This window comes from Ensifer sp. Root558 (genome assembly GCF_001427045.1).
Classification (GTDB): Bacteria; Pseudomonadota; Alphaproteobacteria; order Rhizobiales; family Rhizobiaceae; genus Ensifer; species Ensifer adhaerens.
Map to the genome: position 1 here is coordinate 57,672 of NZ_LMGC01000004.1, position 114,857 is coordinate 172,528.

Here is a 114,857-nt window from a genome sequence, read left to right on the forward strand (position 1 = left end):
ATGCACCAGCCGCATCCGGTTGTTGTCGTGATCCTCGGGGTTCATGACAGGCTCGTCCTTCGTCACCCAGCCGGTAAAGCGCTTGGTCGAGAACTGATACCAGGTCGGACCGTTGAAGACGGGAACGACGGGCAGGTTGTCGGCGACGATCACCTGCACCTGATCGAACAGCTTCTTGCGGTCGTCGTCCGTCGCCGCCCGGCGGTAATCATCGAAGACCTTGTCGAGTTCGGGGTTGGAATAGCGTGACGGCGCGCTGGTGATACGCCCACCGAAGCCGGTCGACAGCGACTGGAAGTAGCCGCGGAAAGGCGTCGGGCCGTCGGCACGCGAATTCATCACCGCCTCGAAGCTGCCGTCGAGGATCTGTTTCTGCCACTGCTCGTATTCGGGCGTTGCGACAGAGGCGTTGATGCCAATCTTGCGCAAGCCTTCGGCCGCGATCTGCACCGCGTCGATCCAGTCGGTCCAGCCGTTCGGCACGATGATCGGAAAGGCGATCGGTTTGCCGCTCGGCGTGGTGCGGAAGCCCTCGCCGTCCTTCTTGTAGCCGGCATCGTCAAGCAGCTTGTTGGCCTTGTCGATGTCATAGGCGAGCCACTCGTCCTGAGCACCCTCGGCGGCCTTGTTGCGCCAGCTGTCGAAGCGCGGCGGCAGACCGCTCGCATGGGTGTTGACGACGGGATAGCCGAAACCGGCGATATCGACCATCGCGGTGCGATCCATGGAAAGGCTGAAGGCGCGCCGGAACGTCATATCGTTGAAGGCCTCGGCGTTGCCCGGATTCGACGACTTGAAGTTCATCTGGAACGAAACGGTTTCGGCCGGAGGCTGCCAGTAGCCATTATGGTCAGGGTCGAGGCCGACATAGGTCTTGTCGATCTGCGGCAGGAACGAGCCGAACCAGTCGATCGAGCCCTCCGGCAGGAGCGCCAGCATCTGGTCGTTGCCGGAAATCTGCGGCAGCTTCAGGCAATCGACCTTCAGCGTCGCCGCGTCCCAATAGTTGGGGTTGCGGCACTGCTCGTAGACCTGGGGCGTGAAGCGGCGGATCTCGGTCATCGGGCCGGAGCCGACGGGCGTCTCGTTCTTGAAGGCCAGCGGATCCTTCACGTCCTTCCAGATGTGCTCGGGCACCACCGGGAAATCGGCAAGCGACTCCGGAAAATGCGTGTCGACATCCTTGAGGTTGATCTTCACCTCGGTCGGCGACGGTGCCTCCACCGAAGCGACGGTTTCGCCAACGCCGACGGTATCGACCGCCGGGTTCTTCAGCATCAGCTCGAGCGTGAATTTCATATCTGCCGAGGTCAGCGGCTTGCCGTCCGACCATTTCACGCCGTCGCGCAATGTATAGGTGATCGACTTCAGATCGTCGGCAAATTTGTAGGCAGTCGCAAGCCGAAAGACCGGCTTGCCGCCGTCGTAATCATTGAAGATCACCAGCGGCTCGTAGACGAAATCCATGGTGCTCTGCCGCCGACCGCCGAGGTCGAACGGGTTGAAATTCTGCACCCAGCTCGTCTGCTCCTCGATGTGCATGGTGAGCACGGATTCAGCGCGGGCCTCAGCGGCGCCGATCATCATCAGCACGGACGCGACGCCAACAAAACGCCGTGTCGTTCCGCTCCTTCCGCCCCCCGGCGCGTTGCGCAAAGGCCGCATTTCCTCGACTGCCGTCATGACGAATTCCCCCTCAGGTTTCGTTGATCGAACTATTAAGTCAAGTAATTTGACTTAACGATAAGTCCGTCAAAGTCGCGCTGTCAATCGGGGTATTTTCGCCGAGACTAAAGTTATGGTCCGAACCGCCAAGTGGTATTTCGAACGAGAATACCACTTCCGAAATCTTGCGATTTGGCGGCTCTTTCAGGCGGCGGAATTTGGTCGGAAAACGACTTGGCCAAGCATCGCGAGCAGAATCACCGCGCAGCCCAGGATCTGGGAAAGGCTCAAGGGTGACCCCAGAAACGCCAGCGCGAAGACGAGAACCCATACCGGTTCGCAGCACATGATCACCGATGCCCGCGCCGCAGAGATCATCTGCTGGCCGCGAAACTGCAGGACGAAGCGCAGGCAGGTCGAGATCAGGATGCTTGCCAGAAACCAGCCCCAGATCGCGATCGAAGGGACTGCCGCGGGCATCTGTTCGACAGGCAGCGAGACCGCGAGGATGACCACCCCTGCGGCCACCAGCTGGATCGCGGCTGTGGCCACCGCGCCTACTTCGGTGGAATTGCGTTTGACCAACGCAATGCTCGCCGCCCAAAGCAGGGCCGAGACCACAAAATAGAGGTGAGCCACCTCCACCCGAGCGCCGGGGCCAAGAAACAGCAAGCCCATCCCGGCAAGCGCGACGGCGATCGAGATCCCGAGCGCTCGCCCGACCGGCCAGCCGAAGAACAGCAGACCGAAAACCGGCACCAGCAGGTTGCCGGTCGAGGTGATGAAGGCCGCAACGCCCGGGTTCGTCGTCTGTTTCAGGCCGAAAATCCAGGCCATCATGGCGACCGCAAGGGCGAGCGCGGCGGGAAGCAGCAGGCGCACCGCCCTGCCGAGTTCGGCAAAGGATGCGAACCTCGACAAGAGACCGATCAGCAGACCGGCGATGACAAAACGGCTGCTGAGGAAGAGCAGTGGCGGAAACTCGGCAAGAGCGTGGATCGAAAACAGCCATCCGGCGCCCGCCACAAAGGCCGCGATCGCGATCTGCAGATCGGCAATCGGCTGGGAAGGGGGCTGGGCGGAACGATCAGGGGTCATCTGTTGGACACCAGAGAAGCCGAAAGGCCGTAGCGAGCGGCCTGCCGGCTTCTCTGTCGGTTACAACCGAGATCTACCAGTGATTGTTCGGATTGTGACAAGAACGGCCGTCTACTGGTTCGCCTTGGCGTAGTCCTTCATGTTCTCAGGTGTCACCAGTTCGAACGGAACCCAGATATGCCGTTCGGTCTTTTCCTCCCGCGCCAGGGCGACGGCGGCATCCATCGCGGTCGCGCCCTGCGCGATTGCGTTCTGGAAGACGGTGACGTCGAGATCGCCTGCGGCCATGGCGGCAAGCCCGTCCGGCGTCGCATCGATGCCACCGACCACCACCTTCGACATGTCGGTGCCCGCCGCTTTCATCGCCTGGATCGCGCCGATCGCCATCTCGTCGTTGTTGGCGATGACGGCATCGAATTCCCGTCCTGTCGAGAGCCAGTTGGTCATGATGTTGCTCGCCTCGAGGCGATCCCAGTTGGCGCTCTGTTCCTCGATCACGCTCATGCCCTTGCAGTCATCGGTGGCGATGACGTCGTGAATATCCTTCGTCCGGGTCAGCGACGAATGATTGTTGAGCGGTCCCATCAGCACATAAACGGAACCCTTGCCGCCAAGCAGCCGGCACACTTCCTTCGTTTCCAGCGTGCCGGAATCGATCTCGTTCGAACCGACGAAGGCGGCAGTCGCCGGGAGCCCATCGGCATCGGCCGGCGGGTGGTTGGCGTAGACGATCGGAATACCGGCGGCACTCGCCATTTTCGTCAGCGCCGGCGTGCCGTCGCCATCGACGGCAACCACGACGATCGCGTCGACGCCGGAGGATATGAAGTTCTGTACCTGGTCCAGCTGCTTGCTCGGATCGTTCTGGGCGTCCTCGACCTGAACCGAAACGCCATCGAGCTTGGCGGCGCGGTCTTCCATGCCCTGACGCAGGATCGTCAGGAACGCGCTATCGGAACGGGCAATGGTGATGCCGATGTTTTCGGCGTGAGCGGTACCAGCCAGCAGAACCGACATGGCGGCAAACAGCAACTTCCTCATTCGAAACCTCCCAAAGGAACAGATGACCTGTGAGTCATCAACGGAATACATCATCCATTGAAAGTCAATAATGAAACATACATTTCAATTTTGTGCGGCGATGGAATGATCGAAACCCCGCGAAACTCGGGATTTTCGGTATGCAAAATCCTGATAAGATCTACCTATGAGTGTATCATCTTGATACGAGCACCGCATATCCGGGGAGATTTCGACTGCGCCTTCGGGAAACGAGGGAGCCGCTTTCGGCTGTCCTCACCGGAAATGCCGGCGGCGCGACGCCTATGACATCACGCCTTTGACCCACGCAACCCTCGCTGTCGGCAGGAGATCCCGATGACCGTACAGGAAGCAATCTTCAACTTCGGCTATGATCCCACGATCAAGGAAGATGGCCCGACGCTCCGGCCGCCGATACCCGCATCACTGCCGAGCGCGGCAACCGTGAACGCGCTCTACTTGCCGCCGCCCAAGGCGCAGGGCACACCGAGCCATGTCGGCAGCCCCGGCAGTTGCGCCGCCTGGGCCACGACCTACGGGCTTGCCACCTATTGGGCGGCCGTTTCGACCGGCGAAGCGCCGTTGCAACCCGTGCGGCAGGCAAGTCCGGCCCATATCTACATCGAAGTGATGAAGAGCTACGGGAAAACGGGTTGCGCGGGATCACAGCTGGCCTCCTATCTCAATCTGCTCAAGCAGGGCGGCACCCCGAACTGGGAGACGGCTCCCTATTTTCCGAACTGTCCCGAGCTGTGGTCGCGCTACGATCCCGGCGCCCTTCCCGACGCCAGCTTCCAGATACCCGGCTGGGCGACGGTCGAGACCAGCGATCTCGACGCGATCAAGGCCGTCATCGTCGCGGGCGGAGCGCTCTGCTACGGCACGGCACTGAACAAGGGCTTCATGCAATATGAAGGGCCGGGCGCATTGAGAGGGCCTCTGGAAAAGTTGCCGAGCACCGGCCATTGCATGTTGATCATCGGCTATGACGACGAACAGCAGGCCATTCTCATCCAGAACAGCTTCGGTGAGAATTGGGGCTGCGAATAGAACGGGCGTCGCGGCTACATCTGGATGGGTTACGAGCTGTTCCAATGCCTCGCCCAGGGCCAGGCGATGTACATCACCGGCTGACGTCGGGCGGCTTGCCCGCCGCCCGATCTACCATCCCTGAACGGAGCCGTGGCCCTACTCCGCCGCCACGGCTGCGGGATAGGCTACGGTCTTCGTGTCCTCGGCCTCGAGGCTTGCCGGCGTCTCAGGCTCGACGGAACCCTTCTTCGGTTCGCGACCGAAGAAGAGCGCATAGCCCGCCGGCAGAACCAGGATGGTCAGCACGGTCGCGACCAGGATGCCACCCATCATGGCGTAGGCGAGCGGCCCCCAGAAGACACCGCGCGAGATCGGGATCAGCGCCAGCACGGCCGTCAAGGCGGTAAGCGTGATCGGCCGGAAACGCCTGACGGCGGAGCCGATGATCGCCTCGGCGCGGTCCATGCCCGCGGCGATATCCTGGTCGATCTGGTCGACGAGGATGATCGAGTTGCGCATGATGATGCCGAGCAGCGCAATGACGCCCAGGATCGCAACGAAGCCGAAAGGCGCACCGCTGATCAAAAGGGCAGCAGCCGCACCGATGATGCCGAGCGGACCGGTCGCGAGAACCAGCATCGCCTTGCCGAAATGCTGCAGCTGGATCATCAGCAGGATGACGATGACGCCGAGCATGATCGGCGCCTTGGCGGCGATCGAGGCCTGGCTTTCGGCAGAGTCCTCCGCGCCCCCTTGGATGGCGATCGAGTAGCCGGCGGGCAGGCTGTCGCGCAGCGGCTGCATTTCGCCAAACATCTTCATCGCCACGTCATTCGGCTGCACACCATCCGGCAGGGTGCCGCGCACGGTGATCGTCGGCAGGCGGTCGCGGCGCCATTCGATGCCCTGCTCGAGCACCGGCACGACCTTGGCGACCTGCGAAAGCGGTACGAAGCCACCGAAGTCGGTCGGGATGTATATGGAGTCGACCGAACTCAACAGCTTGCGGCTTTCCGCGGGCTCGCGGGCAACGATCGCCACCGTCTCCTCGCCATCGCGGAAATTGTCGAGCGGCGCACCCGTGACGCTTGCCTGCAGTATCTGGCGGATGCGCTGCGAGGTGACGCCGAGCGCGCGGGCGCGGTCCTGGTCGATCACCAGCTTCATGCCCGGCACCGGTTCCAGCCAGTCGTCGTGCACGGCGCCGAGCAGCGGGTTCTCGTGGAACTTCGCCTTGACGCGATCGGCAATACGCCTGACTTCGTCGCGATCCGGCCCCATGATGCGCATCTGCACCGGCCAGCCGGTTGGCGGGCCCAGGAACAGGCGATCGACCTTGGCGCGGATCGAGGGGAAGTCCGCAGCTAGAATTCCGCGCATCTTGGCGATCAACCGTTCGCGCGCCGGCTCGTCCTTGGCCATCACGAGAAGCTGGGCAAAGTTCGGATTGCGAAGCTGCTGGTCGAGCGGCAGGAAGAAGCGCGGCGCGCCCTCGCCGATATAGGTGGCGATGAAGCGCTTGTCCTCGTCGTCCATCATGCGGGCTTCGAGTGCCTTGGCCTGCTTCTCGACTTCCTTGATGCTGGTGCCCTCGGGCAGCCAGAGATCGACGAGGATCTCCGGCCGCGACGACTGCGGGAAGAAGTTCTTAGGAATGAACTGGAAGGCCCAGAGGCTGACGAAGAAGAGGGCGAGCGTCGTCGACAGCACGATGATGCGATGGCGCACGGCCCAGGTGACCGTCGTGCGCAGGCGACGATAGAAGCGCGTGTCGAAGACGTCGTGATGATTGCCGGCGTGGCTGCGCTGCTTCAGGAGCATATTGCCGAGCCAGGGGGTGAAATAGACGGCAACGAACCACGAGACGACGAGCGCGATGCCGACCACGTAGAACAGCGAGCGCACATACTCCCCGGCGGTCGAAGCGGCAAAACCGACGGGAATGAAGCCGGCCGTGGTGATCAGCGTTCCGGTCAGCATCGGGAAGGCAGTGGAGGTATAGGCGAAGCTCGCAGCCTCGACCTTCACCAAGCCCTCTTCCAGCTTTCGTTCCATCATCTCGACCACGATCATGGCGTCGTCGACCAGAAGGCCGAGCGCAATGATCAGTGCGCCGAGCGAGATGCGCTGCAGGTCGATGCCGAGCTCGTACATGATGGCGAAGGTTGCAGCCAGCACCAGCGGAATGGTGATCGCGATCACCAGGCCCGAGCGCCAGCCGATCGACAGGAACGACACGACGAGCACAATCGCCAGCGCCTCGCCGAGCGCCTTCATGAATTCGCCGACGGCTTCCTTGACCACTTCAGGCTGGTTGGAGACCTGGTCGACCTTGACGCCATAGGGCAGCGACGCTTCGAAGTGCTGATAGGTCGCCTCCACCGCGTTGCCGACATCGGTCACCTTGAAGCCCTTGGCCATGACAACGCCGATCTGGACGCTGTCTTCACCGTTGAAACGGAATTTGCGCGAATAGGGATCTTCGAGACCGGAGCTGACCGTGGCGATATCGCCAAGTCGGGTGATCTGGCCGCCGGCGCGAAGCCTCAGGTTCTTCAGGTCCTCCACCTTGTCAAGACTGCCTTCGACCGAGATGCGCACCGAGCGCGTGCCGGTATCGACCGCGCCGGCCGGGTCGATGTTGTTCTGGCCGGCAATCGTGCTGCGCAGGTCGTTGAGCGTCAGCCCGCGCTCGGCCAGCGCATTGGATGAGACGTCGATATAGATCTTCTCCGGCTGGTCGCCGATGATGACGGCCTTCTCGACGCCAGGCGTCGTCAAAAGCATGTCACGCGCCTGGATCGCGAACTTCTTCAGCTCCGGATAGCTGTAGCCTTCGCCGCTCAGCGAATGCAGCGTGATGAAGGTGTCGCCGAACTCGTCGTTGAAATAGGGACCGAGCAAACCTTCGGGCAGTTCGTTGGAGATGTCACCGACCTTCTTGCGGACCTGGTAGAAGGCATCCGCCACCTGTTCGGCATTGGTGTCGCCTTCGACCTGCAACGTGATGATCGCGCTGCCGGCACGCGTATAGGAGCGCACGAAATCGAGATGCGGCGTTTCCTGCAGCTTGCGCTCGATCTTGTTGACGACCTGGTCCTGCATCTCCTCGATCGAGGCCCCCGGCCAGAAGGCCTGCACGACCATCACGCGGAAGGTGAAGTCCGGGTCTTCCTTCTGCCCCATGCGCATCAGGCCGAAGACGCCGGCAAGGATGATGAGGCCGAACAGGAAGCGCGCCATGCTCGGGTGCGCGATCGCCCAGCGCGAAAGGTTGAAGGGCCGTTTTTCGTCGGAAGAGGAGGTGGTCATCGGCTCGGTTCCGCGGTTTTCGAGTGTCAGCGCAGGAGCGGGACTTCGGCCTGGGCCGAAGCGGAGTGCTGCGTCGTCGCGTTCGAGATCGTCACCTTGAGATCGTCGGCCATGAACTGCGTCCCGGCAGCAACGACAAGGTCGCCGACCTCAAGCCCATCGGTGACGCGCACGCCGTCAGCGGTGAAGTCGGAAAGCGTGACGGGACGGCTGCTGACGGTTTCGGTGCCGCGATCGACAACCCAGACGATGGTGTAGCCGTCCTTCTGTGCAAGCGCGCTCAAAGGGACCGAGACGTAAGGCTTGCCGTTGCCGGCCGACGCCTCGACGGTCGCGGTCATGCCGAGCAGAACCCGCGGATCGTTCGGCAGGCTTACCCGCACGGAAAAGGTCCGCGACTGCGGGTCGGCGCTGCCCGCCACCTCGCGTACCGTGCCGTCAAGCGACAACCCGGTGTCGGACCAGAGCCCGACCTTGACCGGCAGGCCGGTCTTGAAATTGGCGATCTCCGTCTCGGGCACGGCGACCTGCACTTCCTTTTCGCCTTCGACGGCGACAGTCGCGACAGGCGTGCCCGAACCGACGACCTGGCCGACATCGGCATTGATCGTGGTGACGATGCCCGGCCGGTCGGAGACGAGGTTCGTATAGGTCACCTGGTTCTCCACCTGCGACAGCGCCGACTTCGCAGCGTCGCGCGTCGCCACGGCCTGATTGTAGCTCAGCACCGACTGATCGAATTGGGCCTGCGAGGCAAATTTTCGGGCGAGCAGTTGTTCGGCGCGATCGCGCACCAGCTTGACTGTCTCGACCTGACGCTCGGCCGCTTCCAGATTGGCCGAAGCGCTGCGCACGGCGAGCTCATAATCGGTGGCGTCGACGCGGGCGAGCAGATCGCCGACCTTTACGCGGTCGCCGACATTGACGACCCGCTCGACGATCTTGCCGCTAACGCGGAAGCCGAGGTTCATTTCGGTCCGTGCCCGCACGGAGCCGGAATAGCTGAGCTGGCGGGCCGTGTCGGCCTCAGCAATCTCGACGACCTTGACCGGGCGCACCACCGCAGTGGCTTCGGTCTTTTCCTGCGAGCAGCCGGCCAGTGTCGCCGCGAGCATCGAGAGGAGTGCAGCAGTGGCAAAAAATGAAGTACGGCGGCGAAATTCTATGAGCTTAAACATGTTCGCACTCCCAAAACAGGCTGGCGCAGGCCGAAGCCGCGCCGGAAATATTTCTGCTAAATTTTCAATGCGTTGATCGCGAACTCGACCAGCTCTTCCGGGCTTGCGCGGTTCGTCTTGCTCAGACACTGGGCGACCATTTGCGGGTGGCAAAGCGTGACGGTCGCCGCCCCAAAGCAACGGGACGCGGCATCGGCGTCCTGGTCGCGAAACTCGCCCGCGGCAATCCCCTCGCGGATGACGTCGGCGAGGAGCGCGTCGATCCTGTCGATGTGCTTGTCGATGACGTGCCACTCGCGTTCGATGGCAACGATCACCATCTCGTGCACCTTCGTGTCGTCGAGCATCAGTTCGACCGTCATTTTGTGCTGTGCGTGGACGTAGCGGTGCAGGCGCTCGCTCGCGCTCAGCGGCAACTGGCAGATCTCCTGCGCCATCTGGTAGCTGGCCGCGAGCATGCGCGCGCAAAGCGCCTGGTGGATCTCGGTCTTCGAGGCAAAGAAACGGTAGATGTTTGCCGGCGACATGCCGAGCTCGCGGGCGATGTCGGCAACATTGGTCTTGCTGTAGCCGAAGTGCCGGAACAGCCCCTCCGCTGCATCGAGGATGCGCGTGATGTTGTCCTGCCGTGTCTGGTCGACGACGATATCGTTGCTCACCGGCATCGCTGGCCTTTCGATTTACGACTGACGAATTTCGTATTTCGTCAGTCGTAAATCGAAACGAGGTGTGCGTCAATGGCACAGTCGGGCGTGGTTGATCACGTTTTGAAGAACGAGCGAGACGCCCTCCTCTGGCACACGAGGGCCTCCGCGACGCAGACTGGGTGACGGGGTGCAACCGCGGCGCCGTTGACTCGACACGCTATGGTGGTTACTGGCGACTTAACTGCCGTGTTTTTCGGATTTCTCTCAAAGGGTTCAGCCATCGATGGCCACAGGTCTCATCGCCCTCCTCGACGACATCACTGCGATCGCCAAGATGGCTGCGGCCTCGCTTGACGACGTTGCCGCCCAGACGGTGAAGGCCAGCACCAAGGCCGCTGGCGTCGTGATCGACGATGCGGCCGTGACGCCACGCTATGTCGTTGGCCTGACGCCGGAACGGGAACTGCCGATCATCGCGCGGATCGCCTTCGGCTCGCTCAAGAACAAGCTGCTCTTCCTTCTGCCGGGAGCCCTTCTGCTCGGCTACTTCGCACCCTGGGCGATCACGCCGCTGCTCATGCTCGGCGGCATCTATCTCTGCTACGAGGGCGCCGAGAAGCTCTATGGTGCCCTCTTCCCCCATGCCGCCCACGCACATGAGGAAGCCGTGCTCGGCGCGACGAGCGATCCGGCAGCGCTCGAAAACGAGAAGGTTGCGGGCGCCATCCGAACCGACTTCATTCTATCCGCCGAGATCATGGCGCTGACGCTCTCGACCGTTGCCGACGCCAGCATCTACACGCAGGCAGCAGTTCTGGCCGGGGTCGGCATCCTCATCACGCTTGCCGTCTACGGAGCGGTTGGCTTGATCGTGAAGGCCGACGATGCCGGCGTCGCGCTTGCCAAAAACCCCGTCGCGCTCCTGCGGCCGCTCGGCCGCGGACTGGTGCTCGGCATGCCCGTGTTCCTCAAGGCTCTCGCCGCCATCGGCACCGCCGCCATGCTGTGGGTCGGGGGCAGCATTCTCGTGCACGGCATGGCGCAACTTGGCGAGGCCAGGCCGGAACATTTCATCCACGACATCTCCGAGCATGTCGCGCAGGCGCTTCAGTTCGCGCCCGGGCTCGTCGGCTGGTTTGCGACCTCGGCACAGCAGGCACTGCTCGCCCTCGTCGTCGGCGCCATCACGATCGTCGTCTTGGGTAATGTCGTCGCGCCGATCTGGGGGCGTCTGCGCCCGGCAAAGCGCTAAAGGCGTTCGAAAGGTTTTCGGAAAGGAGGCCGCCTCCGGCCTCCTGCCAATCCGCAATCAAGCTTGCCGGAGCCGTTACCGCTTGTACTTCACCCCCGGCAGCACGCAGAGCATTTCATAAAGCAGGTTCGCCGCGGTGATCGCGGTCGTTCCAGTCGTGTCGAAGGGCGGGCTCACCTCGACGAGATCGGCGCCGACCAGGTTGAGACCGCGGCAGCCGCGGATGATCTCGAGTGCCTGGATGACGGTAAGGCCCCCGATCTCGGGCGTGCCGGTGCCTGGCGCATAGGCGGGATCGAGGCTGTCGATGTCGAAGGTCAGGTAGGTCTTGTGGTTGCCGATCTTCGCGCGGATGCCTTCGATCAGCGGCACCAGCGACTTGTGCCAGCATTCCTCGGCCGGGACGACGGTGAAGCCCCTGTCGCGCGACCAGTCGAAATCGTCGGAAGCATAGCCGGTGCCGCGCAGGCCGATCTGGAAGACGAGATTGGGATTGAGGCAGCCGTCCTCATAGGCGCGACGGAACGGCGTGCCGTGCGCGATCTTCTCGCCGAACATCGTGTCGTTGATATCCGCATGCGCATCGACATGGATGAGGGCGACCGGCCCGTGTTTTTCGGCAATCGCCTTCAGGATCGGGTAGCTGATCGTGTGATCGCCGCCGAGGGTCAGCGGGATACAGTCATGCTTAAGGATCTCGCGGATGCCGCGGGTGATGATCTCCATATTGGCCGGCAGGTTGAAGGTGTTGATGGCGATGTCGCCGATATCGGCGACCTGCAGGCTTTCGAACGGGGCGGCGCCGGTCGCCATGTTGTAGGGACGGATCATCACGGATTCCGCGCGGATCTGGCGCGGTCCGTAGCGCGTACCAGACCGGTTGGACGCGCCGATATCCATGGGGATGCCAACGAAGCAGGCGTCGAGGCCTTCAGCCGAGGTCGCGGTGGGAAGACGCATCATCGTGCCGGGGCCGCCGAAGCGGGGCATATCGTTGCCGCCCAGCGGCTGGTTGAATTTTTCGTCCATGGAAGTTCTCCCTTTCTGTCGCCGGAACCCTAGCAGCCATTGCCACCCGAGAAATGCCCTTCGATCGAACGTTACTTCGATCGCGGTCAAACAAACATGCCCGATGCGGCAAAGGCCGGCGTCGATTGCCGTTTACGACGCCGCCGCGTCTCCCACACCTAGCCAAAGGGAGTGTTGCCCTCAAAGGACCCGCCAATCACTTTGGCGAAAACAAAAATACGCTGTTCTTGGGAGGAACCATGCAAAAGTTAACCCGCACCGCCCTGCGCTCCATGTTCGCCGCGTCGCTCGCCGCCATTGCGGCCTCAACGACCGCCCAGGCGCAGGACAAGCTGTTCATCTACAATTTCTCCGACTACTTCGCCGAAGACACCGTTTCGAATTTCCAGGCGAAGACCAGCGTTGAAACTCGGGTGGACTTCTACGATTCCCTTGAAGTGCTTGAAACCCGGCTGCTTGCCGGCGGCAGCGGTTTCGACGTCGCCTTCCCGAGCGCCACGGTCGGCGAGCGCCTGATCCAGTCCGGCGCACTGAAGCCGATCGATGTCACAGCGCTCAAGAACTACGGCAATCTCGACAAGGACCTGTTGAAGCTTGTCGCCGAGCACGACCCGGAGAACAAGTATCTCGTTCCCTACATGTGGCTGACGACGGGCGTTGCCTACAACGCCAAGCTGGTCAACGAGCGCCTGCCCGAGGCACCGGTCAATAGCCTCGACATGTTCTTCAAGCCCGAGATCGCCCAGAAATTCCAGGACTGCGGCATCGGCATCGTCGATGCGCCGAACGAGGTGATCCCGATCGCGCTCAACTATCTCGGCCTCGATCCCTATTCCACACAGGCGGAGGATCTCGACAAAGCCAAGGAACTGCTGCTGAAGCTGCGCCCCTTTATCCGGCACATGCAAAGCGGCCAGCTCGTGGCCGACATGGCCTCCGGCCAGCTCTGCCTGGCGCTGATGTGGAGCGGCGACGCCGGCATTGCAGCGGCCCGCGCCGAAGAGGCGGAGACCGGTGTTGCGGTCGCCTACTCGATCCCGAAGGAAGGCACGATCATTTCCTTCGACACGATGGCGATCCCGGCCGACGCACCGGATCCGGAACAGGCGCTGGCTTTCATCGACTATATCCTCGAGCCGAAGACAGTCGCCGCGATCAGCAATCGCGTCTTTTACGCCAACGCCAATGCCGCGGCGACGGCAGAGGTCGACGCCGGCATCCGAGACAACCCGAACATCTATCCGCCTGCCGAGGTCCGTTCCAAGCTCTTCGTCGACAAGTCGCTGCCACCGCGCCAGACGCGCGAGCGCACCCGCGTCTGGTCAGCATTCCGGGCCGGCCAATAGGCCAACCGTCAACAGCAGGACCAGATCCCGTGCCATCCTATATTTCGATCGAAAACCTGGCGAAGTCCTATGGCGTCGTCACGGCCGTCAACAACATCAACCTCGGCATCGAGAGGGGCGAATTCTTCTCGCTCCTTGGGCCCTCCGGCTGCGGAAAGTCGACGCTGCTGCGGATGATCGCCGGCTTCGAGACGCCGACCTCGGGCGCGATCAGGCTGGAAGGCGCCGACGTCACCGACGTTCCGGCGCATCGGCGTCCGACCAACATGATGTTCCAATCCTACGCGCTCTTTCCGCATCTGACGGTCGGCAAGAACATCGCCTTCGGATTGCACCAGGACGGTCTCGACAAGAGCGAGATCAGGAAGCGGATCGACGAGGTCTCGGAAAAGCTGCAGCTGACCGCACTGCTCGATCGCAAGCCGGCGCAGCTTTCCGGCGGCCAGCGCCAGCGCGTGGCGCTCGCCCGCGCACTGGTCAAGCGGCCGAAGGTGTTGCTGCTTGACGAGCCCTTGGGCGCGCTCGACAAGAACCTGCGCACCGAAACCCAACTCGAACTCGTCCGCCTGCAACGCGAACTCGGCCTCACCTTCATCATCGTCACCCATGATCAGCACGAGGCGATGACCGTTTCCACCCGCATCGCCATCATGAAGCAGGGACAGGTGCTGCAGGTCGGCTCGCCGTCAGACGTCTACGAGGCGCCGCGGTCGCGCTACGTCGCGAAATTCCTTGGCGAAACCAATGTCTTTGCCGGCGGACGATCGGAACGCGATGGCGAAGAACTGCGGATCGAAAGCGATGAGGCCGGCGGCGGTGTCCGCGCCGCCTTCACCGACCGGGTGGCGCTCGACCGGCCGTTCTGGGTTTCGGTCCGCCCTGAACGGGTAGAGCTTACAACTTCGGGCAGCGGCCTCGAAGGCACCGTGGAACAGCTCACCTATACCGGTGTCGAGAGACACTACCGCGTGCGGCTGAAGTCGGGCGCGACGCTCGACGCGCGCCGGGTCAATCTCGGCGCCGAGAGCGATCTTCGCGTCGGCGACCGCGTGTTCGCAAACTGGCCGCCGCAGGCAAGCCGGCTGCTGGCCGAATAGGAGGTCGACCCTTGTCTTCCATCGCCCATTCTTCCGCAGCCGCCCCCTCCGCAAAGGCGAACTGGGCCAAGCGCCTGCTGATCGCCATCCCCTATTCCTGGCTGCTCGTGTTGTTCCTCGCGCCCTTCGCGCTGGTTGCCGGTATCAGCCTTTCGACCGTCCGCCTCGGCATGCCGCCATTCGAGCCGCTGACCGCCTGGGACGGCTCGATCCTGAACCTTAGGCTCAATTTCGAGAATTTCCTCTATGTGCTGACCGACGACACCTATCTTCTGGCGTATCTGACGAGCCTCAAGATCGCGGCGATCTCCACGGCTGCCATGCTCTTCATCGCCTATCCCCTCGCCTATGGCATCGCGTCCTGCTCGCCCTCCTCCAGGTCCCTGCTGGTCTTTCTGGTGATCGTGCCGTTCTGGAGCTCGATGCTGATCCGCGTCTATTCCTGGATGAGCATTCTCAGGAACGACGGTCTTTTGAACGCGCTGCTTTTAAAGATCGGGCTGATCAGCGAGCCGCTGCGAATCCTCAACACCGAGACGGCGATCTATATCGGCATCGTCTACACCTACCTGCCCTTCATGGTGCTGCCGATCTATTCGACCTTGAGCAGCGCCGATCGGACTTTGATCGAGGCGGCGCGCGATCTCGGCTGCTCGCGCATCTCCGCCTTCTGGCGGGTCACCTTCCCGTTGAGCCTGCCCGGCGTGCTCGCGGGCTGCGCGCTGGTCTTCATCCCGGTCGTCGGTGAATTCGTGATCCCGGATCTCTTGGGTGGCGCCGACACGCAGATGATCGGCCGCGCCATCTGGCTCGAATTCTTCAACAACCGCGACTGGCCGATGGCCGCTGCCGTGACCATCGTCTTGCTCGCTCTGCTGGTCGTACCGATCGTCTATTTCCAGTCGCGCCAATCGCGTGAACAAGGCTGAGGAGCAAGCCATGACAAAACCAAGCTGGTTCAATCGGCTGTCGATCCTGTTCGGTCTTGCCTTCCTCTATCTGCCTATCGTCGTGCTCGTCGTCTACAGCTTCAACGGCTCGAAGCTCGTGACGGTCTGGGGCGGCTTCTCCACCCAATGGTATGCGACTGTTCTCAACAATCCCTCGATCATCGAGGGCGCGAAAGTCAGCTTCCTGGTCGCGGCGGTCTCGGCCACCGCCGCCACCCTTCTCGGCACGCTTGCCGCCGTCGTCATGGTGCGGCTGCGTCGCTTCCGTGGCCGGGCACTGCTGAACGGCATGCTGCTCGCCCCGATGGTGATGCCCGAGGTGGTGATGGCCGTGTCGATGCTTCTGATGTTCGTGACGCTCGGGATCGACCGCGGGCCGCTCACCATCACGCTGGCGCACACCACCTTCACGCTCTGTTTTGCGACTGTCGTGCTGCAATCGCGGCTGGTCGAACTCGACCCGTCATTGGAGGAGGCGGCGCGCGATCTCGGCTGCCCTCCGGCAAAGGCGTTCGTCAGCGTCGCCTTACCGAACATGATCCCGGCGCTCGTCTCCGCCTGGCTGCTGTCCTTCACCCTGTCGCTGGACGACCTGGTCATCTCGAGCTTCACGACCGGGCCGGGTGCATCGACCCTGCCGATGAAGATCTATTCACAGATCAAGTTCGGCGTGACGCCGGAGATCAACGCGATCTCGACGATTATCCTCGGCATCGTCGTGTTTGGATTGGTGGCCGCTCAACTGGTCTCGCGGCGCTCCGAACAACGGGTGAGCGCCGCGGCTTGAGGTAACTCTGAGGAAGATAGACTTCCCCGGAATTCCCGACAAATGCGCCGGGTCAGTGCGGCCTCAGCGCGCCAGCCGGCGAAAGATACGTGGCCAGCGGATCCTCGAAGGCATTGCTTGCCGAAGACACGGCATCGATAAACAGCGAGAACAATGCCGTCTGCGAAGTGATGTCGAGCTTGGCGTAGAGGTTGCGGCGATGCAGCTTGACGGTCGCCGGCGAGATGCCGAGCTTTTCGGCAGCACCCTTGACCGAGTAACCGCGCAGGATCATCTGCGCCACCTGGCACTCGCGATCGGTCAGCAGGCTGCGGCCAAAATTGCGCACCGCCTGCGCCAGGGCGCTTTGAAGCGGCGAGCCGTCGTCGCCCAGGCCTTCGGGTCTGAGGTCGCGATAATGCCGAAGCACGGCCATGCTGATGAGCGGCGCCGCATTCTGCAGGAAATCCTGATCTTCGCCGCTGAAGGCCGCGTGCGCATGGCGGCGCGCCAGAGAGATTGCGATCTTCGTGTCGGCATCGATGCCGATGAAGACGTTGAATTCGTCGTGCAGGCCCGAATGCCGGTAGTAGTCGCGGTAGTACTGCGACCGGTCGAAGGACGGATCGATTTGCCGCAGGCGATAAAGCCCGTCGTCGCCATTGTCGAGCGCCAGCCGGTAGAACGGATCCATCCGGTACGGCCCCTGCAGATAGGCGCGAATATCCGACAGCCCCCTGTCCGTGCGCCAGTCGTTAAACAGGATCTTCGGCGCGGCGTCGCGTCGATAGAGGAGCATCAGACCGGCATCGATCGCAATGTGCCGCTTGAGCGAATGTGTCAGCCGGTCCTGGAAATCCGAACGGCCCACCCCCTCCATCAGCGACAGCGCCAGATCGCCTACACCGGACACCTGCTGCGCCGGCGCGCAGACTTTGATGATCGTATCGTCGTTCATATTGTTCTCCTCCACGCGCAGACTAGGCGAAGGTTGGGTTGGTCGCAAGTAACGGAATTTCACTACGGGATTTCCAAAACTATCTTTTGGCGAACCAAAACAACGGCATAGGTGGCCGACATCCGGCGGGGCAAGGCCTTGCGGCGCGGCACGGATGGCCCGCCTCGGAGCGAACCTAGCCCTTTGGCGTATTCCGAGCAGCGATACCGACGCCTAGAAAAATGATGCAAGCCGCACAGTAGATCCGCGGCAGGCAAGGCGGCACGTGACTGTCGAGACGGCATATTGATCTCGGACATCCCATCGTTCCGTAGAAGAATGAAACAACGAAACCCTGGCGCGCGGCCGATCGACTTGGCGCTCGTCTTTCTGAACTGGAGTGAACATGTCGAAGGTCATCAAACTCGGGCGCGATGGTGTCGGCCTCAACGCGCTTGAAAAATGCAGCGTCGTGCCGCCGGAGGCGATCCTTTCGGGCTTTGCGGACGAGCTCGGCGACGTTCATTTCGAAAGCCCCGATAAGGCCGTCGTCATCGGCACGTGGCAGTCGACGCCCTATGCGGAAATGCTCTCCTATCCCGATGGCAATGAATACAGCGTCATCCTCTCTGGCAAGGTCGCGATCACCAACCCGGATGGCTCGGTCGAGACCTTTTCGGCGGGCGAAAGCTACGTGCTTCCAGCCGGCGTCGAAGTGCGTTTCGAAGTGCTGGAGACGATGCGCAAGGTCTACGTCCTCTACACCGCCCCTGCCGCGAAGTGATGTGAGCCGTCCTCATGACCCAGGTAAGAAACAAAGCCCTTGCAGACGTGACGATGACGCCCTTCTGGCTCGACCGGCCGGATGCGCCCGAGCCGCGAGAGCGACTGACGCGTCATCTGAAGGCCGACCTTCTCGTTGTGGGTGGCGGCTTTACCGGGTTGTGGGGCGCCATCCAGGCAAAGCAGCGCCAGCCCGAGATCGACGTCATTCTGATCGAGAAAGGCTCGGTCGCCAACGGCGCCTCGGGTCGGCCGGGCGGTGTCGTCTCAACCTCGGTCATGCACGGGCTGTCGAACGCCGTGCGCATTTTCCCGAAAGACATCGCAGCGCTCGAGAAGCTCGGCCAGGAGAACATGCACGGCTTTCTCAAGACGCTTGAGGAGCATGCGATCGACTGTCATGCCGAGTGGGGCGGGGAGCTAACGGTCGCGGTCGACGACGCCCATATCGAAGCGCTGCACGAGGAGCACGAGCTTCACCTGAAGTACGGCCACCAGGCGGTCTTCCTCGATCAGAGCGCCGTCCGCGCCGAAATCAATTCGCCGCGCTACAAGGCCGGCGTCTGGTCGAAGCATATCTGCGGCACGGTGCATCCGGCGCTGCTGGCGTTCGGACTGAAACGGGTCGCGCTCACGCTCGGCGTACGGATCTTCGAAAACACCGAACTGACAGGCCTTGAAGACCTCGGCGACCGGATGAAGGCACACGCGGCTTCCGGCAGCGTGACCGCGCCGAAGGTGCTGCTCGCCACCAACGCCTTTGCCGCCGGCCACAGGAAGATCAAAAACAGGGTCGTCGCCGTGCGCGATCGGGTGCTGGCGACAGAGCCCCTGTCAGCGGAGCAGATGGCAGCGATCGGCTGGAGCCATCGTCAGGGCGTTTACGACACTCGCACCCAGATGAACTACATGCGGCTCACCAAGGACAACCGGATCATCTTCGGCGGCCGCCTCGCCTATGCCTTCGCCGGCGATCCGTTTCCGTCGATCGACCGGGAACTCGATACCTATGAGCCCCTTGCCGCCGCTTTCTTCGACACCTTTCCACAGCTCGAAGGCCTGCGCTTCAGCCATGCCTGGAGCGGGCCGATCGACCTCAGCACCCGCATGGCCGTACACTTCCAGCGTTACCATGACGAAAAGGTCGTTTATGCCGGCGGCTATTCTGGCTTCGGCGTCTCGGCCTCACGTTTCGGCGCGCGCATAGCGCTCGATATCCTCGACGGCTCGAAGACCCCGGAGAGCCGGCTGGATTTCGCCACCAGCCTTCCGAATACGATCCCACCCGAGCCGTTCCGCTGGCTCGGCGCCCAGATCACCATGTATGCGCTCGACACCGCCGACAAGTCCGGTGGCTGGCGCAGGCCGTGGCTCAAGATGGTCTCGGCCATGGGCTTCCCGCTCAGTTGATCATGCGTTTCCCGGCGGCTTCAAAGGGCAAGCGGAGCCGAGACTTTCGGCTCTGCCACCGGGCGATGGCGGTGGCCCATCCGGCCCGGGAGCAACGGTGGTAGTAAATCGTTAACCATGATTAGATAGCCAAAGCTACCCATTCCGCTGGCTGATTCGCGAGCGTTCGTAGCACCGGCGGCACCCATGCGACAAACACCGCTCGCGGTCCTTTCCAAACGCCTCGGCCTTTTCACGGCACTAGCCTCTCTTGCCGTCTCGACACCGGCGCTTGCCCAGTCCGTTTGGACCGGGGGAGCCGACAACGAATTCGGCAACGGCGCGAACTGGGCGCCCGCCCTGCCCGGCGCGAGCGACGCAGCGGAGGTCAACACCGGCTCTCCGCAGGTCAACGACGGCCGTACGATCCGCCAGCTTGGCGTCGACGGCGGCAATGTCACCATCTCCAACACCGGCGCGCTGACCGTCACCAACGGTAGCACGATCAATTCCGGGAGCGTCAGCATCAACGCGGGCGGCGCACTCACCTCCAATGTCGAGCTGAACGGCGGCAGCCTGTCGATCGATGGGGACCTCAACGGAAGGCTGACGCTGAACAACGGCAACGTGTCGGTGAACGGAACGCTGGACAGCGCCAGCGTCGGCAGCGCCACGTCGCTTTCCAACAACGGCGAGGTTGGTGACGTCAAAGTCTCGGCTGGGGGCACTTTCGTGAACAACACCGGCGCCGTCGCCGGCGCGACGGTGAATGCCGGCACCGCCTCCAACGCCGGAACCATGGGCTCGCTGACGAACACCCAGGGGAACTTCACCAACAATACCGGCGGCACGATCACCGGGAAAACGACGGTGGCGGGCGGAACCGTCACCAACAACTTCGTCGTCACCGACGCGGATGTCGCGGCAGCGGCCGCCTTCGTCAACAACAATGGCGCAACTGCGGGCGCGATTACCAACGCCGGCACGGTCTCGAACGCTGGCACCATCGCATCGGTGCGCAACGACGCCGGAAGCTTCACGAACAATTTCGGCGGCGAAGTGACCGGCGAAACCACGGTCTCTGGCGGCGCCGTCACCAACAACGCGACCCTCGGTACGGTCACCGTCGGCGCGGGCGGCACCTTCACGAACACGTCGGGGGCAAGCGCCGGCGCGGTCACCAACAGCGGCGCCGCGTCGAATGCCGGCACGATCGCCGGACTTACCAACACAGCCGGAAACTTCGCCAACAATGCCGGTGGCACAGTCACCGGCAAGACGACGGTTACAGGCGGCACCGTGACGAACAATTTCGTCGTTAGCGACGCCGACGTCGCGGCCGCGGCAGCCTTCGTCAACAACAGCGGCGCCGTGGCCGCCAACGTCACCAACGCCGGCACCCTGTCCAATGCCGGAACCATCGCTTCCGTGCGCAACGATGGCGGATCCTTCACCAACAACGGCAACGGCACGGTGACCGGAAAGACAACCGTCGCCGGCGGCAGCGTCGTCAACAATGCGGCGCTCGCCGACGTCGAGATCGGTGCCAACGGCACTTTCACCAATAACAGCGGCGCGACTGCCGGGGCAGTTTCCAACGCCGGCACCGGGTCGAACGACGGAACCATCGCTTCGCTCGCAAACAGCGGCGGCCTCTTCCAAAACACCGGCACGATCAGCGGCGCGGCGAACATCACGGGCGGCGCTCTCGTCAACCAGGGTACGGTCGCCGGGACGGTCGAAATCTTCGACGGCGGTCTCTTGTCCGGCAGCGGCATCGTCGGCAGCCTGACGGTCAATGCCGGCGGCGTGGTCTCTCCCGGCCCGGGCATCGCGGTTGCCACCGTCAACGGCGACCTGACGTTCCGTTCGGGCTCGATCTATCAGGTGGATGTGGATGCGGCGGGGCAATCCGACCGCCTGGCCGTTTCGGGCGCGCTTTCGCTTGAGGGCGGCAGGCTAGCGGTCCTCGCCGGCAGCGGCGTCTATGACCCGTCGACGAGCTACACGATCGCTTCCGCCGGCACTGTCAGCGGCCGGTTCGATGCGGTGACAAGCAATCTTGCGTTCCTGTCGCCGACGCTGACCTATGGCGCCACCGGCATCGATCTGAGGCTCGACCGGAACGACGTTGCGTTCGCGGACCTCGCAGAAACCGCCAATGGGCGCGCAGCAGCAAGCGCTGTCGAAGCGCTGGGCGTCACGAGCCCGCTCACGCTGGCCGTGCTCTCGCTGGATGATGCAACGGCCGCAAGCGCCTTTTCCCAGCTGAGCGGCGAGGTACACGCCTCAGTCAAGAGCGCGCTGATGTGGGACAGCCGTTTTCCGCGGGACGCCATTCTGGAGCGCGCGGGCTCGGCCGTCTCGACCCTTCAGGAAACCGAGGACGCCGTCTTCTTCTGGACGTCGGGTTTTGCAGGCGCGGGCCATTTGTCCGGTGACGGCAACGCAGCCGCTATCGATAACCGCACGGCGGGTATCCTCGTCGGCGCTGATGCGGCGGTTTCCGACGATTGGCGCCTCGGCGGGATCCTCGGCTACAGCCATCTCACCGTTCAGCCGCAGGCGCGTGTCGATGCTTACCATGCGGGCCTCTACGGATATGGGAACATCGGGGCGCTGAACCTTGCAGGCGGCGCGATCTATAGCCACAACGAGGTTTCGTCGGAGCGTGACCTCGCCTTCGGCTCGTTCACAGACCGCCTAACCGCCGACTACGATAGCACTGTTGCCCAGGTGTTCGCCGACCTTTCCTTCACGCTCAGCGCAGACGATATCAGGCTTCAGCCGTTCGCAAACCTGGCCTATGTCTATCTCGATACCGATGCGTTCAAGGAAAACGGTGGTTCGGCGGCGCTCTCGGCAGAAGGTGCCACTGACGACGCCATGCTTACGACCATCGGCGTGCGCTGGTGGGCGAATCTGCCGGTAGACCAAATGCCGATCTCAGCCTCCGGCATGCTCGGCTGGCGCCATGCGGAAGGCGACCTTTCGCCGTCCGCGCGCCTTGCCTTTGCCGGTGCCAGCCCCTTCACCATCGCAGGCGTTCCCATCGCGCGCGATGCGCTGGTGGTGGAAGCGGGCATTTCCGCCCGGCTCTCCAAATCCGCGCGGCTGGCAATCACCTATCTCGGCGAATTCGGCGACGGCGCGCGGTCGAGTGCCGGCCGCGCAAACCTGATCGTCGATTTCTGACGCGCATGTCTCCAACCAGGACGTGCAGCAGCCGGTCGCGCTAGCCTCACGGCTGGACCTTGGCGACCGATCCGGCTCCGGCGAAGAGGTCCGGATAGGAGCGTTCCAGCGTTCCGGCGATCGCGGCGGCGAAGCGCTCGTTGGCGATCCGGTTCGGGTGCGCATCCGATGGCGATACCCACAGCGTTTCGGGAACGAGATCCTCGACCGAGGGGCGAAGATCGAGGAAGGGAACCCCCTCGCTTTCGGCGATCTTCTCGACCGCGCCGGTGACTTCCGGGAACGGATACTGCTTGACTTCATGCAGTTCGGGATAGTTGACGAGCACGAGCTTGATGCCACGTTCGCGGCAGAAGCTGATCAGCCGCCGCATGGCATCCTGCCCTTCCGTCCAGCCGGGCTGGTCGTCTTCATAGAGGCCCCGGTAATAGGCCTTCCAGTCCGCCCGGCCGAGGAAGATGCGCGAGATTTTATCGACCGCCGAGGCAAGCACGACATAGGCCTGCGAATACTCGCCCCAGCCGACCTCGTGACGGCGCGGCGTCGGCTCGGCATCGTTGATGAAATAGTTGAGGACGACCACGTCCGGCTTGAGCTCGACGCCCTTGGTCATGAAATAGGCGACTTCCATCTGGGTGTTGTAGTTGCCGACACCGGTGTTGATCACCTCGTATTTCGGCGCCCCCTGGCTGCCGCCGTTGAGGACCGTTTCCAGCAGCCTGGAGGGCGTATCTTCCTCTTTGACGCCCCAGCCGAAGGTCAGCGAATCCCCGAGCATCATCACCCGCGTCGTCCCGGCGGCAACCGGGCCGATTTCGCGGTTGCGCAGGCCGATCGAGTTGATGCTGACCGGCACACCCATGAAGACGCCGCTCGAATTGGGAATATGCTCGTGGCCGATCGCCGGCTCGGCGCTGACCCGTTTCAGGTCGCGGGCGTATTTCCACATCTCGAGGTCGAAATCCATGCCGTTGTCGAAGACGGTGCGCGCCATGCCTTCAATCATGAGGCCGCAGAGGGCGAGGCTGAAAGCCGTCGCGAGAACCGCAAGCAGGGCTCGCTTGAGAATGGAGGATTTCCGGACGCTGTTTTGTTCCATTTGAACGACACGTGTTGCATTGGAATTCATCGGATCTTCCTTTCAGGTCCGCCGATTACTGTCCGACCTGAGAAAACGTCAGGCAATCTGGCTCCACCGGAGCGGTTTTTACGAACTGATGCTCGCCGACCGTCAGGCCCTTGCCGCCGCTCCAATCATTGACCAGCCACTGGTCGATCGCCTCGGCCACAAGAAAATGTCCGAGCGGAGAAAGGTGCTTGTCGCCGATGCCATAGGTTTTCATCGGATCGTTGGCGGAGAGCTTTTCGGTCGGATCGACCACGTACACTCCGGGCGTCGCAGCGGCGAGCGCCTTGATCATTTCGCGCTGCTTTTCCGGCTGCAGGCCGTCGTCGCGACCAACCAGTTCCGCCCAGCCCGGGAGGATGACGACGAGCAGCTCGGCGCCGTTGGCGCGGGCATCGTCGGCAAGCCGGACGAACAGGCGCCGCGTCAGCTCGATCGCATGGCCGATGTCACGCCGGGACGCCCGGTCGCCGACATAGGGTCTGAGCAGGGTCGAGTAGAACCAGTTGTAGAGCTTGCTGTTCTGCCACAGGTACAGATGTGCCTGCAAAGCGAGGCTGGGCTTCTTGGTTCCGCTACCGGCCGGCTCGACCGTGATATCGACGGACGAGGGCGTCAGAACCGCACGCTCGGCATTGTCCTCAAGGTCGGTGCTCAGCGAGAGCCCGACGACGACGAGGTTATGAGGGATGCTGTGGCCCTTGTCCTCATAGACCCGGATCTCGTTCGGCTGGCCGTAGCCGCCGGTGCCGTAGTTCTTGAGCAGCAGTTGCGGGTGCCATGCGTTCAGGAGCGAGCTGAAGGTTTCGCTTTCCTTGACGAGCGAGCCGCGCACCATGGAATCGCCGAGGACGAACACCGGCGAACCCGTGCCCGTCGCATTGTCGCGGAAACCGTCGCGGTTGATCTGGACGCGGTTCCAAGGATCGAGCGGGCTGAAGCGCTCGAAGTAGCTGTTGCCCGGTATTTCCGTATAGCCGTAGAGCGCGTGCGACTGATGCCGCCCCCGCGGCACGCCGCAATAGACATATTCGCCCTCGCCGACCGGAAGCTGCAGGCTCGGCACCAGACGCAGCAGCAGTTCGCACAGCAGAATGGCGACAAGTCCCGAAACGAGAATGATCAGCCCATCCATGACACCGCCGAAATTGCGCGAACGGCGCATGCGCTGCAGGATTCCGCTCGATTGAGGCTTGTTCTGATCGATGAAATCCGCAGGCGTCGCCGTCGGATTGTTGTTGTTGAGCGCATCCTGACGTTCGGCTTTTCGGGGCATGTCAGCTGACACCTTGATTGTGCGATCTGTGTTGAAGCATTTCGGATGATTGCCGCATCGCCCGGTTCAGGCGCTTCCGGCCTCGCGCCAATAGGACCGTGCCAGGCTGGCGAGATAGGTGGTCGTGCGCCTCGATGTCTTTGCGACGGAGGGACGCTTCGGTTCGTCGGAGCCTGCGTGTTCGCCAGTATCTGCGAGCCGGATGCGCTTGGAGGAATCCGGCCGCAGGAGCTCGATCGGTCGAAGCAGCCCGGGCAAGGTCCCGTAGCCGGTCAACTGATCGCGAAACAGGCTGGTCGCGGCATAGACGACATCCGCCGTCTCGACCGCTTCCCGCACGCGGGCATCATCCGAAATCTTGACGTAAAGCACGCCAGGAATGAAAAGAGGCAACGTCGGCACCACGGGATCCAGGATCCGGTTGACCGCGGCCGGCGTCACCTCGTTTAAAACGAAGACGGTAAGCCGCTTCTGGCTCAAACGATAACCCTTAATGATTATCTCGACCGGAAGCCGACCGTCTGTTTCAGCTATTTCAATAACACTTTGAACATGCATAGTGGCTCTCCGGAACAGAGAAGAACACCGTCAATATCTTCAGAATACGAAAACATGAACTTATTCGTTATATAGCGACATGAGCTTCGGAGGTTTCACTTCTCTGCCGGAGACGCCTTACAATTCCGAACTCTATCCTAGGATTTTCGTTCTGAATATATCCAGATGGATATACTCCGGCCCTGTTTCTTACAGTTCGCTTGCGGCAGAAAGCGCCGGTCGCGGCGTCTCGTCGCGGGCTGGATGTTTTCGAAAGGGGAGGCTCAGGCCAGAAGCAGGGGGCCTGCAAGCGCGGGCGACGCCGTCATAGTGGGCTCTTCGGGAGCCGGTTCGCCAGATTGGCCAGCTCGACGCGCGTCGAGATTCCGAGCTTGCTGTAGATGCTGTGGAGATGCAGCTTGACCGTGCCCGGCGATATGCCGAGCCGGGCACCGATCTCCTTGCTGCGGATCCCCGAGGCCGCCAGCCGCGAGACCTCGATCTCGCGCTGTGTCAGGAGGTCGACGCCCCGGGTCTCAACGGCCTCCTGCGCGCGTATCCGCTCGATCGCGGACTTCAGCGCCTGATCCTGGAAATAGGTCTTGCCGCTGGCCACGACATTCATGCAGTCGAGCAGGGTGTCCGGGGCCTGTTCCTTGAGGACGATGCCGTTCACTCCGAGCCGGATCGCTTCGGCAACCTGGTCGTCACCGATATCAGCCGTCAGGATGACGATCGCGATCTGCTGTCGGTGGGCGCTGCGCACCTGGCGTATGAATTCGAGCCCGTCCATATGCGGCATGCGAAGATCTGCGACGACGATATCGGCGCCCCGCTCGGACAGAACCTGCAGCGCATCGGTCGCACGCTCGCAGGTCGCCACCACCTCCCAGCCGGGCACGGTCTCGATCAGCCGGCGCAGCCCGTCGAGCACGATCAGATGATCGTCGACGACGACCGCGCGCAACGCTATTGCGGCATTGGCAGCATGACGACCACTCGAGTCCATTCCGCTATCCTTTCGATCGCAAGCTTTCCGCCACGCGCTGCCGCCCGTTCGCGCAGGCTCCGCGGTCCGATTTTTTCTCGTTCAAGCTCGGCATGGTCAAGGCGCTCACCATAACCGAAGCCGACCCCGTCGTCGTCGATCGTCAGCACGATCGATCCGTTGTCGATGCTGAGCGTGATCCTGACCTTCTGCGCGCCGCCGTGCCTGACCGCGTTGGCGGTCGCTTCGGACGTCATGCGCGCAAGCTCGTAGGTCAGCGCCAGCGGCAGGTCGATGCCGGACGGCGGGTCGAAGGCGATCGAGACGTCGATTTGCCATTGCTGCCGCAGCCGTGCGGCCACCGCTTCCAGTTGACGCTCGAGCTGCATCTCGCCGGTAGCCTGGAGATTGCCACCCGGCTCGAGCGCGCGGATGAAGCCGCGAAGCTCCCGCTGTTCTTCGAGCAGCATCGCCTGGATGGCCTCGAGGCGTTCGGCAAGCACATCCGGCCCCGCATCCTTGAGCTTGCGCAGCGACTGAAGCTGCAGTGCTGTGCCCGCAAGCGCCTGAAGCACCCCGTCGTGCAGGTCGCGGCCGATGCGGATGCGCTCGTCGACGGCCGCCTCGTCGCTCAGGCGCCTGACCAGGATCGCCTGTTCGAACAGCGCCTTGATCCTGTCGGCGATGATCTCCGCGATCGCCACGTCATCGAGCGTGAGCGCAGGCGGCTCCAGAACGAAGAGGCGCGCCTGCAGATCGTCGACCTGGAAGAAGGTCGAGACCGCGGCGTTGATGTTGAAAGCTTCCACAAGCGCTGGCGAGATCGGGGGATCGGGATCCGACCATTGATGAAACCGCCCCTCGCCGACATGCACGAGAACGCGACCACGCGCGGCCTCGGTGACAAGCAGGCTGCTGCGCAGCAATTTTTCGTCCGTCCAGGTACCGAAGGCATCGGGCGGCATCTGCATGACCTCGAGTTCGCCTTCGTTCCACAGGGCCGCATAGGTCCAGGGCTCCTCCGCATCGGTCCACAACAAGAGGGCCCGCGGAACCAGCATGACATGGGCGGCATAATCGAGGGCCGCGCGCGCCGGCCACTCGCGTCCCCGCGGCTGGCTCGGTGTTCGCTGCACCAGCCGAAGAAGCTCGGCCCGGACCGCCTCCTGGTGTGCGCCCAGCCAGACGAGCAGCGCAGCCGCAACGAAGATGAAGAGGATCCGCGAGGCGTTCGTCGTCGTATCGGCATCCGGATCGAGCATATCGCCGGCATCGAAGTAACCGAGGTAGAGCAGGGCCGCCAGGCAGACGAGACCGGTGTAGAGCGCCCCGCGCCAGCGCCAGTGCAGCGTCGCGGACAGCAAAGTGAACGGCATCAGCATGAAGAACGGGCTTGCCGGGCCGTCGGTCATCGACATGAAGATCGCAAACGCCGCGACATCGATGATGTGACGCACCAGCGTGCCGCGCACGCGCGAAATCTCCGTGCGCCAGACGAGGAAGGCGGCCGCGATGGCATAGAAGAGATAGCCGATCAGCAGGAAGTAGATGGGCTCTGGCGGCAGCGGCACGTGAACGGAATCGAGCCAGGCGATCCAGACGCTGCCGAGCGCCAGCAGAATGCGCCCGACGGCGATCACCTTGTCGGAACGAGCTCGGAAGGTGTTCGTCCAGACCTTGCGGCCGGACGCCTGGTCCAGATCCATCGGCGCGCCGGCACCGTGTGGCGGAGCGGCCGCCGCCGGGCTCACGCGGCGGGTGCTGAAACGGTTTGACGGCTCTAGCTTCATGCCAAGTCTCCGCTCTGCGCCGCCCCTTTGAAAACAACCCTGCGCGTGACGAGCGAGAATAAATCAAATCGCGGCCACCGACCGTCGCCGACCGCATCTTCGACGACGAGGACGGCACGGCCCTGCCGCTGCAATCAGCATATTCAAGTGTCGCCAGCATACGCTCGTCTCTTCCAGCGCTCAAATGCATTCGCCACCAGTATAGCCAAGGTTACGCACGCGCGCCCGGACCACACGAACCTTGCACTGCTGCAGGCAAGCCCTGGAACAGGGCCGACCGGCGGGCATCAACCCGAGTATCAGAAGATCGCGCCAAGAATCGTAAGCCGGATATGATCCTCTATATCCATTGGCATATTGACCTACCCCAGTATTTGCCGCTCATATTCTCCCAATATAAATGACTAAAGAGTTTTTCATTCGTCGGCACAATGAAAATTGTGCGTTTTTTAGCTAACCGCTTTGAGGTGGATAGCAATGAGCATTTCTCACGGACCACTGAACGAGAAGCCCCCGGAAGGACCGTCGAACAGAAGTTTCGGCTACACCGTCGGTGGCATCCTTACCCTGATCGCGCTCGTGAAATGGTGGCGGGCTTCCGAGATTACGACCGTAACGGCTGTGCTCGCCCTGATCGGCGTGGTTCTGGTCGTGCTGGCCCTGATCGCGCCTTCGACCCTGACACGCGCCAACCATCTCTGGATGCGGCTCGGCCTTGTGCTGTTCAAGATCGTCAACCCGGTCGTGATGTTCCTGATCTACGTCACGACCTTCGTGCCGATCGGCATTTATCTCAGGCTTCGTGGCAATGACGCGCTGACCGAACAGTTCGACAAGAACGCCAAGACCTACTGGATCGACAAGCCACAGGGCGAAGCAGCCCAGGCAACGATGAAAAACCAGTTCTGAATTTTGAAGAACCTATCCCTTATTGTATCGGACAGAGGACACGAAAATGGACCTTGCTAGGGAACTCCTGTCTTACATGGGCAACCGGAAGAAATACTGGTTGCTGCCGATCCTGGTCATGACGACCATCTTCGGAACCCTGGTGGTACTGACGCAGGGAACGGCCGTCGCCCCCTTCATCTATACGCTGTTCTAGGCGGCACCATCGTGCGTATCCTCGGTATCTCGGCCTTTTACCACGATAGCGCGGCCGCGCTCGTCGAAGACGGGCGCATCGTAGCCGCTGCACAGGAAGAGCGCTTTACGCGCCGGAAACACGACCCCGATTTTCCGGCGCGGGCAATAGAGTACTGCTTGTCGGAAGCAGGCTGCACCATGAACGACATCGACCATGTCGTCTTCTACGAAAAGCCGTTCCTGAAGTTCGAGCGGCTTGTCGAGACCTATCTTGCGACAGTGCCGCACGGCTTCAGTTCGTTTCGCGTGGCGATGCCGGTCTGGATCAAGGAAAAGCTCTTCCAGAAGAAGATGCTGCGCAAGGATCTCGGCAAGCTTGTCGGCAAGAAGGAATGGGATGGCTCGCTGCTTTTCACCGAGCACCACCAGTCCCATGCAGCGAGCGCCTTCTTTCCCTCGCCCTTCGCCTCAGCCGCAGTCCTCACCATGGACGGCGTCGGCGAGTGGTGCACCACATCGCTTGCCCATGGCCATGACAATCGCCTCGACTTCCTGAAGGAGCTGCATTTCCCGCACTCCCTTGGCCTGCTTTATTCGGCCTTTACCTATTACACGGGCTTCAAGGTCAATTCGGGCGAGTACAAGGTGATGGGGCTTGCGCCCTACGGGCGGCCGCGTTTTGCGCAGACGATCCTCGACAACCTGATCGATCTCAAGGACGACGGCTCCTTCCGTCTGGACCAGCACTATTTCGGTTATTGCACGGGCCTGAAGATGACCTCGCCGGCCTTTCACGACCTCTTCGGAGGCGAACCCCGCAAGCCGGAATCGCCGCTGACCCAACGCGAGATGGACCTTGCGGCCTCCGTGCAGGTCGTGACCGAAGAGGCGGTCATGCGGCTCGCCCGCTATGCCCGGCGCCAGACAGGCGAAAAGAACCTCTGCCTTGCCGGTGGCGTCGCGCTCAACTGCGTGGCGAACGGCAAGTTGCTGAAAGCCGGGATCTTCGACGATATCTGGATCCAGCCCGCCGCCGGCGATGCGGGCGGCGCCCTCGGGGCGGCCCTCTCGGTCTGGCACGAATATCTTGGAAGCGCGCGTGTCGTGAAGGACAGCGATTCCATGTCGGGCGGCTATCTGGGACCGGCCTTCGCGCAAGGCGAAGTCGAGCAGCGGCTTGCCAACGCCGGGGCGAACTTCGAGGTCCTCTCGGACGAAGAGATCACCTCCTCCACCGTCTCGGCGCTGACCGAGGAAAAAGCGGTCGGCTGGATGCAGGGGCGGATGGAATTCGGACCGCGGGCTCTCGGCGGACGGTCGATCCTCGGCGACGCCCGTTCGCCGACGATGCAGAAGATGCTCAATCTCAAGGTCAAGTATCGCGAGAGCTTCCGTCCCTTCGCTCCGTCGATCCGGCGTGAAGACCTGTCGGACTGGTTCGATATCGACACCGACAGCCCTTACATGCTGCTTGTCGGCGACGTCCTGGAAAGCCGCCGCCTGCACGCCAATCACCCGCAGGAAAATCTGTTCGGCATCGATCTGCTCAACGTGCCGCGCTCGGAAATACCGGCGGTGACCCATGTCGATTACTCCGCCCGTATCCAGACGGTGCACCGCGAGACCAACCCGCGTTACTGGGAGCTGTTGACCCGGTTCAAGGCGCGCACCGGCTGCCCGGTGCTCGTCAACACCAGCTTCAACGTGCGTGGCGAGCCGATCGTCTGCAATCCCGAAGACGCCTATCGCTGCTTCATGGGAACGGAGATCGAGCGCCTCGTCGTCGGCAATTGCATGCTGAAGAAGGAAAACCAGCCGGAGCACCTGAAGCAGGACTACAAAGAGAACTTCGAGCTCGACTAGAACCGGTCACGTAATCTGTTCCTTCAGAACGCCGGGCCGCAGCAGCGACCCGGCGTTCTAACGTCCGGCACGCAGACGCGAGGCGCTTCGGCCGGAGGGCGCGACGCCGAACTCGCTCGTCAGCAGCTTGACGAAAAACGGCACCAGCCCCGATTTCGCCCGCGACTTGTCGAAGGCTGCCTGGAAAGGCGCCCTGTAGCTGAAGAGGTCCGGGCGGATCGGCCGCAGCAACCCTTCGCTGACATAACGGCTGGCGAAGTGATCGGGCAGATAGCCGAGATAGCGCCCGGAAAGGATCAGCCGCGCCTCCGCTTCCATGTCGCTGACCGTCGCGCGCGGATTGGCGATCGAGAAGATCTTGAGGTCGCGCGCATTCCAGTAGGAGCGACCGATCAGATTGTAGGACCGGATGTCGTCGATTTCGATCGTGCTGTCATCGCGGGAAAACAGCGGGTGCTCGGCCCCGCAATAGAAGCGCTGCGTCTCCTCGTAAAGATCGACATATTCGAGCCCCAGCGTCGTGCGCGGGAAGCTCGCGATCGCGATGTGGAGCTCGCCCGTTATCACGTCGCGCAACAGTTCATGCGGCGGTCGGGTGACGATCGAAAGCGCCACCTCGGGCGCTTCATCCGTCATCCGCGCAAAGACGCGGGTCAGACGGGAGGCCGGGTCGGACAGGGTGTTGTCGATCAGACCAACGGAAAGCGTGCCGTTCAGCCGGTGTTGCAGCCCCTTCATGCGGATATCGAACTGGTCGATCGTGCCGAACAGGCGCTTGGCCTCCTCGTAGACTGCACGCCCCTCCTCGGTAAGACGGAAACCGGACCGGCCCCGCTGGCAAAGGATCAGACCCAGGCGACTTTCCAGCGCCGAGATATGGTTGGAGATCGTCGAGAGCGACAGGTTGAGCTCGCCCTGTGCAGCCGCAAAACCACCCGCCTCCACGATCGTCACGAAGATCCGCAGCAGCCGCACATCCAACGAGTCCAACGCCATTCCATCGCGTCCTTAGCTTGATAAGCTCCAAAGTGAAGCGCAATTATTATGAATTTTCAGGCACTAAGCTAGTGCACCATGGCCCTGAACGGCAAATCGGCCGGCACTGGTAGCGCCGGCCGAGCGTGATCTGGATCGGTGGGAAGGCTGCCGATCGACGTGTCCTCGCACGGCGACCGGTAGGAGACGGACGCTGCCGCCCCCGATCAGGGCCGGCGATAGACCTCGTTTCCGGCGAGATAGGTCGCCTCCACCTTGCGCTCGCGGATCGAACGGTCGAGTGGATCGGACAGAGTGCCGTCGATCACGACGAAATCCGCCCACTTTCCGACGCTAATCGAGCCGATCTCACCGCCCCAAGGCGTCATGTCGGCACCCGCCTGGGTGAGACCATGCAGGGCCTGGTCGAAGGTGACCGCTTGCTCGGGGTGCCAGGGACCATCACCCAAGCCAAAGGGGCTCTCGCGGAAGACGGCATCGTTGATCTGAGTCAGCGGGCTCAGCGGCGATGTCGGCCAGTCCGAACCGAACACCAGCGGTACGCCGGCGTCGAGCATCGAATGCCAGACATAGGCCCGCGGCTCGCGATCGGTACCGATGCGTTCGGTGATGTACTTACCGATCGTGCCGGTCGCATGGTTCGGCTGCATCGAGGCGACGACACCGAGATCCTTGAAGCGCTGGATGTCCTTGGTCTCGACCACCTCGATATGCTCGATACGGTTCGGCTGCGGCCGCGGCACGGAGGCTTCGGCGAAAGCGTCGAGAACGAGGCTGACGCCGCCATCGCCGATCGCATGCATCGCCGTCGGGAAGCCGTTTTCGTTGGAGGCCTTGATTGCCGCCGCCAGCTGCTCCTTGGTCTCGAAGGGTTTGCCTTTCCAGCCGTGCTGGTCGGAATAGTCCTCATGCATATAGGCGGTGCGGGTCGAGAGCACCCCGTCGATCACCGACTTGGTGTAGCCGAGCTTGAGCATCGGCCCCTTTACCTTCTGCTCGCCGGAACCGGCGGCCGCTTTGTCGACCTCGTCGCGATCCTTGACCGCTGCGGCAATCTTCTTCGGATCTCCTTCGAAGAAGCCGTACCAGACGCGAAGCGGCATCTTCTTTTCCGAGAGGATCGCGGCATAGTCGTGCACGGCGGCGAGATCCGACATGTCGTTGACGCCCGTGATCCCCAGGCTGTTGGCAAACTTCATCGTCTCAAGCAGCGCTGCCCGCCGCTCGCTGTCGGTCGCCACCGGACGATGCTTCTCGACGAGGTCGCCGGCCTTTTCGAGCAGGATGCCGCTCGGCTCGCCCTTGTCGTTCAAGAGCACCTGCCCGCCCTCTTCGACTTCCGACTTCGCGGTAACGCCGCCCACTTCGAGCGCCTTGGAATTGACCCAGACGGAATGGAAATCGATATCTCGCAGGACCACCACGCGATCCGGCACCACGGCGTCGAGGTCTTCCTTTGTCGGCAGCTTGCCCTCACCGAGCGTGTAGTCCCAGCCGCCGCCCATCAGCCAGACGCCCGTCGGCAGGCGCTGATCGGCTTCCTTGATCTTTTCGAGCCAGGTCTTCTTGTCCGGGATGTAGGAGAGGTCGACACCGGTCACCATGTCCATACCAGATGTGAGGTGCGTATGCCCGTCGATGAAGCCAGGGGTCACGGTCTTGCCGCCGGCGTCGATCACCTTGGTCTCGGCATCGGCCAGTGCCTTGATCTCGTCGTTGCTGCCGACTGCGGTGAACTTGCCGTTCTCGATTGCGAAGGCCTGTGCCTTCGGCTTGCCCTGGTCCACCGTGCGCACGTCGCCGTTGAGCACGATCAGATCGGGTGCGGCCCAAACCGGCTGCGCCGTGCCGACCAGGATCGCCAGCGCGGACGTTGCACCCAGAGCCCGGGTTACTGCTGCCAATGTCATGAAATCCTCCTCCCGCGGCTGCATCCCTCCACCCCCGGCGAGCCGCGCGGCACCGGCGTTGAGGGGATGATGCTGCAAGTGGGGAGGATCGCGATATACTCCCTCGGGCTAGGTTTGCGCCTTGCCGCGCGACGACCACACTGTGTCCGTTGCGACGCGGTGCGCATCGGTTCGGGCTGAACAAAACCAGGTTTGCCACCCAGCCGGGCGCAATATCCTTACCCGGCGCGAAAGCGAGGCCGCGCCGCTCACAAGAAACAGGAGGTTAGGGAAGCTTCCGGCTGGCGCCCTGGCTTCCCCCGAGGCTGGCCGATGGGCTCAGCCCTCAGCTAAAGAGCGCCTTCAGACGCGGCCAGAGACCAATGGCCGCGCGAACCCGACGGGCGGCATAGGCAGCCCGCACCGAACTACCGAAATTGCAGTCGCAGACGATGTCGTGCAGCTGATGATCCGATATTTCGAAAAAGCGTTTTGCTTCGCCGTAGCTGTCGTCTGCGAGCCCCGCGAGGCGCAATTGCGTATCCTCGAAGGCGACGGTCATGGGCGAACCGTTGACCTGCATGGCCTGACGCACTGCAGCAGTCGCACGTTCAGTACCGGAAAGCGTGCCAAGCCGGCGATCGGGATTGCTTTCCAAGAGTTCGGCCCAACGCTGAAGCCGTTCCGTTCTCGTCATGACGGGATCGGGACGAATTTCGGCGAGCGCCTGCAACTGTTCTATTGTTTGATGCTTCATCGTCGTCTCTCCTAGTGCGAAGATGCGACCGCGATACGCGCCCCTGCACACCGGGGTCGCCGATCCTCAAACTCGCCAGAGGGAACCCCAGTTCCCTGGCCAGAGAAAAAAAGAGGGCTTGCCAATACCGCTGCGCGAACAGCGCCCCAAGACCCAACTTCCGCTGGCGAAAACACGCGAAATGCCGCTTCGTAGAGACACCCTCGCGACTGGAAGCACGCCCCTGCCCCTATTTTGGTTGCCGCTAACGCGGCGTATGTTTTCTCGGGAACGTTTTTGCCCGATCCGCATCAAACGGTGGTTTGGAGGTGGATGATGAAGGATGCCGTGCAGACAAAACCCGCCACGGCGGAAGCGGACCATTTGACGGACGAGACTCTCGTCGAGCGTGCGCTTGCGAGGGATCCGGAAGCCTTCCGGATCATCATGACAAGGCACAACCAGCGGCTTTTTCGCATCGCGCGCGCCGTCGTGCGCAACGACAGCATCGCCGAGGATGTGGTGCAGGAAGCCTATCTGCGCGCCTTCGAACACCTCGAAACCTTTCGTGGCGATGCCAGCCTCGCCACCTGGCTGCATCGGGTCGTGTTGAACGAGGCGCTCGGACGCCTGCGCCGGTCGGCGACGCGACGGGAGGTTCCGCTTCCGACGGACAACGCCGGCGCCGAGATCGTACCCTTTCCCAATGCTGCGAACGCCGACGATCCGGAACGCAGCCTCGCGCAGCGTCAGATCCTGCGACTGGTGGAAGAGGCCGCCGACGCTTTGCCGGAAGCCTTCCGCCTGGTATTTACCGCCCGCGTCATCGAAGCGATGAGCGTCGAAGAAACCGCCGCCCTCCTCGGCATCAACCCGAAGACGGTCAGGAGCCGCCTCTACCGGGCTCGTCAGCTCGTGCGCCAGCAGATCGACCGCCAGGTCGGGCCGGTGCTCATGAATGCCTTTCCCTTCGCCGGACGTCGCTGCGCGCGATTGACGGAGGCGGTCATGCACCGGCTCGGGCTATCAGGCTGACATTTTCGGGAACCTTTGACTGCGGCGCGCATCCAAGGGGTGTCATCCATCAAGACCGGTGCCACTTGCGGCCGGAAAAGGAGTTCCCGATGTATGCCCGTTTCACTTCAGCCCTCGTCGTCGCCTGTCTCATCAGTGGCGCTACCCATGCAGTCGACACGAAGGTCACAGATCCGCAAATCGCCCATATCGCCTATACCGCCGGCGTCATCGATATCGAGGCCGCCAAGCAGGCCCTGAAAATCTCCAAGGACAAGGAGGTCATCGGCTTTGCCAACGACATGCTGCGCGACCACGAGGCCGTGAACAAGCAGGCCCTCGATCTCGTCAAGAAGCTCAAGGTGACGCCCGAAGACAACGACACCAGCCGCGCGCTGACGAAAGCGGCTACGCAAGAGCGCGAAAAGCTGGCGAAGCTGAGCGGCGCCGACTTCGACAAGGCCTATGTCGCCAACGAGGTGGTCTACCACAAGCAGGTCAATGGCGCGCTTGAAACCCTGCTTATTCCCTCCGCGAAGAATGCCGAGCTCAAGGACCTGCTGGAGACCGGGCTCAAGCTGTTCCAGGGGCACCAGCAACATGCCGAGCATGTCGCCGGGATGATGAAGTAGGCCGCGCGATGATCCCGAAGCGAAGCCTTGGCGCCCTTTCGGGCCTGGCTCTGATGCTGGCTGCGCCATCGGCGTGGGCGGAGACCATCCGGGTGACGATCGAAAAGCTCGTGTTTTCGCCCGCTGAAATCAGCGCCGCCGTCGGCGACGTGATCGAGTGGGACAACAAGGACGTCATGGCGCACACGGCAACGGCCAAGGGTGATTTCGACGTGGTGATACCACCGAAAAAGATGGCGACACTCACCGTCACCAAAGCCGGAACCTTCGACTATACCTGCCGCTTTCACCCGAATATGAAAGCGCGCCTGCAGGTGCGATGAAAGACTTGAGGACGGCGGTGCGAGCGCATCCCCACGCGCCGCCGTTCACGGCGAAGTCACCGGACACCGGCTGTATCCGGAAACCGAATTATGCCATGGAAGCGGCTGGTTCCATCGAGGAGGCGGCACGGCCATGAAGAAGATCGGTTTTCTTTCCTTCGGACACTGGACGCCCTCGCCGCAGTCGCAGACGCGATCGGCGGGCGACGCCCTGCTGCAATCGATCGATCTCGCCGTTGCGGCCGAAGAACTCGGCGCAGACGGCGCCTATTTCCGCGTTCATCACTTCGCCCGCCAGCTCGCCTCGCCGTTTCCGCTTCTGGCGGCGGTCGGTGCAAAGACGAGCCGGATCGAGATCGGCACCGCCGTCATCGACATGCGCTACGAGAACCCGCTCTACATGGCCGAGGATGCGGGTGCGGCCGACCTCATCGCCGGTGGTCGGCTGCAGCTCGGCATCAGCCGCGGCTCGCCGGAACAGGTGATCGATGGCTGGCGCCACTTCGGCTACCAGCCGTCCGAGGGCGAGACTGAGAGCGACATGGCAAGAAGGCACGCGGAAGTGCTGCTCGACGTCCTGCGCGGCGAAGGCTTCGCCGAACCCAATCCGCGGCCGATGTTCCCCAATCCTCCCGGCCTGCTGCGCCTCGAGCCGCATTCCGCGGGCCTCAGAGAACGCATCTGGTGGGGCGCAAGCTCGAACGCCACGGCCGTCTGGGCCGCCAAGCTCGGCATGAACTTGCAGAGCTCGACGTTGAAGGATGACGAGACCGGGCTGCCGTTCCATGTCCAGCAGGCCGACCAGATCCTCGCCTACCGGGAAGCCTGGAAGGCGGCGGGGCACATGCGCGAGCCGCGCGTCTCGGTCAGCCGCAGCATCTTTGCGTTGGTGGACGATCGCGACCGCATGTATTTCGGCGGCGGAAACAAACAGGAAGACCAGATCGGTTTCATCGACGACAAGACGCGGGCGATTTTCGGGCGCAGCTACGCCGCACCACCCGACGTGCTGGTCGAGCAACTGGCAAAGGACGAGGCGATTGCCGAGGCCGACACGCTGCTCCTGACGGTCCCGAACCAGCTTGGCGTCGAGTACAACGCCCATGTGATCGAGGCGATCCTCAAGCATGTCGCGCCGGCACTTGGTTGGCGCTAGCGACAGGCGACGCCTCAAACTCCAGGCATCTGAAATAGGCATCTGAATTCAGGCACCCGGCCGAATCAGGGAGCGCGGCGGTACGGCCGCGCCCCTTCGCTTAGCTGGTTCTTCAGGGAACCTGCGGCGGATGCGCGACGCCCAGATAGTAGTCGCCCTGTCCGCCGCTCTGATACTCGCCCGTGTAGCGCTGGCGGGCATCACCCAGCGTGCGGGCCGGCGGGCGGTAGACATAACCCGGCGCCGGATCGACATACGGATCGACATAGATGCTGCCAGTCGGCATCGGATCGACATAGACTTGCGGCTCTACAGGCTCGACATAGACCAGGCCGGGCGCGGGTTCGACATAGTAGGGTTGCCCGTAGAGCACCCGGTTCTGGGTGCCCGGCGGATTGTGCGGATCGATGCCGGTGTAGAAGCCGTTGGCGAGCGCCGGTGCTGCCGTGCCAAGGGCAAAAACGATTGCGGCGAATGACATTCCGTTCGAAAGCTTCATGGCGTTGCTCCTGTCTCGGCTGAGCATCCGACCATCTGGCAGCATCGCCCCCGGTGGATGCGAACGTCGAGAGAGAATAACGCGTAATCGCTGCAACCGTTCCGCACGCGACCTTAGTGCAGTCCGAAGATGCCGAGCAGTTCCTCGCGCTGGCGCACGAAGGCGCTGGCGCTGCGGTCGCGCGGCCGCGGCAGGTCGATCTCGATCAGCCGAGGTTCGCCGCCCTTTTCGCGCGGCAGGATGAGGATACGATCGGCGAGATAGATCGCCTCCTCGAGATCATGGGTGACGAGCACGGTCGTCACGTCCTCGTCGCGCCAGATCCGCGCCAACTCCTGCTGCATGCTGATCTTGGTCATGGCGTCCAGCGCGCCCAGCGGCTCGTCGAGCAGCAGGATTTCCGGCTGGACCGCAAGCGCCCGAGCAATGCCGACGCGTTGCGCCATACCGCCCGACAATTGCCGCGGATAGGCGTCTTCGAACTGTTGCAGCCCGACCAGTTGCACGTAGCGCCGCGCCCGGTCTCGTGCCTGCCCACGGGAAAGACCACGCGTCTCCAGCCCGAAGCCGACATTGTCGAGCACCGTCAGCCAGGGCAGGAGCCGCGGCTCCTGGAAGATCACCGCACGGTCGGTGCCGACACCTCTCGTCAGCTTTCCGTCGATCAGCACCTCTCCGGCATCCGGATCCTCAAGACCCGCCAGCACCCGAAGCAGGGTCGTCTTGCCCGAACCGCTGGCGCCGACGATAGCGAGCGTCTCGCCGGAGCGGATATTAAGGTTGATATCCCGAAGCACAGGCAAGGGCGTGCCGTTCAGGCGGTAGGACTTGGAGAGGTGACGGATCGTCACCTCTCCCCGGCGAGGGTTCTGGGTAACGCTCATGGAACGTCCTCAGTTGCTGGCCGTTGCGCCGTCGACGGCCAAAAGCACGTCCTTTGGCGCCAGCTGGCCCTGCTTGAGCTTGCCTTCGCGCACCAGCACGTCGATCCAGAATTGGAGGTCACGCTCGACCGGCAGGCCACCGGCCCGCACCCCATAGCCGCGGAAGTACTGGGCGATCTCAGGATTTTCCCCGCGGGCCTTCAGGGCCTTGGCAAGGATCTCTTTCGTTTCCTGCGGATGTTCGCGGGCATAGTCGAGCGCGCGGGCCGACTGCAGCACGAAGGTCTTTGCCGCTTCCGGATGCTCCTTCACGAAGTCGCGTCTGAGCACGACGAAGCCGCCGGCGATCTCGCCGAGCACGTCGGTGTCGTCGAAGATCGCGCGCAGACCACCGTTCTTACGAGCCGCGCCCTCGAAGGTCGTCTGCCAATAGCCGAAGGCCGAGATATCCACCTGGCCGGAGCGCAGGACCTGTTCCAGTTGCGGACCGGGCACGACGACCTGGTTGGCGGCATCTGTCGGCAGGCCGACAGAGTGCAAGGCCTCGCGGATCGTATAGTCGAGGTGCGCACCGAGCGTGTTCACCGCTATGCTCTTGCCGGCGATGTCCTTGATGCTTTTGATCGGGCTGTCTTCCAGCACGTAGAAGATCGACTGCACTTCGTCATTGATGCCGTTGGAGGGATAGGCGGCCACGAAATCGTTGCCGCTGATAATCGAGTTCAGCACGGCCGATGTCGCCGCGCTGCCGATCTCGACGTCGCCGGAGGCCAGCGCGATCAGTGATGCCGGGCCGCCGGTGGCGTAGCCGACGCTCTCGATCGTGATCCCGGTGCCATCAAAATAGCCGAGTTCCTGCGCGAGTTCATGTGCCGACAGGCCGCCTTGGCTGGCGAGATAGCGAAGCGTGACCGCGTCGGCAGCGGCCGCCGGTGAAACAAGGCCAAGTGTGACGGCTGCCGAGAGAAGAAGATTGCGGGGGTGGAAGGTCATCTCGATATCCTTTCGAAGGGGAACTGGTAAGGCGGTCAGGCGTTCGGCGCAGACCAGCGGCAGAGATTGCGTTGGATGAGAACGAGCAGCGCATTGGCGGCGAGACCGAGCAGGGCAAGCAGCAGGATCGATGCAAACATCAGCGGGATCTGGAAGTTGTATTGGGCGTTCATCACCTGGAAGCCGATGCCCTTGTTCGCTCCGATCATTTCGGCAGCGATCAGAAGCAGCAACGCGGTCGTGGCCGAGAGCCTGAGGCCGACGAAGATCGCAGGCACGGAGGCCGGCAGAACCACGCGGCGGAAGACGGCGAGCGAGCCGGCGCCGTAGGTGCGAGCCATCTCGATCAGCTTCCTGTCGACCTCCTTGACCCCACCGATCGTCGACAGGAGGATCGGAAAGAGCGTCGCCCAGAAGATCACGAAGACCTTCGACGTTTCGCCGAGACCGAGCAGCAGAATGAAGACCGGGTAGAGCGCCAGGGCCGAGGTCTGGCGGAAAAGCTGCAGGACGGGGTCGAGTGCCTGTTCGACAAGCCGGACCTGGCCCATGAACAGCCCGAGCGGGATTCCCACCGCGACGGCGGCTGCAAAGGCAATGCCCGACCGCTGCAGGCTGATGGCGATGTCGTCGAGCAGCGCGCCGCCGGCGATACCGTCCCAAAGGGCCGACAGGATCACGTCGAGCGGCGGAAACACCGCCGCGTTAACCCAGCCCACGGTGCTTGCAACCTGCCAGAAGGCCAGAAACGCAAGCACGAGGCCGTAGCGGGCGACGATTGCGCCGAGCAGGCGGCGCCAGCGCGGCACGGAGTTCGGCCGGGAATGCGCGGCGGGCGAAGTGGAACTCTTGGCCAGAGCCTCACGGCGCGCCGTTGCAAAGCCTGCCGCAAGCGAGGGGTTGATGGTTTCATAGGACATGGCAACACCTCACTCCGCTGCTTGAACGGCCGACCGGGCGGCAGTCCAGCGGTTGACGGGAACGGGCAGGCCGAGGTTTTCGCGCAGCGTCTTGCCCTCGTAGGCGGTGCGGAACAGGCCGCGACGCTGCAATTCCGGGATCACCAGCTCGACGAAGTCGTCGAGCGCCGTCGGGAACCATGGCGGCAGGATGTTGAAGCCATCGGCGGCTTCGTTCTCGAACCATTCATGCAGGGTATCGGCGATCTGCCCCGCCGTACCGACAATCGTGTAGTGGCCGCGCGCCGACGCGATCCATTGGTAGAGCTGGCGAATGGTAAAGTTGTTCTCGTCGGCGATCTGGCGGATCAGCGCCTGGCGGCTCTTCATGCCCTCGGTCGGCGGCGCCGGCGGCAGCGGCCCGTCGAGGTCGTAGCCACGGAGATCGAGCGTTCCGCCGGTCAGGCCGTTGAGCAGGCCGATGCCGTCCTCCTCGACGATGAGCGAGGTCAGCCGTTCGTACTTCTCCCGCGCCTCGGCTTCCGTACGGCCGACGAAGGGCGAGACACCGGGCATGACCAGGATGTGGTCCGGGTTGCGCCCCAGGCCTCGGGCGCGGGCCTTGATATCGCGATAGAATTCCTGCGCCGTTTCGATGTGCTGGTGCGCCGTGAAGATTACCTCCGCAGTGGCGGCGGCAAGGCCCCTGCCATCATCGGACTGGCCGGCCTGCACGATGACGGGATGTCCCTGCGGCGAGCGCGAAATGTTGAGCGGGCCGCGGACCTTGAAATGCTCGCCGCGGTGATCCGTGTCGTGCAACTTCGCCGGATCGAAAAAGACGCCCGTTTGCTTGTCGCGGATGAAGGTATCGTCCTCGAAACTGTCCCAGAGCTTCTTGACCACATCGACATGCTCGGCGGCGCGCCGGTAACGCTCTGCATGCGGAAGCTGCGTGTCGCGGTTGAAATTCTGGGCGGTCGGATCACCCGTGGTCGTCACCACGTTCCATCCGGCGCGACCGCCGGAAATGAGGTCGAGCGACGCGAACTTGCGCGCTGTCGTATAGGGTTCCTCATAGGTCGTCGACGAGGTGGCTATGAAACCGAGATGGGTGGTGAGTGGCGCCAGCGCCGAAAACAGGGTCACCGGTTCGAAGCCGGCAACACGGGCATTGCCGCCCTCTCGAGCCCCACCGAAGCCGATCGCCAGCCCGTCGGCAAGAAAGTAGGCATCGAACAGACCACGTTCGGCGGTCAGCGCCAGCTGCTTGTGAAACTCGAAACTGGTCGCCCCGTCGGCTGGCTGGTCGGGGTGGCGCCAGGCGGCAATATGCTGCCCGCCGCCGGGAAGAAAGGCTCCAAGCCGGATCTTGCGTGTCATCTCAATCCTCTCCTGTTCTCGCTTTAAACTCGAGGAGATCACCCTGCCGAGGGCGAAGCGCACAAGGCGCTCCGCAACACGCGGCGAACTCCGGCCACGACAGACAGGTTACATTATATACTAATTTTATAGAGAAAGAGGATTTCACCGAGACGTGCCGGGATTGAAATGTTTTTCGTCAGTTCGCCCGGTTTAGAGATCGATGACCGCTTCGCCGCCCTCAGGCGCAATCCGGCCGGAGCGAGAGTGCGCGGTTGATCCGGGAAAATATTCCACTTGGAATAGTTTTCGAGCCAAAGGGTTTCTTATCTCGACCAGAATACTCGACTATTTTTCGGGCACTTGCGGCGGCCATTGCCTAAAAATGTGGCCGCCGCCACACAATGAGAGTGAAAGACGTGTCCCAAGCAACCACCCAATCCTCACCAAAGCCGATCTATGCTTCCTTCGGGTTCCAAGTCCTGGCGGCCATGGTCATCGGCCTGCTGCTCGGCCTCATCGCCCGCAATATGGGCGTCGATGCCAGCGGCAATGCCAACTGGCTGACGGTCACCCTGCAGACGATCGGCTCGATCTTCGTCCAGCTTCTGCGTGCGCTCGTGCCGCCGCTCGTCTTTACCGCCATCGTCGCCTCGATCGCCAACCTGGCGACGCTGCAGAATGCCGCCAAGCTCGTGTGGCAGACACTGCTCTGGTTCGCGATCACCTCTCTCATCGCCGTCGTCATCGCCATCGCACTCGGCCTGATCATTCAGCCGGGCATCGGTTCGGCCGTTTCGCAGGAAGCTGCCAAGGCCCCCTCCTATTCCGGCTCGTGGCTCGATTTCCTGAAGGGCCTCGTGCCCGCCAACATGCTCGGCCTTGAAGCCAGCACCAAGGTCACCGACACGGCTGCCACCACCTCGCTCAATTTCAACGTGCTGCAGATCCTCGTCGTTTCGATCGCCGTCGGCGCCGCGGCGCTGAAGGTGGGCGATGCTGCCAAGCCGTTCCTCGCCTTCAACCAGTCGCTTCTCGCGATCGTGCGCAAGGTCCTCTGGTGGGTTATCCGGCTGACGCCGATCGGCACGATCGGCCTGCTCGGTCGCGCCGTTGCCCAGTACGGCTGGGAAACGCTGGCGCAGCTCGGCTGGTACACCGCTGCCGTCTATATCGGCCTTGCGATCGTGCTCTTCGTCGTCTACCCGGCGCTGCTCGTCGGCCACGGCCTGAGGCCCTCGCGCTTCTTTGCCGGCGCCTGGCCGGCGATCCAGCTCGCCTTCGTTTCACGCTCCTCCGTCGGCACCCTGCCCGTTACCGAAACAGTGACCGAAAAGAGCCTCGGCGTGCCGCGCGAATATGCCGCCTTCGCCGTGCCGCTCGGCGCCACCACCAAGATGGACGGCTGCGCCGCGATCTACCCGGCCATCTCGGCGATCTTCATCGCGCAGTTCTTCGGCCTGCCGCTCGGCATCCAGGAATATGTGCTGATCGTCTTCGTCTCGGTGCTCGGCTCTGCCGCAACCGCCGGCCTCACCGGCGCGACTGTCATGCTGACGCTGACGCTTTCGACGCTCGGCCTGCCGCTCGAAGGCGTCGGCCTGCTGCTCGCCATCGACCCGATCCTCGACATGGGCCGCACGGCGGTTAACGTCGCCGGTCAGGCGCTCGTGCCGACGATCGTCGCCAAGCGCGAAGGCATTCTCGACGAGACCGTCTACAACGGCGACAAGGTGCTCGACGACCTGGAACCGCTTGGCGCCGCTGCACGCGCTGCCTGACGGCGTGAAACGACGCATGCGGGCCGCAAGGTCCGCATGCCGTGTTATACTTCAGGCGTTCCGCCTGTTGAGGGATCGGCGATGTCGTCGACCAACTTTCATCTCGTCACCGAATGGACGATCGCCTCCCAGCTTGAAGACGTGTGGCGTGAACTCAGCACGCCGGAACGCTGGCCCGAGTGGTGGCCATCGGTGAAGCAGGTTACGCTGCTGAACGAGGGGGACGAACATGGTGTCGGCGCCGTCAGGCGCATGCGCTGGTCGACGGCACTCCCCTACGAACTGGTCTTCGACATGGAGACCACCAAAGTCGAGCCGCCTCTCTTCATCGAAGGCCGGGCCTTGGGCGAACTCGACGGCATCGGCCGCTGGACCCTGCAAGGCGAAGGCAGCGCTTGCCGCGTTCGCTATGACTGGATCGTGACAGTGACGAAGCCCTGGATGGTCCGTCTTTCCTTTATCCTCAGACCCGTCTTTCGCTGGAACCACGGGGTGGTGATGGAGCGCGGCCGCCGCGGACTCTCGAAGAGGCTGGCCTAAAGCAACGGCGGGCAGACGGATGACTATTGCGCCAGGCGCGTGCCTCGTGCCTGATGATTTCGCCCAGGCGCTGGGCGCCCGGTCCCGTCGCATCTGGATCCGGATAGACCAGATACATGGCGCGACAACGCCCGCCTTCGGACACCGCAGCAACCATCGAAAATCACTCCCTTGAAATATCCTATCCAGGGGGATAGGATATCGACATGAGCGAGCACAGACACGACACCCATCCCGAGATCGTCAAGCGGCTGAAACGCGCGGAGGGGCACCTGAAGAGCGTCATCACCATGATCGAAGGCGGCCGCTCCTGCCTCGACATCGCCCAGCAGCTCCACGCAGTGGAGAAGGCGATCAGCCAGGCGAAGCGAACCCTGATCCAGGATCACTTGGACCATTGCCTTGAAGACACGATCGGGGCGCTTCCGCACGAGCAGCGCCACTCCATCGACGAGTTCAAGGCGATCACGAAATACCTCTGAGCAGCAAATCCGCTGCCACAAACCGCCACCGAGCGAGGCCCAATCATCATGCTGCAGATCCTCGCAAACCGCACCTATCGCCACCTGTTCCTGGCGCAGGTGATCGCGCTGATCGGAACCGGCCTCGCAACCGTCGCGCTTGGCCTTCTCGCCTATGATCTGGCCGGCGCCGAAGCGGGCGCGGTGCTCGGGACGGCGCTCGCGATCAAGATGATCGCCTATGTCGGCGTAGCGCCGATCGCCGCCGCCTTCGCCGAACGGCTTCCACGCCGTGCCATGCTCGTCAGCCTCGATCTGGTGCGCGCCGCCGTGGCGCTGTTCCTGCCGTTCGTGACCGAGATCTGGCAGGTCTATGTCCTGATCTTCGTGCTGCAGTCGGCCTCGGCCGCCTTTACCCCCACCTTCCAGGCGACCATTCCCGACGTGCTGCCGGATGAAAAGGAATACACGCGCGCCCTGTCGCTCTCGCGGCTTGCCTATGATCTCGAAAGCGTCGCAAGCCCGATGCTCGCCGCGGCACTGCTTACCGTCGTCAGTTTCCACGACCTGTTTGCCGGCACGGTGATCGGCTTCCTCGCCTCGGCCGCCTTCGTCGTGTCCGTCGCGCTGCCAAGCCCGAAGGCTGCGGAACGGCGCGGTATCTACGACCGCACGACACGGGGTCTGCGCATTTATCTCTCGACGCCACGGCTGCGCGGCCTGCTCGCGCTCAATCTCGCGGTCTCGGCGGCGGGTTCGATGGTCATCGTCAACACGGTGGTGCTGGTTCAGGCCGGCTTCGACCTTACCCAGACCGACACGGCGATCGCGCTTGCCGCCTTTGGCTGCGGCTCGATGATTGCCGCGCTGATGCTGCCGCGCCTGCTCGACAGGACGCCCGACCGTTTCGCAATGTTTTCCGGGGCGACGATCCTCGTCGCCGGCCTGTTCATCGGGCCCCTCGTTCCAAATTTCGCTTCTCTGCTGCCGCTGTGGCTCGCCATCGGGCTCGGCTACTCGCTGACCCAGACGCCGTCCGGCCGGTTGCTGCGCCGCTCCGCCCAGCCCGAAGACCGGCCGGCGCTCTTTGCAGCGCAGTTCGCCCTTTCGCATGCCTGCTGGCTGATCACCTATCCGCTGGCCGGCTGGCTCGGCGCTACCGCCGGGCTCGGCACGACCTTCATCGCGCTTGGCCTCATCGCCATCGGCGCCGTCGCCGCGGCCGCCCGGCTCTGGCCCGCGCCCGACCCGGACGAAATCGAACACACCCATCATGCGCTGGCGGGCGATCACCCCCATCTTGCCGGTGCGACGCGCGTCGGCAGCGGCCACCGCCACACCCATGTGTTCGTGATCGACAGCCATCACCCGGACTGGCCAGCCCAGCGGTAGGCAACGGCCGCTACTTGGAAGCGGTGCTGTTGCCGGTAAAAGACAGGATCGCCGCATCGGCGATCTCGGCGAAACGAGCACTTGGCCCTTCGGCGCCGCTGCTCTGCTGCGCGGCGCGCGCGCCATCGATCAGCAGCAGCAGCGTGTCGCCGAGCAGCTCTGCGTCGGCGATGCCGGCCCGGCGGCACAGCTCGACGACCCGGTCGCGCTGCGCATCCTTGAAGAGGCGGATCACCTCGCGGCCGGGGTGATCCTCATCGGTCAGCTGCACGGCGGCGCTCATCATTTCGCATTGGCACTTGTCCTCGCCGAGGTGCTCGGCGATCCGCCGGACCCAGGCCCTGAGCTGACCGAGACCGTCGCCCGGGTGCTGGTCTTCCAGTTCGCGCCAGAAGCCATCCATCTCCATTCCCGCATGGCGCAGGCATTCGACGATCAGCTCGTCCTTCGAACTGAAGTGGCGGTAGAGCGTCATCTTGTTGCTCTCGGCAGCATCGGCAATCGCATCGACGCCGGTTCCGCGAATGCCGCGGCGGCGAAAGAGATCACGCGCCGCCTCGACGATGCGATCGCGCGGCGAACGACGGGATGGTTTGCAGAAATCCGTTGTCATCGCAGTGGTCCGGCGTGAACGGCGCGGAAAATCTTGCCCCTTGACGCCCTGTCATTGGTCGATAACATGCGACGATGTTACCGACCAGTAACATTTTCGCCACCGTGGCAAATCAAGGAGCATCCGCTTGCGGCAAAGAGCTCTTCCGGAAACGGCGGCGGTAACAGCAGAAAAATTTCATGCGCAGTGTCGGTGAGCGCGGTCGCCAGGCGTCTTTTAGCCAGAGCGCACACCGCAGAGACTTTTTAGATTCGATAACGCTCGTGATTTGGTCGTCGTGATTAGGACCGGATCGGCCCTTCATGATCTCGTGCTGGAGCCTTATGATGCGCATGCTGGATGGGCTGAAGGCTGGGGAGACCGTCGCTGACCGCAAGGTCCGCGCGGCGGGCGTGCCGGTGCCGAGTTTCCGCCACGCCGCCTGCTGCGATGGTGGCGCTCCCAAAGGATCGGCCCCATGATTGACTTCTTCATCCACCGGCCGATCTTCGCATCGGCGATCGCCATCATCATGACGCTCGCCGGCGGCATCTGCTATTTCCTGCTGCCGATTTCGCAGTTTCCCGACGTCACGCCGCCGCAGATCGTCGTTGCCGCCAACTATCCGGGCGCCAGCGCCCAGGTGGTCGCCGACACGGTGACGACGCCGCTCGAACAGCAGATCAACGGCGTGCCCGGCATGCTCTACATGACCTCGACCAGCTCGAACGACGGCTCGTCGCGCATCATCATTTCCTTCGAGGTCGGCTATCCGATCGACGTCGCCGCGCTCGACGTGCAGAACCGCGTCTCGCAGGCCGCCTCCTCGCTTCCGGCCCTCGTCAACCAGACCGGCGTGACCATCGCCAAGCAGATCCCGAACTTCACCGTGCTCGTCAGCCTGGATTCGCCTGACAATTCGGTCGATTTCGCCGCGGTCAGCAACTACGCCTACCTGCAGATCCTCGATCCACTCAAACGCCTGCCGGGCGTTGGCGACGTCCAGCTTTTCGGCGAGCGCCGCTATTCGATGCGCGTCTGGCTCGATCCGGATCGCATGGCCAATCTCGGCATTACCGCCGTCGACGTCCAGAACGTCATTGCCGAGCAGAACATCCAGGTCGCCGGCGGCAAGATCGGGCAATCGCCGGCACCGGCCGGCACGCCCTTCGAGATGCAGATCAACGCGCTCGGACGCTTGAGCGACCCGTCCCAGTTCGGCGACATCGTGCTGCGCGCCGACCAGACGACGGGGGCAACGACGCGGCTGCGCGATGTGGCGCGCATCGAGCTCGGCGCGCTGCTCTATTCCTCGTCGGTCACCTTCAACGGCAAGGAAAGCGTCGTGCTTGCCGTCTTCCAGGCACCGGGCTCCAACGCGCTCGACCTGCAGGCCCGCGTGCAGGCGAAGATGGACGAGCTGTCGCAGCGCTTCCCCGCGGGCATCGCCTACCACATGTTCTACGACACCACGCGTTTCGTCTCGGCGGCGATGAAGGATGTCGTGTTCACGCTGCTCGAGGCGCTCGCCCTCGTCGTCTTCGTCGTCTTCATCTTCCTGCAAAACCTGCGCACGACGATCATCCCTACGATCGCCATTCCGGTTTCGTTGATCGCGACGCTGGTCGTCATGTATCTCTTCGGCTTCTCGCTCAACATGCTGAGCCTGCTCGGCATGGTGCTTGCCATCGGGCTTGTGGTCGACGACGCGATCGTCGTCGTCGAGAACGTCGAACGCCAGCTGGAGGCCGGGCTGCCGCCGCTCGAGGCCACCAAAAAGGCGATGCAGGAGGTGACCGGCCCGATCATCGCGACGACCGCGGTGCTGCTGGCCGTCTTCATCCCCGTCGCCTTCATTCCGGGCGTCGCCGGCAGCCTCTACAACCAGTTTGCGCTGACGGTCGCAATCTCCGTCGCTTTTTCCGCCTTCAACTCGCTGACCCTCAGTCCGGCGCTGAGCGCCGCGTTCCTGCGCTATCGCGGCGAGCCGCGTTTTGCCCTCTTCCGCTGGTTCAACAGCGGTTTTCACGCCCTGTCGCACGGTTATGCGCGCAGCGTCGCCGGGCTCGTGCGCTGGCGCTGGGCGCTGTTTGCCGTCTTCCTCGCCGCGATCGCCTCGACCTATGCGCTATGGCAGCGCATCCCCTCGACCTTCCTGCCGGTCGAGGACCAGGGCTATTTCTTCGTCGTCATCCAGTTGCCCGATGGTGCCTCGCTCGAACGCACCGAGGCGGTCGCGCGGCGATCCGAAGAGATCCTGCGCGGCACCGCCGGCGTCGATTTCGTCGGTTCGGTCGTCGGCTTCAACTTCCTGTCCTTCGCCGCCCAGTCAAACTCGGCGGTGCAATTCGCCGTATTGAAGCCATGGGACGAGCGGCCGCCCGAACAAGGCGCCTCGGCGCTGCGTGAGGCCGTCGTGCCGCAACTGCTGCAGATCCCGGACGCGCTGGTGCTCGCCTTCGACCCGCCGTCGATCCAGGGGCTGGGTGCTACCGGTGGCTTCGAGTTCCAGGTGGAGGACCTTGCCGGCCGGAGCGCCGAGGCGCTGAACGACGCGACGCAGGCGCTGATCGCCGAGGCGCGCAAGCAGCCGGAAATCAATCCCTACCAGCTGTTCACCACCTTCAGCACCTCGAGCCCACAGTTCGACTATGATCTCGACCGCGACAAGGCGAAGCTGCTGGGCCTGAGCCTGCCGGATATCTTTAGCACGCTGCAGATCTATTTCGGCTCGCTCTATGTCAACGACTTCAACATCTTCGGCCGCACCTTCCGCGTGACGCTGCAGGCCGATCAGGGCGCACGCGCCTCGGCCACCGATCTCTCTCGTCTCTACGTGCGCAACACTGAGGGGGAAATGGTGCCGCTCAATACGCTAGGAACCTTCAAGCCGACAGTCGGCCCGGAGACCATCACCCACTACAACAATTACCCCTCGGCGCTGATCAACGGTGCGGCAGCACCCGGCTTCAGCTCGAGCCAGGCGGTGGCGGCGATGGAGCGGGTGGCAAAAACGACGCTGCCCAGGGACTACACATTCGAGTGGACCGGCATTACCTATCAGGAGATCCGCGCAGGCTCGATCGCCGCGCTCGTCTTTGCGCTCGCCCTCGTCTTCTGCTTCCTGATCCTGGCCGCCCAGTATGAAAGCTGGTCGATGCCTTTCATGGTGCTGCTTTCAGTGCCGCTCGCGCTTTTGGGCGCGCTCTCGGCGCTGTGGCTGCGCGGTATGCAGATCGACGTCTATTCGCAGATCGGTTTCGTGATGCTGGTCGGACTTGCCGCCAAGAACGCCATCCTGATCGTCGAGTTCGCAAGACGCCGACGCGAGGAAGGGCTCGACGTCGTCGCAGCCGCCGCGGAAGCGGCGCGGCTCCGGCTGCGGCCAATCCTGATGACGGCCTTTGCCTTCATCCTCGGCGTGCTGCCGCTGATGTATGCCAGGGGCGCAGGTGCTGCCAGCCGCCAGTCAATCGGCACCACCGTCTTCGGCGGCATGCTGGCGGCGACGATCCTCACACTCATTTTCGTCCCGGTCTTCTACGCGGTCATCGAAAAATGGCGCGAGGGCACGTCCTCGCAGCCGATCGGCCAGCGTCACGAGCCGGAGGCGGCGGAATAGGAATTGGAGCCTGACATGCGTGGTTCGAGACTGGTCCTTGCCGCAGCGGTCGTGGTCGCCGCCCTTGCTGCGGCCTATCACTACAAGAACGGCGGCTTCGAGCTGAAGGGCGGCGACGCCGGCGCGGCGGTGGGGCCGCCGCAACAGGCCATGCCCGTGCCGGTCGCCTCGGTCGTCAAGAAAACCATTCCGATCTATCTCGACTATTCGGCCCGCACCGAAGCGATCCGCAACGTGACGCTCCGCGCCAAGATCACGGGCTATATCGAGTCGCAGGCGGTGCCCGACGGTTCGGATGTGAAGGAAGGTGATCTGCTCTATCGGATCGACCCGCGCGATTATCGGGCAGCGCTCGATCAGGCAAAGGCCCAGGTCGAGCGCGATCAGGCGTCGCTCGCCTATCTCCGCTCCAATCTCAACCGCGGCAATGAACTGGCCACGACGGGTTACCTCGACAAGGACAGCTTCGATCAGCGCCAGAGTGCTGTGCACCAGGCCGAAGCGGCACTGGAGATGTCGCGGGCGGCGGTGCGCACCGCCGAGATCAATTTCGACTACACCGAAATCCACGCGCCCTTTGCCGGCCGGCTCGGCCGCGACCAGGCGCCGGAGGGAACGCTTGTCAGCAACACCGCCGGGACACCGCTCAACAACCTCGTGCAGCTTTCGCCGATCTATGTTTCCTTCAACCCGAGCGAAACAGAACTCGCCGACATCCAGAAGGCCCGGGCGAAGGGGAAAGTGCAGGCGGAAGTGCTTTTGCCTGGCGACAAGGAACCGCGCTATCGCGGCGACCTCACCTTCATCAACAACACGGTCGAGGGAAATACCGGAACGGTGGTGGCGCGCGTGACGATCGACAATACTGATCTTTCCCTGCTGCCCGGCCAATATGTCCGCGTCCGGCTGAAGATCCGCGACGAGCCGAACGTGCTGATGGTGCCGGAAACGGCGCTCGGCTCGAGCCAGCTCGGCAAATACATCTATGTCGTCGGCAAGGGTGAAACGGTCGAACAAAGGCTGGTCACTCTTGGCCCGACGAGCGGTGATCTCATCGGCCTGACCTCAGGCGTTGCGGAAGGCGACCAGGTGATCGCGGGAAACCTGCAGAAAATTTTCCCGGGCGCACCGGTCAAACCGATGCCGGCCGAGCAGGCGCAGAAATAGGCCGGTCGCCGGCCCGGCCTACGCCCTTTTCAGGATCGGGAAGACCATGCCGAACGTGATGACGGCAATGGCAACGACCTGAAGCAGCGTCGGAACTTCACCGAGAACGACGACCCCCGCCGCGGTCGTCGTCACCGGGACGCACGGCATGAACAGCGACGCAGGCTGCGGACCCAATTGACGGATGACATAGGTGTAGAGAACGCTCGCGAGCGCTCCGGCGAGAAAGCCTTGGATGACGAATTGCGTGGCAATTTCGGTGAAAGAGGCGGCAGCGAGCCCGCTGGGCGCCAGAATGTGCAGCGAGGGCAACGGCAGACAGGAGAAGAACACTACTGCGATCGTCGCCGTCACGGCGTCGACGGACCATAGCCGCACCAGCACCGCAAAGGTGGCAAACATCAACCCCGAAACGGCGAACAACAGATCACCCCGCAATGTCCCGGCGTCGGCGACGCCCGATTGGAGCACGAACAGAAAAAGGCCGGCAATGACCGTGGCAACGCCAGCAAGGCGCGTGCCGGAGGCCTTGTCCTTGAAGACGAGACGGGAAAACAGGAACGAGAAGAAGACGATTACGGCGGGAGAGAGTGCTGCCGCATGGGCGACCGGTGCCAGCGAAAGTCCCTGGTTGATGATGAGCGCGGATAGGGCAGCCCCGTCAGCAGCGCCAGCACGGTTGCCTTGCGCCAGCCAAGCTGCATCAACTTCGGCAAGCCGACGCTGAGGAACACCGGCAGGAAGGCCAGGGCGGCGCCAGAGAACCGCAAGGTGACGATGTCGGCGGCGGTCAGATGCTCGCGCAGACTGAACCGGGCGGCCACAAACTGTAAGGTGGTGATTGCGACGACCGCCACCCCTGCCCATATCGCCAGCCGCCGGCTGCGGTCGCCCTCCCCCATCGTAACACTTTGCACGCCCGTCTCTCCACATTGCGGAAGCCTTACCCGGCGGCTTCGACAGAAGCACCGTATTGCGCGAACGGCCGCGTCAAAATACACTGATTTCAATGAATCTAAGCGATTATCACTCTTTCATGGACAAAATAGCGTGAAGAACGAAATTGCAGGCCTCGACACCATCGATCGCACCTTGTTGAGATTGCTGCAGGAAGATGGCCGGCGGACCACACTGGAGCTGGCAGAGCGTGTCGGCCTGTCGCCAACGGGCACGAGCCAGCGCGTGAAGCGCCTCTTCCGCGAGGGTTACGTGAAGGCCGTGCGAGCGATCCTCGATCCGAAGAAGATCGGCCGGGGCACCGTCGTCTTCATCCAGGTGCGCCTCGACCATACCGCCCCGCATATCTTCGAGCGCTTCTCTGACGCGGTTGCAAAGGCGCCGGAAGTTCTGGAATGCCACATGGTGATCGGCGGGTTCGACTATCTGGTGAAGGCGCGCATTGCCGACATGTCGCTGTTCCAGGATTTTCTCGAACGGGTGATTTTGCCCCTGCCCGGCGTCAGGGAGACGCACACCTACGCCTCGGTCGGCGACGTCAAGCCGGACGCGCTGCTACCGATCTGATGCTCAGGCGGGCTCCGGCCACTGCCAGGTTCGCCCCAGCAAAGCGGCGCAACCTCAAATCGGACGTGAAGTAGCAGGCCGCGGCGAGTCATTGGGGTGCCGGGCGTTATTATTCCTCGAGCGACTGGCGACCTAACGCGCGCGGGCTGCAATCTTCGCCCGGCAACGCTGCCCGGAAACCCAGGAGCACGCCGAGCGTCGAGCGTTTTTCGACGAGATCCGCGAGCGTGTACTTGTCGAAGACCGCGACGAAGGCGGCCGTGGCTTCCGAAAGGACGGACGGCAGGCTGCAGGCCGGAGCGATGCGGCAACCTCGGCAATCGATCAGATCGGACAACTCCTCCGTGTGCCGGAGGAGAGCGCCGAGATTGATTTCGTTCGCAGCCCTAGCGAGCCTGATACCGCCGTTCCGGCCGCGTACAGCCTCCAGAAACCCCGCATTCGCGAGGTCTTGAACCACTTTCATCATATGGTTCTGCGAGACCGAGAAGGTATCGGATATCTCCCGGATGGAGCTGAGCCCAGTGGGCTGGGAGCCCAGATAGATCATCAGGCGCATCGCATAGTCGGTGTATTTCGTGAGCCTCATCGCGGGATCTGCGTCAAAAAGTCCGTTCAAAAAACATGCATTTGATTAGCATCTTTGATCGCAAGCGAATAGATGCATTTTAGATACATCTTTAAGGGTCATTTGCGATGAACGCGCGAACGGTAGCCGGAGCTGAGATCAGGATGATCGTCGAATGCTTCCAGGGCGAAGTCCGCATTAACAGGATTTTGAGCGCGGGATTCGCGGCCGCGAGAGATTGGGACACAGTTCCCGATCACCGGGCCCGGTGAATTGCCGGCTGCATTTCCAGGATCACCAACCTGCCCCCACTGATACGTCCCACCGAAAGGAAAAATCATGCCGAAACCACTCTCCCCCGAGACTGTCCAGATCGTGAAAGCCAGCGCTCCGGCGCTCGCGGCCCACGGAACGGAAATCACGAAGAGCATGTATGCCCGCCTCTTCCGTGACGATCATATCTTCGCGCTGTTCAACCACGCCAATCAGGGCGAAGGCGGTTCACAGGTTAACGCGCTTGCCGCCGCCATTCTGGCCTATGCGCAGAACATCGATAATCTCGGCGTGCTTGGCCCGGTGGTCGAACGGATCGCCCACAAGCACATCGGCTACCATATCCTTCCAGAGCACTATCCCTTTGTAGCCAAGGCTCTTCTCGCCGCCGTCGAGGATGTGCTCGGGAGTGCGGCGACCCCTGAGCTCCTCAACGCATGGGGCGAGGCCTATTGGTTCCTGGCCGATATTCTCAAGGAGCGCGAGACCGCCATACGCGGCGAACTGATGGAGCGCTCGGGCGGTTGGAACGGCTGGAGAGATTTCGTCATCGCCTCAAAAGTTCGCGAGAGCGACGTCGTCACCTCGTTTATCCTGAAACCCAAGGACGGCGGTCGCGTTGCGCGCCACAGACCCGGCCAATATCTGACGTTTCGCTTCCAACTGGACAATGGCCTGGAGATGAAGCGCAACTACTCGATCTCCAGCGGGCCGAACGACAGCTTCTACCGCATCTCGGTAAAGCGCGAGGCGCACGGGCAAGGCGGATCCCGATATCTCCACGATCAGGCGACCGTCGGCACGGTCTTGAGCGCGACCCCGCCGGCCGGCGACTTCTTCCTCCCTGAAGCGCCGGAAGCACCTGTCGTATTGCTGTCGGGTGGCGTCGGCCTGACCCCCATGGTCAGTATTCTCGAGACGATCGCCGAGGAACATCCGAACCTCGAGGCGCACTTCGTCCACGGCGCGCTGAACAGCGGCACGCATGCCATGGATCGGCATGTTCGCGAACTCGCCGATGCACATGGCAAGATCACGATCAGCAGCTTCTATAGCGCGCCGGCGAACGGGGATGCGGTGGGGCTGTCGCACGACTTCGATGGCTTCATCACCGCGGAATGGCTTCGCAAGCACACGCCGATCGCTAATGCCGAATTCTATCTCTGTGGCCCCAAACCGTTCCTTCGTGCGCTCGTCCCGGCTCTTGCCAGGGAAGGCGTTTCCAGCGAGCGGGTCCACTATGAGTTCTTCGGCCCATCCGACGAACTCATTGCAGCCTAAAATGCCTTCGGTCGGCACTTTCACGGACCGTGGAAGAGCTTGATCTCCTCATTGCCGCAGCGCGGCGCTCGCGCCGCGGCATGTCGATCTACGCCGAGTATCTGGCAGTCCCGCCTGTGCGTGAACGCCATCCGAAAGATCACCCTTGCTTTCGGACCCGCCATGCTGCATTGCAAAAAGAGCCGACACGGCAGGTCAAGCTTGGTCAGAATGCGGTCGTGGCATGCAGTACAGCAGACTAAACGTCCTGGTCATCGACGAGAATCGCATCCGCGCCGCCATCATCGAGGACGGACTGCGCGACGCGGGCTATGACCATGTGACCGTCATCGACAATATGCACGGCCTGGCGCGACGCATCGCGGACCTCAATCCCGACGTCATCGTGATTGATCTCGAAAACCCGAACCGCGACATGCTGGAAAGCATCTTCCAGCTTTCGCGCGCGGTGAAGCGCCCGATCGCGATGTTCGTCGACAAGTCCGACGAGGCCTCCATCGAGGCGGCTGTCGAGGCCGGGGTCTCGGCCTATATCGTCGACGGTCTGAAGCAGGAACGGGTGCGCCCCATCCTGAAGATGGCGATCAGCCGCTTCAATGCATTCTCCCGCCTCAACCGCGAGCTGGAAGAAACCCGCGGCGAGTTGGAAAACCGCAAGGTGATCGACCGCGCCAAGGGCCTCCTGATGCGCTCGCGCGGGCTCTCCGAGGAAGAGGCCTATGCGCTGCTGCGCCGCACGGCGATGAACCAGAACCGCAAGATCGTCGACATCGCCCAAAGCCTCGTCACGGCGGCAAGCCTGCTCGATCCGGGAGGAAAGGAATGACGACGCGCCACGCCATCACCGCCGGTTTCGTGCCGCTCCTCGACAGCGCCCTGCTCGTTGTCGCCCGCGAGATGGGCTTTGCCGAAGAACAGGGGATCGACCTGACCCTGCTGCGCGAACGCTCCTGGGCAAGCATCCGCGACCGGCTTGCGGTTCGCCATGTCGATGTGGCGCATATTCTCGGTCCCATGCCGATCGCCGGCAATCTCGGCCTCAATGTGCCTGCCCCTGAAATGATCGTGCCGATGTCGCTGGGTCTCGGCGGCAATGCGGTGACGGTGTCTCCGGCGCTCTGGCAAAGGATGGCGGAAAACGGCGCGACCACGGATCTCGATGCGCGCGCGAACGGTGCAGCCCTGCGCAAGGCGATCGATGCGCAGGCGGGCGCGCCGCTGCGTTTTGCCGTCGTGCATCCCTATTCCGGGCACAATTACGAACTGCGCTACTGGCTGGCGGCGAGCGGCATCGATCCGGACCGTGATATCGAGATCGTCGTGCTGCCGCCACCCGACATGGGCGATGCGCTCGCCGAAGGCGTGATCGACGGCTATTGCGCCGGCGAGCCCTGGAACACCTTCGGCGTGCTTCGCCGCGGCGCACATCTCGCCACCGTCAAGGCGGCGATCTGGCGGTCGAGCCCCGAGAAGGTGCTTGGCGTCAACGCAAAGTGGGGGGAGGCCAACCCGGAGGCGATGGCCGCCCTGCTCGTGGCGCTTCATCAGGCGTCAATTTGGTGCGCCCGCCCGGATAACCACGAGGCACTCGCGACCCTTCTGGCAAAGCCTGCCTATGTGGGGCGCGACGCCGAACTGCTTCTTCCCGCCCTCAAAGGCACGCTGCCGGTCGGCGGCGGTGAGGTCCGGGTGGTCAGAGATTTCTTCGTTCCGAATGCCAAGGCGGCGACCTTCCCCTGGAAGAGCCATGCCCTCTGGTTCTACACCCAGATGGTGCGCTGGCGGCAGATCGAGCATGCGGCAGAGCGCCAGCGCATCGCCGCGGAAACCTACCGGCCGGACATCTACCGCGCCGCATTGAAGCACCTTGGTATCGCCATGCCGTCGGCAAGCGCCAAGGTGGAAGGCGCCTTGACCGTCGAAACCCCAGTCGGCTCATCGGGCGCGCTGACGCTCGGGCCGGATGGTTTCTTCGATGGCGGACGCTTCGATCCCGACGACCTCGATGCCTACATCGCTGCCCAGTCTGCAGGCTGAATGCGCGACGCCTAATTTATGCGCATTGCACAAAAAATGGCTTCGCACTGCACCAAGGAATGTCACCCACCGGGATGACGCCAGGCCGACGATTTCACTTTTTCTTTTAGATCAATAGCTTGCCAAAACTGGCACGCTGATTGCTTTTATATTCTCAGGCCCTCGGGCCAAGAGATCGGTGTCCAACGACGGGCGCCCTACCAGCAAAGCCGCTGATCAGGACTGCGCACACGGAGCGAACCGTGTCGGGCATACCTGGCCAGCGGCTTTTTGTTTTTCACCCCCAAGATGGAGCGGCACGACCTTGTCGGGCCTCGGAGAAGCCATGTCTGAGAACAAGCAGCCATTATCCGCCAGCGAACCCGCCACGGCTTTGTGGATGTCCACTTTTGCCTTCACCATCTGTTTCGCCGTCTGGACGATCTTCGCCATCATCGGCATCCGCATCAAGCAGGACCTCGCGCTCACCGAAGCGCAGTTCGGCCTGCTGGTTGGCACGCCCATCCTCACCGGTTCACTGGTGCGCATCCTGCTCGGCGTCTGGACCGGGCGCTACGGCGGGCGCCTCGTCTATACGCTGACGATGCTGGCCGCAGCCCTTGCGACTTTTCTGCTCACCTACGCCACCACCTATCCGCAGATGCTGCTCGCCGGCCTCGGCATCGGTCTTGCCGGCGGCTCTTTCGCGGTCGGCGTCGCCTATGTCTCGCCCTTCTTTCCGCCGGAAAAGCAGGGCACGGCGCTTGGCATCTTCGGCGCCGGCAATGTCGGCGCGGCGGTGACGAAATTCCTGGCGCCCTTCGTCCTCATTGCCTGGGGCTGGCAGACGGTTGCCGAGATCTGGGCGGCCGCACTCGTCGTCACGGCACTCGTCTTCTGGTTCACGACAAGCGACGATCCGGCCTTCCGCAGCCGCCGCGAGCGCCAGCTGCCAAAGCGCAGCCTGCTCCAGGAGTTCGCACCGCTGAAGAACGCCCAGGTCTGGCGTTTCTCGCTCTACTATTTCTTCGCCTTCGGCGGTTTCGTCGCCCTCTCGCTGTGGCTGCCGCGTTATCTCGTCGGCGTCTACGGCTTCGATATCGCCGTGGCCGGCATGGTCGCAGCCGCCTACTCCATCCCCGGCAGCGTCTTCCGTGCCTTCGGCGGCGTGCTTTCCGACCGCAAGGGCGCGCGCAGCGTCATGTACTGGATGCTCGGCATCTCGGCGGTGGCAACACTGATCCTGTCGCTGCCGGCTGCCGGCGAGGGCCACGGCTTCGGCATTACGCCTGCCGTCTTCATCGTCACGGTCTTCGTGCTCGGCTTCGTCATGAGCCTTGGCAAGGCCGCCGTCTACAAGCACATCCCGGCCTATTACCCGGAAAACGTCGGGGCGGTCGGCGGCATCGTCGGCATGGTCGGCGGGCTCGGGGGCTTCGTGCTGCCGATCGCCTTCGGCCTGCTCAAGGACGCGACCGGCCTGTGGTCGAGCTGCTTCCTGCTTCTCTTTGCCGTCGTCGTCGCATCGCTCCTGTGGATGCATCTTTCGATCCGCCAGATGGAACGCCGCGCGCTCACCCTGTCGACGGCTGCTGCCGCGTAAACAGACAAGGACAGACCATGACCGAGAAACTCGTCATCATCGGCAATGGCATGGCGCCGGGGCGCATGCTGGAGCACCTGCTGGAAAAGGCGCCCGGGCGCTACGACGTGACCATTTTCAACGCCGAACCACGCGTCAACTACGACCGCATCATGCTGTCGCCGGTGCTGTCGGGCGAAAAGGATTACGAAGAGATCATCATCCACGGCGACGGCTGGTACATCAAACACGGCATCACGCTTTACAAGGGTCATCGCATCGTCGCGATCGACCGCGATGCCCAAACCGTGACCTCCGACCATGGCGTGACCGAAAGCTATGACAAGCTGGTGATCGCGACCGGTTCGGTGCCCTTCATCCTGCCGGTGCCCGGCAAGGACCTGCCCGGCGTCATCACCTATCGCGATCTCGATGACGTGCAGGCCATGCTGCTCGCTGCCCAGTCGCGCGAAAAGGCCGTCGTCATCGGCGGCGGCCTGCTCGGCCTTGAAGCGGCCGCCGGCCTTGCCGGTCGCGGCATGGACGTAACCGTTCTTCACGTGATGCCGACGCTGATGGACCGTCAGCTCGATCCGGCCGCCGGCTATCTCCTTGAGAAGGAGCTGGAAGGCCGCGGCATCAAGATCATCTGCAAGGCCAACACCAAGGCGATCGTCGGCAACGGCAGGGTCGAGGGCATCGAGCTCGACGACGGCCGCATCATTCCGGCGACGCTCGTCGTCATGGCCGTCGGCATTCGGCCGAGTGTCGGCCTTGCGAAGGAGGCCGGCCTTGCGATCAACCGTGGCATCGTCGTCGACCAGGGCATGCAGACCTCGGATGGCCGCATCTGGGCGCTCGGCGAATGTGCGGAAGTGGGCGGCATGGTCTATGGCCTCGTCGCGCCGCTTTACGAGATGGCCCGTGTCGCCGCCTCGCATCTGGCTGGCGACCGCTCCGCCGCATTTGTCCATTCCGACACGCCGACCAAGCTCAAGGTCACCGGCATCGAACTTTTCTCGCTCGGCGACTTTGCCGATGGCGACGACCGCGAGGAGATCGTCCTGCGCGACGCCACGGCCGGCGTCTACAAGCGGCTGGTGCTGAAGGGCAACCGCATCATCGGCACCGTGCTCTATGGCGAGACATCCGACGGCGCCTGGTTCAACGATCTGAAGAAGAAGGAGACCGACGTCTCCGAGATGCGCCAGACCCTGATCTTCGGCCAGGCCTTCCAGGGAGGTGTTCCGCTGGACCCTATGGCGGCCGTTGCAGCCTTGCCGGATGATGCGGAAATCTGCGGCTGCAACGGCGTTTGCAAGGGTAAGATCGTTTCCACGATTGCCGACAAGGGCCTGACGTCGCTCGACGAGGTGCGCGCCCACACCAAGGCATCGGCCTCCTGCGGCTCCTGTACCGGCCTTGTCGAACAGCTGATGACGCTGACGCTCGGCGAGAGCTACAGTCCGGCCGCCGTCCAGCCGATGTGCGGCTGCACCGATCTCGGCCACGACGACGTACGTCGGCTGATCAAGGCCAAGGGCCTGAAGACCATTCCCGCGGTCATGCAGGAGCTGGAATGGAAGACCTCCTGCGGCTGCGCCAAGTGCCGCCCGGCGCTCAACTACTACCTCGTCTGCGATTTCCCGGACGAATATGCCGACGACTACCAGTCGCGCTTCATCAACGAGCGCGTTCACGCCAACATCCAGAAGGACGGCACCTATTCCGTCGTGCCGCGCATGTGGGGTGGGGTCACCAATTCCGGCGAGCTGCGGGCCATCGCCGACGTGGTCGACAAGTTCGAAATTCCGCTGGTGAAGGTGACCGGCGGCCAGCGCATCGACCTGCTCGGGATCGAAAAGGAAGACCTACCTGCCGTCTGGGCCGATCTCGGCAAGGCCGGTTTCATCTCGGGCCAAGCCTATGCCAAGGGTCTGCGCACGGTGAAGACCTGCGTCGGCTCGGACTGGTGCCGCTTCGGCACGCAGGATTCCACCGGGCTTGGCATCCGGATCGAAAAGTTCATGTGGGGTTCCTGGACGCCCGCCAAGCTGAAGATGGCGGTTTCCGGCTGTCCGCGCAATTGCGCGGAGGCCACCTGCAAGGACATCGGCGTCATCTGCGTCGACTCGGGCTTCGAGATCCATTTCGCCGGTGCTGCCGGGCTCGACATCAAGGGCACCGAGGTCCTGGGCCTGGTGAAAAGCGAGGACGAGGCGCTGGAGCATATCGTGGCGCTGACGCAGATGTACCGCGAGCAGGCGCGTTATCTCGAGCGCATCTACAAATGGGCGAAACGCGTCGGCCTCGACGAGATCCGCCGCCAGATCATGGACGATGCGGACAAGCGCAAGGCCTATTTCGACCGCTTCGTCTTCAGCCAGAAATTCGCCCAGGTCGACCCCTGGTCGGAGCGCGTCTCCGGCAAGGACAAACACGAGTTCCGACCGATGGCGACGGTCGGCTTCCCCCAAGCTGCGGAGTGAGATGATGAACATGACCTGGCACCCGATCGGCGACATCTCGGACATTCCGCTGAGAGGCGCGCGCTGCGTGAAGACGCCTCAGGGCAAGATCGCCGTCTTCCGCACAGCCGAAAACGAGGTCTTCGCCATCGAGGACCATTGCCCGCACAAGGGCGGGCCGCTGTCGCAAGGCATCGTCCACGCGAAGGCGGTCACCTGCCCCTTGCACAATTGGGCGATCTCGCTCGAAACCGGCAAGGCGCTCGGGGCCGACGAAGGCGCGGTGCGCACCATTCCGGTGCGTATGGACGGCGGCGCGCTGTTCATTGCGCTCGAAAGCCTGCTGATTGCGGCGGAATGACCATGGAAAAGGAGGTCAAGACCACCTGTCCCTATTGCGGCGTCGGCTGCGGGGTCATCGCGACGGTCGATGACAACGGCGCCGTCGCCGTGCGCGGCGATGCCGACCATCCCGCCAATTTCGGCAGGCTGTGCTCCAAGGGGTCCGCACTCGCCGAGACCCTCGACCTCGACGGTCGGCTGCTGCATCCGGAGATCGGCGGATGCCAGGCTGGCTGGGACGAAGCCCTCGACCTTGTCGCTACGCGCTTTGCGGAAACGATTGCCGAGCACGGCCCAGATTCGGTCGCCTTCTACGTCTCCGGCCAGTTGCTCACCGAAGACTACTACGTCGCCAACAAGCTGATGAAGGGTTTTGTCGGCTCCGCCAACATCGATACCAATTCACGTCTCTGCATGTCCTCGTCGGTTGCCGGTCATCGCCGTGCCTTCGGTTCGGATACGGTACCCGGGACCTATGAGGATCTGGAGTTGGCCGATCTGGTCGTACTCACCGGATCGAACCTCGCCTGGTGCCACCCCGTCCTCTACCAGCGCCTTGCCGCCGCCAAGGCGAAACGGCCGGGCCTCAAAATCGTTCTCATCGATCCGCGCCGCACCATGACGGCCGATATCGCAGACCTGCATCTCGCGATCCGGCCCGACGCCGATGTGGCGCTCTTCGTCGGGCTGTTCTCACATCTGGTTTCCAGCAATGCCGTCGACCAGAACTATGTCGCGGCGCATACGGCCGGCTTCGGTGATACCTTGCTCGCAGCGGGCGGTGTTTCGTTCGACGACGTGCTCGAGCGGACCGGTCTTCCGGCGATGCAGTTGCGCGAATTCTACCGGCTGTTTTCGACAACCGAGAAGGTCGTGACCTGCTACAGCCAAGGCGTCAACCAGTCGTCTTCGGGCACCGACAAGGTCAACGCGATCCTCAACTGTCACCTTGCGACCGGTCGCATCGGCCGGCCGGGCATGGGGCCGTTCTCGCTGACGGGGCAGCCGAATGCGATGGGCGGCCGCGAGGTCGGCGGGCTTGCGAACATGCTCGCAGCACACATGGCGATCGAAGATGCCGGTGATCGCGATCGCGTCCAGCGCTTCTGGCGTTCGCCAAAGATTGCCGAAAAGCCGGGGCTCAAGGCCGTCGATCTCTTCCGGGCGGTGGCAGACGGTCGCGTCAAGGCGCTCTGGATCATGGCAACGAACCCCGTCGTCTCGATGCCGGATGCCGACGCCGTCGAGGCCGCGATCAGGGCCTGTCCCTTCGTCGTGGTTTCCGACATCCTGAAAGAAACTGATACCGCCCGCCACGCGCATGTGCTGCTGCCGTCGCTCGGTTGGGGGGAAAAGAGCGGCACGGTCACCAATTCCGAACGCCGCATCTCGCGCCAGCGGGCGTTCCTCGCCGCACCGGGAGAAGCCCGGGCGGACTGGTGGCAACTGGCCGAGGTCGGTCGCCGCCTGGGCCATACCGATGCTTTCGCCTACGAAGCGCCCGCCGCGATCTTCCGCGAACATGCCGCGCTCTCGGCCTTCGAAAATGCCGGCAGCCGCGATTTCGACATTGGCGCCTATGCCGATCTTGCGCTTGAGGACTACGACGGGCTGACGCCCTTCCAGTGGCCCCAACGGGAAGGCCAGAAGCGCGCCGAAAGCCGTTTCTTTGCGGCGGGCAACTTCTATCACGCTGACGGCAGAGGCCGGTTCGTGGCCGTTCGCCCGGCAGAGACCGATCGCACCAATGCCGATTACCCGTACACGCTCAACACCGGCCGCATTCGCGACCAGTGGCACACGATGACCCGCACAGGCAAAAGCGCGCGCCTCTCGGCCCATATCGCCGAACCGTTTGCGGAACTGCACCCGCGTGATGCGATGGAGATCGGCGTCGGCAACGCCGACCTTATCGAGATTGAAAGCCCTGAGGGCAAGGCGTTCGTACGTGCGCTCATCACCGAGCGCCAGGCGCGCGGCAGCATCTTCGCGCCGATGCACTGGAACGACCAGTTTGCGGCGAAGGCACGCATCGATGTCCTCGTGCCGCCCATCACCGATCGTCTTTCCGGCCAGCCGGCATCGAAGAACATTGCGGTCGCCGCGCGAAAGTTCAAGGCGACGCACTACGCCTTCGCTGTCTCGCTAGCAAAGCCGGTCGATCCGGATGCTGCCTATTGGGCGCTGGCGAAGGCGGCTGGCGGCTGGCGATTGGAACTGGCTTTTGCCGAGCCGGTGGACGACTGGGCCGGCTGGTGCCGCCGCGTTCTTGCGATCCCGCAAGGCGTAGAGCCGCTCGGCTATGCGGATGCACAGACCGGCGACATCAGGCTCGCCTTCTTCGATGGTCCGCAGCTTCTCGCGGCCTTCTTCCTAGCGCGCGAACCGGTCGCCGTCGCGCGCAACTGGGCGATCGCACAACTCGGCGCTGACCACGCCAATCTGCGCAAGCGCTTCGCGCTCGTCGCGGGCCGTCCGGGGGCGGACAAGCCGGATCCCGGCGCCACCGTCTGCTCCTGCTTCGGTGTTGGCGTCAACCAGATCGTCGCGGCCGTACGCGGCGGTTGCCACAGCGTCGAGGCCGTCGGCGTGGCGCTCAATGCCGGAACCAATTGCGGCTCGTGCCGCGCCGAAATCAGGGGGATCATCGATGGATGTCTTGCAGCAGCCGCAGAGTGACGGACCCGCCCGCATGGAGGCGCTCGCCAAGCTGCCCGTCTTCTGGGCGCTGGAGGGCCGGCGCGTCGTGGTGGCCGGTGCAACGGACGGAGCGATGTGGAAGGCCGAGCTTCTGGCCGCCTGCGGCGCCCGCGTCGACCTTTACGCTGAAGGGAACGACGAGACGCTCGCGACATTTGCCGGCCGTACCCCGCAACACCCCACCGCCAGCGTCACGCTAAACCGCCGGCACTGGGCGTCCGCCGATCTTGACGGTGCCGCGCTCGCCGTCGGCGATTGCGAGGACCAGGCGGAGGCGCGGGCATTCTTCGCCGCCGCCCGCGCGGCGGGCGTTCCGGTCAACGTCATCGACCAGCCGGACTTCTGCGAGTTCCAGTTCGGCTCGATCGTCAACCGCTCGCCCGTCATCGTTGCGATCTCGACCGATGGCGCCGCCCCGATCCTCGCCCAGACGATCCGCCGCAAGATCGAGACGCTGCTGCCGAAAAGCCTGAAGGCCTGGGCAGCGCTGGCCCAGTCTCTTCGTGGAGCGGTGAACCGCCGGATCGAACCCGGTCCCCGGCGCCGCCTCTTCTGGGAACGTTTTGCCGATCGCGTCTTTTCGACCATGGATACGCCGGAGGAGGGCGTAGGCGGGGTGCTTCTTGCTGATGCCGAAAGGCTCGCGGGAGCCCCCGCCATCGGTCACGTGACTTTGGTCGGCGCGGGACCGGGCGATGCCGAACTCCTGACGCTGAAGGCCGTGCGCGCGCTGCAAGCGGCCGATGTCATCCTTTTCGACGACCTCGTTTCTTCAGACGTGCTCGAACTCGCCCGGCGGGAGGCAAAGCGCATGCTCGTCGGAAAGCGCGGCGGCCGCGAAAGCTGCCGGCAGCAAGACATCAACGCCATGATGGTCAAGCTCGCCAAGGCTGGGAAACGCGTGGTGCGGCTGAAATCCGGCGACCCCATGGTTTTCGGCCGGGCCGGCGAGGAAATCGCCCATCTCGACCGCGAGAACATTCCCGTCGACGTTATCCCCGGCATCACTGCCGCAAGCGCCATGGCCTCCCGTCTCGGTCTGTCGCTGACCCATCGCGACTATGCCCAGTCGCTTCGGCTGGTGACCGGTCATTCCCGCCACGGCGGCCTGCCCGATGATGTCGACTGGGCAGGCATTGCCGATCCGCGCAGCACGGCGGTCTTTTACATGGGTGGCCGAACGGCGGGGCTGATTGCCGAAAAGCTTATCGGCGAAGGCCGTTCACCTGAAACACCGGCCGTGATCATGAGCGATGTCAGCCGTCCGACGGAACGCAGCTGGCGCGGCATGCTCGCCACAATCCCGGAGGGCATAGGGGAGATCGGCTACGACAACCCGGTCCTCATCGCTGTCGGCGACGTGTTTTCGGCCCGAGACAAGCAGGCCGGATCGATCGAGCGCACTCTCGCCGGAGCATGCTGATGGGCATGTCCCTGGTGTTCATCGTTCTCGCCATCGGCCTCAGCTGGCCGCGTTTCAGGCTCATCTTCCTGGCTCAATCGAACGCTGCGCTGGCCGCAGCGCCCCTCACCATGGTTGCGAGTGCCGTGAACCTCTGCGCCATCGGCCTCGCTGTTGCAGAACACGGTCTGCTTTTCGGCGGATTGCTCATCGCCGGCGGTATGTTCTTCGCGAAAATAATGCAAGCCGTGCCTTCAACGCCGGGCATCTTAGCTTCAGCCCTGTGCCTTGCCGCCTACATAGAAATGACGATGACGGTCGTGGCGTGACGAGCTCAATGCTGCCCCTGAACAGACACCAGCGTCTGCTGACGCGCCAAGGGATATTCGAAGGCGTCGCCTCGTATCGACGTCCCGAATATCCCAAGGTCGCCACCGTGGGCTGGTTCTAAGCGCGCAGGCAGATCACGGCCATCCCCCAATTGAGGAATGAATGCCTGTACCGAACAAGTAAAGCCGCTGGCCCCGCGGCCGACATCAGTCGACTGCCGTTTCCGATCCATCGCCGCTTTCGTCGAGTACGACCGTCTCGCCGAGCGGGGTCGCTGCAATTGACCTGATCTCTTGGGCGAGCGACGCCAGCTTGCGCGCAATCTCCTGCAATTCGGCGGTCGAGCCGGTGGCCTCGCAGGTATTTTCAACGCTCCGTTCGTCCATGTGCTCTTCCTCTTTCGAGTGGACGCAGGAGCGGAGCATATTTCTAATCTACTATATAAGGCCACAAGCCGTCGCGCGTTCTTCGTGCGGCGCACAGCCATAGGTATAGGCCGATCGACAAGCCGGCGATCACCCGCGACAGATCTCGATCCAGGGCCGATTGGCCTTACCTGCAGCAATCAAGCCCATCGGCGATCTCGCAGGTCATCAAAACCTTGGAAGAGTGACATTCCGACGTTGCAGGAGCGAAAACTCGGCGACGTCAGGGTTTTCATCTGGATGCTAAATTGCTAGTTCTTTCTTTGTTCCTGCACGTCTCTTGGATGCAAATCGATGCGGGCAGTGACTGAGTGCGACGAAAACGAACGGGAACGCATGAGCGCCGCCTATCTCGAAAAACTCAATGACCGCCAGCGTGAGGCGGTCGAGCACGGTATCGGCTTGCCGGAAGGACAGGTCGGCGGTCCGCTTCTCATCATCGCCGGTGCCGGCTCCGGCAAGACGAATACCCTCGCCCACCGTGTCGCGCATCTCATCGTCAACGGTGCCGATCCGCGCCGCATTCTGCTGATGACCTTTTCTCGACGCGCAGCAGCCGAGATGACCCGCCGGGTCGCGCGCATCTGCCGCCAGGTCCTTGGCGACAACGCTGCAGTCATGACGGACGCGCTCTCCTGGGCCGGCACCTTCCATGGCATCGGCGCCCGGATCCTGCGCATCTACGCCGAACAAATCGGTCTCGGCCCGGATTTTACGATCCACGACCGGGAGGACAGCGCCGATTTGATGAACCTCGTGCGCCACGAGCTCGGCTTCTCGAAGACGGAAAGCCGGTTTCCGACAAAGGGAACGTGCCTTTCGATCTATTCGCGCGTCGTGAACTCCGAAAGCTCGATTGGCGACGTATTGAAGTCGGCCTATCCCTGGGTCACCGGCTGGGACGAACAGCTCAAGGCGCTGTTTGCGGCTTACGTCGATGCCAAACAGGCGCAGAACGTGCTCGATTATGACGATCTCCTGCTCTACTGGGCGCAGATGGTTTCCGATCCGGAGCTTGCCGAAGATATCGGCGGACGCTTCGATCATGTTCTTGTCGACGAGTATCAGGACACCAACAGGCTGCAGGCGTCGATCCTGATGTCGCTCAGACCCGGCGGCCACGGATTGACGGTCGTTGGCGACGACGCCCAGTCGATCTATTCTTTCAGGGCTGCGACGGTTCGCAATATTCTCGATTTCCCGAACGCCTTTTCGCCCGAGCCTGCCGACGTCATCACCCTCGACCGGAACTACCGCTCGACGCAGCCGATCCTCGCCGCTGCGAACGGCGTGATCGGCCTGGCGCGGGAGCGATTTACCAAGAACCTCTGGACGGACAGGCAATCGGAGCAGCGCCCGTTGCTCGTCGCCGTCAAGGACGAAGCGGATCAGGCCGCCTACATCGTGGAGCAGGTTCTCGCTGGCCGCGAGATCGGTATCGCCTTGAAGCAGCAGGCGGTGCTTTTTCGCTCGTCCAATCACAGCGGAACGCTCGAAGTCGAACTCACCCGCCGCAACATTCCGTTCGTGAAATTCGGTGGCCTGAAGTTTCTCGACAGCGCCCATGTGAAGGACCTGCTCGCAGTCCTGCGCTTCGCGCAGAACCCGCGTGATCGCGTCGCAGGTTTCCGGTTGCTGCAGATGCTGCCCGGTATTGGCCCACAGACCGCTGGAAAGATCCTCGATGCGATCGCCGCCGATCCGGAACCGCTCGCGGCTCTTGCTGAGATCCCGCCTCCCGCCAAGACCGGCGAGAACTGGACCGGCTTCGTCGACCTGGTGTCCGGTCTGCGACGGGCCGAGCCTGGATGGCCGCAGGAGATTGGCGCTGCGCGCGCCTGGTATGAGCCCCATCTTGACCGGATCCATGAAGACGCCGACACGCGCAAGGCCGACCTGCTGCAGCTCGAGCAGATTGCCGGCGGCTACCAGAACCGCGAACGTTTCCTGACCGAGCTGACCCTTGACCCGCCCGATGCCACGAGCGACCAGGCGGGCATGCCGCTGCTCGACGAGGACTATCTGATCCTGTCGACCATCCATTCGGCGAAGGGCCAGGAATGGCGCTCGGTCTTCATGCTCAACGTCGTCGACGGCTGCATTCCGTCCGATCTCGGCGTGGGTACAACTGCCGAACTCGAAGAGGAGCGGCGGCTGCTCTATGTCGGCATGACACGGGCACGCGATCATCTCTCCCTGGTGACGCCGCAGCGCTTCTTCACCCACGGCCAGAACGCCCAGGGCGACCGGCATGTCTACGCCTCGCGAACCCGCTTCATCCCGGCGACATTGCTTCAGTTTTTCGAGACGACGAGCTGGCCGAAGATCTCGGCAAGCGCCAGCGAGCGAAGCGCCAAGCAGATCCGCATCGACGTCGGCGCCCGCATGCGCTCCATGTGGAAGTGAGCGAAGGCGGTGGCGAGCTCGCGAATTGTGCGCTCGTGTCTGCAGACAGACCAAGCGAGGAGCGCGTGCCGCTCGCCAACCGCCGGTCTGTAGCGTTGTTAGCCTGGCAAGCTCGGCGGCGCGATAAACTGATAGTACGACCACACCGCAACCAAGGCGGCTATCAGTGCCAGCCAAATCAACGCCTTCCGCGGCACAGGGCTGGCCGGCTTCGCCTCCTTTTTCGGCTTTGGTCGTTCAAATTTGATGATGTTGTTGTCCATTCGCTCCCATCCCGAGTAAACTCATACATGTCCCGGCGCGTTCAGCCAGCGCACCGCAATGACATGTGCCGCCTAACGTCCTGATTTGGCATCAATAAGATGTGAAAGCAGGTTCGCGCCAATCCCAAGCAACATGGCATTCCAACGCCGTCGTCAAGCCTTCAGGCCCAGTCGTGGCAAGCAAGGGACGTCTGCATCAAGCCGCGCCGTCGCGGCCGAGCCAGGGATCGGGGCCTGGATCGCGGCCCGACGCAACCTGGCCCAGCCGCTCCAGATAATGTGCCCAGCCTTCCGCATGGCCGGCGCATTGTTCGGCGCTGGGCAGACCCGTTTGCGTAAGGCGCAGCAATGTTCCGGGCGGCTGCTCGATCAGGTCGATCTCGATCAGGCTCGAGCCGGGCGGGACAATGTCGCTGCCTTCCCAGCCGAAGCTATAGGCGAGCCGATGCACCGGCACGACCTCGCGGAAAGACCCGCGGGCAAAGCGGGCCCCGGTCACGTTAACGAGATAGAGACCGCCGGGCTCCGCCTTGGTGTCGGCCTCCGTTCCCATCCAGCGCAGGATCTTTTCCGGGTCGGTCAAAAGAGCGAACACTGCGGCGGGTGGCGCCGGAATATGCGCTTCGCGGCGGACGACGAGGGCTTCTGGCATCGGTCTTCCCTTTGCTGATTGGCCTGCCTGCGGCCTGAGAGTCCTTCTGCAGGCAGCCGCAATCATAGACCGCCGTGGCGGACGGCGCCACCGTCCGCCCCTGACTTGCGCGCAGCGCGGCGGCGGGAAAGGGCTTGTCCATAGGGCGCTCGACCCTATCCTCTTCGGCATGGATTTGTCCGCCCCCCTTGCCTGGCTCGTGGACGAGGCAAGCGCCTCGCAGGAGCCGGACCGATTCCTGTCCGACCTTGGCCGCCAGCTCGTCGCCGACGGTCTGCCGCTCTCGGGCGGCGCGCTTACGCTCGCCGTGCCGCATCCGATCATCGCCCGCCGCACCTGGCTTTGGCGAGCCGAGACCGGCGTGGTGATCGAGAGCCTGGGCTTTGCCGGCGCCGTCTCCGACCGGGCGGGAGAGGAGTGGCTGGCCGGGCTCGGGCCACTGCTGCAACAATCGACCGGTTCGGGGAATGAACGCGCGTCGCTCGGCTGGGCCGGGACGCGCCCGTTCGGCCCGGAAGAGACGGCGCGGCTTGGTGATGTCGCGCGCTTTGCCGTCGCGCCCCTGGCGGTTCTTGCCGAGCGGGCCGCGCTCACCGCTCTGCTCGACGCCTATCTTGGCCGCCGCAGCGCCGCCCGTGTCCGCGCCGGAGCGCTCACCCGCGGCACCGGTGAAACCATTCGCGCGGCCCTGCTCTATGCCGATTTGCGCAACTTCACGGCGCTGTCCGAAACATCGGAACCCGCCGTGGTGATCGCGGCCCTCGACGCCTGGTTCGATCGCCTCGCCGGCGCGATCCATGCCTTTGGCGGCGAGGTGCTGAAATTCATCGGCGACGGCGTTCTGGCGATCTTTCCGGTGAGCGGCTCGCCGAGCGAAGCCTGCGACGCAGCCTTGCGCGCGGTCACCGCCGCGCGCGCCGGCATGGCGCATCTCGACCAGGCCCGGCAGGCCGAGGGGCTACCGCCGCTCTCCTTCGGCGTCGCCCTGCACCTCGGCGACATTCTCTGGGGCAATATAGGTGCCGCCGATAGGCTCGACTTCACAGCCATCGGCCCGGCGGTCAATCTCGTCAGCCGCCTGGAGGGCCTGTGCCGGCCGCTCGGCTGCTCCGTGCTGATCTCCGGTGCCGTGGCTGAGGCCGCGTCGACGCCGCTGCTGCCGCTCGGCGAGCATCCCTTGCGCGGCATCGCAGCACCCTGCGCCGTCTTCACCTTGCCGGACGCGTGACGCAGCCCTTCCACGGCCATGCCGTGAACGGCGAAGCGTCCGTCTTCGACGGTTAGACGCGCGTGCGCTCCGCCGCCCAGTCGGCGACAAGCGGGCGGTAGAGCCAGGGGATGTTGTTGCAGACGTGGTTGCCATCCTCGAAGATGTGCAGTTCGGTTCCACGCGCACAGATATCTGCGCATTTTACCGCTTCGGAGGGTGGAAAGATCTTGTCGCGTCCGCCGTGGAGGATGAGCGCCGGGGCGGTCGGCGGCGGGCAGCGCGCCAGCGTGAAACGGTCGGCACGTTCGCGAACGTCCGCGCCCCCGAGCGAGAAGCGCATGTTGTCGCGATAGACCTGCGGCAGCGCGTCCCAGAATCCACCGAGATCGAAGAAGCCGTTGATGGAGACGACGCCGGCGAGCGTTGGCACGGACGCGGCGGCGCGCAGGGCAAGAAAGCCGCCGAAGGCCATGCCAACGAGCGCGACCTTGTCCGAAAGGCGCGGGTGCGCCTCAACCGACCGGATGGCCGCCTCAACCGCCGGACCGATGTCCGGGCGCAGCGTACCCATCGAACGGCCCTCACCCTGGCCGGGACCGTCGAGCGAAAGGGTCGCAACGCCGCGGGCATGAAAATGCCGCTCGAAGGCCGGGAATTCCTCCTTGGTCGAATCCGAGCCCGGGATGATCAGCGCCAGCGGGTGTGTGCCGTCTCCGTTCGGCACGCGAAGAACCGCCCGAAGCTCGCCGTCCTCAAAGGGCACAGCGACCATCTCGCCAGGCGGATCAAGCAAGGGTGCCGCGAGACGGTAGAGTTCCACCTTTCGCGTGGCGGCCCTCGCCTTTGCCTCCAGATCCTCGAAGGCCATGAATTGTCCGAAATGATAAAAAAGGCTGGCGCGGGCATAGGCTTCGCCGGCGGTCACGTTGCGGCCGGCGACCAGAGCCGCAGCGCCGAGCTCTGCGTGACGCTCGCCCTCCTCGCTCCAGGTAGCAAGCCACTTCTGCCAGACGCCGGCGCGCTCGATGACGGCACGTGCGGTTGCCGACGGGATCCCGGCGACCTCCATGCGCGGGAGCCAATGCTCGACGACACTGACCAATCGGTTCTCATTCTGCGTCATGCATGTTCTCCCGCATGATGTAATTGCTTGGGTCCGCCCCCGACGATACGTGTTCGACGGAGACCGGCTGGAGATCCCCGGGATAGCTCCGGGCTTTCGCGCGATAGCGTTGCGCCCCGATCGACAAAGCTTCGGCCGTCTTTCCGTCAAGAACGCGCACGACCTGGGCGGGCACCCCGAGGACCAGAGAGCCGTCCGGGATGACCATGTTTTCCCGCACCAATGCGCCGGCGCCGATCAGGCATCGCTCACCGATCTGCGCGCCGTTGAGGATCGCCGCCCCCATGCCGACGAGGCTTCCCTTGCCGATCCGGCATCCGTGAATTGTGGCGTTGTGTCCGACGGTAACATCCTCGCTTATCTCCACGGGGTATCCGGGATCGGTGTGAACGACGCATCCGTCCTGGACGTTGCAGCCGCGCCGAAGGATGATCGGCTCGTTGTCGCCGCGCAAGACGGCGTTGAACCAGATACTGACATCCTCTTCGAGCCACACGTCGCCGATCACCACGGCGCCGGGCGCGACATAAAATCGTCCATTGGCGGGAACGCGCGGCGCGCGCGCGCCCAGCCGGTAAAGACCCGATGAAACCATCAAATATTCTCCGTTCTGCGGCGGCGCTCAGGTCGGCATGGCGAGCAGGATGGACGCCGGCGCATTGGTGCGGTTGGCGAGCGCACGCGCCTCGCCGGGCGCAAGCCGGCAACTGTCGAGAAAGCGGAGCGTGACGCTCTCGCTGCCGGTTTCGACCGTCACCTCTCCGGCAACGACGATGTAGATCTTCTCGACCGTAGCGTCCTTCAGCGACGTATGACCACCGGGCAGGAGGTGCGACAGGCCGATCCAGATCGTATCGGTTGCCGTCGCCTCCTTTCCCTGGAGCCGCAGGCAGTGCATGCCGTAGTGCTCCGGCGCCTCATAGGATCTGGCATCGCCGTAGCGCGTCACCTGCATCGTCCGCTCCTCCTCAGGGCACCAGCAGCACGCGCTCGGGCGTGCCGCGCAGCACCGAGGCGTAGGCCTTGGCGGCGTCGGCAAAGCCATAGACGGTCGCCGGATTGATCGGGAACGGCTTCAACTTGCCTTCCTCGAACTTCGGCTTGAGCTTGTCGAAGATTCGGGCACCCTCGACCGACGACAGCGCCAGCGTGTCGATGCCGATATATTTGTGACGCCCGCGGAAGAAGTTGAAGATATCGAACGGCACGGCGCGGTCGAAGGTGGAAATGAAGACCTGGCGCGCCTGCTTCGCCATCGCGTTGTTGGCGATCTCGAAATAGGGACTGCCGACCGTGTTGAAGACGATGTCGGCCCCGTGGCCGCCGGTCTTTTCGCGCACGATCGCCGCAACGTCATCCTTGGCGCTGTTGAGCATTTCGACCGGCGCGTTGGTGTGCGCCAGAAGCGGCTGCTCATTGTACTCGACCGCGAAGACCTTGGCGCCGGCCATGGTCGCGAGCTGGATCACCGCCTGTCCGACCTTGCCGTTGCCGCCGCAGACGAGCACGACATCCGTCGGCTGCACGCCGCCGGCTTCGCGCAGGCCCTCAAAGGCGGTGATGAACGGCACGCCGATCGAGCCCGCTTCCTGCATGGTGAAATTTGCGGGCTTGGCGCGCACGGCTTTCTGGTCGAGCACCATCCATTTGGCGTGGCTGCCGTCCTGGGTGATGCCGAGTTCGCCGCCCCCGCCCCAGATTTCCATGCCGATCATCGACGACGGTCCTTCGCGCACGATGCCGCCGAAGTCGCGGCCCGGCGTGCGCGGCCAGATGGCGTGCGGCATGTGCCCGAGGGATGCCTTCACGTCGCTGGGATTGACCCCTGCCGCCACGATCTCGACCAGCACCTGCCCGGGACCCGGCCGCGGCACCGCGACATCGACGACGTCGATCTTGAGATTGTCGAGATCGGGGGATTTTTCCGTCACCCTCAGCGCTCGGGCGATCTTCGCGTCCACCTGAATGTTCATTCTATGCCTCCTTGCAGAAATCGATGCCTATGCACGCAGTCCGAGAATTTCGCGGGCCTGGGAGGGCTCGGCGATCCGGCCGCCGAGCTTCTCGATCAGGTCTCTTGCCCGCTCGACCAGTTCGCCATTGCCTTTGGCGAGCACGCCCTTGGCGATGTAGGAGTTGTCCTCCAGGCCAACCCGAACGTGACCGCCGAGCAGATAGGCCTGAACGGCCATCGGGAACGACATCCGCCCGACGCCGAAGCCGGTCCAGACGGCGTCAGCGGGCAGCATCCGCGCCGCGGTCGCCATCACGTCGGTGGTCGAGGGAAAGCCGTATTTGACGCCGGTGACGATCGTGAACATCGCCGGCGACTTCAACACGCCCGCCTTCAACAGATCCTGCGCCAGCTGGATGTGGCCGGTGTCGAAGACCTCAAGCTCCGGCTTGGAGCCCGCCTCGTTGATAATGTCGGCCATGATCTTGACGTTGGCCGGCGTGTTGATGACGACCTCGGAGCCGAAGGTCATGGTGTTGAGGTCGAGCGTGGCGATATCAGGCTTCAGCGCGACGATGTGCTCGACCCGCTTTTCCGGCCGCATCAGCGTCGTGCGTGGTCCGGCGACCGCCGGGTTCTCGTCGCTCGGGTGGTAGCGGCCACCGGGCCCGGTCGTGACGTTGAGGATCAGCGCCGTGTTCTTGGCCCGGATGAGCTCGACGACCTCGCGGTAGTACTTTAGCTCCATGGAGGGCTTTGCCGTAACCGGATCGCGCACGTGGATGTGGGCGATCGCCGCGCCGGCATCGGCCGCCTCCAGGCAGGCATTGGCGATCTCTTCGGGCGTGACGGGAAGTCCGGGATGGTTTTCCCGCGTCGTAAGATTGCCCGTGACCGCGCAGGTGATGATGACGTTCTGCTGCATCACAAGCCTCCCGCGCCAGGGCGCGACCTGTTTGATCTCTCAGCCATGGTGCGCCACCTTCTTTCCGGAGATCGGAGGCAGCGGCAGGACCGATTGACCCTCCACCAGCTTGAAGTGATAGTTGCAGCTGTAGAAGGGCGCCTCGGCGCCCGGAAACTCCGGGTCCGGGCTATCGTGGCGGAAGAATTTCCCGACGATCTGCTGCTTCGCGCCGAAGACCACGTCGTTGACCAGGGCCTCGTGACTGTCGGAGAAGATCTGGGTGACGAGCGTCTTGTAGCCCGGCGCCGAGACGATGAAGTGGATGTGGGCCGGACGCATCGGTGTCCGCTTCTGCGCTCGCAGCAGGTCGCCAACCGGCCCGTCGGTCGGAACCGGATAGCCTGCCGGCTTCACCGACACGAAGTGAAAATGACCGTCGCCATCCGTGGTGAAACGGCCGCGCAGGTTGAAGTCGTCCTGGGTCTCGTCCTGGTTCTCGTAAAGCCCGACCGGGGACGCCTGCCAGACATCGAGGGTCGCCCCTTCGACGGGTCGGCCGGCTGGATCGGTCACTCGCCCGGTGAAGCAGAGCTGCGATCCCGGCGTATCCGAACGGGCGATGCAGTCGCCGTTTAAGCATTTCGGCGCACCCCCGCGATAGAACGGCCCCAAGAGCGCTGACAGCGTCTCGCCCTGCATGCCGTCATTGTTGATCAGGTCGATCAGCGTCGAAGCGCCGAGCACGTCGGCGGCAAGCACGGTCTCGTTGTGCGCCTCGTTGGTCGCCTGGCCGACCGCCGTGATCCAGCGCAGGGCGTACTCGAATTCCGCCTCGGTCGGGCGCGCTTCCAGCAGGAAGGCGTGCAAATGCCTGACCATCGTGTCCATGATCTGCTTGAGCCGCGGATCGTCGCCGCGCGACATGGCGGCAAGCACCGTCGGCGTGACGTCGGCCTCCTTGGAAATCAGTTTTGCCTCGGGGCTGATATGGCTGTTCATCCCTGTTCTCCTTTCCGCGTCACAGGCCGGACCCGGCGAGCCGAAGTTCGGGCTTGGCCGTCTTCAGGTGCGGATATTTTTCGGTCAGCAGCGACCCGTAGTAATAGGTTTCAGCGAAGGCGCCGGTTGCGCGGATGGCATCGAGCCATCTCTGGATCGCCGGCATCTCCGCCCACATCGAGGACAGTCCGATATCGTCCATCCGGACGATCACCGGCATGATCGCGATATCCGCCAACGTCAGCTGATCGCCCATGACCCACGGCCCGCCATTGTCGGAAAGCCACGCCGCCATGCGCTGAACGCCGCGCTCAAGGCGGCCGAGCGCTTCTTCCATTTCCGGCTCGGGAAAGCCGCTTCGCCCCATCTTCATCAGGAACTCGCGGCGAAGCGGCTTTGCATCGCAGACCGCCTGGAACTCCTCCGCCGTCATCGCCTGATAGTGCGGCAGGAAGGCGAGGTTGTAGGAAGGCACGCGGATCGCCGGTGTCGGCACTTCGTCGATGAAGCGCATCATTGCCCGCATCGTCGCCGCGCCGAAGGCGTCCCTTGGCCGAAGCCCACCAGGGAGAATGTCTTCCAGATACTCCATGATGACGGCGGAATCGGTGACCGCGCGGCCCTGGTGGACGAGCGAGGGCACGACGCCGTTCGGGTTGATCGCCAGATATTCGGGCTTGAGCTGGTCACCGGTGAAGAGATCGAGCTTGTGCTCCTTAAAGGCGAGGCCCTTGGCGTTGAGAACGTATCGCACCCGTTGGCTGCACGTCGATTGAGGGGCGTTGTAGAGGATGAAGTCCTGCATCGTCGCCTCTCAATCCCAGTTGAGGACGCGGGGCAGCTTGCCCTTGCGGGCGAGCGTTCCGATCACGCCGTTCGGGAAGAACATCAGCCCGAGAACCATGACGAAACCGGTCGCGAGAATGTTGATCTCGGAGGCGCCGAGGGTCGCCACGAAGATTTCGTTGAAGGCGACGATCAGGATCGCGCCCACGACCGGCCCCGCAATCGTGCCCTTGCCGCCGAGAATGCACATCAGCACCAGGTTTGCCGAAACGAGGATGATCAGGAAGATGTTCGGCCGGAGATAGGTGAGATACTCACCCCAGACTGCACCGGCCATGCCGACAAAGAAGGCGGACAATGCGAAGGCCAGCACCTTGTAGAAGCGGGTGTTGATCCCGGCGCTTTCCGCTTTGACCTCGTCCTTGGAGAGCGCGCGCAGGCCAAGCCCGAACTTGGAATGCTTGATGCGATAGGTCGCCCACACGGTGAAGGCAGCCATCAGCACGAAGGCGTAGTAGTAGGGCAGCTTCGCCGTCTGAACGGGCAGATCGGTTACCGGCAGCGACAGGCCGTTGGCGCCGCCGATGAACTCCCAGTGGTCGAACAGAATACGGGCGATCATCAGGAGCGCGATCGACGAGATGATGAAGCTCGGGCCACGAACCTTCAGCGTGATGAGGCCGACTAGATAGCCGCAGGCCGCGGCCGCCAACCCGGCGAGCGGTGCCGTCAAGAGCGACGAGATGCCGTATCGCGCCAGGAGCACGCCTGAAAAATAGCCGCCGATCGCGAAGAACACCGCGTGGCCGAGCGAGATATAGCCGGCGAACCCGCCGATGATGTTCCAGCCGCTGGCCATGACCGCATAAGAAGCCGTGAACAGGACAAGGTGCAGCAGGTAGTTGTAGTTGCCGGTTAGTTGCAGGAGCGGCAGGGCGAGCAGCACACCGAGAACGGTGAGAGGGAACCATGTGGCGCGGGTCTGGTCATGCTGGCGCGCAAGCTTCTGGTTGTGAATGCGACGGGCCTCGAGCACCGAGCTCGCGTCGGCTTGTTGTAGGTTTACGGCCATTATGCCAACTCCGGTTTTTCGCCGAACAGGCCCTGGGGACGGATCAGCAGGATGACGAAGAGTGCGAGGAAGAAGGTCATGGTCGACCAGGTGGCGCCCACCCAGGTGCCGACGAATGCGGCGATGACCGACAGGAGAAGAGCGGCGACGACGGTGCCGAGCACGCTGCCCATGCCGCCAAGGACGACGACCGACATCAGCATTGCAATCCATTCCCACTGCTTGGCGGGGAAGAAGCTGAAGACGAAGCTCACCAGCGAACCGGCAGCACCTGCAAGCCCGATGCCTATTGCAAAGGCGATCATGCTGATGAGGTTGACGTTGACGCCGAGCAGTTCGGCGGCCTCGCGGTTCTGCGTGGTGGCGCGGATGGCGTAGCCGAGCCGCGAGTAGTTGAGGAACAGCGTCAGCGCGCCGATGATCGCGAGTGACACACAGCCGGCATAGAGTTGCCCTTTCGGGATGAACAGGCTGCCGATGAAGAAGGCGTCCGTCGCATATTCCGGCGAGGTCACGCGCTGGGTGTTGGTGAAGGCGGCGCCGAGGAAGCCTTCAACGATCATCGCCAGCGCGAAGGTAAGAAGTACCGTCATTTCCGAGTAGCGGGCGCTTTTGGCCTGGCTCTCGAACATCAGGCGATAGAGCAGCACGCCGATCGCCGCCATGATCAGTGCCGCGATCGGCAGCGTGGCGATCGGGTCGAGGCCCCAGAGCTTGAAGGCCCAATAGCTGACATAGGCGCCGCAGATGATCAGCGACGGATGGGCCAGGTTGACGATGCGCATGACGCCGAAGACCAGCGAAAGTCCGGACCCCATCAGCGCGATTACGCCGCCGAGCGCGAGGCCGAGTATCAGTATCTGAAGAATGTCTGTCATCACGTCCTCCGCTACGCGACCTTGCGGCCGCCGAGGTAAAGTTCCTGGATGCGCGGGTCCGCCAGAACCGCCTCGGCCGGCCCCTCGAAGAGGGTGCGGCCGAGATCGAGCACAACGCCCCAGTCGGAATTCTTGAGGCCCATCATCGCGTTCTGCTCGACGAGCAGGACGGTGACGCCCTCCTGAGACATCATCTTCATGATGTCGAACATCTCCTGCACGATCTTCGGCGCCAGCCCGAGGGAGGGCTCGTCGAGCATGACGATGTCGGGCTTGACGATCAGCGTGCGCGCCATCGCAAGCGTCTGCTGCTGGCCGCCCGACATGGTGCCGGCATGCTGGTCGGCGCGCTCGCGCAGCACCGGAAAGCGCTCGAGGATTTCGTCGATGCGGCGGTCACGAAGCTTTGCGTCGTTGAGCACATATCCGCCCATGCGCAGGTTTTCGCGCACCGTCATCTTCGGAAACAGCGCCCGTTCCTGCGGTACGAAACAGATGCCCTTGCGCAGGATCTGGTCGGGGCGCAGGCCGTTCAGCCGCTCGCCCTTGAAGATGACGTCGCCCTTGCGGATCGTCAGCATGCCGCAGATCGCTTTCAGCAGCGTCGATTTGCCGGCGCCGTTCGGGCCGATGATGCAGTGGACCTTGCCTGGCTCGACCGTCAGCCGCGCGCCATCGAGAATGGCCGGGCCGTCGCCATAGCCGGCGGTGATATTGGTGACTTGCAGGAGATCGCTCATCAGGCCGCTTCCTCTTCCAGTACGCCGCCCAGATAGGCTTCGAGCACACGCGGATCGCGACGCACCACATCGGGCGTGCCGTCGCAGATTACCCGCCCGTGCGCCATGACCACGACGCGGTGCGAGAGCCGCATGATCAGGTCCATGTTGTGTTCGACGATCAGCACCGTCAGGCCCTTGGCGTTGAGCGCCCGGATGTGGCCGACGATCTCTTCGAGCAGCGTCGGGTTGACGCCGCCGGCGGGCTCGTCGAGCAGGATGATTTTCGGATCGGCCATCAGCAGCGCTGCCAGATCCATCAGCTTCTTCTGGCCGTAGGACAGGTTGTGCCCATCCTCGTAGGCAATGCGGGTGATCCCGAGGAAATCGAGGATCGACATTGCCTTGTCGCGCTCTTCCGCCGAGACCGCCGGCCGGAACAGGTCGGCAAAGCCGCGGCAGCGCGCCTGTACGATCACGTTTTCCAGCACCGTCATGTCAGCGAGGTTGCGCGAGATCTGGAAGGTCCGGCTCAGGCCCTTTGCCGTGATCTTGTGCGGACGCAGATTGTCGATCCGCTCGCCATCCAGCCAGACCTCGCCCGAGGTCGGGACGACGGTGCGGCTGATGCAATTGAAGGCCGTGGTCTTGCCGGCGCCGTTCGGCCCGATGAGTGCCGTGATCGAGCCTTTCTCGACCTTGAAGCTTGCGCCGTCCACGGCGCGAATTCCGCCGTAGTGCTTGCACAGGTTCTTAACCTCGAGCATCCGCGCGATCTCCTTGTACTAGAAATTGGGTAGTAGATGCCTGCCAATCGGGAGGGCGCCTCGCGAGCGAAACACCCTCCTCTGCCTCGCAAAGGGTCAGAAACCGGACTTGGGATAGCGGAAGGGCACGATGCCCTCGAACTGGCCGGTCGGGTAGACGAAGGTCAGCTTGCCATCCTGCCACTGGGTCATGATGTGCGACTTTTCGACGGGCAGGCCGAGATCGTCCCAGCTGAAATCGCCGAGCACTGTCTGGACAGGCTGTTCCTTGGTGCGGGCGTGCAGCCATTCGCCCATCTTGGCGTTATCCGTGCTGCCGGCGCCAACCATGGCCTGCTCGATACCCTGGCAGACGGCGAAAGGGATGGCGCTGTCTTCATCCGGCTCGACACCATATTCGGCTTCGAACGCCTTCACAAAATCGGCGTTGTCGAAGGGCTTTCCGGCAAGCGTGCTCTTGAACGGAACATCCTTGTGCCAGGTGGTGTGGATGACGACGCCATCGGCCGCGTCGTTCCCCACACCCTCGATGAACTCCGTCTGGGCACCCTGGCTGAGATAGACGAGCTTTGCCGATGCGCCGACGGTCTTGAGCGCCCGCATGAGCTGGACCGCCTCTTCCGCAGAAGCCGTCAGGCCGACGATCATTTCAGCGCCGGAGCGCTTGATCGAATTGGCAAGGTTCAGCCAGTCGTTGAAGCCTTCCTCGGGCCACTTCTCCTCCATCACCACCTCGATGCCAGCTTCCTTGAAGTAACCGGGCGCGAGGTCGGCGATTTCCTTGTCGTTGGCGGGATCGATCACCTTCTGGCCGAGAAGGCCGGTGGCGATCGCATTGGCGAAGAAGTCGTCGGCATGGACGACGGCGACTGTCTTCGGCGCATCCGCCGGATCCTTGATCTCCTTCAGGAGGCCGATCACGTCCTTGCCTGTGTATTCGGCAGCATTGACCTGGAAATAGAAGAGGTTTTTGTAGCCCTGGGCATAGATCCGGAGCGCACCGCCCGAGGGAACCGGGTGAACCATGTTGTACTTGGACAGAACGTTGCCGACCGGAAAGGTCAAGCGGCTCGAGAACGTACCGTAGACGGCATCGACCTTGTCGACGTTGATGAAGCGTTCGTACTGATTGATGGCCGTCGCAGGGTCGGAGCGATTGTCGCTGACGATCAGCTCCACCTGCTTGCCGAGAATGCCGCCCGCTTCATTGATGAGCTTGTTGCAGAGTTCGTAGCCCCGCTTATGCTTCTCGCCGCTGACCGAAAGGCCACCGGTGATCGGCAGCGATGCGCCGATCCGTATTGTTTCCGCAGCGCTCGCAACGGTGCTTGCCGAAAGCACACTGACGGTTGCTGCCGCGATCAGCCGATTGAGTCCCATTTTGTCTCCTCCCAGACATTTGCGCGCAATCGTTTGCATTGAAGCGAAAAACAAATCGCCCGGCCACGCCGGACGAAACTTGCGCACTGTTCGATCGACGGCAGGCCAGCTCCTCAACTGCCCTGCCGCAAACTGAATATGCAAACGATTGCACATGGGCGATTATGCGCACCGTTTGCGCTTTGTCAAGCATCCATGCGAACGATTGCAAAACCTCCGGCAAGATTTTAAATGGAGGCGAGAGGTGACACATGCAGAAGAAACGAACCACGCTGAAGGACATTGCGCGCGCGACCGGCGTTCATGTGTCGACCGTATCGCGCGCCCTTGACCCGACCGAGCGCAAGAGCATCACGCCAGAGGTCGTGGCGAAGATCCAGGCCGCGGCGGAACGCCTGGATTATCGCCCCAACCGCATCGCCTTCGGGCTTCGCACCAACCGGACGATGACGGTCGGCGTCGTCATTCCGGATATCACCAACCCGATTTTCCCACCGATCCTGCGCGGGATCGAAAGCGTTCTGGAACCGCTCGGCTATGCGTCGATCATCGTCAACACCGACAGCGAGCGCGAGCGCGAGGTTCGCCTTCTCGAAGTGTTGCGCGATCGGGGTGTCGACGGACTTATCCATGCAGCGGTGCTTAGAAGCGACCCCTCGATCGCCAAGGCCGCCCAGGACGGCCTGTCGGTGGTGACGCTGAACCGGCGCGTGGAGAATTCGAACATCCCCTATGTCATCAATGACGAGGACATGGGCATCTGCGAAATGCTGCGCCACCTGACGAAACTCGGCCACCGGCGGATCGCGCATCTGGCCGGGCCGCAGGATCTCTCGACCGGGCAGCTACGCCTGGCCGCCTTCCGCAACGCCGCCAAGAGAATGTCGATCGACATCGACCCGCAGCTCATCGTCACCGCCATGCGCTTCGATGAGGACGAAGGCGCCCGCTGCACGCGCGAGCTGCTCGCCTCCGGAAACGACTTTACCGCCGTGCTCTGCGCAAATGACCGCCTGGCGCTCGGCTGCATCGACGTCTTGCGGGAGAACGGCCTCGACTGTCCATCGGACATTTCCGTCAGCGGCTTCAACGACATGCCGTTCCTGCAACTCGCGCGTCCAAGGCTCACCACCGTCCGCATCCAGCAGTATGATGCGGGCATCACCGCCGCATCGATCCTGCTGCGCCTGATGAATGCCGGCGCGGACGACGACATTCCGCTCGAGACCGTGCTGCCGGTGGAGCTCCTGGAACGCGAAAGCACGGGACCGGTGGCAGCGCAGAAGCGCTGACAATCCCCAGCCGGCAGCTCGCGACGAATCGGCGGTTTCGGTCCCTTCGCACCGCTTTCCCCTGCGAACGCCTCTGCGCGAGCGTTTTCCGCGAACCTTCATGCAATCGATTGCCTATTGTTTCGTGCAATCGATTGCCCTAAGGTCGCATCGATCAACCGTCAAATTGCCGGGCGGACGTTTCCGTCGGCTTGAAAGACATCACGTCAAGAGGGAGGAACTTATGGCGTATCCGCGGTCCTTGGTTGGAAAGACAGTTCTCGTCATCGGCGGAAACGGCGCAATCGGCGCCGCAACAGGGCGCCTGTTTGCAGATGCGGGAGCGACCGTGCTGATCACCCACACGCCGCGTGAACAGGGGGCCGCAAGCGCGGATGCGGTGATTTCCTCCCTTGCGAACGCTGAACGTCATGCCCGATATGCCGTCGACATCACGGATTCCCGCGCTCTTGGCGACCTTGCCCGCACCATCGAACAGAAGTTCGGCAAGCTCGATGTGCTGGTCAATGCCGCGGGCTTCACCAAGCCTATCGCCCACCGGGATCTCGACGCGCTGACGGATGAACTGATCGACGACATCTTCAAGGTGAACTGGCGAAGCCAGTTCGCGGCGATCCGCGCCTTCGCGCCACTTTTGAAAAAATCCGGCGACGGGCTCGTCGTCTCCATCTCGTCGATCGCCGCCTTCACCGGTATTGGCTCGAATATCGCCTATTGCGCCGCCAAGGCCGGCATCGACGTGATGACCAAGGCGCTCGCCCGCGTCCTTGCCCCGGAAATCCGGGTCCTTGCGGTTTCTCCTGGTGTCGTCGACACGCAATTCGTCCCCGGGCGAGGCTCGGACTTCAACGACAAGGTCGCGTCCTCGACCCCGCTCGGCCGCATCGGCGAAGTCGACGACATCGCCGCCGCCATCCTGGCGAGCGCGACGTTGCTCGGCTTTTCGACCGGCCACATCATCCAGGTGGATGGCGGCCGGGCGCTCTGAGACCACAGAACTCCGCATCCGCGCGACAGAGTGGTCGCGCGGATGTCTCGTCCCTCCTATAGTCCAGGGCACAGCGACGGCGCGGATAACGGTTGCAGGAAGGTAGGGACGAAATGGTCGAAAAGGTCATCGATAACACTCAGGCGTCTCGATTCGAGCTGCCGATCGGCGACGAGATCGCCGTTGCCTACTATCGGCTGGAGGACGGCCGGGTCGTTCTCACGCACACGGAAGTGCTGCAGACCCTGTCGGGACAGGGGATCGGCACGCGGCTTGCGACCGGCGTCTTCGACATTCTTCGCGCGCGAAACGCACGGGTGATCGCGACGGCTGAACGCCCGGCAATGCTGAGCCAGACGGTGGCCGTGACCACCGCCTGGCTGGATGACGGGGCGGCGTGCCCGGGACCTCAGGCTTGATCCGGCGTCTGGTCAACCCCGTCGAGCAAGGCGCGACGAATGGCGGAAAGCGCTGACGGCAATCGTTGGCCGAAGGACTGCAGCAAGACGTCGTGGCTTTGCAGTTCCTTGGCGAGTTTGGCCGGATCGAACCTCATCAGCGCGTCGAAGGTTTGGCGGTCGTAGTCGAGGCCATGCCAGTCGATGTCGTCATAGCCCGGCACAAGGCCGATCGACGTGGCTTTTCCGCCGCCAGTCCTCTCCGTCCTCTGCACGATCCATTTGAGCACGCGCATATTTTGCCGGAAGCCCGGCCAGAGAAATGCACCGTCCTCGTCACGCCGGAACCAGTTGACGCGGAAGATTGCCGGCGCATTCACAAGCCGGTCTCCCATCGAAAGCCAGTGGGCAAAATAGTCGGCCATGTTGTAGCCGCAGAAGGGCAGCATCGCGAAGGGATCGCGCCGGGTCGCGGCCTGATTTTCCGCGGCCGCCGTCGCTTCCGACCCCAGCGTTGCCGCCCAGTAGATGCCCTCGCGCCAGTCCCTTGCCTCAAAGACAAGCGGAAAAGTGTGGGAAAGCCGCCCGCCGAAGATGAAGGCCGAGATCGGCACGCCGGCGGGGTGCGCGGCCGATGGGTCCATGCTCGGGCAGCGGTCGCGCGAAACGGTGAAACGGGCGTTCGGATGCGCGGCCGGGCGACCGGCCTGAGGCGTCCAGTCGAGACCGCGCCAGTCCACCAACGCCGGCGGCGCCTCCTCCGTCATGCCCTCCCACCAGACGTCGCCGTCGGGCGTCAGCGCGCAATTGGTGAAGATGGTCTCGCGCGCGATCGCCGCCATCATGTTGGGATTGGTCTTCTCGTTGGTGCCCGGGGCAACCCCGAAGAAGCCCGTTTCCGGATTGATGGCCCGCAGCCTGCCGTCCGCATCCGGCCGAATCCAGGCGATGTCGTCGCCGACCGTCTTGACCTTCCATCCCGCAAAACCCTCGGGCGGCAGAAGCATGGCGAAATTGGTCTTGCCACAGGCGGACGGAAAGGCGGCCGCGACATAGGTCGTTTTCCCAGTGGGATCCTCCACGCCCATGATCAGCATGTGCTCGGCAAGCCACCCCTCCTGTCGGCCCTTCAGCGAGGCCGTGCGCAGTGCCAGGCACTTCTTGCCGAGAAGCGCATTGCCGCCGTAGCCGGAACCGAAGGATGCGATCGAGCCGTCGTCCTGGAAGCTCACAATATATTTGTGCTCCGCGTTGCAGGGCCACGGCACATCGCGGTCGCCGGGCGCGAGCGGGGCTCCGACCGAGTGCAGGCAGCGCACGAATTCGCGCGTGCCAAGTGCGCGCAGGACCGGCAGGCCGATATGCGCCATCAACTTCATGCTGACCGCGACATAGGCGGAATCGGTGATCTGAACCCCGATCATCGCAAGGTCCGAGCCGGGTTCCCCCATGGAGAACGGGATCACATACATGGTGCGCCCGCGCATCGATCCCTTGAACAATCGCGAAAGCTCCACGCGCATGCTGGCAGGATCTGCCCAATTGTTGGTGGGCCCTGCGTCCTCCCGGCTGGAGGTGCAGACGAAAGTGCGATGTTCGAGGCGGGCGACATCGCGGGGATCGGAGCGGCAGAGGAACGAGCTTGGGCGCTTCGCTTCGTTCAACCGGATAAAGGTGCCCGCGGCGACAAGGGTGCTGCACAGACGCCTGTATTCCGCATCGCTGCCGTCGCAGACATGGACCTGATCCGGTTCGCACAGGGCCCGAACCTCGTCGATCCATTGGCTGAGAACGGGGTTGGTTATGACAGTCGGGTCTTGCATGGATGCGTCTCTCGCTTGGCAATAATGAATTCGGTCCGCGCGGCCCGCCTCCCGAACTCACATGTTCGGATAGACCGGGCCTTCGCCGCCTTGGGGCGGCACCCAGTTGATGTTCTGGTTCGGGTCCTTGATGTCGCAGGTCTTGCAGTGCACGCAGTTCTGCGCGTTGATGACGAAGACGTCCTTCCCGTCCTTCTCCACCCATTCGTAGACCCCGGCCGGACAGTAGCGCGTCGACGGACCGGCATAGACGTCGTGCTCGGAGCGCTTCTGCAGATCCATGTCCTTCACCTGGAGATGGACCGGCTGGTCTTCCTCATGGTTGGTGTTCGACAGGAACACCGAGGACAGCCGGTCGAAGGTCAGAACCCCGTCCGGCTTTGGATAGTCGATCTTCTTGTGCTGCGCTGCGGGTTCGAGCGACTGCGCATCGGTCTTTCCGTGCTTCAGCGTGCCGAAGAAGGAGAAGCCGAACAGCTGGTTGGTCCACATGTCGAGACCGCCGAGCCCAACGCCGATCGCCGTGCCGAACTTCGACCACAGCGGCTTGACGTTTCTCACCCGCTTCAGGTCCTGGCCGATGGCGCTGTCGCGCCAGCCCCACAGCGGCTTGACGTTTCTCACCCGCTTCAGGTCCTGGCCGATGGCGCTGTCGCGCCAGCCGCGTTCGATCTCGATCGGCTCGTCATTGGCGCGGCCACTAGCAATCGCTGCCGCCAGCTTCTCGGCCGCGAGAATGCCTGAAAGCACCGCATTGTGGCTGCCCTTGATGCGCGGCACGTTGACGAGACCGGCCGAACAGCCGATCAGCGCACCACCGGGGAAGGACAGCTTCGGTACCGACTGGTAACCGCCCTCGGTGATCGCACGGGCCCCATAGGAAAGCCGCTTGCCGCCCTCGAACGTGCCGCGGATCGCCGGATGCGTCTTGAAGCGCTGGAACTCCTCGAAGGGGAAGAGATAGGGGTTCTTGATAGGAAAGCCGCTTGCCGCCCTCGAACGTGCCGCGGATCGCCGGATGCGTCTTGAAGCGCTGGAACTCCTCGAAGGGGAAGAGATAGGGGTTCTTGTAATTGAGGTGCACGACGAAGCCGACGGCGACCATGTTGTCTTCGAGATGGTAGAGGAAGGAGCCGCCACCGGTCTTCATGCCGAGCGGCCAGCCGAAGGAGTGCTGCACCAGGCCCGGACGATGGTTCTCGGGCTTGACCTGCCAGAGCTCCTTCAGGCCGATGCCGAACTTCTGGACGTCGCGGTCTTTCGAGAGATCGAACTTGGCGATCAGCTGCTTGGCGAGCGAACCGCGCACGCCCTCGCCGATCAGCGTGTATTTGCCGAGCAGCGCCATGCCGCGGGCGAAGTTCGGGCCCGGTTCGCCGTTCCGCTCGATGCCCATGTCGCCGGTGGCAACCCCGATGACCGCACCCTCGTCGTTGTAGAGCACTTCGGTNAGCGCCATGCCGCGGGCGAAGTTCGGGCCCGGTTCGCCGTTCCGCTCGATGCCCATGTCGCCGGTGGCAACCCCGATGACCGCACCCTCGTCGTTGTAGAGCACTTCGGTGGCGGCAAAGCCCGGATAGATCTCGACGCCGAGTTCCTCCGCCTTTGTCGCCAGCCAGCGACAGACGAGCCCAAGCGATACGATGTAGTTGCCGTGATTGTTCATCAGCGGCGGCATCAGGAAGTTCGGCAGGCGGATCGAGCCGGCGGGTCCCAACAACAGGAAGTGGTCGTCCGTCACTTCGGTCTTGAACGGATGGTCGGCGTCGGCGCGCCAGTCCGGCAGCAGCCGGTCGATGCCGATGGGATCGACGACGGCGCCCGACAGGATATGCGCACCGACTTCGGCGCCCTTTTCGAGCACGACAACCGACAGCTCCGGATTGACCTGCTTCAGCCGGATCGCAGCTGCAAGACCCGCCGGTCCCGCACCCACGATCACAACGTCGAACTCCATGCTCTCGCGTTCAACCATCTGCATGCGCCTATCAATTGGCGGCCCTAATGAGGCGAGCCGCGCGGAACGCGACGGCCGCCCTCGCCGAGGACCGCTAGAAGTTCGCACGGCGACGAGCCGAAGACGGGGCGTCGTCACCGTGCTGGAGGTTCGGTTCAATAGATCTGGTTCAGGAAGAACTCAGTCCTTCGGTGGCCAGGTCGGGATGCTCCCCCGGCCCGACGGAAACCGGACGTTCTTTGAGCGCGTGAACTCGCGCAGCGTTTCCGCCGCATTTTCCCGACCGAAGCCGCTTCCCTTCTGGCCGCCGAAGGGTGAGCCGAGGAAGGCGCGGCGCATGTAGTTGTTGACGAAGATCATGCCCGCTTCGAGCTTGGCTGCGATCTTGCCGGCATGGGCCTCGTCGGTCGTGCAGATCGCCGCCGTCAGGCCGTATTCACTGTCATTGGCGATGCGGATCGCCTCTTCCTCGGTCGAAAACCGCATGATGCTGGCGATCGGACCGAACATCTCTTCGCGCGCCGGGGTCATGTCAGGCGTGACATCTGCAAGAACCGTCGGCGCGACCCAGTAGCCGTCCTTCAATCTCTCGTCGGTCGGCAACCTGCCCTGGGTGACGAGGCGGGCTCCCTCCTTCAGCGCGATATCGAGATAGGACAGAACCTTGTCGCGGTGCTTGGCATCGACCATGGCGCCGATGTCGGTCGCCGGATCAAGTCCGTCGCCGACGACCAGCTTCTCGGTCGCCCGCGCGAACCGCTCCAGGAACCGGTCATGGAGGCTATCGTGCACGAGGATGCGCGATGTCGATGTGCAGGCCTCTCCCTGATTGTAGAACATGCCTTCGAGCGCAACGTTGATCGCGACGTCGAGATCGGCATCGGGAAGCACGATCAGCGCGTTCTTTCCGCCCAGTTCCATCGTGGCGTAGGTGAGGTTCTGCGCGGCCGACTGCAGCACGCGCCGGCCCGTCATCGTCGATCCCGTGAAGGTGATGCGCTCGACCAGCGGATGGGCGGCAAGTGCCGGGCCGGAGACCATGCCGGCGACCGCGTTGAGAACGCCCGGCGGCAGGATCTCATTGGCGAGTTCGACGAGGCGCAACACCGTCAACGGCGCCTGCTCGCCGGGCTTGATGACGACGGTGTTGCCGGCGGCGAGCGCCGGCGCGCACTTCTTGGAAAAGTGGATCGGCGGCCAGTTGAAAGGCAGAATCGCGGCCACTACGCCATAGGGCTCGTAGTTGATGCGCGCCTCGATCGGTCCCTGATCGAGGATCTCGCCGTGGATCGTGTCGGCGAGACCGCCGAAGTAGTCGAAGCAGGCATGGCAGAACGATACGTCGAAGCGGAGCGCATCGCGACGTGGCTTGCCCACTTCGCGCGCCTCGATCTCGGCAAGTTCGTCCACATGCTTGCGAATATGGGCGGCGACTTCGCGCAGGATCTGGCCGCGCTCGCGCGGGGACCGGTCGCGCCAGGCCTGGAAGGCGCCGCGGGCGCTTCTGACTGCCTGGTCGACGTCGGCCTCCGATGCATTGGTCACATGCGCGATCGTCGCCCCGGTTGCCGGCTCCTCGACGCTGAACGTGGTGGCGCTGCCGTCGTCCAGAAATTCCCCACCCACGAACAGGCCGGACATCCGGAGCGGCGCCCGCGCCTGATCCTCGACATTCTTAAGCATTGCTACTCCTCCCATGTTGCAATCAACCGCACATGCCGGACCGCATCCCGGTCAGGCTTTTCTCTGTCCGTCGGACAATCCCGTTGTCCGGCTGGTTTCGTGTGATCCGCTAGCTCCTGCTCGTTGGCATCAGGCCCGGGCCTGCGCGCCGAGACCGCGCCGCGTCGTCGCGGGTACGGCCAGGTCGCTCAACCGTTTCACCCGATAGGCCGTCGGCGTCATTCCGACCGACTTTCGAAACGCTCGCAGGAAATACTTCTCGTCGGTGTAGCCGACCGCATAGGCGATCTGCCCGATCGGCTCGTCGGTCAGCACCAGGCGTTCGCGCGCGTCATCGATGCGCATCTCGCGGATGAGCGCGTTGAAGCTGGTGCCCGTATGCTGCCGCAACAGCGCGCAGAGGCGGCTGCGGGAAAGCCTGGCGTAGGCGGCCGCCTGATCGAGGGTCGGCGAGCGCAGGTAATTCTCCGCGATGAAATCTGAGATCCGGCGCATATGTCCGCTGTCCCGGCCGATCGCCGGCAGAACCGGTGACAACTCGTCGAAACGATCCTCATAGGCCCGGCAGATCCTGCCGAGCATCAGCGTCAGCTCGGCGCGAATGATCTCCCCCGTGCAGATCCGATCCTCGGCATGCTCAAGGATCATCACCCGGCAGGCCTCCTCGACGCGCGCCGCCTGGGCTTCGTCCAGGTTAAAGTCGATGTGCCCCTGCCAGGCAAAGGGCGTGAGTTCGGGGGCAATGCGCACCAGTTCCTGTATCGGATAAGAGCGCGTGATGCCCGGCCGGAGGAAATCGAGGTCGAAGTAGATCACGACGGACCGCGACGCGCTGCTGAAGCGCATCTGATGCGGGGTCATCGGCGCGATGAAATAAACCGAGCCCGGCTGCGGCTTGTAGGATCTGAGGCCGACGCGCGCCGTCGGCGCTTCGGTCATGAAATAGACGATCTGGAAGTAGTCGTGCTTGTGCGCCGGATAGAGCCTTTGTGTCTTTTCGACCAGACGAATGTGGAAGCGAGGCGCATCGGCCCGTTCGAGCGCGTAGGAACGAAAGGGCGCCGACAGGGTGTCGTCCACGTCCTGATCCGGATCGCCGCCCGGCTGCCCATCTGTCCTTGCCATCTCGTCCCCCCTGTTTGCCTCAGTGCCGATGCCACCTGCTCAAGTCGCGCTTGCGAGCGTCCCTTTCAACTCGGGAACCGCCTCGAAGAGATCGGCGACGAGACCATAATCGGCAACCTGGAAGATCGGTGCCTCCGCGTCTTTGTTGATCGCGACGATCACCTTCGAATCCTTCATGCCCGCCAGATGCTGAATCGCGCCGGAAATGCCGCAGGCGATGTAGAGGTCGGGAGCGACGATCTTGCCGGTCTGGCCGACCTGAAGGTCGTTCGAGACATAGCCGGCGTCAACGGCCGCGCGGCTCGCACCCAATGCCGCCCCCAGCGTGTCGGCGAGCGGCGCAAGCACCGTCTCGAAATTGTCTGCCGAGCCCATACCGCGCCCGCCGGACACGACGATGCGCGCCAAGGTCAGTTCGGGCCGCTCCGAAACCGCGAAAGCATTGGCGACGAATGTCGAACGGCAGGAGCCCGGCGCAACGTCGACTACCTCGATTGGCTTCGCCTTTCCCTGACCCACGGGTCGGAATGCCGACGCCCGGATCGTCAGAACGCGCTTCGGGTCTTTCGAGCGCACCGTCTGAACGATGTTGCCGGCGTAGATCGGACGGCGAAACAGGTCAGGACCATCGATCGCAATCACGTCCGAGATCTGCATGACGTCGAGCAGTGCCGCGACGCGCGGCATCACGTTCTTGCCGGTCGAGGTGGATGCCGCGACGATGGCATCGTAGTTTCCCGACAAGGCGACGATCAGGTCGGCGAGCGGCTCGGCAAGTTGGTTGGCAAGGCTTTCCCCATCCGCGACCAGGACCCTGTAGACGCCGTCGAGACGGGCGGCAGCCAGGGCTGCGTCGTGACACCCCTTGCCCGCGACGAGCACGTGAACGTCGTTGCCGAGGCAAAGCGCGGCGCTGACCGCCCTTGCCGTTGCCTCATCCAGTTGCGCATTGCCGTGTTCGGCCAAGACAAGCACGCTCATGCCAGCACTCCCGCTTCCGTTTTCAACCGTTCGACAAGCTCCGCCACCGATTTCACCTTGATGCCGGCGGCCCTTGTCGGCGGCTCTTCGAGGCGGACGACTTCCAGGCGCTCCTCGATGACCAGGCCGTAGTCCGAAGGTTGCCTTTCCTCCAGCGGCTTCTTCTTGGCCTTCATGATGTTCGGCAGCGACGCGTAGCGCGGCTCGTTCAGGCGCAGATCCGCCGTGACGATTGCCGGCAGGGCGAGCGCGAGCGTCTGCGATCCGCCGTCGACCTCGCGAATGACAGTGGCGCGATCGCCATTGACGGTGAGCTGCGAGGCAAAGGTCGCCTGCGGCCAACCGAGTTTTGCGGCCAGCATCTGTCCGGTCTGATTGCAATCATCGTCGACGGCCTGCTTCCCAAGAAGGATCAGGGCCGGCTGTTCTTCGCCGGCGACGGCGCTCAGCGCTTTGGCGACCGCCAGCGGTTCGGTCGTCGCCTCCGTCCGGACGAGGAGGCCGCGATCGGCCCCCATCGCCAGTGCAGTGCGTAATGTCTCCGTCGCCTTTTCGGGACCGACGGAAACGACGACCACCTCGGAGGCGATGCCCGCCTCCCTGAGACGGACCGCCTCTTCGACAGCGATCTCGTCGAACGGGTTCATCGTCATCTTGGCGGCGGCAAGGTCGAGACCGCTGCCATCCGCCCGTAGCCGCACCTTCACGTTCGGATCGACAACGCGCTTCACCGCGACCAATATCTTCATCCTTCGTCCTCCCTTGCCCGCCAACTCCTCCGACAGGTCCTAGTTTTCAGGGCCTGCGTATTTGCCGGCGGTTGCCGGGAACATGGTCTTGATGATCTTCATCCGGCTGACATCGACGGTCGCGTCCATGTGCAGGAAGATGGCGGCGTCGCGGAACAGCTTCTCGATGCCGAACTCCAGCATTGCGCCGTTGCCGCCATGCAGTTCCAGCGCGTGGGTCGCGACCTTCATGATCTCCTCCGACGCGTAGACCTTGGCCATGTTGCAAAGAATATCCATGTCCGGATGCCGCTCGTCGACGGCCCTCGACGCCCGCTCGATCAGCGCGCGCACCGCCTCGATCCGGGTCGCCATGTCGGCGAGCCTGAGCGCCACCGCCTGGTGCTTGATGAGAATACGCCCGCCCTGCACATAGTTCTGGACATAGTCGGCCGTGCGCTCGAAGCAGGCGACGCCGACGCCGAGGTTCTTGGCCGCCTGGATGATCTTGCCGGCGCGGAAATACTGCCCGGCGCTGCCAAGGGCTGTGTTCTGGACGAGAAGGTGATCCGCCGGCACCCGGCAGTCTTCGAACACCAGCTCGCCGTTGTTCATGAAACGGCAGCCCATGGTCTCGTTGCATTTCGTCACCGTCAGGCCCGGCGTGTCGCGCGGCACGAGGAAACTCGAGGTTCCCTGCAGCATGCCGACGGAGGAGTCCGTATTGGCATAGACGACGTAGAGGCTCGCATCGAAGCCGTTCGAGATGAACTGCTTGCGGCCGTTGATCACCCAGTGCCCGTCCTTGAGCACGGCCTTCGTGTGCATCGCCGCCTCGGGCACATTGTAGGGTAGCCAGCGGTCCGAAGCGCCGCGCGGCTCGGTAAGGCAATGGGCCAGCAGGAACTGCGGGTCCGCCAGAAGGCGCGGAAACCACTTGTCCTGCAGGTGCCTTGGCGCGAATTCGCGCAGGAGGATCGAAACCTTCCAGTTCTGCACCAGCTTGTCGGCAAGGCCGGAGTCGCCACGAGCGATTTCTTCGGAGATCAGCGCGAAGGTTCTAACCTCTGTCTCGCGCTCCAGGTCGACGCCGCCATAGGCTTCCGGCACGCCGAGCGTGCGGACGCCGATCGTTTCGGCGCCCTCCAGGATCGAGCGCGGCAGCCGCTCACCCGGGCTCATGTCCCATTCGCGCTGCCAGTTCGATCGAATGAAAGGCGTCACCGCGTCGTCGACGAAGGCGCGGCAGCTGTCGCGCATCATTCGCTGTTCCTGGGACAGTGAGCCGTCATCGGCGTGGATCATTTCTCGCTCCCTTGGTTCTGATCTGGCGGGTTCCTCATCCTGCCGAGAGATTGGTAGCTTGCCGTTCCGGTGGAGATGAGGTCCAAGTGTGCTCTTTTGGTGGACTATCGTCCAATTCGGCGTGGACTTTCAGCGCGCCATCGGAAGCAAGTGATCGCCGGCCTTCGCCTCGCCGGCTCCACCTGCGATCGCAGTCTGGATCGGCAATCGCCGAAATCCTTGTCCTATTTTTAAGACGCTGTGGCTCGATTTCGGCGCCTACCGCCGGTTTGTAGCGTCCGTATCTTTTTTAGGCCCGCTATCTCAGGCGTGGCGAAGAGGCTCGGCCACCATCCGACGCCGCACCTGCCGGAGAAAGCAACGCGAACCACCCGCGCCCTCCGCCAGTTTGGTTTCACCGATCCTGTTGAGGAGAGTGCCTTGATCCGCCGGTTTTCGACCTTCTGCCTCGCCGCGGCGCAGCTTGCCGTTTTCACGCAATCGTCCTTGGCAAACGATAGTGCCGACCTCGTGCTCAGAAACGGGACGATCGTCACCATGGACGAGGCTCGACCGGCGGCGGAAGCGCTTGCCATTTCCGATGGCCGCATCGTGGCGGTCGGCAGCGACGAGGACATCGAGAACCTGGTGCGACCTGATACGGAGGTCCTGGACCTTGGCGGCCGCACGGTCATTCCCGGCCTTGTCGATACGCATATCCACGCGATCCGCGGCGGCCAGACTTATCCGTTCGAGACCTACTGGCATGACGAAACGAGCCTTGCGAGCGCGCTTGAAGCCTTGAAGACTGCGGCGCGGGATCGTGCCAGGGACCAGTGGGTCGCGGTCGTCGGCTCCTGGCATCCGGACCAGTTCGCCGAGCGCCGAGCGCCTGACGTCGCCGACCTCGACAAGACCCTCCCGCAGACGCCGGCCTATGTGCAATATCTCTACGACTACGCGCTCGTGAACACCAAGGGGATCGAGCTGCTTGCTCTCGACAGTGCTGCGCCGAAGCTGCCGCCCGGCATCACGATCGAGCGCAACGAAGAAAGCCGCGCAACGGGCAGGCTCTTCGGCAACATCGGCTCGTTCAACGTGCTCTTCGGACAACTCAGTGCAATCGGCAAGAACGAGCGCAAGGCGAACCTGAAGGTCTTCTTTTCGCATCTGAACGCGGTCGGCGTCACCGGCTTCATCGACCCTTCCGCAGGGCCGGCCGTCGGCTATGAACCGTTCTTCGCGCTCAGGGACGAAGGCGGCCTGACACTGAGGGCCGGCTACCGAATTCCGGCGGCCCATCCCGGCAAAGAAGCCGAATGGTTCCGCGAAATCATGTCGTTCCGTCCCGCCGTCCACGACGACGGCACGCTGAGCTTCCTGGGTCTTGGCGAATCCCTGGTCTTTGCGATGAACGACGGCGTGCAGATGGGGCCGGGTTTCGCTCCGCCAAAGGAAGCGCGCGACGAACTCTTGAAAGTCGCGCAGTTCGCTGCGGAACGGCGTATCCCCGTCGAGATCCACGCCTATACCGATGACGCCGCGAGCGCCATCCTCGACGTTTTCGAAGAGGTGCACAAGACGCACCCGCTCAACGACCTCCGGTGGTCGATCGCCCACCTCAACACCGGATCGGAACGGACCCTCGACCGGATGCAAAAGATGGGTCTCGCCTACACCGTCCAGATGGGTCCCTATTTCGAGGGAGCGGCCATCGCAGGCGCCAATGGCACGGCTGTCGCAGCCGTTTCACCACCGACGCGCCTTGCCATCGACAAGGGGCTGCTTGTCGCCGGCGGCACCGACTCCACACGCATCGGCGTCGCCGGCGTCTGGCAGGCGATAGAGTACCACCTGACGGGGCGTTCGCTTGGAGGCACGGTGCAGAAGGCGAGCGACCAGTTGCTCACGCGCAAAGAGGCGCTGCGGCTTTACACGCGAAACGCAGCATGGATCGCCTTTGCCGAGGAGGATCGCGGCACGCTTTCCGCCGGCAAGCTCGCCGATCTCGCAGTGCTCGACAAGCCCTACATGACGATGCCGGTCGACGAGATCGATACCATCCGATCGGTATTGACCCTGCTTGGCGGCAAGGTCGTGTACGATGCCGGCGCGCTCCGGTCTGCCGAGCAATAGCCGGGGTCAGAAGCGCACCCCAACCGTCACGGCGTGGCGAGATCGTGCCTCCGCATCCATCTTGTTGCGGCCGACACAGCCCGGCCGCAATACACCGATCATCGCCGGGACCAACCCGTCCCGACGAAAGACGTTGCGACCACTCTGGTCGACGCGAGATTTGGCTTAGAGAGACGCAGCCAAGCTCGGCAGGGCCGGGTAAGCGCCAAAGGCTACGCGATCACCAATCCCGCCGGCCCGGCCACAGTTTCCCCGATCACCGCCGCGCCGAAACCGTGCTTGTCGAACAGGTCGAGCACCGCCTGCGCGGACGACCGGTCACAGGCGACGAGCAAGCCGCCGCTCGTTTGTGGATCGCAAAGCAGCGCCTTGTCGATCGCGCCCATCTCGCGGGCAAAGGCCACGTCCTGCCCATAGCTTGCCCAGTTCCGCCCGGAGGCGCCGGTGACAAAACCGGCGGCAGCCAGATCGAAAGCACCTTCCAGAAGGGGAACGGCGGACCAGTCGACCCGGACCTGGCAGTTCGACCCGCGCGCCATTTCGAGCGCGTGGCCGGCAAGGCCAAAACCCGTCACGTCCGTCATGGCATGCACGCCGGAAAGCCGCGCGAGATCGGGTCCGGCCGTGTTGAGGCGCGTGGTGCTTTCGATCATCCTGATATAGCCGGCTTCATCGAGCGCGCCCTTTTTCAACGCCGCGGAAAAGATGCCGACGCCGAGCGGCTTGCCGAGGATCAGCACGTCACCCGGCTCGGCTCCGCTGTTGCGCTTGAGATGGGCCGGATCGACGAGGCCGATCGCGACGAGACCGTAGATCGGCTCGACGGAATCGATCGTGTGGCCGCCGGCGATCGGAATGCCGGCCGCCCGACAGGCCGCCGCCCCGCCGTCGAGGATGGCGCCAATGGTTTCCGTCGAGAGCACGTTGACCGGCATGCCGACCAGCGCCAGTGCGAAGATCGGCGTTCCGCCCATGGCGTAGATGTCGCTGATGGCATTCGTCGCGGCGATCCGGCCGAAATCGTGGGGGTCGTCGACAACAGGCATGAAGAAGTCCGTGGTGGCGACCACCGCCTGGTGATCGTTTAGGCGATAGACCGCTGCATCGTCCGAGGTCTCAATGCCGACCAGAAGTTCCGGCGGGACCGGCAGTTGTACCCGTCCGCGCAAAATGTCCTGAAGCACGCCCGGGGCGATCTTGCAGCCGCAGCCGCCGCCATGGGCAAGCGAGGTCAGGCGCGGTTCGGCAGAAGCGGAAATACTGCTCACGGTTGGAACTCCCTTCATACGGTTGCGTCAAAGGCGGCCCTGTCGCAGCTCGCGATCATGACCGATGATCCCGGGCAAGACCATGACTTTTCGGGGCAAATGCCATTCAATTCCTTCTTGACACCAGGGCCTTGAGGTTCGACCATCCCGGTAAGACCGATACGCATGGAAGAGGATGACCTCCAATGAACATCGATCTTTCCCGCCGCAGTTTCCTGAAGCTCGCTGGCGCAGGAGCCGCGGCCACCACGATCGGCGCCATGGGCTTCGGAGCAGCCGAGGCCGCAACAGCCGCCCATGTGCGTGCCTTCAAACTCGCAAGCACCACCGAGACCCGCAACGTCTGCACTTACTGTTCGGTCGCCTGCGGCATCCTGATGTATTCGAAGGGTGATCTTTCCGCCGGCGAGAAGGCGGAGCTCATCCATATCGAGGGCGATGCCGATCATCCGACCAACCGCGGGACGCTCTGTCCCAAGGGCGCGGCGCTCAAGGACTTCGTGAAGTCCGAGACCCGCGCCACGAAGCCGCGTCACCGCGCTCCGGGCGCCGACACCTGGCAGGACATCTCCTGGGAAGATGCCTTCGACAAGATCGCCCGAGCGATCAAGGACGACCGCGACAAGAACTTCATCGAGAAGAACGCGGCCGGCGTGACCGTCAACCGCTGGACGACGATGGGCTTCCTTGCGGCGTCGGGCGGCACCAACGAGACGGGATGGCTGACCTACAAGACCGTCCGGTCTATGGGAGTCGTCGGCTTCGACAACCAGGCACGCGTCTGACACGGCCCCACGGTAGCCAGTTTGGCTCCAACATTTGGCCGCGGCGCAATGACGAACGCCTGGACCGACATCAAGAACACCGACCTCGTCATCGTCATGGGTGGCAACGCGGCCGAAGCTCATCCCTGCGGCTTCAAATGGGTGACGGAAGCCAAGCATCATCGCGGCGCCCGGCTGATCGTGGTCGATCCGCGCTTCAACCGCACGGCCTCGGTCGCCGATGTCTATGCGCCGATCCGCCCCGGCTCCGACATCGCCTTCCTGATGGGCGCGATCCGCTACTGCATCGAGAACGACAAGGTGCAGTGGGACTACGTCAAGAACTATACCAACGCCACCTATCTGGTGAACTCGGAGTTCGGCTGGGCCGATGGTCTCTTCACCGGCTATGACGAGGAGAAGCGCGACTACGATCGTACCGCCTGGGACTACCAACTCAACGAGGACGGAACGGTCAAAACCGATCCGACTCTCACGGACCCGCGCTGTGTCTGGAACCTCCTGAAAGAGCATGTCGCGGTCTACACACCGGAATTCGTGGAAAATATCTGCGGCACGCCCAAGGATCGCTATCTGAAGATCTGCGAGATGATCGGCGCGACGTCGGCGCGCGACAAGGTGATGACCTCGCTCTACGCGCTCGGCTGGACGCAGCATTCGAAAGGCGCCCAGAACATCCGCGGCATGGCGATGCTGCAGCTCATCCTCGGCAATGTCGGCCTGCCGGGCGGTGGCGTCAACGCGCTACGCGGTCACTCCAACATCCAAGGATTGACCGACATCGGCCTGCTTTCCAACTCCCTGCCGGGTTACATGAACCTCGCGACGGAAAAGGAGACGGACTACACCACCTACATGTCGACGCGCGGCAACAAGCCGCTCGTTCCCGGCCAGACAAGCTATTGGCAGAACACCCCCAAATTCATGGTCAGTTTCCTGAAGGCCATGTGGGGCAGCGCTGCCACGAAGGAAAACGACTGGGGCTTCGACTGGTTGCCGAAGCTCGATGTCCCCTACTACGACATCCTCAGGATGTTCGACATGATGAGCCGCGGCGAAGTGAACCTCTACTTCTGCCAGGGCTTCAACCCGCTTCTGTCCTTCCCCAATCGGGCGAAGCTGACCGAGGGTCTGTCGAAGCTGAAACTGCTCGTGACAATCGACCCGCTGCAGACCGAGACGGCGCATTTCTGGGAAAACCACGGTATCTACAACCAGGTGGACTCCGCCAAGATCATGACGGAGGTCTTGCAACTCCCGGCGACCTGCTTTGCCGAGGACGAGGGCGCCACTGTCAATTCGGGCCGCTGGCTGCAATGGCACTGGCCGGGGGCGACACCGCCTGGTGACGCCAAGCACGACACCTGGATCATGGCCAACATCTTCCTGCGGGTGCGTGAACTCTACCGCAAGGAAGGCGGGGTCTGTCCCGAGCCTATCCTGAACCTTGCCTGGGATTACAAGGACCCTTACGAGCCGGAACCGGCCGAGCTTGCCCAGGAGATGAACGGACGCGCGCTGCAGACGCTCTATGACCCGACCGATCCGACGAAGGTGCTGGTCGAGGCGGGCAAGCTCCTGCCGAACTTCGGCGTGATGCGTGACGACGGTTCCACCATGTCGGGCTGCTGGATCTATGCCGGGTCCTGGACGGAAGAAGGCAACATGATGGCCCGGCGCGACAACAGCGATCCGGGCGATGTCGGCACCTTCCTCAAATGGACCTTCGCCTGGCCGGCCAATCGCCGCATCCTCTACAATCGCGCGTCCTGCGATCTCCAGGGCAAACCCTGGGATCCGGCGCGTAAACTGATCGAATGGAACGGCGAGCGTTGGGCCGGCTTCGACGTGCCCGACATAGCGGTGACGGCAAAGCCCGAGGCGGTGATGCCGTTCATCATGACGCCGGAGGGCACCGCCCGCCTCTTTGCCCGCAAGCTGATGCGGGACGGGCCGTTCCCAACACATATGGAGCCGTTCGAAAGCCCGGTCGAAAATCCGTTCAACGCCAAACTTCGCGGCAATCCCGTAGCGCGCATCTTTCCAGGCGACCTGCAACAGCTGGGCACGAGCACCGACTTCCCCTTCGTTGCCACATCCTACCGCCTCACCGAGCATTTCCACTTCTGGACCAAGCACAGCCGTGTCAACGCCGTGCTGCAGCCGGAATTCTTCGTGGAGATCAGCGAGGAGCTGGCGGCTGAACGCGGCATCACCAAGGGCGGGCGGGTGCGCGTGTGGAGCGCACGTGGCGAGGTCTGGGCGAAGGCAGTGGTGACGAAGCGAATTCGTCCGCTGATCTGCAACGGCAAGCCGGTCCATGTGGTCGGCATTCCCTTGCACTGGGGCTTCATGGGTGCGGCCCGCAAGGGCTTCGGCCCGAACAGCCTGACCCCCTTCGTCGGCGACGCCAATATCGACACGCCGGAGTTCAAGGCCTTCCTGGTCAACATCGAACCGGCGGCGGAAGAAGGAGCTTCGGCATGAGCGAACGCGCACCGGAACCGGTAACGGCCGCCGCCAACCCGCCGCTGCAACCGCTGGCGTCGAACCTGTTGCCGAGCGACATCGTCAAGGCTTCGGCAACAAGCAACGTGCCGACACCCGAACGACAACTGACCCCGGTCGCCAAGCTGATCGACGTGTCGAAATGCATCGGCTGCAAGGCCTGCCAGTCCGCCTGCATCGAATGGAACGACACCCATCCGGACCTGGAGGAAAATGTCGGCGTCTACGAGAACCCGCATGACCTGACGGCTGATATGTTCACGCTGATGCGGTTTGCTGAATACGAGAACCCGGTTACCAACGAGTTCGAGTGGTTGATCCGCAAGGACGGCTGCATGCACTGCGCCGATCCCGGCTGTCTCAAGGCCTGCCCGGCACCGGGCGCCATCGTGCAATATTCCAACGGCATCGTCGATTTCATCTCCGACAACTGCATCGGCTGCGGCTATTGCATCGCCGGCTGTCCCTTCAACATTCCGCGTATCTCGAAGACCGCGCATGTGTCGAAGAAATGCACGCTTTGCTCGGACCGCGTGGCGGTTGGACAAGGACCGGCCTGCGCCAAGGCCTGCCCGACCAAGGCGATCACCTTCGGCACGAAGGAAGACATGGTCACGCTTGCCAACGAGCGCGTCGAGGACCTGAAGTCGCGCGGCTACGATCATGCCGGCCTCTATGACCCGCAAGGCGTCGGCGGAACGCATGTGATGTATGTGCTGCACCATGCCGATCAACCGTCGCTCTATTCCGGGCTGCCGGAGGATCCGCAGATTTCGCCGGTGGTGCGCGGTTGGAAGGGTCCGGCTAAGACCGTCGGCCTCGCCGTTGCCGGACTTGCCGCCGCCGGCGCCGTGCTGCACGGCATCTTCGCCCGGCCGAACGAGGTGACCGCCCATGAGGAAGGCGAGGCGGAGGAACTCGTCGAGGATCGCAACCGCCCGCAAGGCGGCAGGGAGGCGTGATGGCTGACAAACGTATCTATTCGGCCCCCGGCGACAGGATCGAGACGAAGCATCCGGTCACCGTCAATCGCTATCGTGGTTATACCCGTCTCAACCATTGGGTCACCGCCGCCTGCATGATCGTGCTTCTGATCTCCGGACTTTCCTTCTTCCACCCGTCGCTGTTTTTCTTGACCGGCCTCTTCGGCGGCGGCCAGACCACGCGATGGCTGCATCCGATCGTCGGACTTATCCTCGTCGCAAGCTTCCTCCTCCTGTTTGCGCAGATGTGGAAGCTCAATCTGCCGCGGCGCGAGGATGTGGAATGGAGCCGCAAGTTCGGTGATCTACTCCAAGGCAACGAAGAGAGCCTGCCCGAACTCGGAAAATACAATGCCGGCCAGAAGATGGTCTTCTGGGGCATGTCCGGTCTGATCGTCGTGCTCGTGACGACCGGCATCATGATCTGGGAGCAGTACTTCCCGGACCTCGTTTCCATCCCCGTTCGCCGCATCGCGGTCGCGGTGCATGCGCTGGCGGCGCTTTTCACGATCCTGATCTTCATCGTCCATGTCTATGCGGCAATCTGGACGCGCGGCACGATAAGGGCCATGACCCGCGGCACCGTCACCGGCGGCTGGGCCTTTCGGCATCATCGCAAATGGCTGCGCGAACTGGCTGGACGCCAGGGCTCCGACCCGTCAAAATGAACGTCTCCTACAGCGCCGCGCGTCCTATCAGGCGCGCAAAGGTTGCCGTAGCACCTTGTAATGCTGCATGATCGGGCCTTGCGGCCGGATTGCCGGAGATGCGATGGCAGAAGACATACAACCCGATCCCTCCCTCATCGGCGGCGTGCCGAAACCGCCGCTGGCCTTCCTGCCCGAGCCGGTCAAACTGTTCCAGACACGCGCACGCCGCTTCGCGTTTCTCGCCGAAAGCAACGCGCTTGCGCCTTATCTCACCTTCCTCGCGGCGCTCTCCAAACTCCAGGCTCGCTTGGCGGTAACCCTTCCGCCCGTCGCGGCGCCCACATCGGCGCGCCTCGCCGAGGCCGCCCGCGCCGCCATGCCGCCTTTCGACCGAATGGCGCTTGTCGATGACCCCGGCCTTTCCGCAACCCTCGACGCGCTTCTCGAAGGCGCTGCCGATCTCGCCATGCCCGACCCCGCCCGCCTGGCGCTCGATGCGGTACGCGCAGCAGAGGACGGCGACCGGCACTGGTTGCTCGCCAACATCCTATCGGATCGGGTTCCGGAAGACAGCGCCGCTCCCCATCTCTTCGTCGCGGCCGCGGTGCAGCTGCACATGGCGCGGCTCGCCGCGACGCTCGATGCGGAAGCCCTCGTCCCTGTCAGCCTCGGCGTCTGTCCCGCCTGCGGCGGCCGGCCGGCGACGTCGTCGGTCGTGGGTACACAGGGCGTCGAGAACGTGCGCTATGCCGCCTGCGCCTGCTGCGCCACGCAATGGAACGAGGTGCGGGTGAAGTGCCTCTGTTGCGGTTCGACCAAGGGCATCAGCTATCGTTCGGTCGAGACCTCGGAGGCGACGGTAAAGGCTGAGACCTGCCGGGAATGCCATGCCTGGGTCAAGATCTTCTACCAGGTGAAAAATCCGAGCCTGGAGCCGATCGCCGACGACGTCGGCAGCCTTGGCCTCGATATCCTGATGAAGGAGACCGAGTTTCGCCGAGGTGGCTTCAACCCCTATCTCGCGGGGTATTGATGCAGGATTTTCGCGTGCTCCCCTCGGTCGACCAGGTGCTGACCTCGCCAGAGGGACTGGCGCTGACGGAAGAACATGGCCGTCTCGCCGTCGTCACCGCCGTCCGCGCCGGGCTTGAGATCGCGCGGGAAAAAATCCGTGCGGGCGACGATGGGGCAACGCTTGCGGCCGATCTGCCGCGCCGCATCGCCGAGGAGCTGGCGGCTGCCGCCCGCTCCGCCCTTCGCCCGCTCATCAATCTCACGGGCACCGTGCTGCACACCAATCTCGGCCGCGCCATTCTGGCCGAAGAAGCCGTCAGCGCCGCAAGCGCCGCGATGGCCAACCCGCTGGCGCTGGAGTTCGACCTTGACGGCGGCGGTCGTGGTCAGCGCGACGATCATCTGCGTGGCCTGCTCTGCGAACTGACCGGCGCCGAGGACGCCACAATCGTCAACAACAATGCCGCCGCCGTGCTGATTGCGCTCAATACCCTGGCCGACGGACGCGAGGCGATCGTCTCGCGCGGCGAACTGATCGAAATTGGCGGCGCCTTCCGCATGCCCGACATCATGGCCCGCGCCGGCGCCAGGCTGGTGGAGGTCGGCACCACCAACCGCACCCATCCGCGTGACTATGAGGGCGCGATCGGGCCTGAGACCGGCGTCATCCTCAAGGTCCATACCTCCAACTACCGGATCGAAGGGTTTACCGCCGAGGTGCCGGCGCCAAGACTGGCCGAGATTGCCCGCAGGGCCGGTGTCCCGCTCTTGAACGACCTCGGCTCGGGCTCACTCATCGATCTCTCCATCTTCGGATTGCGACGCGAGCCGACGGTGGCGGAAGCCGTCGCCGAAGGCGCGGATCTCGTCACGTTTTCGGGCGACAAGCTGCTCGGCGGCCCCCAGGCGGGCTTCGTGGTCGGTCGGCGCGATCTCATCGCCGCCATCAACCGCAATCCGCTCAAACGCGCCGTTCGTCTCGACAAGATCCGCATCGCCGCGCTCGAAGCGACACTGAAGCTCTATCGCGATCCCGATCGGCTGAAGGAGCGGCTGCCGACGCTGCGCTTTCTTTCCCGGCCGGAGGTCGACATCGGCGCACAGGCGGCCCGTCTCGCTCCGGCAATCGATGCGCTGCTCAAGCCGCACGGCTATTCGGCAGCAGCTTGCACGTGCCAGAGCCAGGTCGGCTCCGGCGCCTTGCCGGTCGATACGATCCCGAGCGCCGGCCTGCGGCTGACAGGCAGCGGCGGCGACGCGCCGGAACGGCTTTCCGCACGGCTTCGCGCCCTGCCCATCCCGGTCGTCGGCCATATCCGTGATGGCGCGCTGGTCCTCGATCTGCGTTGCCTGGAAAGCGACGAGATGCTCATCGCGGCCCTGGCAGCACTATGATCGTCGGGACGGCAGGGCATATCGACCACGGCAAGACGGCGTTGGTGAAGGCCCTGACCGGCACGGACGCCGACCGCCTTGCCGAGGAAAAAGCCCGCGGCATCACCATCGACCTCGGTTTTGCCTATACCGACCTCGGCGGCGGGACGGTCACCGGCTTCGTTGACGTGCCGGGTCACGAGCGGCTGATCCATACGATGCTTGCCGGCGCTGGCGGCATCGATTTCGCGCTGCTGGTGGTCGCAGCCGACGACGGCATCATGCCGCAGACGCGCGAGCATCTCGCGATCCTCGACTTGCTCGGCATCACCAGAGGTTTCGTTGCGCTCACCAAGGCCGATCTGGCCGGGCCTGAGCGGCGCGCGGAGGTAACCGCGGAGATCCAGACCGCCCTCGCCGGCACCGGTCTGGAAAAGGCGCCCATCCTTGCCGTCTCCGCCCTTACCGGCGAAGGCATCGAGGTCCTGCGCGCGGGGCTCGCCGCCGCCGAAGCGGAAACCGCCGCACGCAACGATGCCGGCCTGCTGCGCTTTGCCGTCGATCGCAGTTTCACGCTTGCGGGCGCCGGCACGGTCGTGACCGGCATGGTGCTCGGCGGCCGTGCGAAGCTCGACGATAGCGTCACGGTCAGCCCGTCCGGCCTGACCGCCCGTATACGCGGGATCCATGCGCAGAACCGGAAAGCAGCGGAGGGGCTTGCCGGCCAACGCTGCGCGCTGAACATCGCCGGCGAACGGGTGACGAAGGACGCGATCCGGCGCGGCGACGTGGTCCTCGCCCCGGCACTGCATGCACCGACGGACCGGATCGACGCGGAGGTCCGCGTGCTTGCCTCGGAGGCCAAGCCGATCGGCACCTGGTTTCCCGCACGCTTGCACACCCATGCGACAGAGGTCGGTGCGCGGATCGTGCCTCTTGCCGGCCCGCTCGATCCCGGGACACAAGGCCTCGTGCAACTGGTCCTCGACCGCCCCATCGCCGCGACCATCGGCGACCACTTCATCCTGCGCGACACCTCGGCCATCCGGACCATCGGCGGTGGCCGTTTTCTCGATCTGCGCCCGCCGGCGCGAAAGCGTGGCACGCCGGAGCGACTGGCCTTCCTTACCGCTTCTGGCAACGAGGACCCGGCGGCGGCCCTTTCCGACCTGTCCGACCTGGCACCGATCGAGCTTGCGGCCTTCCTGCGCGACCGTGGCCTGGGCGAGGACACGCTTTCCGGGCTGCTGATTGCCGCCGGGGCGAGGGCCATCGGCGACCACGCGCTCTCGTCCGCAGCAGCGGACGGATTGCGGGCGAACCTGACTGACACACTCACAGCCTTCCACGCAGAAAACCCGGAGCTTGCCGGCATCGGCCGCGAACGGTTGCGGCTCCTGCTCAAACCGCGCCTGCCGACGACAAGCTTCCTCGCGTTCCTCCGAGACGAAGCCGCGGCAGGTCGAATCGTGCTTGACGGCGCCTTCCTGCGCCTGCCGGGCCACGAGGTTCGGCTGTCGCCGGCGGACGAGGACCTGTGGCAGCGGATCCATCCGCACCTCGTCGACGATAGCCGCTTCCGGCCACCGCGCGTGCGCGATTTCGCGGCCCTTCTCAATGCCGACGAGCGCGACATACGGCGCGTGCTGAAGCTCGCCCAGAGGCTCGGGCAGACCCACGAGATCGCGCACGACCATTTTTTCGCCCGCGCGGTCGTTGAGGAGATGGCGGCCATCGTGCTCGATGTGGCGGCACAGGCGGAAGACGGCTGGTTCACCGCGCCCAGCTTTCGCGACCGGGTCCACAACGGCCGCAAGGTCGCCATCGAGGTCCTCGATTTCTACGACCGGCTCGGCCTGACCTTGCGCAGGGGAGATCTGCGTCGCATAAATCCCCATCGCAGCGACCTGTTTCAGCGCTGAGGAAGGGAATCGTCTCCGGTGGGACGGCCGGACTTCAAATCCGGTTGGGGCAGCGAGCCTGTCCCGGGTGGGTTCGACCCCCACTCCCCTCCGCCAGCGCTCACGCATTGGAGCTCAGGCTGCGGGATGCGCGGACGTTCAGGGATCGCTTCGCCTTCAATGCGCGATTGCACGCCCCGTCCCCGCCGTACAGCGACTGTCCGCCGAAGTGAGAAGCGCAAGCGCGGCTGGGCTAGTTGCCCAGCCCCTGGATGGCAAGATCGACCTGCTCAGCTGTTGGAAGAGCCACGTCGACGACGACGCCATCCTCGTCCGGACCGAGCGGCTCGAGGGTCGCAAGCTGAGTGTCGAGCAGGGAAGCAGGGAAGAAGTGTCCCGCCCGATGCGAGAGCCGGTCGGCCAGCACGGTGCGGTCGCCGTGCACATGCACGAAGCAGACGCGCGGCGCGCCCGTGCGCAGGATGTCGCGATAGGACCGTTTCAGGGCCGAGCACCCGACCACCGAAGGGCTGCCAGCCGCCTCGTCCTTGGCAATTTCTGCGGCCAGCGCCCGCAGCCAGGGTTCACGGTCATTGTCGTCGAGCGGAATGCCCGCGGACATCTTGGCGACGTTCTCCGGCGGGTGAAAGCTGTCGCCCTCGACAAAACGCCAGCCGAGCCTTGCGGCCAGCGCCTCGCCGACAGTGGTCTTCCCGCTGCCGGATACGCCCATCACCACGATATGCTGAAGGTCCTCACTCATAGCAGCCACCATCCCACAAGCGCGAAGGCGAAACCAATCACCCCGAGCAGGGTTTCCATTACCGTCCAGGTCTTGAGCGTCGTCCGCTCATCCATCTGAAGGAAGCGGCCGACGAGCCAGAAGCCGGAATCGTTCACATGGCTCAGCACCGTCGCGCCGCAAGCGATGGCGATCACGAGGAAGCACAGGTCGAAGGGGCTAAGCCCCGTCGTTGCCGCGACCGTTGGAGCGAGAAGGCCCGCCGTCGTCGTCAGTGCCACGGTCGCCGACCCCTGCGCCACACGCAGGGCCGTGGAGATGAGGAAGGCGGCGACGATCAGCGGCATGCCGATCGCCTCGAGGCTGCCGGCGAGCGCCTGGCCGATGCCGCTTGCTCGCAGCACGCCGCCGAACATGCCGCCGGCTCCGGTAACGAGAATGATGCCGCAGATCGGGCCTAGCGCCCCGTCCATCAGCTTTTCCATGTCCTTGAGCGTACGCTCGCCGCTGAGGACCCACATGCCGACGAGCACAGTGATCAGCAGGGCGACGGGCGTCTGCCCGGCCATGCGCAGGATGCTGACCCACAATGCGCCGCCGTCGATCATCTTGGCGGCGGCCAGCGTCGATAGGCCGGTATTGAGGAAGATCAGCACGAGCGGCAGCAGCAGCACCAGCATCACCGTGCCGAAAGACGGGGGCACTTCGTCGTGCGCCGCCTCGTTCGGCGACCCGAGAAGGGTTGGCACCGGCAGTTCGAAGCGTTTGCCTGCCCATAGGCCGAAGAGATAGCCGCCGAGATACCATGTGGGCAGCGCCACGACGAGGCCGACGAGCACGAGCAGGCCGATATCCGCCCCCAGCAATTCGCTGGCGGCCACCGGGCCTGGATGGGGCGGGAGGAATGCGTGCATGACCGCAAAGGCGCCTGCCGAAGGCAGCGCATAAAGCAGAACCGAGCCGCCGAAGCGGCTTGCGACGCTGAAAATGATCGGCAGCATGACCACGAGGCCGGCGTCGAAGAAGATCGGAAAGCCGAACAGCAGCGAGGCGACGCCGAGCGCGAGAGGCGCGCGCTCAGGTCCGAACTGGCCGATCAGCCGATCCGCGAGCACCTGCGCGCCACCGGAGACCTCCAGCATCCGCCCGATCATCGCGCCAAAACCGACGAGCAGCGCCACCGAGGCAAGCGTCGAGCCAAAGCCCTGCAGGAGGGTCGGGACCACGTCCGCGAAGGAGATGCCGGTCACCAGCGCCGTCAAGAGGCTGACCAAAACCAGAGCGACGAAGGCATGCAGGCGCAACCGGAGGATAAGAAAAAGAAGCAGGCCAACGGCTGCCGCCGCGATCAGCAGGAGCGTCGCGGTTCCGTAGGCGGGTTCGATCGAAGTCATGTGTCCTCCTTGTTCCGGAAGTGAGGTCAAGGGCCATATAGTCTATGGCCCTTCACAGCAACCTACCTGAAAGAGGTGGGCACAGGAGATACGGCCGTATGAAGAAGGGCTTGTGGCCTGGCGCTAACGATCGCCGTCGACAGGCGATCGCGCGCTTGAGGCGCGGCGCATTGCCATAGGCACACATCGCCACACGCGCTCGATCATACTCCACCGGGCGTGTTAGGTATGGCAGCAACTCGGCAGCCTCTGTCGTGATCATTCAACTGAAAGGTAGAATAAATGCGCGCTACAATCCTGTTGGCAATGGTTCTCGCCCTCGCCGGATGCTCCCAGACCGGCGGCGGCGGCGGTGGCGGTGGCGGCTACGCCGCCGATTATGAAGCTGGTGACGGCGACTACTATCACGGGATCGTAGCGCCGAGATAAGGCCCGACCTTCTGCACGAAAGACCACCTTTCGTGTTCCAGCGGGATGGACGCTCGTTCAAGTCCATCCCGGCAATACCCCCTAGGCACACGCGCAGCCGCCTCGGCTATGATCAATCGAGGGCCTGCCGACTCATCCACCCGAAATCGCGAGTGCTGCGACGCGACGTCCGGACCCGTTTCATCGCCGCGGAGCATGCCGATTTGTGCAATCAGAGCCAGCGCCTGACGCGCGCCTTGTAGACCCGATAGACGTCGCCGAACTTGCGCTCGAGATAGGCCTCCTCGCGCGCCACGACGCCATAGCGGATGATAAGGTAGAAAGGCACCAGCAGGATCAGCAGCCACAGGCTGTCGAAGACGATGGAAAAGCCGATCAGGCCGAGAAACATGCCAGTATAGATCGGGTTGCGGGTGAAGCGGTAGGGACCGGCTTCGACAATCGCCGATGTCGGGCGATGGATCTGGATTTCGGTTCCCGCACGCCTGAAGCTCACCGCCGCCCAGATCAAAAGCGCGAGACCGGCGAGAAAAATGATGCCGCCGACGAGGGCGTCCGGCACCATCGCGGGCACGAAAGGCAACGGGTAGAGCCGGTCGAGCACGAGGCCACCGCCCACCGACATCACCCAGGCGATCGGCGGATGGATCACCGCGCCGGAACGGTCAGGCGCATTTCCCGTCGTCTCGTTCATCAAAACACCCTTTGCCTGGTTTCCGCGCCGTCCGTTCCCGCACCGATGGCGCTGGCTGCGATTTTAGCGGACGCGGGCCATTTGCGAAAACCCTCCAAGACGCTATGTGAACGGGGGATCATCGGCTCCGTCTGGGTCCGTGATCATGCCATGGCTACAACAGGACGAGACACATGAAAGCACGCGTCAAATGGGTGGAAGACCGGACCTTCGTCGGAGAGTCTGGTAGCGGCCACAAAGTCGTATTGGGAACCGCCTTCGGCGAAGAGGGGCGCACCCCGGGACCGAGCCCGATGGAACTGGTGCTGATCGGCACCGGTGGCTGCTCGGCCTATGACGTCGTGCACATTCTGGAGAAGGGCCGCGAGCCGGTGGAAGACTGCGTCGTCGAACTCGACGCCGACCGCGCCGATACGGAACCGCGCGTCTTTACCCGCATCCACATGCACTTCATCGTCAAGGGACGCGGACTTGCGGTCAACAAGGTCGAGCGCGCCGTTTCGCTCTCGATCGAGAAATACTGCTCGGCCTCGGCCATGCTCGCCAAGACCGCGACGATCACCCACGATTTCGAAGTGGTCGACACCAGCGCCGGCTGAGAGCCGACCTGGCGCTCGCATCCCCAGCGGTGCGAGCGCATCGACGACCCGCGGGCGCGCGGGTCGCTATCGTCGCGCAGGCTGAAACAGTTCGACAACATTTCCGGAGGGATCGATCAAAAGGATCTGCGCCCCTCCGGGACCGGTGACGATGTCATTGCGGAACATGACGCCGGCACGGCGCAGCCGCTCCACTTCGGCGTTGAGGTCATCGACGAGGAGATGGATGCGGTTCCAGCCGCCCGGCCCCGGCTTCTCGCTGTCCGGCATCGGCCGGCCGGCCGAACTCGTCGGTCCGCTCAGCAGCAGCCGCAGCGCACCGCGCTGCACATCCGCGAAAGCCGGTGCATAGCTCGACAGAAGCGAAAAGCCGAGGTGGGTCGTGTACCAGGCGATCGCCGCCTCGACGTCGTCGACCATGTAGCGGACATTGACTGTTTCCGACATTGCTTTTCCTCCAAGTAAACCCGGCCGGCCGATGCGGCTCCCTCACGCCGTTCCGAACTCACTCCGGCAGTCCGGCCAGCCGCAATCCTTCAACGTAACGCGCAAGCAAGGCCTTATCCCGGTAGGGTGCACGGGAACCGTATCGCTCGATCGAGAATTCCGGATTGAGTTTCAGGAGTTCCGCCGCGGCGCGACGTGCATCCTCAAGGTGCCCGAGTTGCGCGTAGGTCGCCGCCAGCAAACGGTAGGCCGAACCAAGATCGGCCATCTTCTCCAGCAGAGCCAACGCTTCGGTGTACTGGCCGGAGAGATACCTGGCAGCCGCGATGTTCCAGAAATACCAGTCCGGACGACTGGGGTTCAGCCGCAAGGCCAGTTCCCCGATCCTGATCGCGTCCTCCAACAGACCGAGATACCCCAGGGCATCGCAATATTCCGCAAGAAGATCGCAATTGTTCGGCGCCAGTTCGCGCCCACGCTCGTAACAACCGATGGCGCGTTCTGCCTCTCCCCTCCACAAATGGACGACGCCGAGCGCCCAGTGAACATCGGCGTCACAGGGACTGAGCTCCAAAGCCTTGCTTGCCGATGCGAAGGCACTGGCAAGCGTCGCTTCCATGTCGGCACGCTCGTTCCATTTCAGTTTGCGTATATCCAGCCAGGCCAGCCCGAGATATCCGCGGGCGTAGGCTGGATCAGCGTCGACCGCGGCCAGGAACATCTCCTTTGCCCGCCTGACCTCATCCGGTTTCAGGCTTTTTTCAATGTGCCGGCCACGCAGATAGAAATCGTAGGCGCTTGATCCTTTGAGCGGCTCGGCGAGAATCCGGTATCGTTCGGCCTCTTCGATTTTGACATTCAAGGCAGCCGGAATGGAACGGGACAACTCGTCCTGGACATCGAACATGTCGACAAGGTCGAAATCGTATTTCTCCGCCCAGATGTGTTCGCCAGTGGCATTGGTCAGACTGGCATTGACCCTGACCCGGTCGGCAGCGCGCCTGACGCTGCCTTCGAGCGTGTAGTAGGTTGTGCGTGCCTGAGGTTGCGGCTCGGGACGCGGCAACCGAACGATCACGTTCAAACCGGAGAACCGCGACAATGCCGCGACGACGTCCTGCGTGATGCCGGCCGCGAAATAATCCTCATCGGGATTGCCGCTCAAATTCGCAAAGCGCGACACATAGAGAAGCGTCCGGCTCGACTTGACGGGGGGATTTTCCCGTACCTCCTGTGTCGGTGGCGCCATCAGCGCCGCCCCCTCCGATCCGCCGTCGTCGATGACGATATTGTAGATGTGGACGGGGCGGCCGATGTTCTTCAACGGCTGTGCGCCCGTGTCTTCGAAGCGGATGTCCAGGCGACCGCCCAGCGTGTCGTGAACCGAGGCGGAGACGGATATGCCACCCGGCCTGGCGAGGCTCTCGATGCGAGCCGCCACGTTGACGCCGTCACCGTAAACGTCACCGTCGTCAAACAGGATATCGCCGAGATTGATCCCGATGCGAAATTCGATCCGGCGATCCCGCTGCGTACCGGCGTTCCTCGTCTGCATTCCCCGCTGGATCTCGACCGCGCAGAGAACTGCGTCTTCCACGGCACGAAACTCCATCAGCATGCCATCACCGATGAGCTTGACGATGCGCCCGTGATGCGCGGCGACCGCGACGTCCCACAGCTCCTGCCGGTGAGCCATGAGGGTCGCAAGCGTGCCCTTCTCGTCGAGCTCCATCAGCCGACTATAGCCGACCACGTCCGCGGCCATGATGACGGAGAGCTTTTGTTCCATCGGCGCCCCCAGGCTCCAGCACCCCTATGGATAGCATATCCGGACGGGCGAGGCACTGAAGACGCGGCCACGCAGCCGACAGATCCCTGGGAGCGTCGATGACAGGCGGCGAAACGGCGGCTTCAATCCCGATAGAAGTTGCGCCGCCAGCGGTGGGCGGTCAGTTTCGCCCGCTGTGCATCCGGCAGGCCGGCACCGTCGCCGATGGCGCAGTTGCGCTCGACGTTGCGCACCGAACGCATGCCGGGAATGACCGTCGATACGGCCGGGTGGCTGAGAACGAAGCGCAGCGCCGTCTCGGCCAGTGCGTCGGGCTTGATTTCCAGATCCTCGACGATCTTCTGCGTTCGTTCCTCGACCTCGCGCTTGCGCTCGCCCCGGAAGTAGGTTTCCCGGAAGTCACCCTCGGGAAAGACGGTATCGGCGCGAATCTGGCCGGTCAGACCACCTTCGTCGAGCGCCACGCGGACGATGACGCCGACATTGTGCTTCAGGCACGCGGGCAGCAGTTTTTCTTCCGGCGCCTGCTCGAAGATGTTGTAGATCACCTGCACGCTGTCGACGACGCCGGTCTCGATCAGCCGGAGCGCATTGTCCGGCTCGTAGTCGTTGATCGAAACGCCGAAGAAGCGGATCTTGCCGTCGCGCTTCAGCCGCTCGACAGCCTTCAGCCAGTCGCCGCGGCCTACCCACTCGTCCGACCACACATGGAACTGCTGCACGTCGATCGTCTCGACGCCGAGATTGCGCAGGCTCGTCTCGGTGCAGGCGATCACGTGGTCGGCCGGGAAGGTCTGCTCGGCCGGGGTGCCGGCGTGCGCCGGCCATTGCATGTTCTTCGGTGGGATCTTGGTGGCGACATGGATCGTCTCCGACCGCTCGCGCAGCAAGGCGCCGATCAGCTTCTCGCTGTGGCCCTGGCCGTAGCCGAGTGCGGTGTCGATGAAATTGAGGCCGAGGTCGACCGCGCGGTTGAGGGCGCGGGCGGACTCGTCGTCGCGCGCGCCCTGCCAATGGCTCTTGCCGATGCCCCAGGCACCGTAACCGATTTCGGAAATGCGCAGGCCCGTACGGCCGAAGGTTCTGTAGTGCATGGCGCTCTCGCTGGCATTGGGGAAGGAGTACCGCCGGTTATCTAGGCTTCAGCGATCGACCGTCAACCGGGAAAATGTCACGGCCACGGCGGCTTAGTTGCCTCATACGTCCTAGGCAAGAAACCAGAAGAAAACGGCCGACAGGAAGATGAAGGCGAGCACGAGCCCCATAAACTGCCGCATGCCCTCGCTCGTATTGTCGCCGAGCAAGGCGACCCAGATCGGCCCGCCGCTGCAGTCTTCGTCGCGCATGTCGCGGATGGAAGCCAGCGCATCGCGACCGACCGCCGGACGGCTGTAGTCGTGCGGCGGCGGCTGCCGGTTGCGATGAGGGGCGAGAGATCCCGAAAGATCCGGCGCCACCAGGCCGCCGTCGCCCGCGTCGACCACGGGCGACAACCGTTCCTGCGTCGTGGACCCGTCGCGGGTCGCGTCTCCTGCCC

100 protein-coding genes, 1 tRNA gene and 2 pseudogenes (2 of these 103 cut by a window edge) are annotated in these 114,857 nt (G+C 63.5%); 47 read left to right on the forward strand and 56 right to left on the reverse strand.

The genetic code is table 11. The features are described from left to right. The 3 genes from ASD63_RS08040 to ASD63_RS08050 all read right to left on the reverse strand — a co-directional run. Window positions 1–1,587, reverse strand: partial view of an ABC transporter substrate-binding protein gene (locus ASD63_RS08040; RefSeq protein ID WP_244496833.1) — the 5' portion only. The gene continues 27 nt to the left of window position 1, outside the view; 1,587 of the gene's 1,614 nt are visible here — the first part of the coding sequence; its start codon is at window positions 1,585–1,587; its stop codon lies beyond the left edge, outside the window. Window positions 1,588–1,869: 282 nt separating this feature from the next. Then, the gene (locus ASD63_RS08045) at window positions 1,870–2,763 is read right to left on the reverse strand and encodes a DMT family transporter (RefSeq protein WP_060528957.1); all 894 of its coding nucleotides are present in this window, start codon (window positions 2,761–2,763) and stop codon (window positions 1,870–1,872) included. A 111-nt stretch (window positions 2,764–2,874) separates the two neighbouring features. Continuing rightward, window positions 2,875–3,804 carry a sugar ABC transporter substrate-binding protein gene (locus ASD63_RS08050; protein ID WP_034789652.1) on the reverse strand — a complete coding sequence of 310 codons (930 nt, stop codon included), beginning with the start codon at window positions 3,802–3,804 and terminating at the stop codon, window positions 2,875–2,877. 336 nt (window positions 3,805–4,140) lie between these two features. Here ASD63_RS08050 and ASD63_RS08055 point away from each other — a divergent pair, with 336 nt between their 5' ends. Next, window positions 4,141–4,854 (forward strand): C1 family peptidase, encoded by a 714-nt coding sequence (locus ASD63_RS08055; protein ID WP_060528958.1) that lies wholly within the window; start codon window positions 4,141–4,143, stop codon window positions 4,852–4,854. 138 nt (window positions 4,855–4,992) lie between these two features. Here the strand turns inward: ASD63_RS08055 and ASD63_RS08060 are convergent, their stop codons facing one another. The 3 genes from ASD63_RS08060 to ASD63_RS08070 all read right to left on the reverse strand — a co-directional run bounded on the left by ASD63_RS08060 (window position 4,993) and on the right by ASD63_RS08070 (window position 9,991). Next, entirely contained in the window at window positions 4,993–8,148 is a 3,156-nt protein-coding gene (locus ASD63_RS08060; RefSeq protein WP_060528959.1) for an efflux RND transporter permease subunit, read from the reverse strand. Between the two features lie 26 nt (window positions 8,149–8,174). Continuing rightward, the gene (locus ASD63_RS08065) at window positions 8,175–9,263 is read right to left on the reverse strand and encodes an efflux RND transporter periplasmic adaptor subunit (RefSeq protein WP_051659168.1); all 1,089 of its coding nucleotides are present in this window, start codon (window positions 9,261–9,263) and stop codon (window positions 8,175–8,177) included. A gap of 119 nt (window positions 9,264–9,382) precedes the next feature. Further along, complete coding sequence (locus ASD63_RS08070; protein WP_034789660.1) at window positions 9,383–9,991, reverse strand: TetR family transcriptional regulator; 609 nt, start codon at window positions 9,989–9,991, stop codon at window positions 9,383–9,385. Between the two features lie 265 nt (window positions 9,992–10,256). Between ASD63_RS08070 and ASD63_RS08075 the strand changes: the two genes are divergently transcribed. Next, window positions 10,257–11,225, forward strand: coding sequence for a DUF808 domain-containing protein (locus tag ASD63_RS08075; RefSeq protein ID WP_060528960.1), 969 nt, complete (start codon window positions 10,257–10,259; stop codon window positions 11,223–11,225). A gap of 75 nt (window positions 11,226–11,300) precedes the next feature. Here ASD63_RS08075 and speB read toward each other — a convergent pair whose 3' ends face one another. After that, window positions 11,301–12,254, reverse strand: coding sequence for an agmatinase (gene speB / locus ASD63_RS08080; protein WP_034789665.1), 954 nt, complete (start codon window positions 12,252–12,254; stop codon window positions 11,301–11,303). A gap of 239 nt (window positions 12,255–12,493) precedes the next feature. Here speB and ASD63_RS08085 point away from each other — a divergent pair, with 239 nt between their 5' ends. Genes ASD63_RS08085 through ASD63_RS08100 form a run of 4 tightly spaced genes read left to right on the forward strand, consistent with a single transcriptional unit; the run spans window position 12,494 to window position 16,434 of the window. After that, window positions 12,494–13,600, forward strand: a complete 1,107-nt coding sequence (locus ASD63_RS08085) for an extracellular solute-binding protein (RefSeq protein WP_034789666.1) — start codon at window positions 12,494–12,496, stop codon at window positions 13,598–13,600. Window positions 13,601–13,629: 29 nt separating this feature from the next. Continuing rightward, window positions 13,630–14,697, forward strand: a complete 1,068-nt coding sequence (locus ASD63_RS08090) for an ABC transporter ATP-binding protein (RefSeq protein WP_234798796.1) — start codon at window positions 13,630–13,632, stop codon at window positions 14,695–14,697. A gap of 11 nt (window positions 14,698–14,708) precedes the next feature. After that, complete coding sequence (locus ASD63_RS08095; RefSeq protein ID WP_082572806.1) at window positions 14,709–15,626, forward strand: ABC transporter permease subunit; 918 nt, start codon at window positions 14,709–14,711, stop codon at window positions 15,624–15,626. A gap of 10 nt (window positions 15,627–15,636) precedes the next feature. Continuing rightward, entirely contained in the window at window positions 15,637–16,434 is a 798-nt protein-coding gene (locus ASD63_RS08100) for an ABC transporter permease (RefSeq protein ID WP_060519288.1), read from the forward strand. Between the two features lie 52 nt (window positions 16,435–16,486). Here the strand turns inward: ASD63_RS08100 and ASD63_RS08105 are convergent, their stop codons facing one another. Beyond that, on the reverse strand, window positions 16,487–17,371 hold the full coding sequence (locus ASD63_RS08105; RefSeq protein WP_051659169.1) for a LuxR C-terminal-related transcriptional regulator: 885 nt from the start codon (window positions 17,369–17,371) through the stop codon (window positions 16,487–16,489). A 385-nt stretch (window positions 17,372–17,756) separates the two neighbouring features. Between ASD63_RS08105 and ASD63_RS08110 the strand changes: the two genes are divergently transcribed. The 3 genes from ASD63_RS08110 (at window position 17,757) to ASD63_RS08120 (ending at window position 22,717) form a co-directional block, all read left to right on the forward strand. Beyond that, on the forward strand, window positions 17,757–18,134 hold the full coding sequence (locus ASD63_RS08110; RefSeq protein WP_051659170.1) for a cupin domain-containing protein: 378 nt from the start codon (window positions 17,757–17,759) through the stop codon (window positions 18,132–18,134). A 14-nt stretch (window positions 18,135–18,148) separates the two neighbouring features. Continuing rightward, window positions 18,149–19,543 (forward strand): FAD-dependent oxidoreductase, encoded by a 1,395-nt coding sequence (locus tag ASD63_RS08115; RefSeq protein ID WP_034789670.1) that lies wholly within the window; start codon window positions 18,149–18,151, stop codon window positions 19,541–19,543. A gap of 186 nt (window positions 19,544–19,729) precedes the next feature. Beyond that, the gene (locus ASD63_RS08120; protein ID WP_060528961.1) at window positions 19,730–22,717 is read left to right on the forward strand and encodes an autotransporter domain-containing protein; all 2,988 of its coding nucleotides are present in this window, start codon (window positions 19,730–19,732) and stop codon (window positions 22,715–22,717) included. A 46-nt stretch (window positions 22,718–22,763) separates the two neighbouring features. On the opposite strand, the gene ASD63_RS08125 is transcribed toward ASD63_RS08120, so the two are convergent. From ASD63_RS08125 to ASD63_RS08145, 5 genes are all read right to left on the reverse strand, one after another. Then, window positions 22,764–23,846 (reverse strand): SGNH/GDSL hydrolase family protein, encoded by a 1,083-nt coding sequence (locus ASD63_RS08125; RefSeq protein ID WP_082572807.1) that lies wholly within the window; start codon window positions 23,844–23,846, stop codon window positions 22,764–22,766. 25 nt (window positions 23,847–23,871) lie between these two features. After that, the gene (locus ASD63_RS08130; RefSeq protein WP_060528962.1) at window positions 23,872–25,119 is read right to left on the reverse strand and encodes an SGNH/GDSL hydrolase family protein; all 1,248 of its coding nucleotides are present in this window, start codon (window positions 25,117–25,119) and stop codon (window positions 23,872–23,874) included. Window positions 25,120–25,185: 66 nt separating this feature from the next. Continuing rightward, the gene (locus ASD63_RS08135) at window positions 25,186–25,599 is read right to left on the reverse strand and encodes a hypothetical protein (RefSeq protein WP_060519282.1); all 414 of its coding nucleotides are present in this window, start codon (window positions 25,597–25,599) and stop codon (window positions 25,186–25,188) included. A gap of 382 nt (window positions 25,600–25,981) precedes the next feature. After that, on the reverse strand, window positions 25,982–26,665 hold the full coding sequence (locus ASD63_RS08140) for a response regulator transcription factor (RefSeq protein ID WP_060528963.1): 684 nt from the start codon (window positions 26,663–26,665) through the stop codon (window positions 25,982–25,984). Then, window positions 26,626–28,434: a sensor histidine kinase gene (locus tag ASD63_RS08145; protein ID WP_082572808.1), complete on the reverse strand. Its 1,809-nt coding sequence runs from the start codon at window positions 28,432–28,434 to the stop codon at window positions 26,626–26,628. Before ASD63_RS08145 ends, ASD63_RS08140 begins: the two co-directional genes overlap by 40 nt. 477 nt (window positions 28,435–28,911) lie before the next feature. Here ASD63_RS08145 and ASD63_RS08150 point away from each other — a divergent pair, with 477 nt between their 5' ends. From ASD63_RS08150 to ASD63_RS08155, 3 genes are read left to right on the forward strand one after another with little or no spacing between them, the layout of a single operon-like run. Next, complete coding sequence (locus ASD63_RS08150; protein ID WP_034789693.1) at window positions 28,912–29,343, forward strand: SxtJ family membrane protein; 432 nt, start codon at window positions 28,912–28,914, stop codon at window positions 29,341–29,343. Window positions 29,344–29,389: 46 nt separating this feature from the next. Next, on the forward strand, window positions 29,390–29,539 hold the full coding sequence (locus tag ASD63_RS35615; protein ID WP_089043047.1) for a DUF5989 family protein: 150 nt from the start codon (window positions 29,390–29,392) through the stop codon (window positions 29,537–29,539). 11 nt (window positions 29,540–29,550) lie between these two features. Beyond that, a complete protein-coding gene (locus ASD63_RS08155; protein WP_060528964.1) occupies window positions 29,551–31,383 on the forward strand; it encodes a carbamoyltransferase in 1,833 nt (610 codons plus the stop codon). Between the two features lie 57 nt (window positions 31,384–31,440). Here ASD63_RS08155 and ASD63_RS08160 read toward each other — a convergent pair whose 3' ends face one another. The 3 genes from ASD63_RS08160 to ASD63_RS08170 all read right to left on the reverse strand — a co-directional run bounded on the left by ASD63_RS08160 (window position 31,441) and on the right by ASD63_RS08170 (window position 35,025). Continuing rightward, window positions 31,441–32,379, reverse strand: coding sequence for a LysR family transcriptional regulator (locus tag ASD63_RS08160; RefSeq protein WP_060519278.1), 939 nt, complete (start codon window positions 32,377–32,379; stop codon window positions 31,441–31,443). A 206-nt stretch (window positions 32,380–32,585) separates the two neighbouring features. Next, window positions 32,586–34,289 carry an amidohydrolase gene (locus ASD63_RS08165; protein WP_082572817.1) on the reverse strand — a complete coding sequence of 568 codons (1,704 nt, stop codon included), beginning with the start codon at window positions 34,287–34,289 and terminating at the stop codon, window positions 32,586–32,588. A 325-nt stretch (window positions 34,290–34,614) separates the two neighbouring features. After that, entirely contained in the window at window positions 34,615–35,025 is a 411-nt protein-coding gene (locus tag ASD63_RS08170) for a hypothetical protein (protein ID WP_034789708.1), read from the reverse strand. A gap of 312 nt (window positions 35,026–35,337) precedes the next feature. Between ASD63_RS08170 and ASD63_RS08175 the strand changes: the two genes are divergently transcribed. From ASD63_RS08175 to ASD63_RS08190, 4 genes are all read left to right on the forward strand, one after another. Beyond that, a complete protein-coding gene (locus tag ASD63_RS08175) occupies window positions 35,338–36,039 on the forward strand; it encodes an RNA polymerase sigma factor (RefSeq protein WP_082572809.1) in 702 nt (233 codons plus the stop codon). A gap of 89 nt (window positions 36,040–36,128) precedes the next feature. Beyond that, on the forward strand, window positions 36,129–36,650 hold the full coding sequence (locus ASD63_RS08180; protein WP_060528967.1) for a DUF4142 domain-containing protein: 522 nt from the start codon (window positions 36,129–36,131) through the stop codon (window positions 36,648–36,650). A gap of 8 nt (window positions 36,651–36,658) precedes the next feature. After that, window positions 36,659–36,973, forward strand: a complete 315-nt coding sequence (locus ASD63_RS08185) for a cupredoxin family copper-binding protein (RefSeq protein WP_060528968.1) — start codon at window positions 36,659–36,661, stop codon at window positions 36,971–36,973. Between the two features lie 133 nt (window positions 36,974–37,106). Further along, complete coding sequence (locus ASD63_RS08190) at window positions 37,107–38,129, forward strand: LLM class flavin-dependent oxidoreductase (protein ID WP_060528969.1); 1,023 nt, start codon at window positions 37,107–37,109, stop codon at window positions 38,127–38,129. 112 nt (window positions 38,130–38,241) lie between these two features. Here the strand turns inward: ASD63_RS08190 and ASD63_RS08195 are convergent, their stop codons facing one another. The 5 genes from ASD63_RS08195 to ASD63_RS08215 form a co-directional block, all read right to left on the reverse strand. Beyond that, window positions 38,242–38,628, reverse strand: coding sequence for a hypothetical protein (locus ASD63_RS08195; protein WP_060528970.1), 387 nt, complete (start codon window positions 38,626–38,628; stop codon window positions 38,242–38,244). A 113-nt stretch (window positions 38,629–38,741) separates the two neighbouring features. Further along, window positions 38,742–39,512, reverse strand: coding sequence for an ABC transporter ATP-binding protein (locus ASD63_RS08200; RefSeq protein WP_034789724.1), 771 nt, complete (start codon window positions 39,510–39,512; stop codon window positions 38,742–38,744). A gap of 9 nt (window positions 39,513–39,521) precedes the next feature. Beyond that, entirely contained in the window at window positions 39,522–40,505 is a 984-nt protein-coding gene (locus tag ASD63_RS08205; protein ID WP_060528971.1) for an ABC transporter substrate-binding protein, read from the reverse strand. 35 nt (window positions 40,506–40,540) lie between these two features. Further along, window positions 40,541–41,425 (reverse strand): ABC transporter permease, encoded by an 885-nt coding sequence (locus ASD63_RS08210; RefSeq protein ID WP_060528972.1) that lies wholly within the window; start codon window positions 41,423–41,425, stop codon window positions 40,541–40,543. Window positions 41,426–41,434: 9 nt separating this feature from the next. Continuing rightward, complete coding sequence (locus tag ASD63_RS08215; RefSeq protein ID WP_060528973.1) at window positions 41,435–42,787, reverse strand: LLM class flavin-dependent oxidoreductase; 1,353 nt, start codon at window positions 42,785–42,787, stop codon at window positions 41,435–41,437. A 398-nt stretch (window positions 42,788–43,185) separates the two neighbouring features. Between ASD63_RS08215 and ASD63_RS08220 the strand changes: the two genes are divergently transcribed. The 4 genes from ASD63_RS08220 (at window position 43,186) to ASD63_RS08235 (ending at window position 46,940) form a co-directional block, all read left to right on the forward strand. Continuing rightward, window positions 43,186–44,547, forward strand: a complete 1,362-nt coding sequence (locus ASD63_RS08220) for a dicarboxylate/amino acid:cation symporter (RefSeq protein WP_060528974.1) — start codon at window positions 43,186–43,188, stop codon at window positions 44,545–44,547. An 81-nt stretch (window positions 44,548–44,628) separates the two neighbouring features. Next, the gene (locus ASD63_RS08225; RefSeq protein ID WP_034789739.1) at window positions 44,629–45,087 is read left to right on the forward strand and encodes an SRPBCC family protein; all 459 of its coding nucleotides are present in this window, start codon (window positions 44,629–44,631) and stop codon (window positions 45,085–45,087) included. A 206-nt stretch (window positions 45,088–45,293) separates the two neighbouring features. Next, window positions 45,294–45,569, forward strand: coding sequence for a metal-sensing transcriptional repressor (locus ASD63_RS08230; RefSeq protein WP_089042985.1), 276 nt, complete (start codon window positions 45,294–45,296; stop codon window positions 45,567–45,569). A 48-nt stretch (window positions 45,570–45,617) separates the two neighbouring features. Then, window positions 45,618–46,940 (forward strand): MFS transporter, encoded by a 1,323-nt coding sequence (locus ASD63_RS08235; protein ID WP_060528975.1) that lies wholly within the window; start codon window positions 45,618–45,620, stop codon window positions 46,938–46,940. A gap of 10 nt (window positions 46,941–46,950) precedes the next feature. Here ASD63_RS08235 and ASD63_RS08240 read toward each other — a convergent pair whose 3' ends face one another. Further along, window positions 46,951–47,553 carry a TetR/AcrR family transcriptional regulator gene (locus tag ASD63_RS08240; RefSeq protein WP_060528976.1) on the reverse strand — a complete coding sequence of 201 codons (603 nt, stop codon included), beginning with the start codon at window positions 47,551–47,553 and terminating at the stop codon, window positions 46,951–46,953. Between the two features lie 457 nt (window positions 47,554–48,010). Here ASD63_RS08240 and ASD63_RS08245 point away from each other — a divergent pair, with 457 nt between their 5' ends. Next, a complete protein-coding gene (locus ASD63_RS08245; RefSeq protein ID WP_060528977.1) occupies window positions 48,011–51,154 on the forward strand; it encodes a multidrug efflux RND transporter permease subunit in 3,144 nt (1,047 codons plus the stop codon). A gap of 15 nt (window positions 51,155–51,169) precedes the next feature. Then, window positions 51,170–52,321, forward strand: a complete 1,152-nt coding sequence (locus tag ASD63_RS08250; protein ID WP_034789769.1) for an efflux RND transporter periplasmic adaptor subunit — start codon at window positions 51,170–51,172, stop codon at window positions 52,319–52,321. Between the two features lie 18 nt (window positions 52,322–52,339). Here ASD63_RS08250 and ASD63_RS35415 read toward each other — a convergent pair whose 3' ends face one another. Both ASD63_RS35415 and ASD63_RS35420 read right to left on the reverse strand, forming a co-directional pair. Next, on the reverse strand, window positions 52,340–52,744 hold the full coding sequence (locus ASD63_RS35415) for a DMT family transporter (RefSeq protein WP_162253339.1): 405 nt from the start codon (window positions 52,742–52,744) through the stop codon (window positions 52,340–52,342). A 152-nt stretch (window positions 52,745–52,896) separates the two neighbouring features. Further along, window positions 52,897–53,238 carry a hypothetical protein gene (locus ASD63_RS35420; RefSeq protein WP_162253340.1) on the reverse strand — a complete coding sequence of 114 codons (342 nt, stop codon included), beginning with the start codon at window positions 53,236–53,238 and terminating at the stop codon, window positions 52,897–52,899. 145 nt (window positions 53,239–53,383) lie between these two features. Between ASD63_RS35420 and ASD63_RS08260 the strand changes: the two genes are divergently transcribed. Beyond that, complete coding sequence (locus ASD63_RS08260; protein ID WP_089043044.1) at window positions 53,384–53,845, forward strand: Lrp/AsnC ligand binding domain-containing protein; 462 nt, start codon at window positions 53,384–53,386, stop codon at window positions 53,843–53,845. Between the two features lie 109 nt (window positions 53,846–53,954). Here ASD63_RS08260 and ASD63_RS08265 read toward each other — a convergent pair whose 3' ends face one another. Further along, window positions 53,955–54,434 (reverse strand): Rrf2 family transcriptional regulator, encoded by a 480-nt coding sequence (locus ASD63_RS08265; RefSeq protein WP_082572810.1) that lies wholly within the window; start codon window positions 54,432–54,434, stop codon window positions 53,955–53,957. A 318-nt stretch (window positions 54,435–54,752) separates the two neighbouring features. Here ASD63_RS08265 and hmpA point away from each other — a divergent pair, with 318 nt between their 5' ends. From hmpA to ASD63_RS08310, 9 genes are all read left to right on the forward strand, one after another. Continuing rightward, a complete protein-coding gene (gene hmpA / locus ASD63_RS08270) occupies window positions 54,753–55,967 on the forward strand; it encodes an NO-inducible flavohemoprotein (RefSeq protein ID WP_060528978.1) in 1,215 nt (404 codons plus the stop codon). A gap of 223 nt (window positions 55,968–56,190) precedes the next feature. Further along, a complete protein-coding gene (locus tag ASD63_RS08275; protein ID WP_060528979.1) occupies window positions 56,191–56,793 on the forward strand; it encodes an ANTAR domain-containing response regulator in 603 nt (200 codons plus the stop codon). Then, the gene (locus ASD63_RS08280; RefSeq protein ID WP_034789783.1) at window positions 56,790–58,004 is read left to right on the forward strand and encodes a CmpA/NrtA family ABC transporter substrate-binding protein; all 1,215 of its coding nucleotides are present in this window, start codon (window positions 56,790–56,792) and stop codon (window positions 58,002–58,004) included. Before ASD63_RS08275 ends, ASD63_RS08280 begins: the two co-directional genes overlap by 4 nt. 325 nt (window positions 58,005–58,329) lie before the next feature. Further along, window positions 58,330–59,586, forward strand: a complete 1,257-nt coding sequence (locus tag ASD63_RS08285) for a nitrate/nitrite transporter (protein WP_060528980.1) — start codon at window positions 58,330–58,332, stop codon at window positions 59,584–59,586. A gap of 17 nt (window positions 59,587–59,603) precedes the next feature. Continuing rightward, the gene (nirB, locus tag ASD63_RS08290) at window positions 59,604–62,054 is read left to right on the forward strand and encodes a nitrite reductase large subunit NirB (RefSeq protein WP_060528981.1); all 2,451 of its coding nucleotides are present in this window, start codon (window positions 59,604–59,606) and stop codon (window positions 62,052–62,054) included. 10 nt (window positions 62,055–62,064) lie between these two features. Next, window positions 62,065–62,394 (forward strand): nitrite reductase small subunit NirD, encoded by a 330-nt coding sequence (nirD, locus tag ASD63_RS08295; RefSeq protein ID WP_060529023.1) that lies wholly within the window; start codon window positions 62,065–62,067, stop codon window positions 62,392–62,394. A gap of 2 nt (window positions 62,395–62,396) precedes the next feature. Then, window positions 62,397–65,054, forward strand: a complete 2,658-nt coding sequence (locus ASD63_RS08300; RefSeq protein WP_060528982.1) for a nitrate reductase — start codon at window positions 62,397–62,399, stop codon at window positions 65,052–65,054. Then, complete coding sequence (gene cysG / locus ASD63_RS08305) at window positions 65,026–66,498, forward strand: siroheme synthase CysG (RefSeq protein ID WP_060528983.1); 1,473 nt, start codon at window positions 65,026–65,028, stop codon at window positions 66,496–66,498. The genes ASD63_RS08300 and cysG overlap by 29 nt, the downstream gene beginning before the upstream one ends. Further along, window positions 66,498–66,806, forward strand: a complete 309-nt coding sequence (locus ASD63_RS08310; RefSeq protein ID WP_060528984.1) for a hypothetical protein — start codon at window positions 66,498–66,500, stop codon at window positions 66,804–66,806. Before cysG ends, ASD63_RS08310 begins: the two co-directional genes overlap by 1 nt. Before the next feature lie 207 nt (window positions 66,807–67,013). Here the strand turns inward: ASD63_RS08310 and ASD63_RS08315 are convergent, their stop codons facing one another. Next, the gene (locus ASD63_RS08315; protein ID WP_034789801.1) at window positions 67,014–67,193 is read right to left on the reverse strand and encodes a hypothetical protein; all 180 of its coding nucleotides are present in this window, start codon (window positions 67,191–67,193) and stop codon (window positions 67,014–67,016) included. 375 nt (window positions 67,194–67,568) lie between these two features. Here ASD63_RS08315 and ASD63_RS08320 point away from each other — a divergent pair, with 375 nt between their 5' ends. Continuing rightward, window positions 67,569–69,638 carry an ATP-dependent helicase gene (locus ASD63_RS08320; RefSeq protein ID WP_060528985.1) on the forward strand — a complete coding sequence of 690 codons (2,070 nt, stop codon included), beginning with the start codon at window positions 67,569–67,571 and terminating at the stop codon, window positions 69,636–69,638. Window positions 69,639–69,736: 98 nt separating this feature from the next. On the opposite strand, the gene ASD63_RS35425 is transcribed toward ASD63_RS08320, so the two are convergent. Together ASD63_RS35425 and ASD63_RS08325 are read right to left on the reverse strand one after the other, a co-directional pair. Then, window positions 69,737–69,901: an intracellular growth attenuator family protein gene (locus tag ASD63_RS35425; RefSeq protein WP_162253341.1), complete on the reverse strand. Its 165-nt coding sequence runs from the start codon at window positions 69,899–69,901 to the stop codon at window positions 69,737–69,739. 196 nt (window positions 69,902–70,097) lie between these two features. Continuing rightward, window positions 70,098–70,553, reverse strand: coding sequence for an SRPBCC family protein (locus tag ASD63_RS08325; RefSeq protein ID WP_034789805.1), 456 nt, complete (start codon window positions 70,551–70,553; stop codon window positions 70,098–70,100). A 169-nt stretch (window positions 70,554–70,722) separates the two neighbouring features. Here ASD63_RS08325 and ASD63_RS08330 point away from each other — a divergent pair, with 169 nt between their 5' ends. Next, a complete protein-coding gene (locus ASD63_RS08330) occupies window positions 70,723–71,781 on the forward strand; it encodes an adenylate/guanylate cyclase domain-containing protein (RefSeq protein ID WP_060528986.1) in 1,059 nt (352 codons plus the stop codon). A 52-nt stretch (window positions 71,782–71,833) separates the two neighbouring features. On the opposite strand, the gene ASD63_RS08335 is transcribed toward ASD63_RS08330, so the two are convergent. The 12 genes from ASD63_RS08335 to ASD63_RS08390 form a co-directional block, all read right to left on the reverse strand. Further along, window positions 71,834–72,886, reverse strand: a complete 1,053-nt coding sequence (locus ASD63_RS08335; protein ID WP_060528987.1) for an alpha/beta fold hydrolase — start codon at window positions 72,884–72,886, stop codon at window positions 71,834–71,836. Continuing rightward, window positions 72,873–73,481 carry a gamma carbonic anhydrase family protein gene (locus ASD63_RS08340; protein ID WP_082572811.1) on the reverse strand — a complete coding sequence of 203 codons (609 nt, stop codon included), beginning with the start codon at window positions 73,479–73,481 and terminating at the stop codon, window positions 72,873–72,875. The genes ASD63_RS08335 and ASD63_RS08340 overlap by 14 nt, the downstream gene beginning before the upstream one ends. Before the next feature lie 27 nt (window positions 73,482–73,508). After that, the gene (locus tag ASD63_RS08345) at window positions 73,509–73,841 is read right to left on the reverse strand and encodes a cupin domain-containing protein (protein WP_060528988.1); all 333 of its coding nucleotides are present in this window, start codon (window positions 73,839–73,841) and stop codon (window positions 73,509–73,511) included. A gap of 13 nt (window positions 73,842–73,854) precedes the next feature. Beyond that, window positions 73,855–74,859, reverse strand: a complete 1,005-nt coding sequence (locus ASD63_RS08350; RefSeq protein WP_051659175.1) for a zinc-binding alcohol dehydrogenase family protein — start codon at window positions 74,857–74,859, stop codon at window positions 73,855–73,857. A gap of 27 nt (window positions 74,860–74,886) precedes the next feature. After that, window positions 74,887–75,765, reverse strand: a complete 879-nt coding sequence (locus tag ASD63_RS08355; protein WP_060528989.1) for a 3-keto-5-aminohexanoate cleavage protein — start codon at window positions 75,763–75,765, stop codon at window positions 74,887–74,889. 39 nt (window positions 75,766–75,804) lie between these two features. Next, window positions 75,805–76,746 (reverse strand): dioxygenase, encoded by a 942-nt coding sequence (locus ASD63_RS08360; protein ID WP_082572812.1) that lies wholly within the window; start codon window positions 76,744–76,746, stop codon window positions 75,805–75,807. 19 nt (window positions 76,747–76,765) lie between these two features. Beyond that, the gene (locus ASD63_RS08365; protein WP_051659176.1) at window positions 76,766–77,551 is read right to left on the reverse strand and encodes a glutathione S-transferase family protein; all 786 of its coding nucleotides are present in this window, start codon (window positions 77,549–77,551) and stop codon (window positions 76,766–76,768) included. 9 nt (window positions 77,552–77,560) lie between these two features. Then, on the reverse strand, window positions 77,561–78,604 hold the full coding sequence (locus ASD63_RS08370) for a branched-chain amino acid ABC transporter permease (protein WP_034789818.1): 1,044 nt from the start codon (window positions 78,602–78,604) through the stop codon (window positions 77,561–77,563). After that, entirely contained in the window at window positions 78,604–79,482 is an 879-nt protein-coding gene (locus tag ASD63_RS08375) for a branched-chain amino acid ABC transporter permease (RefSeq protein WP_034789820.1), read from the reverse strand. Before ASD63_RS08375 ends, ASD63_RS08370 begins: the two co-directional genes overlap by 1 nt. An 11-nt stretch (window positions 79,483–79,493) precedes the next feature. Next, entirely contained in the window at window positions 79,494–80,222 is a 729-nt protein-coding gene (locus ASD63_RS08380; RefSeq protein WP_034789822.1) for an ABC transporter ATP-binding protein, read from the reverse strand. Beyond that, complete coding sequence (locus tag ASD63_RS08385; protein WP_060528990.1) at window positions 80,222–80,968, reverse strand: ABC transporter ATP-binding protein; 747 nt, start codon at window positions 80,966–80,968, stop codon at window positions 80,222–80,224. The genes ASD63_RS08380 and ASD63_RS08385 overlap by 1 nt, the downstream gene beginning before the upstream one ends. Before the next feature lie 96 nt (window positions 80,969–81,064). Continuing rightward, the gene (locus ASD63_RS08390; RefSeq protein WP_034789825.1) at window positions 81,065–82,348 is read right to left on the reverse strand and encodes an amino acid ABC transporter substrate-binding protein; all 1,284 of its coding nucleotides are present in this window, start codon (window positions 82,346–82,348) and stop codon (window positions 81,065–81,067) included. 251 nt (window positions 82,349–82,599) lie between these two features. On the opposite strand from ASD63_RS08390, the gene ASD63_RS08395 reads away from it, so the two are divergent. From ASD63_RS08395 to ASD63_RS08405, 3 genes are all read left to right on the forward strand, one after another. Continuing rightward, a complete protein-coding gene (locus ASD63_RS08395; RefSeq protein WP_034789827.1) occupies window positions 82,600–83,640 on the forward strand; it encodes a LacI family DNA-binding transcriptional regulator in 1,041 nt (346 codons plus the stop codon). A gap of 223 nt (window positions 83,641–83,863) precedes the next feature. Next, the gene (locus ASD63_RS08400) at window positions 83,864–84,628 is read left to right on the forward strand and encodes an SDR family oxidoreductase (RefSeq protein WP_034789829.1); all 765 of its coding nucleotides are present in this window, start codon (window positions 83,864–83,866) and stop codon (window positions 84,626–84,628) included. A gap of 113 nt (window positions 84,629–84,741) precedes the next feature. Next, window positions 84,742–85,047, forward strand: coding sequence for a GNAT family N-acetyltransferase (locus tag ASD63_RS08405; protein ID WP_063979488.1), 306 nt, complete (start codon window positions 84,742–84,744; stop codon window positions 85,045–85,047). Here ASD63_RS08405 and ASD63_RS08410 read toward each other — a convergent pair. The 8 genes and pseudogenes from ASD63_RS08410 to ASD63_RS08440 all read right to left on the reverse strand — a co-directional run bounded on the left by ASD63_RS08410 (window position 85,038) and on the right by ASD63_RS08440 (window position 94,628). Further along, window positions 85,038–86,849, reverse strand: coding sequence for a phosphoenolpyruvate carboxykinase (GTP) (locus ASD63_RS08410; RefSeq protein WP_034789831.1), 1,812 nt, complete (start codon window positions 86,847–86,849; stop codon window positions 85,038–85,040). The two genes, ASD63_RS08405 and ASD63_RS08410, sit on opposite strands and share 10 nt — an antisense overlap. A 57-nt stretch (window positions 86,850–86,906) precedes the next feature. Continuing rightward, a pseudogene (locus tag ASD63_RS08415) lies at window positions 86,907–88,299 on the reverse strand (electron transfer flavoprotein-ubiquinone oxidoreductase); the annotation flags it as partial. A 1-nt stretch (window position 88,300) separates the two neighbouring features. Beyond that, a pseudogene (locus ASD63_RS35865) lies at window positions 88,301–88,830 on the reverse strand (NAD(P)/FAD-dependent oxidoreductase); the annotation flags it as partial. Between the two features lie 156 nt (window positions 88,831–88,986). Next, the gene (locus ASD63_RS08420) at window positions 88,987–90,489 is read right to left on the reverse strand and encodes an aldehyde dehydrogenase family protein (RefSeq protein WP_082572813.1); all 1,503 of its coding nucleotides are present in this window, start codon (window positions 90,487–90,489) and stop codon (window positions 88,987–88,989) included. Window positions 90,490–90,618: 129 nt separating this feature from the next. Continuing rightward, entirely contained in the window at window positions 90,619–91,614 is a 996-nt protein-coding gene (locus ASD63_RS08425) for an AraC family transcriptional regulator (RefSeq protein ID WP_060528991.1), read from the reverse strand. Window positions 91,615–91,653: 39 nt separating this feature from the next. Further along, window positions 91,654–92,595 (reverse strand): FAD-binding protein, encoded by a 942-nt coding sequence (locus ASD63_RS08430; RefSeq protein WP_060528992.1) that lies wholly within the window; start codon window positions 92,593–92,595, stop codon window positions 91,654–91,656. After that, on the reverse strand, window positions 92,592–93,344 hold the full coding sequence (locus ASD63_RS08435) for an electron transfer flavoprotein subunit beta/FixA family protein (protein WP_060517659.1): 753 nt from the start codon (window positions 93,342–93,344) through the stop codon (window positions 92,592–92,594). The genes ASD63_RS08430 and ASD63_RS08435 overlap by 4 nt, the downstream gene beginning before the upstream one ends. 39 nt (window positions 93,345–93,383) lie before the next feature. Continuing rightward, a complete protein-coding gene (locus tag ASD63_RS08440) occupies window positions 93,384–94,628 on the reverse strand; it encodes an acyl-CoA dehydrogenase family protein (RefSeq protein WP_034787477.1) in 1,245 nt (414 codons plus the stop codon). A gap of 420 nt (window positions 94,629–95,048) precedes the next feature. Here ASD63_RS08440 and ASD63_RS08445 point away from each other — a divergent pair, with 420 nt between their 5' ends. Continuing rightward, on the forward strand, window positions 95,049–96,743 hold the full coding sequence (locus tag ASD63_RS08445; RefSeq protein ID WP_200953451.1) for an amidohydrolase: 1,695 nt from the start codon (window positions 95,049–95,051) through the stop codon (window positions 96,741–96,743). A 212-nt stretch (window positions 96,744–96,955) separates the two neighbouring features. Here ASD63_RS08445 and selD read toward each other — a convergent pair whose 3' ends face one another. Next, entirely contained in the window at window positions 96,956–98,002 is a 1,047-nt protein-coding gene (gene selD / locus ASD63_RS08450) for a selenide, water dikinase SelD (protein WP_234852732.1), read from the reverse strand. Between the two features lie 194 nt (window positions 98,003–98,196). Between selD and fdnG the strand changes: the two genes are divergently transcribed. The 7 genes from fdnG (at window position 98,197) to ASD63_RS34940 (ending at window position 107,343) form a co-directional block, all read left to right on the forward strand. Then, entirely contained in the window at window positions 98,197–101,283 is a 3,087-nt protein-coding gene (gene fdnG, locus ASD63_RS08460) for a formate dehydrogenase-N subunit alpha (protein WP_082936535.1), read from the forward strand. Continuing rightward, a complete protein-coding gene (gene fdxH / locus ASD63_RS08465) occupies window positions 101,280–102,266 on the forward strand; it encodes a formate dehydrogenase subunit beta (RefSeq protein ID WP_060528993.1) in 987 nt (328 codons plus the stop codon). The genes fdnG and fdxH overlap by 4 nt, the downstream gene beginning before the upstream one ends. After that, on the forward strand, window positions 102,266–102,955 hold the full coding sequence (locus ASD63_RS08470; protein ID WP_034787487.1) for a formate dehydrogenase subunit gamma: 690 nt from the start codon (window positions 102,266–102,268) through the stop codon (window positions 102,953–102,955). The genes fdxH and ASD63_RS08470 overlap by 1 nt, the downstream gene beginning before the upstream one ends. A gap of 103 nt (window positions 102,956–103,058) precedes the next feature. Continuing rightward, window positions 103,059–103,970, forward strand: coding sequence for a formate dehydrogenase accessory protein FdhE (gene fdhE / locus ASD63_RS08475; RefSeq protein ID WP_060528994.1), 912 nt, complete (start codon window positions 103,059–103,061; stop codon window positions 103,968–103,970). Continuing rightward, window positions 103,970–105,346: an L-seryl-tRNA(Sec) selenium transferase gene (selA, locus tag ASD63_RS08480; protein ID WP_034787493.1), complete on the forward strand. Its 1,377-nt coding sequence runs from the start codon at window positions 103,970–103,972 to the stop codon at window positions 105,344–105,346. Before fdhE ends, selA begins: the two co-directional genes overlap by 1 nt. Next, a complete protein-coding gene (selB, locus tag ASD63_RS08485; protein ID WP_034787496.1) occupies window positions 105,343–107,247 on the forward strand; it encodes a selenocysteine-specific translation elongation factor in 1,905 nt (634 codons plus the stop codon). Before selA ends, selB begins: the two co-directional genes overlap by 4 nt. Beyond that, window positions 107,248–107,343: transfer RNA gene (locus ASD63_RS34940), tRNA-Sec, on the forward strand. It begins immediately after the preceding gene. 136 nt (window positions 107,344–107,479) lie between these two features. Here the strand turns inward: ASD63_RS34940 and ASD63_RS08490 are convergent. After that, complete coding sequence (locus ASD63_RS08490; RefSeq protein ID WP_034787499.1) at window positions 107,480–107,989, reverse strand: gluconokinase; 510 nt, start codon at window positions 107,987–107,989, stop codon at window positions 107,480–107,482. Then, entirely contained in the window at window positions 107,986–109,362 is a 1,377-nt protein-coding gene (locus ASD63_RS08495; protein ID WP_034787501.1) for a GntP family permease, read from the reverse strand. Before ASD63_RS08495 ends, ASD63_RS08490 begins: the two co-directional genes overlap by 4 nt. Window positions 109,363–109,644: 282 nt before the next feature. On the opposite strand from ASD63_RS08495, the gene ASD63_RS34945 reads away from it, so the two are divergent. Then, window positions 109,645–109,791, forward strand: a complete 147-nt coding sequence (locus tag ASD63_RS34945; protein ID WP_156400696.1) for a hypothetical protein — start codon at window positions 109,645–109,647, stop codon at window positions 109,789–109,791. A gap of 211 nt (window positions 109,792–110,002) precedes the next feature. Here the strand turns inward: ASD63_RS34945 and ASD63_RS08500 are convergent, their stop codons facing one another. Next, the gene (locus tag ASD63_RS08500; RefSeq protein WP_034787503.1) at window positions 110,003–110,485 is read right to left on the reverse strand and encodes an isoprenylcysteine carboxylmethyltransferase family protein; all 483 of its coding nucleotides are present in this window, start codon (window positions 110,483–110,485) and stop codon (window positions 110,003–110,005) included. Window positions 110,486–110,658: 173 nt separating this feature from the next. Here ASD63_RS08500 and ASD63_RS08505 point away from each other — a divergent pair, with 173 nt between their 5' ends. Further along, window positions 110,659–111,084: an OsmC family protein gene (locus tag ASD63_RS08505; RefSeq protein ID WP_034787506.1), complete on the forward strand. Its 426-nt coding sequence runs from the start codon at window positions 110,659–110,661 to the stop codon at window positions 111,082–111,084. Between the two features lie 66 nt (window positions 111,085–111,150). Here the strand turns inward: ASD63_RS08505 and ASD63_RS08510 are convergent, their stop codons facing one another. From ASD63_RS08510 to ASD63_RS08525, 4 genes are all read right to left on the reverse strand, one after another. Further along, entirely contained in the window at window positions 111,151–111,531 is a 381-nt protein-coding gene (locus ASD63_RS08510) for a VOC family protein (RefSeq protein ID WP_034787509.1), read from the reverse strand. Window positions 111,532–111,589: 58 nt separating this feature from the next. Next, window positions 111,590–113,320 (reverse strand): adenylate/guanylate cyclase domain-containing protein, encoded by a 1,731-nt coding sequence (locus ASD63_RS08515; RefSeq protein WP_060528995.1) that lies wholly within the window; start codon window positions 113,318–113,320, stop codon window positions 111,590–111,592. A 122-nt stretch (window positions 113,321–113,442) separates the two neighbouring features. Beyond that, on the reverse strand, window positions 113,443–114,414 hold the full coding sequence (locus tag ASD63_RS08520) for an aldo/keto reductase (protein WP_034787512.1): 972 nt from the start codon (window positions 114,412–114,414) through the stop codon (window positions 113,443–113,445). Window positions 114,415–114,525: 111 nt separating this feature from the next. Further along, window positions 114,526–114,857, reverse strand: the 3' portion of a protein-coding gene (locus ASD63_RS08525; RefSeq protein WP_156624125.1) for a hypothetical protein. The gene runs 79 nt beyond the window's last position; 332 of the gene's 411 nt are visible here — the last part of the coding sequence; its start codon lies beyond the right edge, outside the window; it ends in the stop codon at window positions 114,526–114,528.

Bases quoted from the DNA above. Each gene is read 5' to 3' on its own strand.
- ASD63_RS08045 (WP_060528957.1), bottom strand. From the start codon at position 2,763: ATGACCCCTGATCGTTCCGCCCAGCCCCCTTCCCAGCCGATTGCCGAT.
- ASD63_RS08050 (WP_034789652.1), bottom strand. From the start codon at position 3,804: ATGAGGAAGTTGCTGTTTGCCGCCATGTCGGTTCTGCTGGCTGGTACC.
- ASD63_RS08055 (WP_060528958.1), top strand. From the start codon at position 4,141: ATGACCGTACAGGAAGCAATCTTCAACTTCGGCTATGATCCCACGATC.
- ASD63_RS08060 (WP_060528959.1), bottom strand. From the start codon at position 8,148: ATGACCACCTCCTCTTCCGACGAAAAACGGCCCTTCAACCTTTCGCGC.
- ASD63_RS08065 (WP_051659168.1), bottom strand. From the start codon at position 9,263: ATGCTCGCGGCGACACTGGCCGGCTGCTCGCAGGAAAAGACCGAAGCC.
- ASD63_RS08070 (WP_034789660.1), bottom strand. From the start codon at position 9,991: ATGCCGGTGAGCAACGATATCGTCGTCGACCAGACACGGCAGGACAAC.
- ASD63_RS08075 (WP_060528960.1), top strand. From the start codon at position 10,257: ATGGCCACAGGTCTCATCGCCCTCCTCGACGACATCACTGCGATCGCC.
- speB (WP_034789665.1), bottom strand. From the start codon at position 12,254: ATGGACGAAAAATTCAACCAGCCGCTGGGCGGCAACGATATGCCCCGC.
- ASD63_RS08085 (WP_034789666.1), top strand. From the start codon at position 12,494: ATGCAAAAGTTAACCCGCACCGCCCTGCGCTCCATGTTCGCCGCGTCG.
- ASD63_RS08100 (WP_060519288.1), top strand. From the start codon at position 15,637: ATGACAAAACCAAGCTGGTTCAATCGGCTGTCGATCCTGTTCGGTCTT.
- ASD63_RS08105 (WP_051659169.1), bottom strand. From the start codon at position 17,371: ATGAACGACGATACGATCATCAAAGTCTGCGCGCCGGCGCAGCAGGTG.
- ASD63_RS08110 (WP_051659170.1), top strand. From the start codon at position 17,757: ATGTCGAAGGTCATCAAACTCGGGCGCGATGGTGTCGGCCTCAACGCG.
- ASD63_RS08115 (WP_034789670.1), top strand. From the start codon at position 18,149: ATGACCCAGGTAAGAAACAAAGCCCTTGCAGACGTGACGATGACGCCC.
- ASD63_RS08120 (WP_060528961.1), top strand. From the start codon at position 19,730: ATGCGACAAACACCGCTCGCGGTCCTTTCCAAACGCCTCGGCCTTTTC.
- ASD63_RS08125 (WP_082572807.1), bottom strand. From the start codon at position 23,846: ATGAATTCCAATGCAACACGTGTCGTTCAAATGGAACAAAACAGCGTC.
- ASD63_RS08130 (WP_060528962.1), bottom strand. From the start codon at position 25,119: ATGCCCCGAAAAGCCGAACGTCAGGATGCGCTCAACAACAACAATCCG.
- ASD63_RS08140 (WP_060528963.1), bottom strand. From the start codon at position 26,665: ATGGACTCGAGTGGTCGTCATGCTGCCAATGCCGCAATAGCGTTGCGC.
- ASD63_RS08145 (WP_082572808.1), bottom strand. From the start codon at position 28,434: ATGAAGCTAGAGCCGTCAAACCGTTTCAGCACCCGCCGCGTGAGCCCG.
- ASD63_RS08150 (WP_034789693.1), top strand. From the start codon at position 28,912: ATGAGCATTTCTCACGGACCACTGAACGAGAAGCCCCCGGAAGGACCG.
- ASD63_RS35615 (WP_089043047.1), top strand. From the start codon at position 29,390: ATGGACCTTGCTAGGGAACTCCTGTCTTACATGGGCAACCGGAAGAAA.
- ASD63_RS08160 (WP_060519278.1), bottom strand. From the start codon at position 32,379: ATGGCGTTGGACTCGTTGGATGTGCGGCTGCTGCGGATCTTCGTGACG.
- ASD63_RS08165 (WP_082572817.1), bottom strand. From the start codon at position 34,289: ATGACATTGGCAGCAGTAACCCGGGCTCTGGGTGCAACGTCCGCGCTG.
- ASD63_RS08170 (WP_034789708.1), bottom strand. From the start codon at position 35,025: ATGAAGCATCAAACAATAGAACAGTTGCAGGCGCTCGCCGAAATTCGT.
- ASD63_RS08175 (WP_082572809.1), top strand. From the start codon at position 35,338: ATGATGAAGGATGCCGTGCAGACAAAACCCGCCACGGCGGAAGCGGAC.
- ASD63_RS08180 (WP_060528967.1), top strand. From the start codon at position 36,129: ATGTATGCCCGTTTCACTTCAGCCCTCGTCGTCGCCTGTCTCATCAGT.
- ASD63_RS08185 (WP_060528968.1), top strand. From the start codon at position 36,659: ATGATCCCGAAGCGAAGCCTTGGCGCCCTTTCGGGCCTGGCTCTGATG.
- ASD63_RS08190 (WP_060528969.1), top strand. From the start codon at position 37,107: ATGAAGAAGATCGGTTTTCTTTCCTTCGGACACTGGACGCCCTCGCCG.
- ASD63_RS08195 (WP_060528970.1), bottom strand. From the start codon at position 38,628: ATGAAGCTTTCGAACGGAATGTCATTCGCCGCAATCGTTTTTGCCCTT.
- ASD63_RS08200 (WP_034789724.1), bottom strand. From the start codon at position 39,512: ATGAGCGTTACCCAGAACCCTCGCCGGGGAGAGGTGACGATCCGTCAC.
- ASD63_RS08205 (WP_060528971.1), bottom strand. From the start codon at position 40,505: ATGACCTTCCACCCCCGCAATCTTCTTCTCTCGGCAGCCGTCACACTT.
- ASD63_RS08210 (WP_060528972.1), bottom strand. From the start codon at position 41,425: ATGTCCTATGAAACCATCAACCCCTCGCTTGCGGCAGGCTTTGCAACG.
- ASD63_RS08215 (WP_060528973.1), bottom strand. From the start codon at position 42,787: ATGACACGCAAGATCCGGCTTGGAGCCTTTCTTCCCGGCGGCGGGCAG.
- ASD63_RS08225 (WP_034789739.1), top strand. From the start codon at position 44,629: ATGTCGTCGACCAACTTTCATCTCGTCACCGAATGGACGATCGCCTCC.
- ASD63_RS08230 (WP_089042985.1), top strand. From the start codon at position 45,294: ATGAGCGAGCACAGACACGACACCCATCCCGAGATCGTCAAGCGGCTG.
- ASD63_RS08235 (WP_060528975.1), top strand. From the start codon at position 45,618: ATGCTGCAGATCCTCGCAAACCGCACCTATCGCCACCTGTTCCTGGCG.
- ASD63_RS08240 (WP_060528976.1), bottom strand. From the start codon at position 47,553: ATGACAACGGATTTCTGCAAACCATCCCGTCGTTCGCCGCGCGATCGC.
- ASD63_RS08245 (WP_060528977.1), top strand. From the start codon at position 48,011: ATGATTGACTTCTTCATCCACCGGCCGATCTTCGCATCGGCGATCGCC.
- ASD63_RS08250 (WP_034789769.1), top strand. From the start codon at position 51,170: ATGCGTGGTTCGAGACTGGTCCTTGCCGCAGCGGTCGTGGTCGCCGCC.
- ASD63_RS08265 (WP_082572810.1), bottom strand. From the start codon at position 54,434: ATGAGGCTCACGAAATACACCGACTATGCGATGCGCCTGATGATCTAT.
- hmpA (WP_060528978.1), top strand. From the start codon at position 54,753: ATGCCGAAACCACTCTCCCCCGAGACTGTCCAGATCGTGAAAGCCAGC.
- ASD63_RS08275 (WP_060528979.1), top strand. From the start codon at position 56,191: ATGCAGTACAGCAGACTAAACGTCCTGGTCATCGACGAGAATCGCATC.
- ASD63_RS08280 (WP_034789783.1), top strand. From the start codon at position 56,790: ATGACGACGCGCCACGCCATCACCGCCGGTTTCGTGCCGCTCCTCGAC.
- ASD63_RS08285 (WP_060528980.1), top strand. From the start codon at position 58,330: ATGTCTGAGAACAAGCAGCCATTATCCGCCAGCGAACCCGCCACGGCT.
- nirB (WP_060528981.1), top strand. From the start codon at position 59,604: ATGACCGAGAAACTCGTCATCATCGGCAATGGCATGGCGCCGGGGCGC.
- nirD (WP_060529023.1), top strand. From the start codon at position 62,065: ATGACCTGGCACCCGATCGGCGACATCTCGGACATTCCGCTGAGAGGC.
- ASD63_RS08300 (WP_060528982.1), top strand. From the start codon at position 62,397: ATGGAAAAGGAGGTCAAGACCACCTGTCCCTATTGCGGCGTCGGCTGC.
- cysG (WP_060528983.1), top strand. From the start codon at position 65,026: ATGGATGTCTTGCAGCAGCCGCAGAGTGACGGACCCGCCCGCATGGAG.
- ASD63_RS08310 (WP_060528984.1), top strand. From the start codon at position 66,498: ATGGGCATGTCCCTGGTGTTCATCGTTCTCGCCATCGGCCTCAGCTGG.
- ASD63_RS08315 (WP_034789801.1), bottom strand. From the start codon at position 67,193: ATGGACGAACGGAGCGTTGAAAATACCTGCGAGGCCACCGGCTCGACC.
- ASD63_RS08320 (WP_060528985.1), top strand. From the start codon at position 67,569: ATGAGCGCCGCCTATCTCGAAAAACTCAATGACCGCCAGCGTGAGGCG.
- ASD63_RS35425 (WP_162253341.1), bottom strand. From the start codon at position 69,901: ATGGACAACAACATCATCAAATTTGAACGACCAAAGCCGAAAAAGGAG.
- ASD63_RS08325 (WP_034789805.1), bottom strand. From the start codon at position 70,553: ATGCCAGAAGCCCTCGTCGTCCGCCGCGAAGCGCATATTCCGGCGCCA.
- ASD63_RS08330 (WP_060528986.1), top strand. From the start codon at position 70,723: ATGGATTTGTCCGCCCCCCTTGCCTGGCTCGTGGACGAGGCAAGCGCC.
- ASD63_RS08335 (WP_060528987.1), bottom strand. From the start codon at position 72,886: ATGACGCAGAATGAGAACCGATTGGTCAGTGTCGTCGAGCATTGGCTC.
- ASD63_RS08340 (WP_082572811.1), bottom strand. From the start codon at position 73,481: ATGGTTTCATCGGGTCTTTACCGGCTGGGCGCGCGCGCGCCGCGCGTT.
- ASD63_RS08345 (WP_060528988.1), bottom strand. From the start codon at position 73,841: ATGCAGGTGACGCGCTACGGCGATGCCAGATCCTATGAGGCGCCGGAG.
- ASD63_RS08350 (WP_051659175.1), bottom strand. From the start codon at position 74,859: ATGAACATTCAGGTGGACGCGAAGATCGCCCGAGCGCTGAGGGTGACG.
- ASD63_RS08355 (WP_060528989.1), bottom strand. From the start codon at position 75,765: ATGCAGCAGAACGTCATCATCACCTGCGCGGTCACGGGCAATCTTACG.
- ASD63_RS08360 (WP_082572812.1), bottom strand. From the start codon at position 76,746: ATGAACAGCCATATCAGCCCCGAGGCAAAACTGATTTCCAAGGAGGCC.
- ASD63_RS08365 (WP_051659176.1), bottom strand. From the start codon at position 77,551: ATGCAGGACTTCATCCTCTACAACGCCCCTCAATCGACGTGCAGCCAA.
- ASD63_RS08370 (WP_034789818.1), bottom strand. From the start codon at position 78,604: ATGGCCGTAAACCTACAACAAGCCGACGCGAGCTCGGTGCTCGAGGCC.
- ASD63_RS08375 (WP_034789820.1), bottom strand. From the start codon at position 79,482: ATGACAGACATTCTTCAGATACTGATACTCGGCCTCGCGCTCGGCGGC.
- ASD63_RS08380 (WP_034789822.1), bottom strand. From the start codon at position 80,222: ATGAGCGATCTCCTGCAAGTCACCAATATCACCGCCGGCTATGGCGAC.
- ASD63_RS08385 (WP_060528990.1), bottom strand. From the start codon at position 80,968: ATGCTCGAGGTTAAGAACCTGTGCAAGCACTACGGCGGAATTCGCGCC.
- ASD63_RS08390 (WP_034789825.1), bottom strand. From the start codon at position 82,348: ATGGGACTCAATCGGCTGATCGCGGCAGCAACCGTCAGTGTGCTTTCG.
- ASD63_RS08395 (WP_034789827.1), top strand. From the start codon at position 82,600: ATGCAGAAGAAACGAACCACGCTGAAGGACATTGCGCGCGCGACCGGC.
- ASD63_RS08400 (WP_034789829.1), top strand. From the start codon at position 83,864: ATGGCGTATCCGCGGTCCTTGGTTGGAAAGACAGTTCTCGTCATCGGC.
- ASD63_RS08405 (WP_063979488.1), top strand. From the start codon at position 84,742: ATGGTCGAAAAGGTCATCGATAACACTCAGGCGTCTCGATTCGAGCTG.
- ASD63_RS08410 (WP_034789831.1), bottom strand. From the start codon at position 86,849: ATGCAAGACCCGACTGTCATAACCAACCCCGTTCTCAGCCAATGGATC.
- ASD63_RS08420 (WP_082572813.1), bottom strand. From the start codon at position 90,489: ATGCTTAAGAATGTCGAGGATCAGGCGCGGGCGCCGCTCCGGATGTCC.
- ASD63_RS08425 (WP_060528991.1), bottom strand. From the start codon at position 91,614: ATGGCAAGGACAGATGGGCAGCCGGGCGGCGATCCGGATCAGGACGTG.
- ASD63_RS08430 (WP_060528992.1), bottom strand. From the start codon at position 92,595: ATGAGCGTGCTTGTCTTGGCCGAACACGGCAATGCGCAACTGGATGAG.
- ASD63_RS08435 (WP_060517659.1), bottom strand. From the start codon at position 93,344: ATGAAGATATTGGTCGCGGTGAAGCGCGTTGTCGATCCGAACGTGAAG.
- ASD63_RS08440 (WP_034787477.1), bottom strand. From the start codon at position 94,628: ATGATCCACGCCGATGACGGCTCACTGTCCCAGGAACAGCGAATGATG.
- fdxH (WP_060528993.1), top strand. From the start codon at position 101,280: ATGAGCGAACGCGCACCGGAACCGGTAACGGCCGCCGCCAACCCGCCG.
- ASD63_RS08470 (WP_034787487.1), top strand. From the start codon at position 102,266: ATGGCTGACAAACGTATCTATTCGGCCCCCGGCGACAGGATCGAGACG.
- fdhE (WP_060528994.1), top strand. From the start codon at position 103,059: ATGGCAGAAGACATACAACCCGATCCCTCCCTCATCGGCGGCGTGCCG.
- selA (WP_034787493.1), top strand. From the start codon at position 103,970: ATGCAGGATTTTCGCGTGCTCCCCTCGGTCGACCAGGTGCTGACCTCG.
- selB (WP_034787496.1), top strand. From the start codon at position 105,343: ATGATCGTCGGGACGGCAGGGCATATCGACCACGGCAAGACGGCGTTG.
- ASD63_RS08490 (WP_034787499.1), bottom strand. From the start codon at position 107,989: ATGAGTGAGGACCTTCAGCATATCGTGGTGATGGGCGTATCCGGCAGC.
- ASD63_RS08495 (WP_034787501.1), bottom strand. From the start codon at position 109,362: ATGACTTCGATCGAACCCGCCTACGGAACCGCGACGCTCCTGCTGATC.
- ASD63_RS34945 (WP_156400696.1), top strand. From the start codon at position 109,645: ATGCGCGCTACAATCCTGTTGGCAATGGTTCTCGCCCTCGCCGGATGC.
- ASD63_RS08500 (WP_034787503.1), bottom strand. From the start codon at position 110,485: ATGAACGAGACGACGGGAAATGCGCCTGACCGTTCCGGCGCGGTGATC.
- ASD63_RS08505 (WP_034787506.1), top strand. From the start codon at position 110,659: ATGAAAGCACGCGTCAAATGGGTGGAAGACCGGACCTTCGTCGGAGAG.
- ASD63_RS08510 (WP_034787509.1), bottom strand. From the start codon at position 111,531: ATGTCGGAAACAGTCAATGTCCGCTACATGGTCGACGACGTCGAGGCG.
- ASD63_RS08515 (WP_060528995.1), bottom strand. From the start codon at position 113,320: ATGGAACAAAAGCTCTCCGTCATCATGGCCGCGGACGTGGTCGGCTAT.
- ASD63_RS08520 (WP_034787512.1), bottom strand. From the start codon at position 114,414: ATGCACTACAGAACCTTCGGCCGTACGGGCCTGCGCATTTCCGAAATC.